The 115,343-nt window shown below is 49.9% G+C and carries 111 protein-coding genes, 1 tRNA gene, 1 other RNA gene and 1 pseudogene (2 of these 114 cut by a window edge); 31 read left to right on the top strand and 83 right to left on the bottom strand.

Annotated elements, in window-relative coordinates; genetic code table 11:
• From ACKTSG_RS00295 to ACKTSG_RS00305, 3 genes are all read left to right on the top strand, one after another.
• Window positions 1-201: the 3' portion of an NFACT RNA binding domain-containing protein gene (locus ACKTSG_RS00295; protein ID WP_407890814.1), read on the top strand. 1,497 nt of this gene lie to the left of the window's left edge; only the last 201 of its 1,698 coding nucleotides appear in the window; its start codon lies off the left edge, out of view; it ends in the stop codon at window positions 199-201.
• A gap of 120 nt (window positions 202-321) precedes the next feature.
• Window positions 322-1,134, top strand: coding sequence for a LysM peptidoglycan-binding domain-containing protein (locus ACKTSG_RS00300; RefSeq protein ID WP_407890816.1), 813 nt, complete (start codon window positions 322-324; stop codon window positions 1,132-1,134).
• Between the two features lie 340 nt (window positions 1,135-1,474).
• Window positions 1,475-2,350 (top strand): LysM peptidoglycan-binding domain-containing protein, encoded by an 876-nt coding sequence (locus tag ACKTSG_RS00305; RefSeq protein WP_407890818.1) that lies wholly within the window; start codon window positions 1,475-1,477, stop codon window positions 2,348-2,350.
• 100 nt (window positions 2,351-2,450) lie between these two features.
• Here ACKTSG_RS00305 and pyrE read toward each other — a convergent pair whose 3' ends face one another.
• From pyrE to ACKTSG_RS00365, 12 genes are all read right to left on the bottom strand, one after another.
• Window positions 2,451-3,083 carry an orotate phosphoribosyltransferase gene (gene pyrE, locus ACKTSG_RS00310; protein ID WP_407890820.1) on the bottom strand — a complete coding sequence of 211 codons (633 nt, stop codon included), beginning with the start codon at window positions 3,081-3,083 and terminating at the stop codon, window positions 2,451-2,453.
• Complete coding sequence (gene pyrF / locus ACKTSG_RS00315; protein WP_407890822.1) at window positions 3,076-3,795, bottom strand: orotidine-5'-phosphate decarboxylase; 720 nt, start codon at window positions 3,793-3,795, stop codon at window positions 3,076-3,078. The genes pyrE and pyrF overlap by 8 nt, the downstream gene beginning before the upstream one ends.
• 52 nt (window positions 3,796-3,847) lie before the next feature.
• Entirely contained in the window at window positions 3,848-7,027 is a 3,180-nt protein-coding gene (gene carB, locus ACKTSG_RS00320; protein ID WP_407890824.1) for a carbamoyl-phosphate synthase large subunit, read from the bottom strand.
• Window positions 7,020-8,114: a carbamoyl phosphate synthase small subunit gene (locus ACKTSG_RS00325; protein ID WP_407890826.1), complete on the bottom strand. Its 1,095-nt coding sequence runs from the start codon at window positions 8,112-8,114 to the stop codon at window positions 7,020-7,022. The genes carB and ACKTSG_RS00325 overlap by 8 nt, the downstream gene beginning before the upstream one ends.
• Before the next feature lie 25 nt (window positions 8,115-8,139).
• Window positions 8,140-9,414: a dihydroorotase gene (gene pyrC, locus ACKTSG_RS00330; protein WP_407890828.1), complete on the bottom strand. Its 1,275-nt coding sequence runs from the start codon at window positions 9,412-9,414 to the stop codon at window positions 8,140-8,142.
• A complete protein-coding gene (locus ACKTSG_RS00335) occupies window positions 9,398-10,336 on the bottom strand; it encodes an aspartate carbamoyltransferase catalytic subunit (RefSeq protein ID WP_407890830.1) in 939 nt (312 codons plus the stop codon). Before ACKTSG_RS00335 ends, pyrC begins: the two co-directional genes overlap by 17 nt.
• A gap of 1 nt (window position 10,337) precedes the next feature.
• The gene (locus ACKTSG_RS00340) at window positions 10,338-11,624 is read right to left on the bottom strand and encodes a solute carrier family 23 protein (protein ID WP_407890832.1); all 1,287 of its coding nucleotides are present in this window, start codon (window positions 11,622-11,624) and stop codon (window positions 10,338-10,340) included.
• A gap of 3 nt (window positions 11,625-11,627) precedes the next feature.
• The gene (gene pyrR, locus ACKTSG_RS00345) at window positions 11,628-12,170 is read right to left on the bottom strand and encodes a bifunctional pyr operon transcriptional regulator/uracil phosphoribosyltransferase PyrR (protein WP_407890834.1); all 543 of its coding nucleotides are present in this window, start codon (window positions 12,168-12,170) and stop codon (window positions 11,628-11,630) included.
• Window positions 12,171-12,321: 151 nt separating this feature from the next.
• Window positions 12,322-13,239, bottom strand: coding sequence for an RluA family pseudouridine synthase (locus ACKTSG_RS00350; RefSeq protein ID WP_407890836.1), 918 nt, complete (start codon window positions 13,237-13,239; stop codon window positions 12,322-12,324).
• Complete coding sequence (gene lspA / locus ACKTSG_RS00355) at window positions 13,236-13,694, bottom strand: signal peptidase II (RefSeq protein WP_407890838.1); 459 nt, start codon at window positions 13,692-13,694, stop codon at window positions 13,236-13,238. Before lspA ends, ACKTSG_RS00350 begins: the two co-directional genes overlap by 4 nt.
• A 26-nt stretch (window positions 13,695-13,720) precedes the next feature.
• Window positions 13,721-15,394 (bottom strand): formate--tetrahydrofolate ligase, encoded by a 1,674-nt coding sequence (locus tag ACKTSG_RS00360; RefSeq protein ID WP_407890840.1) that lies wholly within the window; start codon window positions 15,392-15,394, stop codon window positions 13,721-13,723.
• The gene (locus tag ACKTSG_RS00365) at window positions 15,387-15,806 is read right to left on the bottom strand and encodes an EbsA family protein (RefSeq protein WP_407890842.1); all 420 of its coding nucleotides are present in this window, start codon (window positions 15,804-15,806) and stop codon (window positions 15,387-15,389) included. The genes ACKTSG_RS00360 and ACKTSG_RS00365 overlap by 8 nt, the downstream gene beginning before the upstream one ends.
• A 106-nt stretch (window positions 15,807-15,912) precedes the next feature.
• Here ACKTSG_RS00365 and ACKTSG_RS00370 point away from each other — a divergent pair, with 106 nt between their 5' ends.
• The gene (locus ACKTSG_RS00370; protein WP_407890844.1) at window positions 15,913-16,299 is read left to right on the top strand and encodes a ribonuclease HI family protein; all 387 of its coding nucleotides are present in this window, start codon (window positions 15,913-15,915) and stop codon (window positions 16,297-16,299) included.
• Window positions 16,300-16,361: 62 nt separating this feature from the next.
• Here the strand turns inward: ACKTSG_RS00370 and ACKTSG_RS00375 are convergent, their stop codons facing one another.
• On the bottom strand, window positions 16,362-16,964 hold the full coding sequence (locus ACKTSG_RS00375; protein ID WP_407890846.1) for a nitroreductase family protein: 603 nt from the start codon (window positions 16,962-16,964) through the stop codon (window positions 16,362-16,364).
• A gap of 102 nt (window positions 16,965-17,066) precedes the next feature.
• Here ACKTSG_RS00375 and cls point away from each other — a divergent pair, with 102 nt between their 5' ends.
• Both cls and nrdH read left to right on the top strand, forming a co-directional pair.
• The gene (gene cls / locus ACKTSG_RS00380; protein WP_407890848.1) at window positions 17,067-18,512 is read left to right on the top strand and encodes a cardiolipin synthase; all 1,446 of its coding nucleotides are present in this window, start codon (window positions 17,067-17,069) and stop codon (window positions 18,510-18,512) included.
• Between the two features lie 142 nt (window positions 18,513-18,654).
• Window positions 18,655-18,888, top strand: coding sequence for a glutaredoxin-like protein NrdH (gene nrdH / locus ACKTSG_RS00385; protein ID WP_407890850.1), 234 nt, complete (start codon window positions 18,655-18,657; stop codon window positions 18,886-18,888).
• 178 nt (window positions 18,889-19,066) lie between these two features.
• Here the strand turns inward: nrdH and ACKTSG_RS00390 are convergent, their stop codons facing one another.
• The 3 genes from ACKTSG_RS00390 to ACKTSG_RS00400 all read right to left on the bottom strand — a co-directional run bounded on the left by ACKTSG_RS00390 (window position 19,067) and on the right by ACKTSG_RS00400 (window position 22,231).
• A complete protein-coding gene (locus ACKTSG_RS00390; protein WP_407890851.1) occupies window positions 19,067-20,959 on the bottom strand; it encodes a M13-type metalloendopeptidase in 1,893 nt (630 codons plus the stop codon).
• Between the two features lie 81 nt (window positions 20,960-21,040).
• A complete protein-coding gene (locus ACKTSG_RS00395) occupies window positions 21,041-21,268 on the bottom strand; it encodes a hypothetical protein (RefSeq protein WP_407890853.1) in 228 nt (75 codons plus the stop codon).
• 48 nt (window positions 21,269-21,316) lie between these two features.
• Window positions 21,317-22,231: an NAD(P)-dependent oxidoreductase gene (locus ACKTSG_RS00400; protein WP_407890855.1), complete on the bottom strand. Its 915-nt coding sequence runs from the start codon at window positions 22,229-22,231 to the stop codon at window positions 21,317-21,319.
• 173 nt (window positions 22,232-22,404) lie between these two features.
• On the opposite strand from ACKTSG_RS00400, the gene ACKTSG_RS00405 reads away from it, so the two are divergent.
• A complete protein-coding gene (locus ACKTSG_RS00405; RefSeq protein ID WP_407890857.1) occupies window positions 22,405-23,430 on the top strand; it encodes a serine hydrolase domain-containing protein in 1,026 nt (341 codons plus the stop codon).
• Between the two features lie 63 nt (window positions 23,431-23,493).
• Here the strand turns inward: ACKTSG_RS00405 and ACKTSG_RS00410 are convergent, their stop codons facing one another.
• Complete coding sequence (locus ACKTSG_RS00410; RefSeq protein WP_407890858.1) at window positions 23,494-24,156, bottom strand: DUF1648 domain-containing protein; 663 nt, start codon at window positions 24,154-24,156, stop codon at window positions 23,494-23,496.
• Complete coding sequence (locus ACKTSG_RS00415; protein ID WP_407890860.1) at window positions 24,143-24,427, bottom strand: autorepressor SdpR family transcription factor; 285 nt, start codon at window positions 24,425-24,427, stop codon at window positions 24,143-24,145. The genes ACKTSG_RS00410 and ACKTSG_RS00415 overlap by 14 nt, the downstream gene beginning before the upstream one ends.
• Window positions 24,428-24,730: 303 nt before the next feature.
• Between ACKTSG_RS00415 and ACKTSG_RS00420 the strand changes: the two genes are divergently transcribed.
• The 3 genes from ACKTSG_RS00420 (at window position 24,731) to ACKTSG_RS00430 (ending at window position 26,085) form a co-directional block, all read left to right on the top strand.
• Window positions 24,731-24,922, top strand: a complete 192-nt coding sequence (locus ACKTSG_RS00420; RefSeq protein WP_407890862.1) for a hypothetical protein — start codon at window positions 24,731-24,733, stop codon at window positions 24,920-24,922.
• Between the two features lie 4 nt (window positions 24,923-24,926).
• Window positions 24,927-25,508 (top strand): hypothetical protein, encoded by a 582-nt coding sequence (locus ACKTSG_RS00425; RefSeq protein ID WP_407890864.1) that lies wholly within the window; start codon window positions 24,927-24,929, stop codon window positions 25,506-25,508.
• Between the two features lie 271 nt (window positions 25,509-25,779).
• On the top strand, window positions 25,780-26,085 hold the full coding sequence (locus tag ACKTSG_RS00430; protein ID WP_407890865.1) for a hypothetical protein: 306 nt from the start codon (window positions 25,780-25,782) through the stop codon (window positions 26,083-26,085).
• Between the two features lie 390 nt (window positions 26,086-26,475).
• Here the strand turns inward: ACKTSG_RS00430 and ACKTSG_RS00435 are convergent, their stop codons facing one another.
• From ACKTSG_RS00435 to ACKTSG_RS00455, 5 genes are all read right to left on the bottom strand, one after another.
• Window positions 26,476-27,054: a sugar O-acetyltransferase gene (locus tag ACKTSG_RS00435; protein WP_407890867.1), complete on the bottom strand. Its 579-nt coding sequence runs from the start codon at window positions 27,052-27,054 to the stop codon at window positions 26,476-26,478.
• A gap of 289 nt (window positions 27,055-27,343) precedes the next feature.
• Entirely contained in the window at window positions 27,344-28,474 is a 1,131-nt protein-coding gene (locus tag ACKTSG_RS00440) for a THUMP domain-containing class I SAM-dependent RNA methyltransferase (protein WP_407890869.1), read from the bottom strand.
• Between the two features lie 121 nt (window positions 28,475-28,595).
• Window positions 28,596-28,954, bottom strand: an RNA gene (gene rnpB / locus ACKTSG_RS00445) — RNase P RNA component class B.
• Between the two features lie 12 nt (window positions 28,955-28,966).
• Window positions 28,967-29,365, bottom strand: a complete 399-nt coding sequence (gpsB, locus tag ACKTSG_RS00450) for a cell division regulator GpsB (protein ID WP_407890871.1) — start codon at window positions 29,363-29,365, stop codon at window positions 28,967-28,969.
• 90 nt (window positions 29,366-29,455) lie between these two features.
• A complete protein-coding gene (locus ACKTSG_RS00455) occupies window positions 29,456-30,007 on the bottom strand; it encodes an SLOG family protein (RefSeq protein WP_407890873.1) in 552 nt (183 codons plus the stop codon).
• Window positions 30,008-30,082: 75 nt separating this feature from the next.
• Here ACKTSG_RS00455 and recU point away from each other — a divergent pair, with 75 nt between their 5' ends.
• Together recU and ACKTSG_RS00465 are read left to right on the top strand one after the other, a co-directional pair.
• Window positions 30,083-30,700 (top strand): Holliday junction resolvase RecU, encoded by a 618-nt coding sequence (gene recU, locus ACKTSG_RS00460; protein ID WP_407890875.1) that lies wholly within the window; start codon window positions 30,083-30,085, stop codon window positions 30,698-30,700.
• The gene (locus ACKTSG_RS00465) at window positions 30,693-33,005 is read left to right on the top strand and encodes a PBP1A family penicillin-binding protein (protein WP_407890877.1); all 2,313 of its coding nucleotides are present in this window, start codon (window positions 30,693-30,695) and stop codon (window positions 33,003-33,005) included. Before recU ends, ACKTSG_RS00465 begins: the two co-directional genes overlap by 8 nt.
• Window positions 33,006-33,070: 65 nt before the next feature.
• On the opposite strand, the gene ACKTSG_RS00470 is transcribed toward ACKTSG_RS00465, so the two are convergent.
• The 9 genes from ACKTSG_RS00470 to ACKTSG_RS00510 form a co-directional block, all read right to left on the bottom strand.
• The gene (locus ACKTSG_RS00470) at window positions 33,071-33,535 is read right to left on the bottom strand and encodes a deoxycytidylate deaminase (protein ID WP_407890879.1); all 465 of its coding nucleotides are present in this window, start codon (window positions 33,533-33,535) and stop codon (window positions 33,071-33,073) included.
• Entirely contained in the window at window positions 33,528-34,178 is a 651-nt protein-coding gene (locus ACKTSG_RS00475) for an endonuclease III domain-containing protein (protein WP_407890880.1), read from the bottom strand. Before ACKTSG_RS00475 ends, ACKTSG_RS00470 begins: the two co-directional genes overlap by 8 nt.
• 12 nt (window positions 34,179-34,190) lie before the next feature.
• Window positions 34,191-34,802: a DnaD domain-containing protein gene (locus ACKTSG_RS00480; protein ID WP_407890882.1), complete on the bottom strand. Its 612-nt coding sequence runs from the start codon at window positions 34,800-34,802 to the stop codon at window positions 34,191-34,193.
• Between the two features lie 75 nt (window positions 34,803-34,877).
• Window positions 34,878-36,176, bottom strand: coding sequence for an asparagine--tRNA ligase (gene asnS / locus ACKTSG_RS00485; RefSeq protein WP_407890884.1), 1,299 nt, complete (start codon window positions 36,174-36,176; stop codon window positions 34,878-34,880).
• 25 nt (window positions 36,177-36,201) lie between these two features.
• Window positions 36,202-37,380 carry a pyridoxal phosphate-dependent aminotransferase gene (locus tag ACKTSG_RS00490; protein WP_407890886.1) on the bottom strand — a complete coding sequence of 393 codons (1,179 nt, stop codon included), beginning with the start codon at window positions 37,378-37,380 and terminating at the stop codon, window positions 36,202-36,204.
• Window positions 37,381-37,401: 21 nt separating this feature from the next.
• Window positions 37,402-37,893 (bottom strand): cell wall elongation regulator TseB-like domain-containing protein, encoded by a 492-nt coding sequence (locus ACKTSG_RS00495; protein ID WP_407890888.1) that lies wholly within the window; start codon window positions 37,891-37,893, stop codon window positions 37,402-37,404.
• Window positions 37,886-40,642, bottom strand: coding sequence for a helicase C-terminal domain-containing protein (locus ACKTSG_RS00500; RefSeq protein WP_407890890.1), 2,757 nt, complete (start codon window positions 40,640-40,642; stop codon window positions 37,886-37,888). The genes ACKTSG_RS00495 and ACKTSG_RS00500 overlap by 8 nt, the downstream gene beginning before the upstream one ends.
• Window positions 40,643-40,682: 40 nt before the next feature.
• Window positions 40,683-44,327 (bottom strand): helicase-exonuclease AddAB subunit AddA, encoded by a 3,645-nt coding sequence (addA, locus tag ACKTSG_RS00505; protein ID WP_407890892.1) that lies wholly within the window; start codon window positions 44,325-44,327, stop codon window positions 40,683-40,685.
• Window positions 44,320-47,796: a PD-(D/E)XK nuclease family protein gene (locus ACKTSG_RS00510; protein WP_407890894.1), complete on the bottom strand. Its 3,477-nt coding sequence runs from the start codon at window positions 47,794-47,796 to the stop codon at window positions 44,320-44,322. The genes addA and ACKTSG_RS00510 overlap by 8 nt, the downstream gene beginning before the upstream one ends.
• Window positions 47,797-47,894: 98 nt before the next feature.
• Here ACKTSG_RS00510 and mvk point away from each other — a divergent pair, with 98 nt between their 5' ends.
• From mvk to fni, 3 genes are read left to right on the top strand one after another with little or no spacing between them, the layout of a single operon-like run.
• A complete protein-coding gene (gene mvk, locus ACKTSG_RS00515) occupies window positions 47,895-48,836 on the top strand; it encodes a mevalonate kinase (RefSeq protein WP_407890896.1) in 942 nt (313 codons plus the stop codon).
• On the top strand, window positions 48,836-49,807 hold the full coding sequence (gene mvaD, locus ACKTSG_RS00520; protein ID WP_407890898.1) for a diphosphomevalonate decarboxylase: 972 nt from the start codon (window positions 48,836-48,838) through the stop codon (window positions 49,805-49,807). The genes mvk and mvaD overlap by 1 nt, the downstream gene beginning before the upstream one ends.
• A complete protein-coding gene (gene fni, locus ACKTSG_RS00525) occupies window positions 49,800-50,834 on the top strand; it encodes a type 2 isopentenyl-diphosphate Delta-isomerase (RefSeq protein ID WP_407890900.1) in 1,035 nt (344 codons plus the stop codon). Before mvaD ends, fni begins: the two co-directional genes overlap by 8 nt.
• 52 nt (window positions 50,835-50,886) lie before the next feature.
• Here the strand turns inward: fni and ACKTSG_RS00530 are convergent, their stop codons facing one another.
• The 5 genes from ACKTSG_RS00530 to thmT form a co-directional block, all read right to left on the bottom strand.
• Window positions 50,887-52,218 carry an RsmB/NOP family class I SAM-dependent RNA methyltransferase gene (locus tag ACKTSG_RS00530; protein ID WP_407890902.1) on the bottom strand — a complete coding sequence of 444 codons (1,332 nt, stop codon included), beginning with the start codon at window positions 52,216-52,218 and terminating at the stop codon, window positions 50,887-50,889.
• Window positions 52,215-53,180, bottom strand: coding sequence for an ABC transporter permease (locus ACKTSG_RS00535; RefSeq protein WP_407890904.1), 966 nt, complete (start codon window positions 53,178-53,180; stop codon window positions 52,215-52,217). The genes ACKTSG_RS00530 and ACKTSG_RS00535 overlap by 4 nt, the downstream gene beginning before the upstream one ends.
• Before the next feature lie 10 nt (window positions 53,181-53,190).
• Window positions 53,191-53,928: an SAM-dependent methyltransferase gene (locus ACKTSG_RS00540; RefSeq protein WP_407891149.1), complete on the bottom strand. Its 738-nt coding sequence runs from the start codon at window positions 53,926-53,928 to the stop codon at window positions 53,191-53,193.
• A gap of 67 nt (window positions 53,929-53,995) precedes the next feature.
• Entirely contained in the window at window positions 53,996-54,328 is a 333-nt protein-coding gene (locus ACKTSG_RS00545; protein WP_407890906.1) for a metal-sulfur cluster assembly factor, read from the bottom strand.
• 14 nt (window positions 54,329-54,342) lie between these two features.
• Window positions 54,343-54,531, bottom strand: coding sequence for a 2-hydroxymuconate tautomerase (gene thmT / locus ACKTSG_RS00550; protein ID WP_407890908.1), 189 nt, complete (start codon window positions 54,529-54,531; stop codon window positions 54,343-54,345).
• 141 nt (window positions 54,532-54,672) lie between these two features.
• Here thmT and ACKTSG_RS00555 point away from each other — a divergent pair, with 141 nt between their 5' ends.
• Window positions 54,673-56,079: a C69 family dipeptidase gene (locus ACKTSG_RS00555; protein ID WP_407890910.1), complete on the top strand. Its 1,407-nt coding sequence runs from the start codon at window positions 54,673-54,675 to the stop codon at window positions 56,077-56,079.
• A gap of 42 nt (window positions 56,080-56,121) precedes the next feature.
• Here the strand turns inward: ACKTSG_RS00555 and ACKTSG_RS00560 are convergent, their stop codons facing one another.
• From ACKTSG_RS00560 to ACKTSG_RS00600, 9 genes are all read right to left on the bottom strand, one after another.
• A complete protein-coding gene (locus ACKTSG_RS00560) occupies window positions 56,122-56,916 on the bottom strand; it encodes a Nif3-like dinuclear metal center hexameric protein (protein ID WP_407890912.1) in 795 nt (264 codons plus the stop codon).
• Window positions 56,909-57,604 carry a tRNA (adenine(22)-N(1))-methyltransferase gene (locus ACKTSG_RS00565; protein ID WP_407890914.1) on the bottom strand — a complete coding sequence of 232 codons (696 nt, stop codon included), beginning with the start codon at window positions 57,602-57,604 and terminating at the stop codon, window positions 56,909-56,911. The genes ACKTSG_RS00560 and ACKTSG_RS00565 overlap by 8 nt, the downstream gene beginning before the upstream one ends.
• 136 nt (window positions 57,605-57,740) lie before the next feature.
• The gene (gene rpoD / locus ACKTSG_RS00570) at window positions 57,741-58,853 is read right to left on the bottom strand and encodes an RNA polymerase sigma factor RpoD (protein ID WP_407890916.1); all 1,113 of its coding nucleotides are present in this window, start codon (window positions 58,851-58,853) and stop codon (window positions 57,741-57,743) included.
• Window positions 58,854-58,881: 28 nt separating this feature from the next.
• The gene (gene dnaG, locus ACKTSG_RS00575; protein ID WP_407891151.1) at window positions 58,882-60,705 is read right to left on the bottom strand and encodes a DNA primase; all 1,824 of its coding nucleotides are present in this window, start codon (window positions 60,703-60,705) and stop codon (window positions 58,882-58,884) included.
• A 186-nt stretch (window positions 60,706-60,891) separates the two neighbouring features.
• Window positions 60,892-62,961, bottom strand: a complete 2,070-nt coding sequence (gene glyS, locus ACKTSG_RS00580; protein WP_407891153.1) for a glycine--tRNA ligase subunit beta — start codon at window positions 62,959-62,961, stop codon at window positions 60,892-60,894.
• Complete coding sequence (gene glyQ, locus ACKTSG_RS00585; protein WP_407890918.1) at window positions 62,958-63,857, bottom strand: glycine--tRNA ligase subunit alpha; 900 nt, start codon at window positions 63,855-63,857, stop codon at window positions 62,958-62,960. Before glyQ ends, glyS begins: the two co-directional genes overlap by 4 nt.
• Window positions 63,858-64,130: 273 nt before the next feature.
• Complete coding sequence (locus ACKTSG_RS00590) at window positions 64,131-64,694, bottom strand: LOG family protein (RefSeq protein ID WP_407890920.1); 564 nt, start codon at window positions 64,692-64,694, stop codon at window positions 64,131-64,133.
• Window positions 64,691-65,500, bottom strand: a complete 810-nt coding sequence (locus ACKTSG_RS00595) for an HAD-IIB family hydrolase (RefSeq protein ID WP_407890922.1) — start codon at window positions 65,498-65,500, stop codon at window positions 64,691-64,693. The genes ACKTSG_RS00590 and ACKTSG_RS00595 overlap by 4 nt, the downstream gene beginning before the upstream one ends.
• Before the next feature lie 81 nt (window positions 65,501-65,581).
• Window positions 65,582-68,950 carry an MMPL family transporter gene (locus ACKTSG_RS00600; RefSeq protein WP_407890924.1) on the bottom strand — a complete coding sequence of 1,123 codons (3,369 nt, stop codon included), beginning with the start codon at window positions 68,948-68,950 and terminating at the stop codon, window positions 65,582-65,584.
• 232 nt (window positions 68,951-69,182) lie between these two features.
• Here ACKTSG_RS00600 and ACKTSG_RS00605 point away from each other — a divergent pair, with 232 nt between their 5' ends.
• A complete protein-coding gene (locus ACKTSG_RS00605; RefSeq protein ID WP_407890926.1) occupies window positions 69,183-69,773 on the top strand; it encodes a TetR/AcrR family transcriptional regulator in 591 nt (196 codons plus the stop codon).
• On the opposite strand, the gene ACKTSG_RS00610 is transcribed toward ACKTSG_RS00605, so the two are convergent.
• The 10 genes from ACKTSG_RS00610 to rpsU all read right to left on the bottom strand — a co-directional run bounded on the left by ACKTSG_RS00610 (window position 69,722) and on the right by rpsU (window position 76,524).
• Window positions 69,722-70,261 (bottom strand): TetR/AcrR family transcriptional regulator, encoded by a 540-nt coding sequence (locus ACKTSG_RS00610; RefSeq protein WP_407890928.1) that lies wholly within the window; start codon window positions 70,259-70,261, stop codon window positions 69,722-69,724. The two genes, ACKTSG_RS00605 and ACKTSG_RS00610, sit on opposite strands and share 52 nt — an antisense overlap.
• 163 nt (window positions 70,262-70,424) lie before the next feature.
• On the bottom strand, window positions 70,425-71,228 hold the full coding sequence (gene recO, locus ACKTSG_RS00615) for a DNA repair protein RecO (protein WP_407890930.1): 804 nt from the start codon (window positions 71,226-71,228) through the stop codon (window positions 70,425-70,427).
• Complete coding sequence (gene era, locus ACKTSG_RS00620) at window positions 71,225-72,127, bottom strand: GTPase Era (RefSeq protein WP_407890932.1); 903 nt, start codon at window positions 72,125-72,127, stop codon at window positions 71,225-71,227. The genes recO and era overlap by 4 nt, the downstream gene beginning before the upstream one ends.
• A complete protein-coding gene (locus ACKTSG_RS00625) occupies window positions 72,124-72,513 on the bottom strand; it encodes a cytidine deaminase (protein ID WP_407890934.1) in 390 nt (129 codons plus the stop codon). The genes era and ACKTSG_RS00625 overlap by 4 nt, the downstream gene beginning before the upstream one ends.
• Before the next feature lie 4 nt (window positions 72,514-72,517).
• Window positions 72,518-72,913, bottom strand: coding sequence for a diacylglycerol kinase family protein (locus ACKTSG_RS00630; protein WP_407890936.1), 396 nt, complete (start codon window positions 72,911-72,913; stop codon window positions 72,518-72,520).
• Window positions 72,891-73,349 (bottom strand): rRNA maturation RNase YbeY, encoded by a 459-nt coding sequence (ybeY, locus tag ACKTSG_RS00635; protein ID WP_407890938.1) that lies wholly within the window; start codon window positions 73,347-73,349, stop codon window positions 72,891-72,893. Before ybeY ends, ACKTSG_RS00630 begins: the two co-directional genes overlap by 23 nt.
• Before the next feature lie 6 nt (window positions 73,350-73,355).
• Window positions 73,356-74,336 carry a PhoH family protein gene (locus ACKTSG_RS00640; RefSeq protein WP_407890940.1) on the bottom strand — a complete coding sequence of 327 codons (981 nt, stop codon included), beginning with the start codon at window positions 74,334-74,336 and terminating at the stop codon, window positions 73,356-73,358.
• 79 nt (window positions 74,337-74,415) lie between these two features.
• Window positions 74,416-75,816, bottom strand: a complete 1,401-nt coding sequence (locus ACKTSG_RS00645) for a glycoside hydrolase family 3 N-terminal domain-containing protein (RefSeq protein WP_407890942.1) — start codon at window positions 75,814-75,816, stop codon at window positions 74,416-74,418.
• A gap of 61 nt (window positions 75,817-75,877) precedes the next feature.
• Window positions 75,878-76,321, bottom strand: a complete 444-nt coding sequence (locus ACKTSG_RS00650; protein WP_407890944.1) for a GatB/YqeY domain-containing protein — start codon at window positions 76,319-76,321, stop codon at window positions 75,878-75,880.
• Window positions 76,322-76,341: 20 nt separating this feature from the next.
• A complete protein-coding gene (gene rpsU / locus ACKTSG_RS00655; RefSeq protein ID WP_054714142.1) occupies window positions 76,342-76,524 on the bottom strand; it encodes a 30S ribosomal protein S21 in 183 nt (60 codons plus the stop codon).
• Window positions 76,525-76,802: 278 nt separating this feature from the next.
• Between rpsU and ACKTSG_RS00660 the strand changes: the two genes are divergently transcribed.
• Window positions 76,803-77,624, top strand: coding sequence for a pyruvate, water dikinase regulatory protein (locus ACKTSG_RS00660; protein WP_407890946.1), 822 nt, complete (start codon window positions 76,803-76,805; stop codon window positions 77,622-77,624).
• A 51-nt stretch (window positions 77,625-77,675) separates the two neighbouring features.
• On the opposite strand, the gene ACKTSG_RS00665 is transcribed toward ACKTSG_RS00660, so the two are convergent.
• From ACKTSG_RS00665 to hisS, 6 genes are all read right to left on the bottom strand, one after another.
• On the bottom strand, window positions 77,676-78,581 hold the full coding sequence (locus ACKTSG_RS00665) for a deoxyribonuclease IV (protein WP_407890948.1): 906 nt from the start codon (window positions 78,579-78,581) through the stop codon (window positions 77,676-77,678).
• Entirely contained in the window at window positions 78,581-79,996 is a 1,416-nt protein-coding gene (locus ACKTSG_RS00670; protein ID WP_407890950.1) for a hypothetical protein, read from the bottom strand. Before ACKTSG_RS00670 ends, ACKTSG_RS00665 begins: the two co-directional genes overlap by 1 nt.
• A 98-nt stretch (window positions 79,997-80,094) precedes the next feature.
• On the bottom strand, window positions 80,095-81,009 hold the full coding sequence (locus ACKTSG_RS00675) for a YitT family protein (protein WP_407890952.1): 915 nt from the start codon (window positions 81,007-81,009) through the stop codon (window positions 80,095-80,097).
• Between the two features lie 44 nt (window positions 81,010-81,053).
• Entirely contained in the window at window positions 81,054-81,479 is a 426-nt protein-coding gene (gene msrB, locus ACKTSG_RS00680) for a peptide-methionine (R)-S-oxide reductase MsrB (RefSeq protein WP_407890954.1), read from the bottom strand.
• A gap of 132 nt (window positions 81,480-81,611) precedes the next feature.
• Window positions 81,612-83,411, bottom strand: coding sequence for an aspartate--tRNA ligase (gene aspS / locus ACKTSG_RS00685; RefSeq protein ID WP_407890956.1), 1,800 nt, complete (start codon window positions 83,409-83,411; stop codon window positions 81,612-81,614).
• 2 nt (window positions 83,412-83,413) lie between these two features.
• Window positions 83,414-84,694 (bottom strand): histidine--tRNA ligase, encoded by a 1,281-nt coding sequence (gene hisS, locus ACKTSG_RS00690; protein WP_407890958.1) that lies wholly within the window; start codon window positions 84,692-84,694, stop codon window positions 83,414-83,416.
• Between the two features lie 383 nt (window positions 84,695-85,077).
• Here hisS and ACKTSG_RS00695 point away from each other — a divergent pair, with 383 nt between their 5' ends.
• Complete coding sequence (locus ACKTSG_RS00695; RefSeq protein ID WP_407890960.1) at window positions 85,078-86,394, top strand: N-acetylmuramoyl-L-alanine amidase family protein; 1,317 nt, start codon at window positions 85,078-85,080, stop codon at window positions 86,392-86,394.
• A gap of 682 nt (window positions 86,395-87,076) precedes the next feature.
• Here ACKTSG_RS00695 and ACKTSG_RS00700 read toward each other — a convergent pair.
• From ACKTSG_RS00700 to ACKTSG_RS00735, 8 genes are all read right to left on the bottom strand, one after another.
• Window positions 87,077-87,703, bottom strand: coding sequence for an HAD hydrolase-like protein (locus tag ACKTSG_RS00700; protein WP_407890962.1), 627 nt, complete (start codon window positions 87,701-87,703; stop codon window positions 87,077-87,079).
• Between the two features lie 4 nt (window positions 87,704-87,707).
• Entirely contained in the window at window positions 87,708-88,154 is a 447-nt protein-coding gene (gene dtd, locus ACKTSG_RS00705) for a D-aminoacyl-tRNA deacylase (RefSeq protein WP_407890964.1), read from the bottom strand.
• Window positions 88,155-88,157: 3 nt separating this feature from the next.
• On the bottom strand, window positions 88,158-90,392 hold the full coding sequence (locus ACKTSG_RS00710; RefSeq protein ID WP_407890966.1) for a RelA/SpoT family protein: 2,235 nt from the start codon (window positions 90,390-90,392) through the stop codon (window positions 88,158-88,160).
• A 148-nt stretch (window positions 90,393-90,540) separates the two neighbouring features.
• Window positions 90,541-90,864, bottom strand: coding sequence for a hypothetical protein (locus ACKTSG_RS00715; protein WP_407890968.1), 324 nt, complete (start codon window positions 90,862-90,864; stop codon window positions 90,541-90,543).
• Window positions 90,865-90,870: 6 nt separating this feature from the next.
• Window positions 90,871-91,602, bottom strand: coding sequence for an RsmE family RNA methyltransferase (locus ACKTSG_RS00720; RefSeq protein WP_407890970.1), 732 nt, complete (start codon window positions 91,600-91,602; stop codon window positions 90,871-90,873).
• Window positions 91,599-92,543, bottom strand: a complete 945-nt coding sequence (gene prmA, locus ACKTSG_RS00725) for a 50S ribosomal protein L11 methyltransferase (RefSeq protein ID WP_407890971.1) — start codon at window positions 92,541-92,543, stop codon at window positions 91,599-91,601. Before prmA ends, ACKTSG_RS00720 begins: the two co-directional genes overlap by 4 nt.
• 9 nt (window positions 92,544-92,552) lie before the next feature.
• Window positions 92,553-93,050 (bottom strand): DUF3013 family protein, encoded by a 498-nt coding sequence (locus ACKTSG_RS00730; protein WP_407890973.1) that lies wholly within the window; start codon window positions 93,048-93,050, stop codon window positions 92,553-92,555.
• Window positions 93,047-93,652, bottom strand: a complete 606-nt coding sequence (locus ACKTSG_RS00735) for a DNA-3-methyladenine glycosylase (RefSeq protein WP_407890975.1) — start codon at window positions 93,650-93,652, stop codon at window positions 93,047-93,049. The genes ACKTSG_RS00730 and ACKTSG_RS00735 overlap by 4 nt, the downstream gene beginning before the upstream one ends.
• 102 nt (window positions 93,653-93,754) lie before the next feature.
• Between ACKTSG_RS00735 and ACKTSG_RS00740 the strand changes: the two genes are divergently transcribed.
• Window positions 93,755-93,997: a hypothetical protein gene (locus ACKTSG_RS00740; protein WP_407890977.1), complete on the top strand. Its 243-nt coding sequence runs from the start codon at window positions 93,755-93,757 to the stop codon at window positions 93,995-93,997.
• A 42-nt stretch (window positions 93,998-94,039) separates the two neighbouring features.
• On the opposite strand, the gene ACKTSG_RS00745 is transcribed toward ACKTSG_RS00740, so the two are convergent.
• The 3 genes from ACKTSG_RS00745 to ACKTSG_RS00755 all read right to left on the bottom strand — a co-directional run bounded on the left by ACKTSG_RS00745 (window position 94,040) and on the right by ACKTSG_RS00755 (window position 97,717).
• Window positions 94,040-95,686 (bottom strand): BCCT family transporter, encoded by a 1,647-nt coding sequence (locus ACKTSG_RS00745; RefSeq protein WP_407890979.1) that lies wholly within the window; start codon window positions 95,684-95,686, stop codon window positions 94,040-94,042.
• Between the two features lie 149 nt (window positions 95,687-95,835).
• Entirely contained in the window at window positions 95,836-96,414 is a 579-nt protein-coding gene (locus ACKTSG_RS00750) for a sugar O-acetyltransferase (protein ID WP_407890981.1), read from the bottom strand.
• Between the two features lie 112 nt (window positions 96,415-96,526).
• Window positions 96,527-97,717 carry a hypothetical protein gene (locus ACKTSG_RS00755; protein ID WP_407890983.1) on the bottom strand — a complete coding sequence of 397 codons (1,191 nt, stop codon included), beginning with the start codon at window positions 97,715-97,717 and terminating at the stop codon, window positions 96,527-96,529.
• 473 nt (window positions 97,718-98,190) lie between these two features.
• Here ACKTSG_RS00755 and ACKTSG_RS00760 point away from each other — a divergent pair, with 473 nt between their 5' ends.
• Complete coding sequence (locus tag ACKTSG_RS00760; protein ID WP_407890985.1) at window positions 98,191-99,972, top strand: helix-turn-helix domain-containing protein; 1,782 nt, start codon at window positions 98,191-98,193, stop codon at window positions 99,970-99,972.
• Here the strand turns inward: ACKTSG_RS00760 and ACKTSG_RS00765 are convergent.
• Window positions 99,884-100,246: a phosphotransferase-like protein gene (locus tag ACKTSG_RS00765; protein ID WP_407891155.1), complete on the bottom strand. Its 363-nt coding sequence runs from the start codon at window positions 100,244-100,246 to the stop codon at window positions 99,884-99,886. The genes ACKTSG_RS00760 and ACKTSG_RS00765 overlap by 89 nt on opposite strands.
• Window positions 100,246-100,563, bottom strand: a complete 318-nt coding sequence (locus ACKTSG_RS00770; RefSeq protein ID WP_407890987.1) for a phosphotransferase-like protein — start codon at window positions 100,561-100,563, stop codon at window positions 100,246-100,248. Before ACKTSG_RS00770 ends, ACKTSG_RS00765 begins: the two co-directional genes overlap by 1 nt.
• Before the next feature lie 506 nt (window positions 100,564-101,069).
• Between ACKTSG_RS00770 and ACKTSG_RS00775 the strand changes: the two genes are divergently transcribed.
• On the top strand, window positions 101,070-101,954 hold the full coding sequence (locus tag ACKTSG_RS00775; protein WP_407890989.1) for an LPXTG cell wall anchor domain-containing protein: 885 nt from the start codon (window positions 101,070-101,072) through the stop codon (window positions 101,952-101,954).
• 144 nt (window positions 101,955-102,098) lie between these two features.
• Here ACKTSG_RS00775 and ACKTSG_RS00780 read toward each other — a convergent pair.
• The 3 genes and pseudogenes from ACKTSG_RS00780 to ACKTSG_RS00790 all read right to left on the bottom strand — a co-directional run.
• A pseudogene (locus tag ACKTSG_RS00780) lies at window positions 102,099-103,010 on the bottom strand (IS3 family transposase); the annotation flags it as partial.
• Window positions 102,974-103,525 carry a helix-turn-helix domain-containing protein gene (locus tag ACKTSG_RS00785; protein ID WP_407890991.1) on the bottom strand — a complete coding sequence of 184 codons (552 nt, stop codon included), beginning with the start codon at window positions 103,523-103,525 and terminating at the stop codon, window positions 102,974-102,976. The gene ACKTSG_RS00785 and the pseudogene ACKTSG_RS00780, both read right to left, overlap by 37 nt.
• A 616-nt stretch (window positions 103,526-104,141) precedes the next feature.
• Window positions 104,142-104,229, bottom strand: a tRNA-Ser gene (locus tag ACKTSG_RS00790).
• A 192-nt stretch (window positions 104,230-104,421) separates the two neighbouring features.
• Here ACKTSG_RS00790 and ACKTSG_RS00795 point away from each other — a divergent pair.
• The 3 genes from ACKTSG_RS00795 to ACKTSG_RS00805 all read left to right on the top strand — a co-directional run bounded on the left by ACKTSG_RS00795 (window position 104,422) and on the right by ACKTSG_RS00805 (window position 105,554).
• Complete coding sequence (locus ACKTSG_RS00795; protein WP_407890993.1) at window positions 104,422-104,802, top strand: hypothetical protein; 381 nt, start codon at window positions 104,422-104,424, stop codon at window positions 104,800-104,802.
• Window positions 104,799-104,969 (top strand): hypothetical protein, encoded by a 171-nt coding sequence (locus ACKTSG_RS00800; RefSeq protein WP_407890995.1) that lies wholly within the window; start codon window positions 104,799-104,801, stop codon window positions 104,967-104,969. The genes ACKTSG_RS00795 and ACKTSG_RS00800 overlap by 4 nt, the downstream gene beginning before the upstream one ends.
• A gap of 174 nt (window positions 104,970-105,143) precedes the next feature.
• On the top strand, window positions 105,144-105,554 hold the full coding sequence (locus ACKTSG_RS00805; RefSeq protein WP_407890997.1) for a hypothetical protein: 411 nt from the start codon (window positions 105,144-105,146) through the stop codon (window positions 105,552-105,554).
• A 54-nt stretch (window positions 105,555-105,608) separates the two neighbouring features.
• Here ACKTSG_RS00805 and ACKTSG_RS00810 read toward each other — a convergent pair whose 3' ends face one another.
• From ACKTSG_RS00810 to recJ, 4 genes are all read right to left on the bottom strand, one after another.
• Window positions 105,609-105,923 carry a DUF960 domain-containing protein gene (locus ACKTSG_RS00810; RefSeq protein WP_407890999.1) on the bottom strand — a complete coding sequence of 105 codons (315 nt, stop codon included), beginning with the start codon at window positions 105,921-105,923 and terminating at the stop codon, window positions 105,609-105,611.
• A 19-nt stretch (window positions 105,924-105,942) separates the two neighbouring features.
• Window positions 105,943-106,452 carry an aminoacyl-tRNA deacylase gene (locus ACKTSG_RS00815; RefSeq protein ID WP_407891001.1) on the bottom strand — a complete coding sequence of 170 codons (510 nt, stop codon included), beginning with the start codon at window positions 106,450-106,452 and terminating at the stop codon, window positions 105,943-105,945.
• Window positions 106,453-106,550: 98 nt separating this feature from the next.
• Complete coding sequence (locus ACKTSG_RS00820; RefSeq protein WP_407891003.1) at window positions 106,551-107,078, bottom strand: adenine phosphoribosyltransferase; 528 nt, start codon at window positions 107,076-107,078, stop codon at window positions 106,551-106,553.
• A 12-nt stretch (window positions 107,079-107,090) separates the two neighbouring features.
• Entirely contained in the window at window positions 107,091-109,364 is a 2,274-nt protein-coding gene (gene recJ, locus ACKTSG_RS00825; RefSeq protein ID WP_407891005.1) for a single-stranded-DNA-specific exonuclease RecJ, read from the bottom strand.
• A 144-nt stretch (window positions 109,365-109,508) separates the two neighbouring features.
• Here recJ and ACKTSG_RS00830 point away from each other — a divergent pair, with 144 nt between their 5' ends.
• The 6 genes from ACKTSG_RS00830 (at window position 109,509) to ACKTSG_RS00855 (ending at window position 115,266) form a co-directional block, all read left to right on the top strand.
• A complete protein-coding gene (locus tag ACKTSG_RS00830) occupies window positions 109,509-109,835 on the top strand; it encodes a hypothetical protein (protein WP_407891007.1) in 327 nt (108 codons plus the stop codon).
• 52 nt (window positions 109,836-109,887) lie between these two features.
• Window positions 109,888-110,355, top strand: coding sequence for an ASCH domain-containing protein (locus ACKTSG_RS00835; protein WP_407891009.1), 468 nt, complete (start codon window positions 109,888-109,890; stop codon window positions 110,353-110,355).
• 49 nt (window positions 110,356-110,404) lie between these two features.
• Window positions 110,405-110,608: a hypothetical protein gene (locus ACKTSG_RS00840; RefSeq protein ID WP_407891011.1), complete on the top strand. Its 204-nt coding sequence runs from the start codon at window positions 110,405-110,407 to the stop codon at window positions 110,606-110,608.
• 310 nt (window positions 110,609-110,918) lie between these two features.
• A complete protein-coding gene (treR, locus tag ACKTSG_RS00845; protein ID WP_407891013.1) occupies window positions 110,919-111,629 on the top strand; it encodes a trehalose operon repressor in 711 nt (236 codons plus the stop codon).
• A 9-nt stretch (window positions 111,630-111,638) separates the two neighbouring features.
• Entirely contained in the window at window positions 111,639-113,297 is a 1,659-nt protein-coding gene (locus ACKTSG_RS00850) for an alpha,alpha-phosphotrehalase (protein WP_407891015.1), read from the top strand.
• The gene (locus ACKTSG_RS00855) at window positions 113,287-115,266 is read left to right on the top strand and encodes a PTS sugar transporter subunit IIABC (protein ID WP_407891017.1); all 1,980 of its coding nucleotides are present in this window, start codon (window positions 113,287-113,289) and stop codon (window positions 115,264-115,266) included. The genes ACKTSG_RS00850 and ACKTSG_RS00855 overlap by 11 nt, the downstream gene beginning before the upstream one ends.
• 69 nt (window positions 115,267-115,335) lie before the next feature.
• Here the strand turns inward: ACKTSG_RS00855 and ACKTSG_RS00860 are convergent, their stop codons facing one another.
• A protein-coding gene (locus ACKTSG_RS00860) for a hypothetical protein (protein ID WP_407891019.1) crosses the window boundary here: on the bottom strand, window positions 115,336-115,343 show its end. 322 nt of this gene lie beyond the right edge of the window; 8 of the gene's 330 nt are visible here — the last part of the coding sequence; its start codon lies beyond the right edge, outside the window; the stop codon is at window positions 115,336-115,338.

Here is a 115,343-nt window from a genome sequence, read left to right on the forward strand (position 1 = left end):
CTTGAAGCCGCCAACTTAGCGGCATATTTCTCCCGCTCTCGGGCCAGTGCCAATGTGCAAGTGGATTGGATCGAAGTCAAAAAGATCCGCAAACCCAATGGCGCGCGTCCAGGATTTGTGGTTTATGAAGGCCAACGCACTGTTGTCGTCACGCCTGATGAAGCATTAGTGGCGAAATTGCGCCAAAAGCCCACCTTGTAACCCCGACGTAACATTATAACCAAAATTAAATATTTTGTTACAGTTTTAACCCTACTCTTGTCAAATGAAATCGCTATACTTTGGGTAGGAAATTAATTAGAACTGGACATTACTTGAGGAGTGAGTATCATCAAAAAATCACAATTAGCATGGCTCTTCACCCCTGCGCTGGCGCTGCTTCCTGGCACGATCTTGGCACAAGGACACGAAGTCAAAGCCGATACCAATACCGACACTGACACCGACTACACCGTCAAAAGCGGTGACACCTTGTCTCAAATCGCATTGGACAAAAACACCACCGTCAGCGACTTGGCAACCACCAACAAAATTGCTGACAAGAACCTGATTTTAGTGGGCCAAAAGCTCAAGCTCAAAGCCGCAGCCCCAGTAGCCGACAATACTTATACCGTTAAAGCTGGCGACACGCTATCTCAAATCGCCGCTGCTAATAACACCACGACGGCTGCATTAGTCGCGGCCAACAACTTATCCAATGCCGACTTGATCTTAGTTGGGCAAACTTTGAAGTTGACTGCCGCTGCTGCCCCAGCTACCAGCCAAACCACGACCACGACACATACCACGGCCCCACAACCTGCTGCCAGTGCCGCCACCACGACGACCACTCACACAGCGCCAGCCACGACTGCTGGTGCGACCACAAATTATGGCACGTTCAAGTTGTCATTTTATGATCCTGCGGTGTTAGGTTCAAACATGGGCTACAGCGGTGTGGCGGCTAACTTATCCGTCTTTCCAAAAGGCACCCATTTGAAGATCACTTTGTCTAATGGCACCGTTTGGTATCGGACCGTCAATGATACGGGATCGTTTGCTTATTCCAATCCGCACCAATTAGACGTGGCGATGCCTTCCAGCCAGATTCCGAGTGCTGGGATCTTGTATGCCACCGTTGAAGTGCTTCATTGATCATACTTATCGCCTCCCAATTTTGGGGGGCTTTTTTGATGGGTCAAATGATTCATGGTTGAAAGCTGAGTGAGTGGTGAGGATCAGGCGATCTGTTATTAAATCGTCGCGACTGATCGCCACCGGCTGAGCAGGTCGTCATTATATAACAGCGTCAATATTTAGAACACGCGATTTGCAACAGATGTCACACTTTGCAATAACATTTGAATGCAACAAAGCGATGACATTGTTGCAAAACACGCACTTTTTGTCACCTCCTTGGCGTGGCCTTGTTATCTAAGGCCAGTATACTAGTCTCAGTTGTTAAACAATCCAGACATTCAAATAGGAGTGACTTATGATCAAAAAAGCACATCTCGTATGGTTATTCTCGACGACCTTGGCCTTTACCGCTGGTGCGATCAGCATGTCGAGCAATCCAGTAGACGCGGCAACCACTCAGTCTGCATACACCGTTAAATCCGGTGATACCCTTTCTGCTATTGCCAACGCCAATGACACCACAGTGGCGCAATTAGTTTCCGCAAACAGTATCAAAAATCAACATTTGATTTTCGTGGGTCAGCAATTGAAGTTAGCTGCCCAAGCCAGCACTTACACCGTTAAAGCCGGCGACACCTTAGGGGCGATTGCTTCAGATACGGGTGTCAGTGTGGCCAACTTAGTCACTTATAACCAAATTACTGACGCCAACTTCATTCATGTTGGGCAAGTTTTGAAGTTAACTGGGACCACGACTGCCACCCCGGCCTCAACTACTCGTGCGCAAGCTACCAGCACCCCAGCAACGACGACGGCGACGACAAGCAAAGCGCCAGTTCAAGCCCAAGCTGCGTCAACTACCCCAGCTGTGACGCACACGCAAGCCGCTACCACAACGCCAGCACCAAGCGCCTCTGCGGCAACGACGACGCCAAGTACGGCAGCGCCGACTAGCACGGCAACCAGCTATGGTACCTTTAAGTTATCTTTCTATGACCCTGCCGTTTTAGGTTCCAACATGGGTTACAGCGGTGTGGCTGCTAACTTATCGGTGTTTCCTAAAGGCACCAAGCTCAAGATCACCTTATCCAACGGCACAGTTTGGTACCGGACGGTCAATGACACCGGCTCGTTTGCTTATGCCAACCCACATCAATTAGACGTGGCCATGCCTTCTAGCCAGATCCCTAGTGCTGGGGTCTTATCGGCTCAAGTTTCAGTGGTCAAATAAATTAAACACGTCACCAAATTCCTCGCTTTTGCGGGGAATTTTTTTGTACACTGCACCAAAAAACCGCTGCGACGTTTGGACGCAGCGGTTGAAAGTGGCGCTAGGCTTGCCAGTGTTCTGGATCTTGACGCCAAGCATGGAGCAAGGCGAGTTCTTGATCATCGATTTGCCCTAAGCTTTTGGCTTGTTCGATCAAGGCTGTGTAGTTGGTCAAAGTGGTGAATGGGACCTTTGCTTTGGCAAAATTAGTCGTGGCTTGCGGCAATTGATAACTGAAGATCGCCGCGACCCCGACCACATTGACGCCTTCGCGTTTGGCAGCGGCGGCGGCTTTTAACACGGATCCGCCAGTGCTTAACAAATCGTCGATCAACACCAACTTGGCGCCTTCGACTAAGCGCCCTTCGATTTGGCGGCCTTGGCCGTGATCTTTAGGCTTGCTGCGAATGTAGGCCATTGGCAAATGCAGGCGATTGGCCACTAAAGCCGCATGCGGGATGCCGGCAGTGGCCACGCCACCGATGGCTTCCACGTCAGGAAATTGGGCTTTGATCACTTGCGCCAATCCGCTGGCGATGCGATCGCGCACTTCGGGATAAGAAATGGTGATGCGGTTATCTGTATAGATCGGGGACTTGATCCCGCTAGCCCAAGTAAAAGGCTGCTTGGGACGTAACGTGACTGCGCCGATGGTCAACAGATCTTGGGCAATTTGGTTTTCAATTTCAGTCATGATCGATGCTCCATTCTGTTTGAATTTGATGATATGCCGCGATAGGATCGGCTGCTTGCGTGATCGGGCGGCCGACAACGATGTCGGAGCTGCCAAGTTCTTTGGCTTGCGCTGGGGTGACGACGCGCTTTTGATCGCCGATCGCAGCACCTGTTGGACGAATGCCAGGGGTGATGATCAAGAAATCTGGCCGCACCACTTGGCGAATATCTTGGGCTTCTTGGGCACTGGCGACCACCCCGTCAGCGCCTGCTTGTTGCGATAACGCCGCGAGATGTTTGACTGAATCACGCACTGGGCCTGGTATTTGTAACTGGTCATGAAGCATGGCGGCGTCAGTTGACGTGAGTTGGGTGATGGCCAACAGTCTTGGCGGCAAGCAGCCCGCATCTTTGGCGCCTGCCAGCAGCCCTTTTTTAGCAGCGGCTAACATCTCTGCCCCACCGGCGGCATGGGCCGTGGTCAAGGCCACGCCTAAGCGGCCGAGTTGATACGCGGCTTTTTCGACGGTGTGTGGAATGTCATGTAATTTCAGATCCAAGAAAATGTTCAACGGTCGCAATGCTTGTAAGTCGTGGATGATCTGCGGTCCTTCGGCGTAATACAGCTCCATGCCGACTTTGACAAATAACGGCTCGCTGGTATCAAATTTCGCCACGAAATCTAAAGCGGTGTGTTTGTTGGGAAAATCCAACGCGATGATTGGTTGCATGATGTTCCTTTCTCACAAAAACGACCAGAACAAGGTCTGGTTGTTTTGAGTTTTATAGCGGTGTGGTGGTAAAGGCCCGCGATTCCAGTACCGACGCGATGGCGTTGGCAGTATCTAAGCTGGTCATCAACGGTACCCCATGCATGATCGCGGTTTGGCGGATCAAGTAACCATCACTAGTCGTCGCACGATCGGCACTGGTGGTATTGACCACTAACTGCAGTTTTTGATCAGCGATGGCATCAAGGATCGCATTTTCGCCGTTTTCACCAAGTTTGGCGATGGCGGTGACCACGATCCCGGCGTCTTCCATGGCTTTGGCGGTACCGGCAGTGGCGACGATTTGATAGCCGACTTCGCGGAAGCGCTTGGCTAAAGCCACGGCTTCGGCTTTATCGCTGTCTGCAACAGTAAACAATGCGGTACCAAAGGCTGGCAAATGCGTGTGGCTGGCTTCAAAGGCTTTGTATAACGCCTTTTCAAGCGTGGCGTCAGAGCCCATGACTTCACCAGTGGACTTCATTTCCGGTCCGAGCATGGAATCAACGGCATTGAGTTTGGAGAAGCTAAAGACTGGGGCTTTAACATGCACGCCTGGGCGAACTGGTAAAATACCGGTGGTAAAGCCTAAGGATGCCAGATCTTTGCCTAAAATCGCTTGGGTGGCGACTTGCGCCATGGCGACGCCAGTCACTTTGCTTAAAAATGGTACCGTGCGGCTTGCCCGTGGGTTGACTTCGATCACATACACTTGACCTTCGTGCACGATGAATTGAATGTTCATGATGCCGATACAATGCAAGGCATGCGCCAACTTCACGGTGTAACTTTCGATTTGGGCTTTCACTTTGTCCGAGAAATCTTGTGGCGGGTAAACTGCCATGGAATCGCCTGAGTGGACCCCAGCGCGTTCAATGTGTTCCATGATCCCTGGGATCACCACGATTTTGCCGTCAGTGATGGCATCAACTTCACATTCGGTGCCAATCAAATATTGGTCGACTAACACTGGGTGGTCATTGGAAACGGACACTGCGCGGTCAATGTAGTTGGCCAGTTCTGCTTCAGAATGCACGATTTCCATGGCCCGGCCGCCTAAAACATAACTTGGGCGCACTAATACGGGATAACCGATGCGGTTACCGATCTTTAAGGCGCCAGCTTTATCAGTGGCAGTGCCGCCGACTGGTTGCGGAATGTTTAAGGATTTAATGATCTCATCAAAGCGGTCGCGGTCTTCGGCAGCATCCAAGTCATCTAAGCTGGTGCCTAAGATCTTGACGCCGTGCGCTGCCAGTGGTGCCGCTAAGTTGATGGCGGTTTGGCCGCCGAATTGCACGATCACGCCTTTGGGTTGTTCCAAGTCGATGACATTCAACACATCTTCAATGGTCAAGGGTTCAAAGTACAACTTGTCTGAAATCGAAAAGTCCGTGGACACTGTTTCTGGGTTGGAGTTCATGATAATGGCTTCATAGCCAGCTTTTTGGATCGCTTTGACTGAGTGGACCGTGGCGTAGTCAAATTCGACGCCTTGGCCGATGCGAATCGGGCCAGACCCTAACACCAGAATACTTTCACGATCAGAGCGCACGGATTCTGTTTCAGTTTCATAAGTGCTGTAAAAGTATGGTGTGGTGGATTCAAATTCGCCAGCACAAGTGTCGACCATTTTATACACTGGCACTAACCCAGTGGCTTTGCGGTGATCGCGGATCTTGTCGGCAGATTCATGCCAGAATTTGGCAATGGTTTCGTCTGCGAAACCATTTTCCTTGGCGATCTTCAACACGTCATCATCGTCGACATGGGCTTTAAGCTGGTCTTCGATTTCAATAATGTGCAAGATCTTGTCTAAGAAAAATTCGTTGATGCCAGACAATTCTGAGATCTCCGCGATGGTGTAGCCGCGGCGGAAGGCTTCGGCAATGGCAAATAAGCGCATATCATTTGGCGTGATGATCTTGTCAGACAATTCTTGATCGCTAAAGTCCGCATCTTCTTGCCGCCACAAATGCATGGCGCCGACTTCCAACCCGCGAACGGCTTTAAGCAAGGCTTCTTCGGCAGTACGGCCGATCGCCATGACTTCCCCAGTGGCTTTCATTTGGGTGCCTAAGGTGCGATCACCATTTTCAAATTTATCAAATGGGAAGCGTGGGATCTTGGCCACCACATAATCAAGCATTGGTTCAAATTCAGCGTAAGTGGCGTCAGTGATCGGGTTTTTGATCTCATCAAGGGTTAAGCCCACCGCGATCTTGGCGGCCATTTTGGCGATCGGGTAACCGGTGGCTTTAGAAGCTAAGGCAGAACTGCGGCTGACACGCGGGTTGACCTCGATGATGTAGTACTTAAAGCTAGTCGGATCCAAGGCCAATTGCACATTGCAGCCGCCTTCGATCTTCAGCGCGCGGATGATGCGCAGTGATGCATCCCGCAGCATTTGCACTTCTTTATCGGTCAGGGTTTGCACTGGGGCAAATACCACTGAATCGCCGGTGTGCACGCCAACTGGATCGAAGTTTTCCATGTTGCACACGACCATCGCGTTATCGGCAGCGTCGCGCATCACTTCAAATTCGATTTCTTTGTAGCCGGCAATGGAGCGTTCGATCAAACATTGCGTCACTGGCGACAAGTTCAAGCCGTTTTCCACGATCGTGGCCAATTGCTCAGGGGTTTTGGCGATCCCGCCACCAGTGCCGCCCATGGTGAACGCTGGGCGCACGATCACTGGAAAGCCGATTTCGTCTGCGAAGGCTTTGGCTTCTTCATAGTTATGGGCAATGGTGGATTCTGGGATCGGCTCATGCAACTTTTGCATCAAGTTCTTGAACAATTCGCGGTCTTCAGCTTGGTCGATGGCTGACAACTTCGTGCCCAGCAATTCGATATGAAGCTCATCTAAAATGCCAGAGTTGGCTAATTCCATTGCCAAGTTCAAGCCGATCTGCCCGCCGATCGTCGGCAAGATCGCATCAGGCAACTCTTTGCGCAAGATCTGGCTGACGAATTCTTTGGTCAGCGGTTCGATATACACTTGATCGGCGATTTCTTTATCAGTCATGATCGTCGCTGGGTTGGAGTTGACTAAAACGACTTCATAGCCTTCTTCTTTCAGCGCCAAGCAAGCTTGGGTGCCGGAATAATCAAATTCTGCGGCTTGGCCGATGATGATCGGGCCAGATCCGATGACTAAGATCTTATGAATATCTTCGCGTTTAGGCATGAGTCAGTTCCTTTCCTTCACGGTTGTTAAAAGCGTCCATCATTTCCATGAACTCATCAAATAAATGGTCAGCGTCATGCGGACCCGGCGCCGCATCTGGGTGAAATTGTACCGAAAACGCCGGATACAAGCGATGCCGTAAGCCTTCGACAGTGTGGTCATTGATCTCCACATGGGTGACGAGCAGTTGATCGGGGTCGATGGAATCAGGATCCACCGCGTAGCCATGGTTTTGGCTGGTAAAATCGATGCGGCCAGTGGCGATCTCGCGCACTGGGTGATTGAACCCGCGGTGGCCGAACTTCATTTTGAACGTGTCGGCGCCATTGGCGAGTGCAAACAATTGATGACCTAAGCAGATCCCAAATAACGGGATCTTGCCTTGGATGCCGCGGATCATGTCCAACGCTTGCGGCACATCTTTCGGGTCGCCAGGGCCGTTGGTCAACATCACCCCATCAGGATTGAGATCCAAAATTTCTGCAGCGGTGATCGTCGGTGGCAAAATGGTCAAGTTGCAGTTGCGCTTGGCTAATTCACGCAAGATCGAATGCTTCAAGCCAAAATCGACGACGGCCACATTGCGCCCAGTGCCAGGCGCCGGATAAGCTTGCGTGGTCGCCACTTGTTGCACTTGGTTTTTCGGCAAAACCAAAGCGCGCAGTTGGTCAAAAGCATGCGCGTCTGCGGCATCGACAATGCTGGCTTTCATGGTACCCACTGAGCGCAAACGTTTGGTCAACGCCCGCGTGTCGATTCCCGAGATGCCAGGAATGTGCTTGCGTTTCAAGAATTCATCCAAGCTCATTTGCGCGCGCCAATTGCCAGTCACCCGCGCAAGATTTTTAACCACCACCCCTTTGGCTGTGGGGTTGATGCTTTCATAATCATCGCGGTTGATGCCGGCGTTGCCGATCAATGGATAAGTGAAGGTGATGATCTGGCCGTTATAACTTTGGTCGGTGATGGTTTCTTGATAACCGCTCATCCCGGTGTTGAACACGATTTCGCCAGTGGTCACAGATTCGGCCCCAAAGCCTTCACCTGCAAATACACTGCCGTCTTCAAGGATCAAATAACGTTTCAAAATAGGGGCTCCTCTCTTGGTTCGTTCAGCTTTGGGCTTTGTAAGCGATCCGCCCGCCAGCTACGGTGTACAGCGTGCGACCATAAACTTGTTGCCCGATAAAAGGACTGTTGTGGCCTTTGGAAAACCAGTCTTTAGGATCGATGCGATATTGCGCATCCAGATCCATCACCGTGAAGTCTGCTGGTTCGCCAACCAGCAAGTGGCCGGCATTCAAGCCAAATTTTTCCGCAGGGTTGGTGCTCATCCACTGGATCAATTGATTTAAGGTGAAAATATTGGTCATCACAAAGCGCGTATACAACAAGCCAAAAGCCGTTTCGCTGCCAACAATGCCAAATGCGGCTGAGCGCATTGAGCCGGTTTTTTCAGCGGCAGTATGCGGCGCATGATCCGTGGCGATCATATCCAGTGTGCCGTCTAAAAGCCCTTTGATCAACGCTTGGCGATCGGCTTCACTGCGCAGTGGCGGATTCATTTTGTACATCGCGTCGTCTGAAGGGATATCTTGATCAGCCAATAACAAGTGATGCGGGCTGACTTCGGCGGTGACATTGACACCACGCGCGCGAGCGTCGCGGATCAAGTCGACAGATAACGCCGTGGAGACATGACAAGCGTGGTAATGCACGCCGCTAGCTTGCGCTAACACCAAGTCGCGCGCCAGTTGCGCCGTTTCGGTTAAGTTGCTCATGCCAGGCAAGCCCAGTTCGTCAGCTTTAGGCCCGGCGTTCATCACCCCGTCACCTTTAAAGCCTTCGTCTTCAATGTGCGCGACGATCGGGGCGTTGGCTTGTTTGGCTCCAAGCATAGCGCGATACATCGTTGCGGCATCTTGTACGCCGACACCATCATTGGAAAATCCAAGTGCGCCTGCAGCTTTTAAACCGCAATAATCGGTTGGCTTTTGGGAATGCAGGCCCGCAGTGATGGCGGCAAATTGGAGCACATGGATCTTGGCATCTTGGTGGTTTTTTTGGATCAACGCTTCGAGATCTTTGACGTTATCTGGTACTGGGTTCAAATTCGGCATGGCCACCACGGTGGTGAACCCGCCATGAGCTGCGGCTTGCGCGCCGGTTTTAATGGTTTCTTTGGCTTCAAACCCAGGTTCGCGAAAATGCACATGGACATCCACTAACCCTGGCATCAACGTGGCGCCTTTGACATCGATCACTGTGGTTTTAGCTGGCGCCGCCAAGCTGTGCCCTAATGCGGCGATCACCCCATCAGTGGTCAACACGTCGCCGTCAAATGGCTCTGGCCCGACAACATGAGCGTTTTTAATGAGTAAATGCATGAACACGGCTCCCTTCATTGGCTTGTGGCTGCATCACTTGTTCCAACATCGCCATGCGCATGAACACGCCATTGTGCATTTGTTGGAAGATCCGCGATTGCGGGCATAACACCAAGTCATCGGCTAATTCAATGCCGCGGTTGACCGGCGCGGGATGCATGATGATCGCCGATTTTTTCAATTTAGGATAAAGTTGATCAGATAACCCGAAGCGCTCGTGATACGTCGCTTCTGAAAATTCCGCTTTTTCGGCTTCGCTGAGGCGTTCGAATTGCACCCGCAGCAGCATTAACACATCGACTTTTGGCACAATGTCGGCCATGGGCTCATAGGCGCCATATTTTTCAAATTCTTTGGTGTACCAAGCTTTGGGACCAGAGAATGTCAGTTCTGCGCCAAGTTCATGAAGCATTTGCATATCGGATTTGGCCACGCGAGAATGGCTCAAGTCGCCAACGATGCCGATTTTCAACCCGGCAAAATGCCCGAATTCTTCATGGATGGTCATCAGATCTAGCATCATTTGGCTAGGATGTTGGCCAGCGCCGTCGCCAGCGTTGACAATGTGCAAAGGCAAATGCTCGGCCAATAAGGATTGATAGTAGGCTTTGACTGGGTGGCGGATCACCGCCACTTGCACCCCGATCGCCGCTAGCGTCCGTAACGTGTCTGCCAGCGTTTCGCCTTTGGTGACTGAACTTTGGCGCGGATCAAATGGCAGTACCGTCATGCCGAGTTTGCGTTCGGCCATTTCAAAGCTGGTGTGGGTGCGCGTACTTGGTTCAAAAAACAGATTCGCCGCATACATCGGTAATGGCAAGTTGGGTGTTGCCCCGGCCTTGAACGCCTCAGCTCGTTTGATCAATTGATCGGCGAGTTGCGCGGTGACTTGGTTTGCTGAAACGAAATCTGTGATAGACATGTTATGCCTCCTCGTTGGCAGCGTGTGCTGGCAAAATGAAGTTGAGTAAAATGCCGATAACCGTGGCTAACGCCAAACCGGAAAATTGGAAGGTGCCGATCTTCAATACGGCGTTGCCGATCCCGATCACTAAAATCGTGGAGCCGATCATCAAGTTACGCTTTTGGTTGAAGTCCACATGGTTGTCGATCAACACTTTCAACCCGTTTGAAGCGATCACCCCAAATAATAGGAAGGAAATGCCGCCGATGACCGGGCTAGGAATAGTGCGGATCAAGGCGGAAAGCTTGCCGATAAAGGCGAATAACACCGCAAATCCTGCCGCACCGCCAATGACCCAAACTGAATGCACTTTGGTCATGGCCATGACGCCAATGTTTTCACCGTAAGACGTGACTGGCGGGCCGCCGACAAATCCGGCGATGATCGATGCGGTCCCGTCTCCAGCTAAGGTATGATTCAAACCAGGATCTTTAAAGAAGTCACGGTGCGTCATTTCATTTAATACCATGATGTGGCCCATATGCTCAGTCATGGTGACAAAAGCGATCGGCGCCATGGATAAGATCGCGTCTAAATATAATTTCGGGGTATAAGTGATGCCAGGGATCTGGAATTTCGGCAGCGACAGCCAAGCGGCTTGTTGCACCGGCGCGAAATCCACGATGCCCACGATCACCGCCAGAATGTAGCCAGTGATCAAGCCCAGTAAAATCGGTAATAAGGAAATGAATTTCTTCAAATACATGTTGTAAGCGATCGTCGCGGCTAAGGTCACCATTGCCACAGCAAAATATTTAAGATCATAAACGCTGGTGCCATTTGCCAATGTCCGCATGGTCGCGTCAGTGGCGGCAGTGCCAGCCAAAGATAAGCCGATGACCATGACGATCGGCCCCACCACGATCGGCGGTAAGGCTTTGTCGATCCACGCGGAACCGGCGAAGTTCACGATCGTTGCAACGATCAAGTACACACACCCAACGGCGATGGTGCCTTGGGCAATGGCTGGATACCCAGCGCCTTTCATCAATGCTTGCATCACCGTGATGAAAGAAAAGCTGGACCCCATGTAAGCCGGGATCTTCCCGCGGGTGATCAAGATGTAAAGTAAGGTCCCCACCCCGCTTGAAAACAGCGCAATGGAAGGATCCAACCCCACTAAAATCGGCACCAACACCGTCGAGCCAAACATGGCGAATAAATGCTGGATGGAAAGCCCCAGCCAATGGCCAAATGCCGGGCGATCGTGAATATCTAAAATCGCGTCATCATTATGATAAGCCATGCATTACGCCTCCAGCTTGGCGATGGAAATGCCATCTTCACCGTCAAGCTCTGCGACTTCAACATTGATCTCTTCAGATAAAGCCGTAGGAATATTCTTACCAACGAAATCTGGGCGGATCGGCAATTCCCGATGGCCGCGGTCGACTAAGACGGCCAAGCTGATCTTGTTGGGACGGCCTTGATCCATCAAGGCATCAAGCGCAGCGCGGATCGTACGGCCAGTGAAGATCACATCATCGACTAAGATCACATGCTTGTTGGTGATGGAAACTGGCAGGTCAGACCCTTCCACATCAGGGGTCAAGGAGTGATCGAGTTTATGGACATCATCGCGATACATGCGAATGTCCAATTCGCCGACTGGCACGTCGATATTTTCCAATTGGTGCAAGCGCTTGGCGATGCGATCTGCCAAGTAAATGCCGCGTGTTTTGATGCCGACGATCACCAATTCATTGAGATCTTTGTTTTGCTCGATGATCTCGTAGGTGATCCGTGTTAATGCCCGTTGCATGGTGACCCCGTCAACTACTTGCTTTGCCATAATGTCTCTCTCCTTTTGGTATAAAAAAAGTCGCCTTCTATCCAATTTGGTTAGAAGGCGACCGTAGTCGTAGTTTTCCCTGCCGCAACAGGTCGATACCTTCTAAGCCTCTCTGGACTTAGTTAAAGGTGCTTGTTAAGTTGTGAATAGCTTATCGAATGTGGCGGGTTTTGTCAATGCCTGCACGCAGATCCGCTAAAGTTTTTTCAAAAATTGTTGGCGGATCAACGTGAAACTCCAAATACTTGCCAGTGGTCGGATGGGTAAAGCCTAACGTTTGGGCATGCAGGAACTGGCCGTGGTTAGGCAGCGTGCGTTTGGGCCCATATAATGGGTCGCCTGCCACCGGATGATGGATGTAAGCCATATGCACACGGATCTGGTGGGTGCGACCGGTTTCAAGCTGGCATTGGACTAAGGTATAATCGCCGAAGCGCTCCAGCACTTTGAAATGCGTCACGGCTCGGCGGCCATTGGCCACCACGGCATGTTTTTTGCGGTTTTTAGGATCTCGACCTAATGGCGCGTCGATGGTGCCAGAATCTTCTTTGATGTTGCCATGCACGATGGCCAAATATAACCGGGTGTTGGTTTTGGCTTTCAGTTGCGCTGACAGGGAGGCTTGCGCCACTGCGGTTTTGGCCACCATTAACAAGCCGCTAGTATCTTTATCGATACGATGCACGATCCCAGGGCGCAACACGTCATTGATCCCAGATAACTGCGTGTGTCCTAAAATCGCATTGACCAAAGTGCCATCTGGGTGCCCAGGCGCTGGATGGACCACCATGCCTTGGGGTTTGTTGACAACGATCACTTGGTCATCTTCATAGACGATATCCAAAGGGATCGCTTGCGCCACTGCGGCTAGCGGCTGTGGCGTCGGTCGCGTGATGGTGATGACGTCGCCGGCTTTGACTTGGTATTTAGGCAAAACGGGCTGGCCGTTGACTAACACCAAGTTGTCGCTGAGCCATTTTTGCGCTTGCGAGCGGGTGATGTCGTCAAAGTTGTCGGCGATCACTTTATCGATGCGGCCGCTTTGGGCTTGAATGGTCAATTCGTTCATCGCGCACCTGATTTTTTGCCGTCAAAAAACAGCAAATGGATCAACACTAAAATGACGCCAATGGTCAAGCAGGCATCAGCGAAGTTGAAAATTGCAAAGTTTATGAAGTCCACTTGAAACATATCCGTGACGAACCCTTGGCGCACGCGGTCGATAAAATTACCTAACGCCCCGGCTAAAATAAACACCAACCCTAAGCGATACGTGCGAAAACCGCGGGAGTCTTTCCACAACCAGATCACCACACCGATGGCGACGATGGTAATGATGTAAAAAAACCACTGCTTACCTTCCAGCATCGAAAACGCCGCGCCGGTATTTTTAATATGCGTCAAGCTCAACACGCCAGGAATAAAACTGACGGTTTCGCCAATGGCCAAATGCGCCACGACCCAAGCTTTGATCAATTGATCTGCGGCGATCAAGCCCACCGCCAACAACAAGTAAATCACCAAAAAACGATTCCTCCAAAAATTAAAGTTTAAAACAATCCTGAGATCACGCCATCATCGGACACATCCATGTTCATCGCCGCTGGGCGTTTAGGCAAACCAGGCATCGTCAACACCGATCCAGTCAACACCACTAAAAACCCAGCCCCAAGTTTTGGCTGGATATCGCGCACATGCATGGTAAAGCCAGTCGGTGCCCCTAAAGCTTTAGGGTCATCAGACAATGAATATTGGGTTTTGGCCATGCAAATCGGTAAGTCATCCCAACCGTTTTGGGCAATGGTTTTTAACGCCAATTCGGCTTTGTGGTCATACACCACGTCGGCGCCACCGTAGATCTTTTGGACAATGGTGGCGATCTTAGTTTTAACTGGTTCATGCACGTCGTATAACGGCTTGAATTCCCCAGGTTGTGCCAAGGCTTTGACTAATGCATCGGCCAATGGCAAAGCGCCTTTGCCGCCTTGACCCCATACATCACTGGCAAATGCTTCAACGCCTAATTCGGCGCAACCGGCGATCAAGGCATCTAATTCTGCTTTGGTGTCAGAAACGAATTGGTTGATCGCCACTAACACTGGACGCCCGAAGCGCTGCATGTTGGCAATATGTTTTTTCAAGTTCTTAAATCCTGCATGCAAGGCGTCAAGGTTTTCTGTGGTTAAGTCTTTTAAGCTTTGGCCGCCATTGTATTTCAACGCGCGAACTGTCGCGACGATCACCACGGCGTCTGGGGCTTGGCCTAAGACTGGGGTTTTGATATCCATGAACTTCTCGCCGCCAAGATCAGCCCCAAAGCCAGCTTCAGTTAAGGCAATGTCGCCTAATGCTAGCGCTGTTTTGGTGGCTAACACCGAGTTGCACCCATGGGCGATGTTGGCAAAGGGACCGCCATGGATCAACGTTGGCGTATGCGCTAAGGTTTGCACCAAATTTGGCTTTAAGGCGTCTTTTAACAACATGGCAATGGCGCCAGTGACTTCAAGATCCGCCACGGTGACAGGCTTTTTGTCGTAAGTAAAGCCGATGACGATTTTGGCGATGCGGGCTTTAAGCTCATGCATATTTTTGGCTAAGCACAACACTGCCATTAATTCAGACGCCACCGTGATATCAAAAGCATTCTCCCGCGGCACGCCACTGGTGGCCCCGCCAATGCCGATCACCGTATGGCGCAAAGCGCGGTCATTGATATCTAACACGCGGTTCCAAGTGATGCGGCGCGGATCGAGATTTAAGGCGTTACCTTGTTGGATATGGTTGTCGATCAAAGCCGCCAGGGTATCAACTGCCGTCGTCAACGCGTGCATGTCGCCAGTAAAATGTAAATTGATGTCTTCCATGGGCACCACTTGTGAGTAGCCGCCACCAGTAGCGCCGCCTTTCATCCCCATGACTGGGCCTAATGAAGGTTCACGCAACGCGATCACCGCGTGTTGGTCCCGCAGGTTCAACGCGTCGCCTAACCCGATGGTGACGGTGGATTTGCCTTCACCAGCAGGTGTTGGGTTGATCGACGTGACCAACACCAACTTACCAGGTTTTTGATCGGCTAAGCGTTTTAAAGCCGGATAGCTGATTTTGGCTTTGGCTTGGCCATATAATTCCAAATCGTCAGCGCTTAAGCCAACTTGCTTGGCAACTTCAACGATCGGTAACATTTCGGTGCGTTCATTTGCTTGGGCAATTTCAATATCAGACATTTGCTTCCCCTTTTTGTGTGACTTGGATGCCGACTTTTGCTAAAGCGGTCAACAGCGGCTTGAGCTTGCCGATGCGAACCAATTTGATTTTACCATACGAACGGGTGTTGAGGATAAAACTAAATTTGTTCGCTTCTACGTTAATAATTGTATTAATCGGCAGCGAGATATTATTTCCAGCAAAGATTCGCCGAATGATTACCTGCTGCGAACTGATCGTCAGCTGCAAGCGCCACACTTGCACGATGGCCACTGCCAGCACTGCCACCAGCCACACCATCGGCGGCCAATACCAATAATCATACCCGCCGATTTCCATTTGAAAAATCACGCCGAGGCCGACGCCAGCTAAGATCGATCCCCAAAAAATGACGCAATCGACGCCGGTGGGTTGATAGCGATAGTTGTGCACGCGGATCCCTCCCATGAATTGTTAGTGTTAATGATACCACGACCATGAAGGCTTTTGGTGGTGTGCTACAATACAAGGGATAAAATTTCGTCAAAACGAGGTCAAGATGATCAAACTATTTACTGATGCCGCCACGCTTGGCAACCCCGGTCCTGCTGGTGCTGGGATCTTGATCGTTGCTAATGGCCAACAAGATCAAACCCATTTGACCTTGGCGCCAATGTCCAATCACGAAGCCGAATTTGTTGCCGCCATTGCCGGCTTCAAACGCCTGCAAGCATTAGGCCTGCAAGGATTGGTGAGTTTTGCCAGTGATTCCAAATTGGTGATCCAATCGCTTGATAAGGGCTACGCCAAACATTACCAAAGCCAAGTTGATGAACTGTTGGCTTTGATCGCCACATTTGATCAAGTGATCTGGCAATGGGTCCCAGAACGCGATAATCGCGGCGCCCATATGTTAGCCCAACAAGGCTTGCATGCCGCCCACTAAAAAACGCGCCGCTTCGGTTGATTCGAAGCGGCGCGTGTGCATCTGACGTGAGTTTGTTACAATTAACCTAAGACTTTGAATTGGTCTGATTTGGCCATGGTGTCTTTGTCGCCAGCAGGTGCTTTGATCTCACCAAAAGGCATTTGGGCGCGCAAGGTCCAGTTTTCTGGAATATCAAAGGCTTTGGCCACTTCGTCATCGATCAGTGGGTTGTAATGTTGCAACGAAGCACCGATGTTGTTGTTGGCTAAGGCGACCCAAGTGTTGAGTTGTGCGGAGCCTTGGCCTTGTTCAGCCCAAGTGGCAAAGTTGTCAGCATAAAGCGTGAAGTCTTTTTCCAGTTGATGCACGACTTTGGTATCGGTGAAGTACAAGATCGTGCCGTAAGCGGCTTTGAAGCTGGCAATTTTTTGCTTGGTTTTTTCATAAGCGGCTTCAGTTGGCACTTCAGACTTCAAACGCTTGACCACGATATCCCATAATTGATCATGCTTGTCGCCAAATAAGAATACGGCCCGCGTGGTTTGGGAGTTGAAAGCCGTTGGGGTGGCTTGAATGGTATCTTCTACCAAGTTCACGATGTCTTCATTTGACGCGTTGATGTTTTTGCCTAAAGCGTAAATCGAGCGCCGTTGTTGCAATAAATTCAATAAGTCTGTATTCATAATTGGGTTCCACCTTTGATTAAGTATGGTAACATTGTACCAACTTGCTTTTAGTAAGTAAAGTGAATAAGTGAAAATTAATTTTTTTGTTCGGAGGTACTCATGTCGTTATTTACTGAGCTGTTCATCCTTTTCATCATCTTGAACACCATCGGCGCCATCTTCACCGTGCTACGCTCTGTGCGGGACATCGCAACGACGTGGGCTTGGCTGTTGGTGCTGATCTTTTTGCCAGGGATCGGCTTTGTGATTTATTTATTTGTCGGCCGCCGCTTATCCGCCAAGAAAATGCGCTTGATCCAAGCCGAATACGCCAAAGCTTCTGCTGCTTTTGTCCATTTGCAAAAAGCCGCCAACGCCAAAGGCCGCTTGGTGCCTTCCACCACCAAAGCCGGCCAAGAGCTGATCAATTTATTTTTGAACTTGGCGCGCGCCCCACTGTTACATAACGATGCGGTAAAACTGTTTTATGATGGCCAAGCCAAGTTTGCTGCCTTGTTTGCCGATATCGAAGCGGCCAAAAGCGAGATCTTAGTGGAATACTACACGATCTACCCTGATGCGCTTGGCATGCAGCTGCGCGATCTGTTGATCAAAAAAGCCCAACAAGGCCTGAGCGTGCGCGTGGTGTATGATGCATGGGGGTCGATGGGCGCCAGTGCCAAATGGTGGCGGCCGTTGATCCAAGCTGGCGGCTGGGCAGAATCATATTTTTCTTCTAAGCACTTGATCGCCGATTTTCGCATGAATTATCGCCTGCATCGCAAAATCGTGGTCATCGATGAGCAGATCGGCTATATCGGCGGTTTCAACGTTGGCGATCAATATGTGTCTCGCTCGCCGAAGTTTGGCTTTTGGCGCGACACGCATTTGCGCATGGTTGGCAATACGGTGATGGCGTTAAAAATTCAATTTATCATGGATTACAACGCCACTGTCAACGCCGGCCGCCAGCTTCCTTACCCGAGTCGCCCCTTGACGGCCGCGCCTTTGCCGACTAAAGGCGCCATGCAGATCGTCGCTTCTGGGCCGGAGTCAGCGGGCCAACAGATCAAATTCGGCTATGTCAAAATGATCTCTGGGGCCACCAAGTCAGTTTGGCTACAGACGCCATATTTGATCCCTGATGACACGGTTTATGATGCGCTGATGAACACCGCCCTGGCAGGTATCGATGTGCGGGTGATGATCCCAGATATGCCAGATCACCCGTTTATTTTCCGCGCGACGCAATATTATGCCAATGCGTTGACCCGCGCTGGGGTCAAAGTATACCATTATCAAAATGGCTTCTTGCATGCCAAAACCATGGTAGTCGATGGCCATCTTGCCAGTGTCGGGTCAGCTAACTTGGACATTCGCTCCTTCAAATTGAATTTTGAAGCCAACGCCTTTATTTACGACGAAGCCATCGCCGCGCAGCTGCAACAAGCCTTTCTTGACGATCAAAAGCACGCCCGCTTGCTCACGCTAGAGGAGATCCAATCACAAAGTACTTGGCTGAAATTCAAGCAACAATTCTCGCGTTTGTTGTCGCCAATCTTGTAAAAGGCGCTTAGTGGTGGTATCCTAACGCGACCCCAGATATTGGGGGTCGTCGCTTCTCCTACTATATCTAGTGATATTTCTTGACAGTGACCACAACTGCCAGTATACTAGCTTTATCAGATAACCAAGAGAGGCGATTTTCATGAATAACGACGTCACATTATTTACTAAAAATGGTTGCCCACAGTGCCGCATGACCAAGAACTACTTGCGCACCCATGGGATCGATTTTGTGGAACACAACATCAACGATGAACCTGAATACATCGATTACTTAAAAAACAAAGGCTTCCAAGCCGTGCCTGTCCTTGAAGCAGCAGGGCTTGAAGCTTTCTCAGGCTTTCGGCCAGAGGCACTCAAGCAATTAGCCAGCTAACTAGCCCATACGCGATGCCCGCACTTTGCGGACATCGCGTATTTTTGTGCCCAAAAAGTGGACCAGACGAAGTCACTTCGGCGCGAGACCTTTTGCCCGACCTAGTCATACAAAAGGCTCTGCACCGCGATCCAAGTTCGAATCGTGGTGCAGAGCCGCTTGCTGTTTCAGCCTTTGATTACCAAATGGTGATGCGCTTGTCTGGGGCTAAGTACATCCCATCGCCTGGCTGAACGTTAAAGGTGGTGTACCAGTCAGCCAAATTCTGGACTTGCACATTGGCGCGCAGTTTGGCTGGCGCATGCACATCGATACTCAACAACAATTGCATGTACTGCTTGCGCGCTTTCATACGCCAAACTTCTGCCCAATTGACGAAAAAGGCATGCAAGTCAGTGTCATCTAAGCCTTTGGCCGTTTCTAAAGCGGCGGCTAAACCACCGGCATCAGCCATATTTTCGGATACCACCAGTTTGCCGTTGACGGGACCCGCTTCAGTTTTCAAACCATCGAATTGATCGATCATCGCTTGGGTTAAGACTTTGAAGTGATCGTAGTCCGCCGGTTGCCACCAATCCGTCAAATTCCCAAATTCATCAAATTGCGCCCCATTGTTATCAAAGCCATGCGAGATCTCATGGGCGATCACTGCCCCGATACCGCCAAGGTTTTGGCTGTCAGATTGCGACAACGCGTAAAATGGCGCTTGCAAAATCGCCGCTGGGAAGGTGATGTCATTGCGTGACGGATCGTAGCAAGCGTTGACCAAATGCCCTGGCATGGCCCATTCTGAGCGATCCACTGGTTTGGTCAATTGTTGCAAGTGATAAGCATGACGGGTTTTGGCGATTTCCGTTGCCGCCGTCAGCAAGTCCGCTTTTTCGTCAACATGCAACAAATCGTATACCGCATTGGCTTTATCTGGGTACCCCATTTTAAGCACCATGGTATCGAGTTTGACGATCGCTTTGTCTTTGGTGGATTGGGATAACCAATCAGACTTGGCCAAGCGGCGCTTATACGTGGCGATCATTTTTTCAACTAATTTGGTGACGTCAGCTTTTGCGGCTTCGCCAAAATAAGTCTTCCCATAATAAATGCCGATCGGTTCAGAAAAGACGCTGTTGGCTAAGCGATAAGCGTGCTTGATTTGCGTTGGCGCTGCGGCTAAACCAGATAAAGCGCGGGAAAAACTGCCGCCTAAGATCCGCAAGTCATCAGACAAATAGCCGGTGTTGCTGAGCAATTCAATGACATAAGCCCAGTGGGCATATTGGATGAAGGTGTCAGCATTAAACAAGTCCTTAAATTCATCCAAGAACCGCGGATCAGCCACGATCACGGTGTCAGGATGTGCTGGCAGCAAGGTGTCGGCGTATTTGGTAAAGTCAAAATCTCCGAATTTTTCCGCGACTTTGGCAAATGGGTATGGGTTGTAAGACTTGGGATAGTCAGCCCATTCTTCAGAAGATTTCACATGCTTGGCGATTTCCGCATCAAAGGCCACCGTGTCAGCCAAATATTGGGTTTGGTCTGCTGGCAACAAATCCGTTTGCGCTAGGACCTGCTTGGCCATATCTTGCCACAAGCCTAATAGTTGCGGGCCTTGAGGGTTGTCTTTGGCATAATAAGTGGTGTCTGGCAAAATCGTGCTAGGACCAGCGATCGTGAACACATTTTGGGCCGTGTTTTTCATGTCTGGTTCCACGCTAGCGGAAAATGGTAGTGGGAACAGATCCAAATCCAGTTGCGCCGCTTTGGCATTAAAGCCGGCTAAGCTGTCAACTTGATTGAAACTCACCAAGCGGTTGAGCACCGGCTGGATCCCAGCGGCATCGCGGGCATTAAAGTCAGCGGCTTTTTGGTAAAGCTTCACGGCTTCGGCAAAATATTGGTCTGGGGCGGGTTTGTCGCCTTTGGCCACCGCATCAAAATCCGCCATCAACTTTTTTTCGACGTCATCTGCCAAATCGGCAAAGCCTCCAGTTGTTGGCTTATCATCTGGGATCGTGGCAGTTTTGGCCCATTCACCATTAACGGCTTCGTATAGATCATCTTGTGGTTTCGTCATTGACAATACCCCTTTCACACTTGTGGTTGATTTCGATTATACCGCGCAAAAAGACGGCTTACCAGAGGTAAGCCGTCGAAGCTAAGCCCATTTGATGCGCACGATCGCATATTCTGCGACATGCTTGGGCCCTTTTTTGGTGGTGACTGTCACCACTGAACGGTCAGCGTAAGGTTTCACTTGTCCAGGTGTGATCGCGTCGATCACGCCAAGTAGCATCGTTTTGTCCATGGTTTTCACAATGACCGGGCGTTTGGTCAACAAAGCATCTTCAAGCAGACTGATGATTTCAGTTGTGCGTTGTGACATAGACATCCTCCTGTTCGTTGGAAACGGTTACGCCCTCAGCGTACCCTATTAATACCCCACACTCAAGTTGACTTGATGACTTTTCAACGTGCCATTTTGCGCAAATTGCGCCATATTCGGCAAGAAAATATCTGCGACTTGTTGGCGCAAATGCGTCACTTGCCCAGCGATGTGCGGCGTCACCCACACATTCGGCAACTGCCAAAGCGGCGAGGTTTGCGGCAGCGGCTCAACGCTAGCCACATCCAGCACGGCGCCTTTGAGCTGGCTGTCAAGCGCTTGGATCAACGCTGGCTCATCGACACTGGCGCCGCGGCCAACATTGATGAACAACGGCTGCTTGGCCAGCTGTGCGAAAAAGGCCTGATCAAAATATTGCTGCGTCGCCGGCGTCAAAGGCATCACATTCACGATGATGTCAGCATTTTGGGCGATGGCTTTATCCGTGGTGACTTGATCAAAATCCGCTTTTGGCAAGCCGTGCCGATCCACCCCAATGACCTTGACGCCGAATTGATGCAAGTGCTTAGCGATCATGGTGCCGATATGCCCAGTGCCATAGATCACTGCTTGTGCTTCTTGCAGCGACCACATCTGTTGTGGCCGCACCCAGCTAGTGGCCACCGGAAACATGCCATGGGCAAACGCTAAAATACCAGCGAGCACATATTCGGCGATCACTTCTGCGTGGATGCCTGCGACATTGGCCAAAAGAATATTTTGCCGCTGAAATTCTGCCAATGGCAAATAATCGACGCCTGCAGACATCGCTTGGACAAATTTCACCCGGTTAGGTTGGGCGATAATGTCTAAGCCGATTTGATTCCAGCCTAAGATCACATCGATGGTTGGCGCCATTTCAGGGCGATAAGCTGCTTTGGAAATGAAATGCCAGCTGGGGTGCGCTTGCGCGGCTTGCGCAACGGTTTCATCTGATAATGCAAACAACATTAAAATATTCATGGTGACCTCCCGTTCATTGGCACGACTGTTTAAGGCCATTGTACAACTTTGCGCAAACCATGGTCACCTCTTGTCCACTTGGCGGAGGGGCAATTGGCGTCGCGACGAGTTGCACAATTTAGATGAGAATGGTATAAAGAAACCATTAGAATTTGGAAAGCGAAGCGATCAGTATGGCTTTTGAATCACAATTTGAACAGTTAGATGCGTTAAATGACCAGGCTCATTATAACGGGACCTATGCGGTGGTCACCCCAACTGAAATATTACATGAACGGGCCATGGGCCAAGCAGATTTTGAAACCGGCTTAGCCTTTACGCCAACGACGACCACTGGCATCGGTTCGGTTTCCAAACAGTTCACCATGGCGGCAGTGCTGTTACTGGTTGAAGCTGGTCAAGTTGACTTGGACCAACCTTTAAGCGACTTCGTACCGGAATTTGATCATGCGCATGACGTGACGCTGCGTGATTTGTTGACGATGCAATCCGGGATCACCGATTACACCGAGATCATTGTCGGCTCGCTGATGGCACAAGGCCAAGCAGCAGGCAAATCCCCTTCGCAAAACGGATTTGACGCCATGGTTGAAGCCAGCCGCGACTTGCCGAAGCAGAAATTGCTGGATATTTTGAACGGTCATCCGCTGAAATTTACGCCAGGCACTGAATTTGCCTACTGTAACGCCAATTATGCCTTGTTGACGCTAGTCGTCGAGGCGGTCACCAAGATGTCATTTGGCGATTATTTGCAACAAGCGATCTTCACGCCACTGCACATGACCACTGCCACCAGCGGCACCCAACACAGCCAAGCTAACGGCTATGCCAATGTCGATGGCGTCCAAACCCCACTGGGTCGCGGCGACCATCAAGCCGGTGATGGCAATGTGGTGTTGAGCTTGCGCGATTTTGAGCGCTGGGCGCAAGCAATCCTCAACCAAAGCTTGCTGAGCCCTGCCAGCTGGCAACTCGCGGAAACCATCCATCACCATATTTATGGCATGGGCTTTATGCAACAAGGCTCAGGCATCGGCCATGGGGGCCATATCGACGGCTATTGGTCAGGCATTTTTCTCAGCCCCGACCAACAAAAAGCCACCGTCTTTCTTTACAATCGCTCCGATTCTGCCATCGCACCAGATCAGCCTTGGACCGATCAGCTCAACGCTTGGCATGAAGCCTTTTGGCAAGCTTGATCAGCACTAAAAGACCCGCATCAACATGAAAGCTGATGCGGGTCTTGTTGGCGCATTTGACGCTTACTTGTTTGCTGGTCGGCTCGTCCAAACATAACTCAACGGCATCGTCACAATGATCGCTGCGACCACGATCCCTAAAGCAACAGCCGAAGCCACTGGCGGCAATAACAACGTGGCTAAGATCAAGATGCCACCGGCGACCATCACATACCCCAGTACGCGAGCAGATTTTAACACGCCTGCTTGGTTGTTGATCGTCCAAGGCACGTGGTACCCGAAGCCGACCCAGCCGGTTTTTGATGAATCTAGCGGCGCAGTGGGCAAATAGTTGCCGATCACAATAAATGCTGCACTGATCACGACCATCGCCCACAGCCGGATGTTGACGGGCTGGTGCAAGGCATAGCGGATCGTGACGGTATATAAAACCAACGTCATTGCGGGAAAAAACCACACTAACACCCGCTCAAGTCGCGGCGCGCCTTTGCCTTGGACGTCAGCCAGATAAGTCACGCCCATGGTGAACCAATGCGCCGCTAGCATGATCAACGGGATACCAAAAACGGCCATCGCTTTTGGCATCCATCCATTTGGCTGATTATCGATCCCCCAATGCGTCACCATCATCGCTGGCAAGGCGTCGTATTGGCTGACGCCAAAACCCATCGTCGCCAAAATGATCGCGCTGGTGATCGCCATCAAGACCCATTTATTTTTTGTCATTGAGATCTCCTCCCACACCTAAGCTGTAGATCCAGCTGAGCACTTCTTCAAACACACTGGCATTCAAGTCATAATAAATGAAATTGCCGTCATGACGTTCGGTGATCAACTGCGCTTGCTTCAACAATTTTAAATGATATGACACCGTCGCGGCAGTGAGATCAAACTGCGCGGCGATTTCCCCAGCCGGCAGTGACTGCGACTTGAGCATGTTCAAGATCTCGCGGCGCACTGGATCTGAGATTGCTTTGAGCGTTTCATTCATGGCCATGGCGCAACCTCCATTCTATTTAGAAATAGTTCTACTAAGAGATATTTCTAAATAGAGTATACAAGCGGAAATGACCTGTGGCAATAAGCATTTAGAAAAAATTCTAAACAGCAACCAGAATTAGAGAAAACTTGCCGCTAACGACTAGTCAATCGCGCCTGCTTGCGGTATGCTTATGTTCCAACTTCATGACGCCGTGATGTGCCAACGAATCGCGCGGCGACAAGCTTTACAGTGGGTAACAAACGTCGCCCGCAGGCTGGTTCAACGCCTGCCTGCCGTCATCATGAAGGAGGAAATTTCATGTCACAACAGTCACCGCATTTACCAGCTGAGTTCGCTAGGGCGTCGACGCTTAAGCCGATCGACTCAGACATCAGTACCGATTCAGCGCCGGAGTTTGACGTGATGGCCGTATTTTTGCAGCAAAGCCAAACTGTCGCCGAACGCAAAAGTCGCCTGCAAGCACCTGACGTTAAATCGTCTGGGAGGTAGCGTGATGGTCGTACAAGCACATTTCGAGTTACTAGACGATGAAACCGACGAAACCGTGGCTTATGGTCCGCTGGCTTTGATCCGACAAGTCGAGACCCAAATGCTTTGGAAACTGTACACCCCTAAAGCTGGCCAGCAAACGCGCTCTGATCCTTGCAAGTACGCCTTGCCTGATGAACCGCCATTTTTAGGCGTGTATGAAGTCAGTCGTTTGTCATTGCGAACCGTTTTTCGTTGGTGGACGCGCCCACGTTATTGGGAGATCATCCAACAGCGCTTGGGTTGCACCTTGTTTTTGGTGGTCAATGACCAACTCAAAGCCTTGCCACCATACACCCGCGAAGAAACCACGCCGCCTTTTGAGTTGCTCGAAAATCTCGAAGAAGACGAAGCCTTGATGTCGCCAGTCCCAGGGGATGTTGAACAATTCAACGCCGAGCTGCCGCTTTATCTCGACGATCCGGCTGCTTACGACCGCTCTGGCATCCGGCCTTGGCTATTGATCACCTGCTTTGCTGATCGAGAATACTTCATCGAAGACTACTTCCCACAGCCTGGCGAGCCGACTTTGCCATACGACTGGTAAAATGCTGATCAACAGGCCAACCGAGGCGCAATTTTGCGCATTGGTTGGCCTGTTTTTTCGTATTGTTCAGAAAAAGTTGATTGTACTCCCCCAAGTGAATGGTATAACAAGCTTAACCACAAACTAAGCTGCCTTGAGAGGCGATGTGTTGATGAAACGACGCTATTTTGCGCTTTGCCTAGTGATTGAATTGGTTATTTTGTTCCTGTTTCGATCACATCTTAGCGACGTGTTGCCGATGCAATTAAACATGTTTACTGAGTCGGTAGTGATGTCAATGACGTATGCTAACAGCATCTTACTGCCAGCAGCCTTGTTTTTGATCGCCATTCACGTGGTGGCGATCGGCTTGGTGTCATTAGTGCCGGTCATGCAGGCGAAAGCCTCACCTGTCGCGCACTTAGGCGCAAGTTTGTTGCCAGTGCTCAGCTGGTATCTGGAAATTTTTTCAATTGTGTTGATGTTTTATTTCTTGGAACTGCCTGCTAAAGGCCTCTTGTTAAGCATGGTGAGTTTCTCGTTTTTGGCAGTCGTGTTGGTGTCAGTGATCGCTTGGATCAAATCGCTGCGCGGTTAGTTGTCGTCGCAAACGCCTGTTGGCAAAATTCATACTTGAGTCAACAAAAAGCAGTTCTGCCATCATCGGCGGAACTGCTTTGGTATGACCGCTCTGGTATCAGGCCTTGGTGATTGATCACCTGCTTTCAAGATCAAGAACACTTTGTTGAAGATCACTTTCCGTAGCTGGGTGTGCCGACTTTGAATCGGTAAATACAAATTAAGCGACCCATCATGCCACGAATTGGCGATTTGGCTGGCATTTCTTCGGAACATCAAAAGATCCGTGTCAACGAAAGCCCAGGATGTTTGCTCGTTGGCACAGACCTTTTTGGTGGATCGATTCAGTTTGATTCCGTCGTTAGTAGCGAGCTCAAACATCGGAATTTAAAGGACCGCGGCTACAGCTTCATGCGCGATCTTCTGGTGCCACTGTCCGGATCACGCGACAAGGATTGCCGACAGCCAAACAATTGGCTGGCACGTCTTTGGTGACGATACTGCCAGCACCGATCACAGAATTTTTGCCAATGGTCACCCCAGGCAAAACCGCGACGTTGGTACACAACCAAACATTGTCTTCAATCGTGATCGGATGCGCATATTCCAGTCCAGCCAGGCGCTGGGGCACGTTTTGCGGGTGGGTCTCCGTAATCAAGCTTACATTGGGGCCGATGAAGACATTGTTACCGATCGTGATTTTTCCACTGTCCATTAGCTTGCCATTGATATTCATAAAGAAGTTATCGCCGACTTTTGTGTTAAACCCATATGTGCAAAACAGCGGCTGCTCAATGACGGCATTTTCGCCGACTTGACCCAGTAAGTCGTGCAACGCCGCAGTGCGTTCTTGGCGTTTCAGCGGATAAATGTGATTATAAGCATAGACTTTTTTGATCGTCTCATCGCGATCAGCAACTAGCTCCGGCACGTATGGATCATATAACAGCCCAGCATAACACTGTTCTCGCTGTGATAAATTCGCCATTTCGATTCCTCCCAGTTGACCCGATTTTACGTGGTTGATTATACCATACCTGATTGCTGAAAAAGTTGATGGCCTAGCCGGCGGTTTAGGATGTGATCATACCAGATTCGCTGTTTCACTTTTGCGGGTATCACCACCAAAAGTAAAGACCCACGCCAGCGCTCAATCTGAGGCTAGTGTGGGTCTTTAGCTTGCGTTTATAACAGACAGCTGGAAGTGATGCGTAGATCGAATCTATTTGTCAGAATTCTGGTTTCCAAAACATTCCGGCAGATCAACGCGTGCACTTTTATTTATGTGAACGTTGTGCCCAGTATTGGTAATAATCAGTCCGCAACGCCCCGTTATATAACTTGCGACGCTTCGTGGCTTTGCTGCCGTAAACTTTCTCAAAGCCTAAGTCAGCGGTCAGGATGTACTTACTCCAGCCAGTCAGTGGCGCATAAGTTTGACCCATTTCGCGATACAATTTGCGAGCAGAATCGAGCTCCCCTAAACGCTTCCCATAAGGCGGGTTGGCCACGATCACGCCGCGAGGTTTGTCAGTTTTGAAGTCTTTGGCGGCCAGTTGTTTGAAGGTGATGTCGTTTAACAAGCCGGCTTGCTTGGCGTTTTCGCGGGCGATCTCGATCATGTCTTGGTTGATATCATAGCCTTCGATATCCAGTTGAATATCCCAGTTGGCCTGATCCATCGCATCGTCTTTGACCGCTTGCAAGATCTTAGGATCCATGAAGCGGAAATCTTCAAAGGCAAAATGCCGCAACATCCCAGGGGCGATATTGTAGCCGATCAACGCGGCTTCGATCGGCAAAGTGCCAGAACCAGTGGTGGGATCGACAAACGGCATATCTGGATGCCAGTTGGTCAACATCACCAAGGCAGCGGCAAAGTTTTCTTTTAAAGGCGCGTCGCCTTTAGCCACTCGGTAGCCGCGTTTGAATAAACTAGCGCCGGTGGTGTCGATGGTCAACGTGGCGACGTCTTTTAAAATCGACACTTCCAACGGATAAGTCGCGCCGGTTTCTGGCAAACGGCCACGGCGATGGTAGACTTCAGATAATTTGTTGACGATCGCTTTTTTAGCGATGGCTTGCACGTCAGGTTCGGAGTGTAAGATCGACCGCACTGAGCGGCCAGCGACTGGAAATGCGGCGTCCATGGGTAAGTAATGATCCCAAGGCAGCGCTTTGACCCCTTCAAACAATTCATCAAAGGTGGTGGCTTTGAATTGGCCTAAGACGATCTTGATCCGATCGGCAGTGCGCAGCCAAACATTGGCTTTGGCGATGGCAGTTTCGTCACCTTCAAAATACACTTTCCCGTTTTCATTGCGGGTCTTGTAGCCGAGATCTTGTAATTCGCGGGCGACCAAAGCTTCCAAGCCGGCAGCCATATGAGCGACTAATTGATATTGCATAAATAAACTCCTTTGTGAGCATACGCCTCAAAAAGGCGCACGGTTGAATCGACAGTTTCAGTATACAGAATTTTTCATAAAAAAACGACCCAGGTTGCCCCAGGTCGTGCCTCTTGTAAACCTCTATAAGCCATGTTTTGTTCCAGCCGCTACCAGGCAGTAGCGACCTTCAGTAATCATCTATCTCAGCTTTCGCTGTCCGGCCGTTGGTTCATTTCCTCTAACCGGACGCCCCTACCAAAGTTTGGGTTACTCGCTCGCGGGGTTTACCCGTTCCAATTCTGCAGTTTCCCGCAGACATCGTCTCTGTGGCACTTTTCAGACTCGCCTGCATGACCGAAGTTTTAGCAGTTAAGTCGCCGTTACCGATAAATCGGTACCCAGGCTTATTGGGCCTGGCACGAACACTACAAGCATCTCAGCTTGTGCGGGCATGGACTTTCCTCACCAGACATAAGCCTGGCGCGATTACTCAAGGTTTACAAGTTGCGATCAATATTGATCAATACCGCCGCCATTGTTATGGCTTTGCGTACTGTTGCCACCATCTGAAAGCTTTGAGCCAAAGACGTGACGTTCCAAGTTGCTGAGACGCTTCAAAATGTCATAGTTGGTGACATTACCGCTTGGTTGTTGCGGCGTTGCCGAAGCGACATTTTTTGAAACATTGAGTTGTTTGGTCAACTCATCAACACGGCTGAACAACCGGTTGTTTTCTTCATTTAAGCGATCGATCTCGGCAGTAAAGCTTTCATAGTCACGAATGATCCCATCCAGAAATTCATCAACTTCATCAGGATCGTACCCGCGGACTTTGTTCTTGAAACTTTTGTCCAAGATATCCTTAGGTCCGTATTTGACAGAGAAAGTTGCATCACTTTTGTTATCCATAATCGAACACCTCATCATCACAGCACAGGATGTAACTATCATACCACAGCCTAACGCGCTTTGCACGGGCAATGTGAAAAAATTCTGTGATCACGCGTTGTCACTTAATTCTCTGGCCGCTTCTTCGAGATCATCCATACTTAACGCTTTAAGCGGGTAATTTCGGCGTTTGCTTTCCGCTAAAGCCACGTTGTATAAATATTCGGCTTTACCTGGATAATCGGTATCATATAGAAATAATGCGCCGTCAGTGTGCTGGGCCATGAAGCGATTATAGCCGGATAATTGTGCGGGTTGCTGATAAGGCTGATCACTGGTGGCGCGGGCAAAAGACACTTTGGCTTGCAAACTTTTGAGCTTGGCTAAGTTGCTTTCATTCCAATGACTGCCGAAATCTTGAAACGGCGTCATCAAGGCCGTTTTCAAATTGGGGTAGTCTGGTTGTAAACTCAATGCCACTTCCAAGCTCCATTGTTCCACACCAAGTTCCCCGCCAGTGATCACCCACTCCAAACCGTCTTCTAAAGCGGTGATCAATTCGTTTTTTAAGAGATATTTAATCACCGTGAGTTTCGGGTCTTGATCGCCATGAACGCTTAATTCCCAAGACCGATAGCCGCTGATCCAAAGCCTGTTGCCCATATTTTTGCTCCTTTAGCTGATGGCATTAGGGATTTGACAAAAAGCTGGTATAATATCAGCTAGGAGTGTGATCACATGCCAATTCATTATCCTAATGGTAAGCCATACCAAAGCGGCGCGCAAACTCAAGCCGCAGCGGTGAATTATGGCGGGCGCGGGATGACGTTGGAACAAGAACTCAATGCCACCAATGATTATTATCGCCAAGTGCGCTTGGCTGTCGTTTATAAAAAACCCACCCCGATCCAAATCGTCAAAGTCGACTATCCTTCGCGCGCGCAAGCCGTGATCAAAGAAGCCTACTTCAAAACCCCGTCAACAACTGACTACAACGGCGTTTACCGTGGGTTATATTTGGATTTTGAAGCCAAGGAAACCAAAAACAAAGCCAGCTTTCCTTTAAAGAATTTTCACCCGCACCAGATCCGGCATTTTTCTGAGTGTTTAGGCCAAGCCGGCGTGTGTTTTGTGGTGATGCGTTTTGTCAGCTTGCATCGCTTGTTCGTCTACCCTGCTAGCAACTTGATCACGTATTGGCAAGCCGCAGACACTGGCGGGCGCAAATCGATCCCGTTGGCAGACATTGAAGCCAATGGGTTTGAACTGCACCCGAAATTACAACCACCGATCCCGTATCTTGCTGGCGTCGATTGGTTAATTCAAACAAAAAAGGTAGGAATCATCGATGAGTAAACCAGTTCCATCACGGATGGCCAATCGCCGCAAAAAGTCCCCAGCCAAAAAGCCTAAAGGCCACTTATGGGTCCGGATCTTAAAATGGCTGGCCATCGCCTTTGTCGGCGTGTTAGTGGCAGGCTTGGCGTTGTTTGCTTATTACGCCAAAGATGCCCCTAAAGTCAACCAAACCGTGTTGACCAGCGCCGGCAGTTCGATCATTTATGATAACAAAGGCAAAGAATTGACCACTTTAGGCGTGGAAAATCGCCTGTACGTTAATTCCAGCCAGATCCCTCAAACCTTAAAAGATGCTGTCGTCTCAATTGAAGATCGTCGCTTTTATAAAGAAAAGTTCGGTGTGGATCCGATCCGGATCGTCGGAGCCTTCGTCAACAACGTCACCAATCGCTCTAACGGTTTGGAAGGCGGTTCGACGTTGACGCAAGAATTGATCAAGCTGTCAGTATTTTCCACCAAAGCCAGCGATCAAACCTTGCGGCGTAAAGCCCAAGAAGCCTGGCTGGCAATGCAAGTGGCCCAAAAGTATTCCAAAGCACAGATCTTGGAATATTACATCAATAAAGTGTGGATGGACAACAACCAATATGGTATGGCCACTGCAGCCAAGTACTATTATTCCAAAGATCTGAACCATTTGGATCTCGCCCAAACCGCCTTGCTTGCGGGGATGCCGCAATCGCCTGCCACTTATGACCCCTACACCCATCCTGACGCCGCCAAAACCCGCCGCGATGATGTGATCGATGCGATGTTGCGTGATAAGAAGATCTCCAGCAGCGATGCCGCCAAAGCCAAAGCCACGCCGATCACTGACGGATTAGTGCCGCAAAAGAGCACCACTGCCACTTCAACCAATGATAAAGTGATCGATTCTTATTTGACCTCTGTGATCTCTGAAGTCAAAAAGAAAATGAACACCAACCCTTACACCGCCAACTTACGCATTTACACCAATATCGATTTGGATGCGCAAAAGAAGTTGTACGACATCGTCAATACTGATGATTACATCAACTTCCCTAGCGACAAAATGCAAACTGCCGTCACCATGACGGATCCAAATTCTGGTAAAGTCATCGCCCAAATCGGCGGCCGCAAAACCGGCGATGTTCAACTTGGCTTCAACCGCGCCACGCGCAACACCCGCTCCAACGGGTCGACAATGAAGCCGTTGATGGATTATGGCCCAGCGATCGAATACTTGAATTACTCGACTTATCAATTGGTCGATGACTCTGCATACACTTATCCTGGCACTGACATTCAACTATACGACTGGGATAAGAAGTATCAAGGCACGATCTCCATGCGCAAAGCCTTAGTTGGGTCGCGTAACGTCCCAGCAGTGCGGACTTTGGCCACTGTTGGCATGTCTCGCGCCACCACGTTCTTAAAAGGCTTAGGCATCAACTTGTCCAGCGCGGAAAAACAAGCCTTGTCTAGCGGGATCGGTGCTTCCGTCAATACCGCGCAAGAAGCTGGCGCTTATGGGGCTTTTGCCAATGGCGGGACTTACTACAAGCCTTATTATGTGCGCAAAGTCGTCGCCGCTGACGGCACCACGACCAGCTTTGATGCCACTGGCGCTCGCGCCATGAAATCTAGCACCGCTTATATGATCACCGATATGCTTAAAGGCGTGTTGACGTCAAGCGACGGTACTGGCTCAGCCGCTAAGGTCTCTGGACTTTATGAAGCCGGCAAAACTGGTACCACTGATTACACTGACGATGAACTCAAAGCCAACCCGGCCTTGAATGCCACTGGGATCTCTAAAGATTCTTGGTTCACTGGCTACACCAAAAAGCGAGTGATCTCTGTGTGGACCGGTTATGACAAACCGACTTATGCTGGGATGGATTACACCGAACAAGAAATCGCCCAAAAGATCTACAAGTACTTGATGAGCTATGAAGTCGAACATGCCAACTTGACCAACTCAGATTGGACCAAGCCAAGTAATGTGTCGGTTTACCACATTCTCAATGGCTCCAATCCTGGCACTGCTGTCACTGGCAATACCAGCAACACCACGCGCGAATTGTACCTGTCTGGGCATGGGCCAAGCAGTCAAACCGCGGTTTCTAGCTCGTCTAAGTCCAGCTCCACGACCAGTTCGACGAGTTCGATTTCATCATCTTCTAGCAGCGTCATTTCCAGCAGCAGCTCGATTTCAAGCATTGTCGAAAGCTCCAGTGCCGCCACTGCCTCCACGCCTTCTGACAACGCCTCAAGCGCTTCGTCACAACCTGCCGCTAACTCCAGCTCGGCTGCCCCCAATACCAATTCAGCGTCATAATGATGCCCATCAAAAAGGCGACCCGAAGTTTGACTTCGGATCGCCTTTTTTGATCAATTCATGGGTCATGCTTTGACTGCCAAATGCACGGTATCGACATGATGATCGGCGAGCAATTGTTCCGCATAAGGATCGTTGCGGTAATCATTGGCGTAATAAATTTTTGAAACCCCAGATTGGATCAAGGCTTTGGTGCAATTCAAACATGGGAAAAACGTCACATAAACAGTGGCACCTTTAGTCGATACGCCGTTTAACGCACATTGTAAAATCGCGTTCATTTCTGCGTGCAACGTGCGAATACAATGCCCGTCGCGCATCAAGTGCCCGGCTTCATCGCAATGCGGGTCCCCTGAGATACTGCCGTTATAGCCAGTGGCAATAATGCGGTGATCTTTGACCAACACAGCGCCAACCGTGGCCCGCTCACAAGTGGAGCGTTCGGCGACATTTAACGCCAACTTCATAAAATAATGATCCCAAGATTCACGTTGGGCGTGACGTTTAGACGGTTGAATGGTATCAGGCATGATGAGCCTCCTTTTTGATCGGATGATAATAAGGTTTGAATTTCAACCACGCATCAGGAAATTGTGGATCCCGCGCCGTTAGCCATTCACGGCCGGTACGGATCAAGCCACGATGCAACTGGATCCAAGTATCTACTGGCATCAGCGCTTCGAGGCGTTTTTGGATGGCATCTGGCGTGGCGGTGGGACTGACGATGCCAAAGCCTTTGGTGATGCGCGACACATGCGTATCCACGGCAATGCCTGGAATATTGAACGCATCTGTGCGCACCACTGTCGCCGTTTTGCGGCCGATGCCAGCCAAAGCCGTGAGTTCTGGATAAGTTTGTGGCACCACCCCATCAAAGCGCGCCATCAACTGGCGGCTCATGGTGGCCAAATATTCGGCTTTGTTGCGATAAAGCCCCAAGCAATCGATGAATGGCTCGATTTGTGCTGGCGTCGCTTGCGCCATGGTTTTGGCATCTGGATACTGCGCAAAAAGTTTCGGCGTGATCGCATTGACGGCGCGGTCAGTGGTTTGCGCCGATAACATCACCGCCACCAAGATCTCAAACGGATCATGGGCCACTAAAGTCGGTTGAGCGTTAGGATATTGGGCCAACACCGCCTGCAAAAATTCAACAGCTAATTGATCATTCACGCGATCGCCTCCTTACAATTGTTCGCGGCGTGCTTGATACGCTTGCACTTGTTGCACCGTGGTCAAGTGCTGTTTTTCCCATGCCAGCAAGATCCGATCCATATAACGCAGTGAATACTTTTGGTTGACCACCGCTTCTCGAAGCGCTAATTGGATCACGCCAGGATCGTAATGATCGATATTCAGCCAATCACTGATGGTTTGTTGTTCGATCGGTGACAGTGGCCGACCAAATTCGATTTCGATTTGGTTGAAGACCAACGCATTGCCAGTCGCAGTTTTTTCAGTGGTGATCTCAGGGGTGGCCAACAAACGCCGCAATAACGGCGTGACGTCATATTGATCCACACTGTGCCCGGCGTTGTCAGCCACGCTATTCAAGGCGATGGCTTGTTTATTGATCAAGCTGCTGATGGCGGCATACACCCCACTTGGCGTCATTTTCGTGGCTTGGGCCAACACTTGTGGTTCTGGCGCTTCGACATGGGTTTGCCCCCAGCGCGTTAAAAACAAGTACACCACAAACTCGCTTTGCGTCAGATCCGTTTGGGCAAAGTGGGAAAACAACACATCTGAAAAACTGGTGGTGCGAGATTGCAAAAAGCTATTTAAAGCGTCTGCCATTTTTGACCTCCTTGAAACTGGCGCCGCAGCCGGCAAAAAAAGACCAAGACACTAAAGGTCTTGGCCCGTTTTTGATCACGGCTTGATGCGGTTGATCATCCGTGGGAATGGGATCGCTTCGCGTAAGTGATCCAAATGGCAGATCCAAGTGATTGCCCGTTCAAACCCTAAGCCAAAGCCGGAATGCGGCACACTACCGTATTTACGCAAGTCCAAATACCATTCGTATTCATCCAGTGATAATCCTTTGGCTTCGATCTGGGCTTTGAGCTTATCATAATCGACTTCACGCTCAGAACCGCCGATGATCTCACCATAACCTTCTGGCGCCAACAAATCGGCACAAACATAAGTATCGTCGCGGCCTGCTTCTGGCAACATGTAAAATGGCTTGATGGCCTTCGGGTAGTTCAAGACAAACACTGGTTGGTCGAATTGATCAGACAGATAGGTTTCTTCAGGTGAGCCGAAGTCATCGCCCCACTTGACATCAAAGTCCGCTTTTTGCAACATATCGATGGCTTCATCGTAACGAATGCGTGGGTATGGGGTTTTGGTGTATTTCTTTAAGGTGTCGATATCCCGATCGATCAAGGTCAATTCATATTCGCAATTGTCGATAACAGATTGCACCAAAAAGGCAATGTAGTTTTCTTGGATCTTCAAGCTTTCATCTTGATGCATGAAGGCCATTTCTGGTTCGATCATCCAAAATTCAGTTAAATGACGGCGGGTCTTGGATTTTTCAGCCCGGAATACTGGGCCAAAGGTAAAGACCTTGCCATAAGCCATGGCACCGGCTTCAGCGTAAAGTTGGCCAGATTGGGACAAGTAAGCTGGTTTGTCGAAATATTCCGTTTCGAATAATTCAGTCGTCCCTTCAGGCGCAGAACCAGTCAAAATCGGCGGGTCCATCTTGATGAAGCCTTCTTTGTTGAAGAATTCATAAGTGGCGCGGATCATTTCGTTGCGGATCTGTTGAATGGCAAACTGGCGCTTGGAGCGCAACCATAAATGCCGGTGATCCAACAAGAATTCAATGCCGTGTTCTTTTGGCGTGATCGGATAATCTTCAGATGTGCCCACCACTTGGATGTCAGCCACTTGGATCTCATAGCCGAAGTGGCTACGCGCATCTTCGTGAATGGTACCGGTGATGATCATCGACGTTTCTTGGTGTAATTCTTTGGCAGTAGCGAAAGTTTCTTCAGAAACCGCGTTTTTCAACACGACCCCTTGGAAAAAAGCAGAGCCGTCGCGTAATTGTAAAAAGGCGATCTTGCCGCTGGAGCGTTTGTCCGTCAGCCAAGCGTTGATCTGAACTTCTTCGTCAACGTGTTGCGCCGCGTCTTTAATGCGAATCGTGGTAGTCATGCAATTAATTCTCCTCTAAGTATTATCAGTTGTTGCCGACGAAAGCCGCAATGCGATCCATCGCCGTCATTAAGCTTTCCATGTCTGTTGAATAGCTCAAGCGCGCATGTTCTGGCATGCCAAACGCTCGCCCAGGCACCAAAGCCACCCCGGTTTCTTCAAGTAGCGCCGCCACAAAGTCATCGACTGACACATAATGACACAGTTGCGCGGCCCGCTTCACATTTGGAAACAGGTAAAATGCCCCTTGAGGCTTTTGCGCCAATTCAAAGCCCGGGATCTGCACTAATCGATCGTACACCGCATTCAAGCGCTTTTCAAATGCTTGACGCATGGTTTCTACTGGGGCTTGGTCACCGGAAAACGCCGCTAAAGCCGCATATTGGGCAACGGCAGTGGCATTGCCAGTGGCATGGCCGAGCAATTTGGCAACGGCTGAGGTGATTTTTTCCGGACCCGCCAACACGCCGATGCGCCAACCAGTCATCGCATAAGACTTGGAAACGCCAGTGATCAACACGGTGTTTTCAGTGATCGCCGGATCGATTTGGATCATCGACGTATATGCCGTACCGTTATAGATCAAGTCGCGGTAAATATCATCGGCGATCACTAAAATATCATGCTTCAAAGCCCAGTTACCGATCAAGGTCAGTTCTTGCCGTGAGTAGATCGCCCCAGTGGGATTTTGCGGGGAGTTGATGATCACCGCGCGGGTCTTGGCTGTGCGGTGGGCCTCAAGTTCGTCGACAGTGACTTTGAAATTGGCTTTGGCGACCACTGAACGTGGCACGCCGCCAGCAAGCTTGATCTGTTCGACGTAAGACACCCATCCTGGGATCGGCACCAGCACTTCTTCGCCAGGATCAAGCAACACCTGCATCAAGCCGTATAAAGCAAACTTGGCGCCAGTGGTCACTGCGATCTGTTTGGGATCATAGCGCACTTGGGTTTGGGCGAAAATGTGATCTGAGATCGCTTGGCGTAATTCAGGGATCCCGGCTGCTTGCGTGTAAAAGCTGGTTTTATTGGCTTTGATCGCGTCAATGGCAGCTTGTTCAATGTGCTTTGGGGTCTCAAAATCCGGTTGGCCGATCGATAAGTCGATCACGTCTTCCCCGCGCGCTTTCATTTGCTTGGTTAAACTCGACACCGCTAACGTTGCCGAAGGTGCCACGGTATTGATTCGCTTTGATAAATGCATAGACTCACTCCCCGAGCTGTTTTATAAATTAGCAACGGCAAATAATTCATCACCGGTTTTAAAATCATAAGTTACATAGCCTAGTTTACCAGACTTTGAGCGGTAACCAACATCCCAAACGTATTTTTGTTTTCGAATGCTCAACCCGACACTCAAGATCTTCTTAGGTGCATAACTTTGGATCGCTTGGGCTTGCGCTTGTTGCATCGAGGTCCCGCTTGATTGGCGCAACACATTCATGTGGCCGGTTTTTTGCCGGATCAGCACATAGACTTTTTGTTTGGTTTTCGTGGTGCCAGCAACTGTGACATAAGAATCACGCTGCTTGTCCCAATAAAAGGCACTGACCGTTTGCACAGCAGCTTTTTTTTCCGCGATGCTGATGGCTTGTTTGCGCACGGCTCGCATCGGCGCCAGCCCTTTTTGATAAATGCCTAACACCATGGCGATCAACACCAAGCCGACAACGACCCAGAGTTGTTTTTGCCATTGGCGACGATTTGCTCTACGCATGGGAGCCCTCCTTTAATAATAGTGGTTCATGATTCAACCACGCGTTGCTGTATTGTGCCATTTCGGCAACGGATAACTGCATCGGCTTCACATTTGGCAAAGCGTGTTGCATTTGCCGACCATATTTGGTGGTGACTAACCGTGGATCCAAACAAATGAATACCCCGCGGTCATGTTCAGTGCGGATCAAACGCCCAAAACTTTGCCGCAAACGCAAAGTGGCTTTAGGCAGCGCATCTTCAGTGAACGGATCTAATCCGCGATCAGTGAGTTCTTGATTGCGTGCTTGCACCAAAGGCTGGTTCGGCGCGTCAAAAGGTAGCCGCGTTAAGATCACCATTTCCAGTTGCTTATCTGGATAATCGACGCCCTCAAAAAAACTAGCCGCGCCCAGTAATAAGGCATGCTTGGAAATGGCAAACCGCTTGGCGATTTTTTCGGCAGAACCAGATACCCCTTGCGCCAAGATCTCCCAATCTGCGGCCCATTTCACGCTGGCAATGCGCGCATACACGGCTTTGATGGTGTCCAAACGGTTGAACAACACGATCGTTTGATGTTGCGTTTGGCATAACTGATGCAACGCATCCACCAAATAACTTAAATACGCAGGGTCATCTGGATGCGGCGCAGTGGGATCGACAAACACTTGCGCTTGAGTGGCGTAATGAAACGGACTGCGCAAGCGCAAAGTCGGCGTGGCCCTTGGCAACCCCACTTCGCGCAACAAATAATCAAAACTGCGCGCTACCAGCAATGTGGCACCAACTAACACTGGCGCAGTGAACCCATCAAGCAAAGTTTTAGTCGCAACCGCAGCGGAAACTTGTTGCCAAGTGAGCTTTAAACTCAGCGGGTCTTTGCCATTCGACAGCTCTAAGCGACACAATTGTTGATCCAAGTGTTTGAAGTCTTGTAACGCTACAAGTTGCTCGGCATCTTGGTCAAAGGCTTTGCGCAGCGCCCCTAATGCTTGAAACAACCCTGCTGCAGACACCCCAAAATGTGCTTGATGGCTGAGATACACTTGTTGTAACTGGCTACATACCCCAGACACGGCGTCAAGTTGGGCAGCTAATTTCGGCACCCAAGCATGTAGCCGGTTGGCCACTTGCTCAGTTTCTTGGGCACTAAGCGATTGCGCCAAAAAACCGGCTTGAGGCTCATGGAGCATTTTGGCACAGCGCACTTGCACTGCTTCAATGGTGGCGATGCCGGCAGCCACTGCGGTTGACAAGCTTTGCAATTGGTAAGTTTGGAGTTTGGAGTCGGCAAAGACTTGCATTAAATTGTGGTGCTCTGGGCGATTGACCAATCGCGCCAAATGCTGCAAATGGATCCGCAATTTCGCCAGGTCCAATTGATGCGCATGAGCCAGCGCAACATTATCAGCCAAATGCTGGGCTTCATCCACCACCAAAAACGGCGCCTCAGTCTGCAACTCTGGGTGGTGGGCCAAATAAGCATGATTGGTGATCACGATACTGGCGGCTTTGATCTGGGCTTGCAGGCGCTGATAAAAGTCATACTTGGCAAAAGTGCCCAAGACTTTGGCCCCCACATGGCTCACTTGCCCAAACAACGGCGCGCGATAAGTAGTCAAGTGCAACTCATCAAGATCGCCAGTCGTGGTCATACTCAACCACACCAACAACTTCATTTGTAGCACTGCCGTTAAGCGGTCGCTGGCAGGCACTTGCAAGCTGTGTTCAAATTGCGTCAGATCCAAATAATGCCGCGGACTTTTCACGATCACAGCATTGATCGGCTGATCCAACAAAGCGGCAAGCTTTTGGGTTTGGGCAAACACTTGGGCTTGTAATACCGTAGTGGTCGTGGCGATCACCAACTTGTGGGCGGTATTGGCGACATAAGCATAAGGCAAAAGATACCCCATCGTTTTACCTAAACCAGTCCCAGCTTCGATCACCAGCGGTTGTTTGGTTTGGGTGGCATTTTGATAGATCGCATCCATCATTTTGCCTTGGGCCGCACGCCACTTGTAAGTCGGCTTTAACAACGCTTGTTTGGCAGCGCGAGTTTGCGGATATGCTCGAGGTTGGATCGGATCCAGTGGTGTGGGCAAAGTTTGTAACAACAACTGGCCCACTTGGCGCATTGTAGGCGGTAATGGGCGATCAAAACGCTCTAATTGCGCCAAGAAATCGCCGGTTTGGCGGATCAGCGCTGGGGCTTTGGCGACGAGTTGATGTTGGAGCACGCTTGGCAGGCTTTGGAAACGTTTCACCAACGCGAGTAATAGATTGGCTGTGCTGATGGCATCAGAATCGGCGTGATGGGGATTTTTGTGTTGGATCCCTAACGCATGGGTAAGATCTTGCAAGCGGTAGCTGCCTTGCGTGGGCAACAAGATCTGCGCCAATTCGACGGTATCGATCGCCGGGTTGGTCAACGCTGGCAAGCCAACGCGTTCAAATTCTGCACTTAAAAATGGGTAATCGAAATTCACATTGTGGCACACGATCACACAGTGTTTCAAGCGGTTGGCGAAGTTTTCGGCAACGTCAGCAAAATAAGGTGCCGCAACTAAGGCATCCGGATCGATATGAGTCAATTGTTGGATCGCTTGAGGCACGTCACGATCAGGATTGACCAATTGCGAGACGGTTGCGATCACCTGTTGTTTTTTGACGAATGCACATCCGATCTGGATAATGCGATCGCCATTTTTGACTGCGGTACCAGTGGTTTCAAGATCTAATACCGCATAGATCTGATCGAAAGCCAATGACTTCACTCACTTCATTTGTTATTCAAAGTACATTTTACTATTGTCTCGGCGCTTTGGCTACGCTGATGACGTCACCAGTCGCCAAGGCCACCAAATATCTGGCGATCACCGGTTGCGGCTGCATCGCACTTAAGGCTTCATCATACAGTTGCAGTTGCAAACTGTAACGCGGCAACAAGTCTGCCGCCGCTTTGACATGATCGGTTTTGTAATCAAACAACACGACGCCTTTGGAGGTGGTGACATACCCGTCGATCATCCCATGGACTAACACGTCATTATCCGCATCCCCAGCCATTTTGGCAAATACCGCTTGTGCCGGCAATAGTAGCGAAAATGCCACTTCACGATGCAACCCAGCGGCGTTTGCTTGGATCAACTGGCCTAAATCGGTTTGGGTGAAGCGCCACAAACTGGCTTGGTCGATTTTTGCGGCAACTTTGCCATCGAGTTGTTGGTCGGCTACTAACGCGTCAATGGTTTGGCCGATGGTTTCAAGCGACGGCTGGCGCCAGTCTAGTTTTTGTAAGACTTGATGCGTTGCCGTCCCGATCGCCGTGGCACTAGGCGCTTGGGGATGACTTAAAAATTGTGGCTGGGCAAAATCCGCCACAAACCGATTACCACCAAGCAAGCGCTTGGAGCTGACTAATTCTTGAATGTCTTCGTCTTCTTGTTGGGCGCGTTTGATCTCGGTGACAGATTGAAAGCCGGTGGTTTTAGTGGCCGCTTCAAAGCGGTATTGCCAATCAAACCACGCGTTAAGATCAAGTTGCGGCTTGGGGTCGACAAATGCATTAGGCGTTGGCGTCGTCACTGACGTTTGATCCAGATCTGACACGACTTTGACTTCAGCCCCAAAAGTTTCGATGCGGTGATCGTTTAACCGTGCGATCGCCATGCCGATCCAATCCAAATAGCGTCTGGCACTGGCGCGCATCGCTTGTGGCAAGACTTGATGCGTCGCAGTCGTGGCGGCTTCCCATTTGCTGGTCAACTCATCTGGGCTGTCAACATTTGCCACTAAGAACAAATATTGCTCAGCGCGGGTCAACGCCACATATAACAAGCGCATTTCTTCAGCCAACATTTGGCGTTTCTTTTGGGCTTTGGCCAATTCAAATTGCGGCAGCGGATAAATCGCCCCATTGGCTTGATTCAGCCACTGCACGCCAGTTAAGTTCGGCGTGAGGATCTGGCGGCTTTGCAAATCGCGCAGGTCAAATTTAGTGTCCATTCCCATCACAAACACCACTGGAAATTCCAAGCCTTTGGAGCCGTGAATGGTCATCAACGACACGGCATCAACGTTAGGATCGACAGTCACAGCACTGGCTAAGTCTTTATTTTGCTTTTGCATCAATTCAATGAAGTGAATGAATGCAAACAAGCCCCGAAAACCGCCAGCTTCATAACTAGCCGCCCGATCGGCTAAAGCGCGCAAGTTGGCTTGGCGTTGCACCCCACCAGCTAATCCGCCAACAAAATCCAAATAGCCGAATTCATCATAGATCCGCCAGATCAATTGGACCAATTCATGCCCGCGGGCAAAATCCCGCAACGCGTCGATCTGTTCGGCAAAATGTTTGGCGATCACTTGCGTCCGCTCGCCAAAATCTGTCGTGGTCGGGCTATTGATAAACGCTTCAAATGCGTCATCAAAACTTGCTTGCGGCTTGGCCAAGCGGATCAAAGCCAACTGATCGGCACTCATCCCCACTAATGGTGAGCGCAACACCGCCACTAACGCGATCTCTTGTTTGGGATTATCGATCACACGCAATAGCGACAACATGGTCATCAGTTCAGTGGTTTTGAAATAATTTTGCGCGTCAGCCACCACGATCGGCACTTTGGCTTTGGCAAACGCACTTTGGATCGCCACATTGTTGGTACGCCCGCGTACCAGCAGCGTGATATCTTGATAGCGAATGCGGCGTTTTTGCCAGACTTTGGCGCCGGTAGCATCTGTGGTTTGACCGGCGTATAACACTGCGTTAGGGTCATTGACCAATCCTTGGATCTTGGCGATCACTAAGTTCGCTTGGCGGGTGGCTTTATCCAAGTTCTCTGCGTCTGGATCATCGTCATCAGTGTTTGTTGGCGTATCTGGATCGGCGACATTCAATAACAATTGCGTTTCTGGCGCAAAATCTCCAGGGGCGTTAAACGTCGCCCGTTTAAGCTGGGCGTCTTGGTCATAGGCCATATCCCCAACTGCCGGATCCATGATCTGAGAAAAAATCAAATTGGTGAAATCCAACACATTGCGGCTAGAGCGGAAGTTTTCGGCCAACACCAACCGCTCGCCTGGGGTGTCGCTTTGGCCAAAGCGTTGATACTTGGCCAAAAACAAGCGCGGATCCGCCAAACGAAAGCCGTAGATACTTTGTTTGATGTCCCCGACCATGAAACGATTGCCTGGATCTTGACGACTGACGGCATCCAGTAAGCTTTCTTGTAGCAAGTTGATATCTTGGTATTCATCCACAAACACCTGATCAAAGCTGGCTTTGAAGTTTTCGGCGATCGGCACGCCAGTTTGGGGATCTAAGGCATGCAAAATGTCTAACGCGTGATGGGCGATATCATTGAAATCTTGCACATGCCGTGACGCTTTTTCACTGGCAAATGCTAACGTGAACTCAAGGCATACGCCACTTAACGTTTGCATCAACGGATAAGTGGCAGTAAGGGCTGACTGCAAGTCTTGAGGGGCGATTTGCACCAGCGCCATGGCATTATCTTGAAAGGCTTTTTTGACGGCGTTTGCGGCTTCAACGGTTTGTTTTTTGATCGCTTTGGCTGCTTCGTCTTTGGTGCGGCGGCCTTTGCGCCAATCTGGCCACGGCAAGCTGGTCAATAAGCCTTGCGCGCTGGCGTAATCCAGCGTGTCTTGGCTGGCAGCGGCTTGAAGCGCTGCGATCACCACGTTAAGCTGGGCATTGGCATCCGCCAAGGCGTTGTCAACCGGATCTAAAGCAGCCAGTAAGTTGGTTAAGCTGTCGCCAGCTTGGTTCAATTGCGCCACTAAGTTCGGCCATACTTGTTGGCTGAACCAAGCGTCAAAGTGCTTTGGGTCATAAGCATCGGCGATTTGCGTTAACCACTGCTTCGGCGTGGGCGTGGTGTTGGCATAATCGACTAAAGCAAAAACCGTGTCGGCTAAGCCTGAATCATCCATACCAGTGCTGAAATTATCAGCCAAGGCTTCAAAAGCTTGAGCATGGTCGCCAGCCAACTCCGTTTCCACCAAATCGTTCCACACGGATTCTGCCAACAACTGCCGCTCCACCGGGTCGCTTAATACCCGAAACCCTGGCTCCAGATCGATGGCATAATAATATTGTTGCACCACTTGTTGACAAAATGCATCCAAGGTCATGATCGGCGCACTATTGGCCAAGGCTTGTTGGGTGCCTAAATGCCGACGGATCTGTGGATCAGTGGCGGCAGCAAAAGCTTGTTTGAGCTTTTTTTTAATTTTGAGTTTCATGTCGCTGGTGGCGGCATTGGTAAACGTCACGATCAACATTCGCGACAATTCGCCGCCAGCAGTCAACTGATGCAAGATCCGCTCGACTAACACCGTGGTTTTGCCAGAACCTGCAGAAGCGGAGACCAAGACATCATGGCCGCCATGTAAAATGGCTTTGGTTTGGTTTTCAGTGTACTTAGGCATGGTCTTGCGCTTCCTTTCGCAGGTTTTGCATAATGGTTTCAATATCCAACGTCGCCACATGATGATAGCGGTCGTGTTCTGTCGCCGGATCAAACAACATAATGGCTTGATAATCGCTTTGAGTGATCACCGTGGCTTCTGATTTGAACTGCAGCGGTGCCAACGCAATATTGCCAGCTAAGATCTGTTGCGCCGCTTGAATGATGGCGCGGCGATTATGCCGCAAATACAGCGCCAACGCCGCTTGGGAGATCGCTTGGGTGCGCGCTGAGAATTCGCCATTTTTCTTGGTCCCGATTTGGACGATGTTGCTGGTGAACCCCGCATTGGCTAACCCGGCATCAAATTGTTCCGCCAACGTCAACGCTTGGTCTTGGTCATCAGGCAACACCAATAAGCCTTGCAGTTTGTAGGCTTTTTCATGCGCTTCGTGGATCGCGTCAGGATCGGGTTGATACGGCACTGGCTTTTTGTGCATGTGCATATACAACGCCCCTGCCGGCTTGTTGGCAATGCCTTTTTGATCCAGATCATTTTCAACGGCATCAATATACGTCAGCATTTGCATCGCCACGCCATAATAAGCTTCCAGCGGCGTGAAAACATGTTTGCTGGATTTGTAATCGATCACCAAAAAGTATTCGTCGCCGTTTAGATTGACTGTATCTAACCGATCGATCTTCCCGCGCACTGACACTTGGCGGTGATCGCCGATCGGCAGTACGATTGGCGCCAGTTGCTGCGCGCGATCGCCGCCACCAAATGGTAACTCGGTTTTTTGCGTGGCAAAGCGCCCGGCCATTTGTTGCTGGCGAATGGCACTGAGCACAGCCACGAGAATGCTTTGGATCCGGCGTTTGGCATAATCCCCTTGCAAACTGGTGGTCAAGATCTCAAGGCCTGGTTGCGCCACTAAGTCATCGACCACTTCGCCAACCAAATCGCGCAATTGTTGGGCATCCAAATCGCCTAAGCGCAACTGTTGTTCGGCTAAACGCTTAAAGACCAGATCTAACGTCGCATGATCCAATGACCCCGTGTCTGCTGGGGTCATCGCAAATTCCGGCCGCACCCGCAAGCGCAAGCCATAGCGCAAGAAATATTCATAAGGATTGCGATAATAGGTTTCTAATTGCGACACGGAAACAAATAAGTGCTCGCCATAAAGCTTTTTAGCCAGATCCGGGTCTAACGCGCCGACATCATTGGTATAAGTCAAACTGCCAGCTAAGCGCGCCGCCAGCGTCGCCCAAGGGGTTTGACGCACTTGCGGATAAACTTGTTGCCAAGCCGCAGGTAAATTCGGGCGCTTTTGTTCGCGGGCTTTTTGTGCCACCGCAACATAATCGCTTAACAAGCTGCGCGGCGTCCCGCCTTGTGGGGCGACTTCTGGTGTCGGTTGCCCCCAAGTGACTTCAGTTAGATTCATCGCCGCAAGCATTTGGCTATAATAAGGGGAAGCGTGATTTTCGCTGTCGCCAAAACCTGGATAACTCATGGTCAATGCGGTATCGCCTGCCAGCATCCCCATATAGTTGATAAACGGATCGCCTAACGCCACTTGTGGCCCATTGATCGCCAGCCAAGCAGTTTCTGGCAAGCGCGGCTGCAACGCCACGCGGTCTTCTGCAGACAACAAGCCAGCATCTGCGACTTGATCTGGCATCACTGCGGCAGTGGCGCCAATGACAAAAACATGTTTGAACTTATTCAAACGCGTCAAAGCCGTTTCCGACACCACCACTTGATCTAACGTTGACGGGATCTGCGTATACGTGGCACTTTCAAAGCCCGCATTTAAGATCTCAACGAATTGGTCCAGATCCCAAGGCGTTTGCCCTAAGATCGCCACATAATCATCTAACAATTTGACCAAAGTCGCCCAAGCTTGTTCACCAGCTTGACTAGCTTGCAAATTGCCAGCGTCGATATCCGCTTGGCGCCAAGCGCTTAATTGCGCCACCACGCCCATGTCGATCAACCACTGGTACAAAATAGTCGCCGCTTGTTGCCCAGTTTCAGCTTCTTTGAGTTGCTTGAATAAAACCGGCACATGCGCTTGGATCAAGCGCCGCACCACATTGATCTGCACGGCTTTTTCCGGATCCAAATCGATGCCGTCATCACTGGCGCGACGGCGCAAATATTGCCAATCTTGATCTTTGGTCCAATAACTGCCTGAGATCCCAGTACGCAACAAGTGATTGTCGCACACATCGACTGCGGCACGAAAATCTTTAGGCGTCATGTCTTTGGGGATCAATAACTCCGTGCGCAATAGTCGGATCACATCGGCATATTGATAATGATGGCGTTGAATGGCAAACAAGCTTTCCAACAAGGCGACTAACGGGTGGTGTTGCATCGGGTGTTCATGATCGACGAACACTGGCAGTTGATATTCGGCAAAAATCGGGTCGATCACATCCGCATAAGGATCCAAATGCCGCGCGATCACCAAAAAATCCCGATACCGCGCGCCATGATGCACCGCGATATTGATGGTTTCAGCCACATGGCGCAGTTCAGTATAAGGCGAATCGGCTTTGGCCAGCGTGACATCAGGGACTGGTTGGCTGAATTTGATCGGGTCTAATTTGGTATTGGCAATAAAAAACTGCTCGACCGCTTGCATACCAACAGACAGCGGCCGATCTGCTGCCGTGATCGCTGGCAATACTGGCACGTCTAAACGCTTAGCCGCAGAAATCAGCCGTTGATACAAGCGCTTGGCTGGTAAGAAGAGATCTGGGGTTTGCGCCGGTTCAAGATCATCTAGGGTCAACGCCACCGTCACTTGGGCAGCTTGTTGCATCAGCGTTTCGACGAGATTCAATTCACTGGCTGCCAGATCATTGAAGTGATCCAAATAAAAATACGTGTGGCTAAGATCGCGGGTCTGCAACTCTTGACTCAACGCCGCTAACAAACTGGCATTGGTGGCAAAAGGGCCGATCGCTTTTTCATAAGCGTCTAACATGATCACCAGATCTTGGAGTTTGGCGCGATGGCGATCATTGCCAGGTAGATCGTCGCATGCTTGTTGTAAGATCTGCGCATCGATGCGGCCGTTAAGCAACTCGGTCAATTGGCTGGCGAGTTTGGTGGTAAAGCCGATGGCATTGGCCAAGCCGCCAAACAAGCGCAACTGGTCGCGATTTTCATGGAGCAAACGCGCCACTAACATGGCGTTTGACGCAGTGTCTAGTCGCGGCTGAGCAAAAATCGGCGATTCGCGCAAAAAATACCACGCCATGCGCGTAAACGAAAAGGTCTGCACGCGATTTTGCGCGGCAATGGTGCCGGTTTTTAAGCTTTTAAGTAAGCTGACTTCGGCTTCAAACTTCACATGGTTCGGCACCAAATAAAACACTTGGGCTTTTGGGTCAGCCAGATTTGCCTTGATCTGTCGGCTCATTGCTTGGGCATGATCTTTGCTGGCTGGTCCGATCACAAATTGTAACGCCATATGCGACCTCCTAGAATTGTTAGCTCTAGTGTAGCACAAGCTAGTTTCTGGCTTGGCTTTAAGGTATGATTATTGTGTTAATTTAAGGAGCAAGACACATGAAAAACGCAACTGGCGAAAGTTTCGCCAAAATTATTTTACTGGGTGAACATGCGGTGGTGTACGGCCAACCCGCCATCGCTTTGCCAGTCAAAAGCATTCGCTTAACGGCGAGCTTGACTGCCGGGACCGATCAAAGCATTCACTCAAGTTTTTATGCTGGTAGCTTACAAGCTGCAGCCAACACAGATTTTGCCGGGATCGCTGATTTGATCGCGGCGTTATTAAAACACTTCAATGCCGTTGACGCTGGGTTTACCTTAACGATCAAGTCGGCGTTGCCACCAGAACGCGGCATGGGCAGTTCCGCCGCTTGTGCCACTGCCGTTGTGCGGGCATTTTATGCGGCATTTGAACAGCCGTTAAGTCGCGCGCAGCTGCTGGCTTGGACGGCGACTTCTGAACACGCGATCCATGGCAACCCCAGTGGCTTAGATGCGGCAACCACTTCAGCGGATCGGCCGCAATGGTTCGTCAAAGGCCAAGCGCCAGTGCCGATCCAGTTTCCGAAAAACGGCACCTTGGTGATCGCCGATACTGGCATTGCCGGGCAAACCAAGATCGCTGTTGGCGCCGTGGCTAAACATTTAGCTGACGACCCAGACAAAACTACTGCTAGCATTGAAGCCATCGGCCAAGCCACAGTGTTTGCCGCCAAAGCGTTGGCTGAGGATGATCTGTTGGCGCTAGGTGCGCAAATGGATCACGCGCAATTGGCGTTACAAGCACTCGGCGTATCTAATGCGGCGTTGGATCAATTGATCCAAACCGCCAAAGCTCACGGGGCATTAGGCGCTAAATTGACCGGCTCGGGTCAAGGCGGCTGTATGATCGCCTTGGCCAACAATGCTCGCGATGCGCAAACGATCCGCCAAGCGTTGACCCAAGCTGGCGCAACAGCCACTTGGCAATATGATTTTAGCGAAGAAAGGACCCACTGATGACTGCAATCATAGCTCGCGCGCATACGAATATTGCGCTGATCAAATACTGGGGCAAAAAAAATGCCGCCTTGATCTTACCTTACACTGACAGTGTGTCTTTGACGTTGAATGATTTTTATACGGATACCACTGTTGAATTTGATCCAAACTTAACTGCAGATACGTTCTGCTTAAATGATCAAGCTCAACCCACCACTAAGATCACCCCATTTTTAGATTTGGTGCGCGCATTGGCCAAACGCCATGACTTTGCGCGCGTTGCCAGTGTCAACCACGTGCCTACAGCGGCTGGGCTAGCCAGTTCCGCTTCTGCATATGCGGCATTGGCGCTTGCTGCCAGTCGCGCTGCCGGGTTAGACCTAGATGATCAAGCCTTGTCGCGCTTGGCGCGGCGTGGGTCAGGTTCGGCATCGCGCAGTATTTTTGGCGGCGTGGCCTGGTGGCATCGCGGGCATGACGATGCGTCAAGTTTTGCGGAAGCTTTGCCGATGCCTGATCTTGATTTGGCCATGTTGGTGGTGTTAGTAGACGCTGGTCAAAAAGCGATCAGCTCGCGCAACTTAATGGCCAATACGGTGGCGACTTCACCGTTTTACTCCGCTTGGGTGGCGCATAACCAACAAGCCGCTGGGCAAATGGTGTCAGCTTTGGCACACAATGATTTTGCCACGATCGGCCATTTGACGGAACAATCCAGCATGCAAATGCATGCCACGATTTTAGCCAGTGACCCTGCGTTTACTTATTGGACACCAGAAACATTGAAAGCTTGGGCGCTGGTCAAACAGTTGCGCGCTGGTGGCATTCCGGCTTTTGCCACGATGGATGCGGGACCAAATGTCAAGATCTTGACTTTGGCCAAACATGTCCCAGCGATCCAACAAGCTTTGCAAGCAGACTTTGCCAACCGCGTGTTGACGACGACGCCAGGTCCCAAAGCCCATGTGATCGGAGGCCAAAATGACTGAATCTGTGCAATCGCATCGCAAAGATGAACATTTATTTTTAGCCGAGAAATTTTTCCAGCCGCAAGCAAATGCCGACTTTGATCAAGTGCGCTTGATCCATCAGCCTTTGGTGAGCACCAAAGTAGCTGACGTGGATGTGACCCCAGCGGTGTTTGATTGGCAATGGCCATTTTACATCAATGCCATGACTGGCGGCTCCAAGCAAACTGGGGAATACAATGCACGCTTAGGCCGCTTGGCCCACGCCTTGCAGTTGCCGATCGCCACAGGCTCGCAATCGGTCGCTTTGCGCGAGCCTGATCTGGCCAAGACTTTTGCCACTTTGCGCCACAATGATCCTGATGGGTTCATCATGGCCAATCTTGGCGCTAAGGCCACTTGGCAACAAGCCCAACAAGCCGTGGCGATGCTTGATGCCAACGCCTTGCAGCTGCATGTCAATGTGGTCCAAGAAGCGGTGATGCCTGAAGGTGATCGCGATTATGATTGGTTAGCCAATGTTTCAGACGTGATCGCCCACTCAGCAGTACCAGTGATCGTCAAAGAAGTCGGCAACGGAATGACCCATGAAGCCATCGCGCAACTGGAAGCTGCTGGCGCCAAATATTTGGATCTTGGTGGTCGCGGCGGCACGAATTTCGCTCAAATCGAAAACGCCCGCACCCAAGATCCTAGCTTGTTGCAAGATTTGGCCAGCTTTGGCCAAAGTACGGTTGAATCCTTGCTAGAAGCCCAAAATACCCCACTGACGGTGTTTGCCACTGGCGGCGTGCGCAGTCCCTTTGATGTGATCAAAGCCTTACGCCTAGGGGCCAGTGCCGTTGGCGTTGCCGGTTTGGTGCTTCATTGGTTGATCAAACTCGGAGATGCCAAAACTCAAGCCAAACTTGAAGCTTGGCAACAAGAACTCCCAGTGCTTTTGGCCATGCTTGGCGCGCACAACTTCAGGGAGCTCAACCAAGTGCCAGTGGTATATGATCTGGCGCTGGTCAATTACGCCAAACAGCGCCACTTAACCTTAACGTGATCAAAAAACGCACCGGCTTTTGAGTGAAGACTCAAAGCCGGTGCGTTTTTGATTAGACCCGCAACCCTTTAGGATACACGTTTTTGATCGTGCCATTAACTAATTTACCTAACGCATACCCCATGCCATTTAACGTTAACAGCACATAATGCTTGCCAGGCAAGTCGCGCTTGAGCAACTCGCCATGGCGATATTGGGCATATTCTGCTGGCGTGGTCGCCACGCTGAGTTGAAAATCTGCTGGCGTCAGCGCTGTGGCTAAGCTGTGACTCGGTTCAAAGCGATTTTTTTTGAAGGTCCCAACATGCACCCCGGCGCGCACGACATGAACTTTGCGCCAATCTAAAGTCCCTGCAGGCACTAAGAATAACTGGTCTTTGATCGCCAGCAATTGTCCAGACAAGCTGTGCGTCAGATCATTGTCAACAAACGCCTCAAAGTCTTTGCGTTGCCCAGCACTTAAGCGGCTGACATCCGCTAGTTTGCCATGCACCGGCGTATCGCCGGCTTTGACGAACTTCGCCACAAAATGCCCTTCGCCGTTAAGCACTTGTGGCCAAAGCCGCGCCGTCATCGCGACGGCTGCATCATGATCGGCCCATTCAGGCCGACCTGAAGCGATCCCAGCAGTTTTGTTGATCGGCACTAATGTCAAGGGGAGCTCGGCATTGGCCCAGCTGGCGATTTGTTCGTCTTCTTCCGGACTAAAGGTGCAGGTTGAATACACCAATGTACCGCCTGGGCGCAACATGGCCGCAGCTGAGCGTAAGATCAATTTCTGCCGTCGAGCACATTCTTCAGGATAATCCGGGTGCCAATATTGCATCGCTTCTGGGTCTTTGCGAAACATCCCTTCACCAGAACACGGCGCATCCACCAAGATCCGGTCAAACGCTTCTGGCCATGCGGCAGCCAAACTGTCAGGATCGTTATTGGTGATCAAGGCATTGGTAATGCCAAATCGCTCCACGTTGCTGGCTAAAATTTTCGCCCGGCCGCGATTGATCTCATTGGTGACCACTAAGCCTTGATTTTGCATGAAACTGGCGATATGGGTGGTTTTACCACCAGGAGCGGCACATAAGTCTAAAACCCGTTCGCCTGGTTTTGGCGCCAGCACCGTGGCCACAAATTGGGCGCTGGGTTCTTGTGAATACACATAACCGGAGACATGGGCAATGCTGTTACCTTGGACTTTGCCATAATGGCCCCACTGACTCCATGGGACTTTTGGATCGGTGTTGTCTTCAGCCACTGCGGGTTTCAGCGGGTTGATGCGATAACCACTTTGGGCAGGTTCATCGAAGGTGGCCAAAAAACTTGGCGCTTCTTCACCTAATAATTGTTGATACTTGGCTTCAAAGCCAGCTGGAAATTGGGTCATTGTTCATTCCTTTCGCGATCAAAGCGCGCGCGCAAGCCTAGGTAATCCCCAGCTGCAAACACGGCAAGCAATAAAGCCGCATAGATCAGTAAGTAAACATGGTCGGTTAAATAAAAGGCCCACCAAGAAACTGCCACTCCGATCGCGCCAGCGACAACATTATGCGCCACCGCGCGGCCCCACCAGCCGCGTAAATAGCTGGTGACCATGATCGGCGTTAAGCCTAACGCTTGATTCATTGGCACTAAGCGACTGGCCAAAATGCTCAACGCCAACGCCGCCAGCGCCAGCAAGAACAACAGGACCAGCGTTTGGCCTTTTTCTTGCCACCAACTGCGCGAATGAGTGCCAGTGTAGACATATTGGCTGGTAGACGTCGCCCATAGCAAGGTTTTTAAGGTATGGGTATCTTGGTCGATATTGTTACCATCGGCGATCACTGTGAGCTGTTTGATTGCCGGCGCCTCAGTGGCAGCACTGGCGTTTAAGAAGATCGCGGTATTCAAGCGGCTCCCAGAGCGCGTTCCCACCATCCCTAATACTGGGATATAGCGCCCATTTTGCGTGAGATAGCGCTGATTGCTGCCAGCATAAAGTTGATCGGCTAATTGGGAGCCAACCACTGCCACTGGCAAACTAGACGTCAAGTCAGCATCTGAAAACCAAGCACCAGACGCTTGCGGCAGGTTGGCGGCATCGCCTTTGCCGTAATAATAGATCGTCGGCGTGGCGGCTTTGGTTTGAAACTGCACTTGCAGATCATCAAGTTTTGAAGCGGCCAGTTTTTGCACGGCTTGCGCTGGCGTCATTTGGCTGTTGGTGTGGATCACTAACGCAGATTCGGTGATACCAAAATGATTCAACCGGTCGGCATAAGCGGATTGGTCATGCACCGACCAAGTCAGCCCAGCGAGCACCACCAAGCCGATCCATAAGAGATCAAGGATAAATAGTCTTTTCAAAACGGCTCCTTCACTGGATCAAATAGATTCGTTCATTGATCGCATCAAATTGCGGCAGTTGCCGATTCAGTTTCAACAAGCGGCGATCGGCTTTGATCTTGGCCAATGACCAAAATAGCTGACTATCAGTGGCGCCATGGCGTTCACCGATGACAAACCACAGCAATTGTGGAAACTGGCGGCGCATTAAATGCAAAGTATGCGCGTCATTCAGATCATGATCTGGGCTCCAAGCCATCACAACGGCATCGACTTGATCGCCATATGCCCATAACGCCGCATTGGCAGTCAAGGCTTGCGTCGGCACCAAAGGCGTGCGACCAGTCATGTTTTCTTGCGTCCAGGTCAACGCATCTGTGGTGATCACTGAGTTGCCTTGGGCTTTTAAGCCTGCAGAAATATAGCCATTGCCGCTGGCGACTTCCAAATACCGCATTGGGCCAAATAACTGTTGCCACGTTTGAAATAAGGCCTGGTTGACACTGGCCCACATGCCATAGTGATAGGCAAAATACTGGCGAAAGTTGCGTAGCATTTTATCCATCACTTGAATGGTTTTCGCGTCACCGCCGGCCAATACCAGATCCAAATATAAACTTTCATCGATCCCTAAACGCGGTAGCGGCGCAATGGGTAATTGGCGCTTGGCCAAAGCATTGCGCCAGTCAGCCATGGCTTGTACTTGCGCGGCTAAATGCGAATTGTTGAGTTGTTGGTTAAGTTGTAAGAGTTTGGCCCAATAAGGCATATGCATTCCTTTACACCTGAAAAAAGAGCATGCGCGCATGCCCCTTTTTCCTAGATCGTTTGACTGACTAATGGATCCCTAACGCCATTTTGGCATAGCGGCTCATGCGCTCTGGCCCCCATGCGGGATACCACACTAAATGGATCTCAACGTCTTTGATGCCATCGATGCCCATTAGCGCGCGATGAATGTCGTCATCCAAAATATCAGTCAATGGGCAGCCCATGGTCGTTAAGGTCATTTCGACAACGCATTTACCGTTTTCATCCAAATCGACCCCGTAGATCAACCCCAAGTTGATCAAATCGATGCCCAGTTCCGGATCGATGACCGTTTCCAAAGCTTCCAGGATCTCGCTTTTCATTTTTTCAAAATAAGCGGTATCTGTGGTTTCAGCCATGCGCTTACCTCCGATTACTTTTCGTCTGCTTTTAACACGCCGCCAACGGCATAGTGTTCAGTGGCCATTTCATTTAACACGATGTGGATATGTTCTTTCGGCGCGCCAGTGTTTTTGGCGATGGCTTCAGTCACGTCGGCACACATTTGGCGCAATTGTTCGCGCGAGCGGCCAGCGATCAAATCAATATGAACTAATGGCATGAGAAAATCCCCTTTATTCTTGTATGCTGTTATTTTAACATAGATCACGCATTAACGAAAAGAAAGCAATTTGCTTGGCGGCTTCGCATTTTCGCCAAGGTCAAGGTATACTATTGGAGAAAATAATAAGGAAGTGGCACAATGACAACTCGTAGTTCCTGTACCAGTATTTTGATCGGCAAAAATGCAACGTTTGACCACTCGGTGCTCATCGGCCGCAATGAAGATTCAAAAGCTGCATGGCCCAAGCATTTAGTCAAACACCAACCCGTTGCTACCGGCCAAACGTTCACCTCAAAAGCCAATCAGTTCACCATGCCTTTGCCTCAAAAGGCTTTGGCTTACACCGCCACGCCTGAATGGACTGACGAATTTGGCGTCTTTGAAGAAGCCGGCATCAACAGCGCCGGCGTCGCCATGAGTGCCACGGAATCCGCTTATGCCAATATGCGCGTGTTGGCATATGACCCATTTGTTGAAACCGGGATCACTGAAGAAGCGATGGTCACAGTGGTGTTGCCTTTTGTCAAAACCGCCCGCGAAGGCGTCAAGCGCTTAGGCGAGATCGTGGCCAAATATGGCACCGGTGAAGCCAACGGCATTTTATTTGCCGATCACCACGAAGCGTGGTACATGGAAGTTGCCACTGGCCACCGGTTTGTCGCCCAACGCATTCCTGATGACAGTTACGCCGTGGTCGCCAACCAACTGGCGATCCAAGCGGTGGATTTTGCCAGTGATGATTTCATGTACAGCCCTGATCTGCAGGAATTTGCCCAACAACACAATTTGTGGACACCAGGCACGCCGTTCAACTTCCGCCAGATCTTCGGCACTGATTCCAGTTTTGATCGCACCTACAACACTGCACGGGTGTGGGACGGCCAACGCCGCTTGACCCCAAGCGTCAGCCAAGACCCAGAATCAAGCGACTTGCCGTTTATCCAAAAAGCTGATCGCTTGTTGCATGTCGATGACGCGTTTGCGGTATTAGGATCGCATTATCAAGAAACTGACTTTGACCCCGCCGACCCCCACGCGAAATACCCGCATCGCTATCGCCCGATTTCGTTAGCCAAAACCCAAGAAGCCCATGTGTTACAGTTGCGGCAAAACTTGCCGCAACCGATTGCTGATATTCATTGGCAAGCCATGGGCGTGGCGGCGCAAAGCCAATTCGTGCCGTTTTTTGCCGGCACCACCCAAACGCCAGAAAGTTTCCGTCAAGGCGCTTTACCCGCCGATTTGAATGCCGCTTATTGGCAATTTAAACTCGCCAGTGTGTTAGTGGATGCGCATTTCAACCACTTTGCTCGCGATTTAGACGATGTGCAAACCAGCACCCATCAAAAGTTGCTCGCCAGCATCGCCCAAGCTGATGCGGCCAGTGTTGGATTAGACGCCAAAGCGTTAGCTGCGTTGGCGACGACTGCCACCGCTGCCAACGCAGCGATCGCTTTAAACGCATGGCATGACTTCACCATGCATTTGCTGCAAGCAAGCACTGACCTGTCGCCATTGAACTTCACGCATGATACGAATTTGTGATTAAAAACCGGCGCCGCAAAATTTTGCGACGCCGGTTTTTAATTACATGAAGGTATAAGGATCAGTGTTTAGCGTAGAGGCAATGGCGTGGATCCCCCACCCATTGGCTTGTGACCACTGGTTGAGGAGCTCGGCGACATGGGTTTTCATGATGCTTTCGATATGATGGCCCGGATCGATCACTGGCATATCGGCTGCCAGCATGTCATGTCCGGTGTGATAGTAAACATCCCCAGTAATATACACATCTGCACCTGCTGCTTGGGCATCCAAATAAAACTTGCCGCCGTCGCCACCTAAAATCGCCACTGCTTGCACCGGTCGCGTGAGATCATTGGCGATCACCCGCAGCGCTGGCACGCCAAAAGCCTGCTTGACTTGGGCCACAAAGGCTTTCAAGCTGATCGGCTGAGGCAGCTGGCCGATGCGGCCCATGTGCTCTTCATCGCCTGATTCAATAAAAGGCAACACCTGCTTGAGCGTCAACGCCTGAGCCAACCAGTCGTTCATCCCACCGATGGCAGAATCCAAATTGGTATGCGCGGCATACACCAATAGATCATGGCGAATGCAGTTGGCGTACATGGCGATTTGCGGATCGGCGTAATTTAAATTCTTCGCTGGGCGAAAAATCGCCGGATGATGGGCAAAGATCATGTCACAATTCAAGGCGATGGCTTCTTCCACCACTTCTGGACGCACATCCAACGTGACTAACACGCGCTTGACAGGTTTGGTGGCATCCCCAATTTGAATGCCGATCGGATCTCCTGGCACCGCCAAAGATCTTGGGGCGAACTGTTCAAACCGCGCGATCACCTCTAACCCTTTAGTCATGTTGGGCCGCCTTCAACAACGCCAAGCGCGCTTTGACAGCTGCGATTTTTTCAGCGTTATCAGACGTCGCTTTTTGCAAGCTGGCCAAAATAAACTCTTGATTGGCAATATTTCGCGCCAGTTGCTTTTCAAACACGTCACCGCGTTTGCGCGCAAGCACTGGGCCAAATACCAGATCAGCTTCGGTGTATGGCACTTCAGGGCTGGTTTGGCCAGCGACGATGATCGGATACACATGGCCTTCATCTTCTAATAACGCTTCATCCAAGATACCGAATTCATGTTGCGCTAACCATTGCCGCACTGTGTAATCGTCACGGTTCGGCTCTAAAATAAAACTTTCTGTGCCATCAAGTTGCGGCAAGCCGGCTTCGAGTAACTCCACCATCAATTCACCACCCATGCCAGCAATAATGATGGTATCAATATCATCTTCAGGCTGGATGCCGCTTAACCCATCAGCTTGGCGCACCACGATCTGGTTTTGCACCCCAGCTTGTTCAATGTTCGCTTTGGCGATCTTGCATGGGCCAGCACCGATGTCAGAAGCCACTGCAAAATCGATCACCTTGTCTTGGGCTAAGGCGATAGGAATATAAGCGTGGTCCGTGCCGATATCGGCTAAACGGGCGCCTGGTTCGACAAAGCTGGCAATTTGGGCCAAACGTTTGGATAAATGAATTGTCATGTTGATCCCCTTTGAGAAATTTTTCTGTATCTAGTATACCAAACCTTATCGCCACATTGGGGTCGAATTTCGCCTACTGGCACTTGAACAAGCCCAAAAAAAAGCCAGGCATTAGGCGCCTGGCTTTGACATCGAACTATTCAAGGAAATCTTTTAACTGCTTGGAGCGACTTGGGTGGCGCAACTTGCGCAACGCCTTGGCTTCGATTTGGCGGATCCGTTCACGGGTGACACCAAACACTTTGCCGACTTCTTCCAAAGTCCGCGTGCGGCCGTCATCCAGCCCAAAACGCAAGCGCAACACGTTTTCTTCACGGTCTGTCAACGTATCCAACACGGATTCGAGTTGTTCTTTGAGCAATTCGTAGCTGGCGTGATCTTCTGGTGAAGTGGCATCAGCGTCTTCGATAAAGTCACCTAAATGCGAATCATCTTCTTCGCCGATCGGGGTTTCCAACGAAACCGGCTCTTGGGCGATCTTCAAGATCTCACGCACTTTATCCGTTGGCATATCCATTTCCGCGCCAATTTCTTCAGGCGTCGGTTCGCGACCTAAGTCTTGCAACAATTGCCGTTGGATGCGGATCAACTTGTTGATGGTTTCGACCATGTGCACTGGAATACGGATCGTGCGCGCTTGGTCAGCGATCGCACGCGTAATGGCCTGACGGATCCACCAAGTGGCGTAAGTTGAGAACTTGAACCCTTTGCGGTAATCGAACTTCTCAACGGCTTTCATCAAGCCCATATTACCTTCTTGGATCAGATCCAAAAATTGCATACCACGGCCCACATAACGCTTGGCAATAGATACCACCAAACGCAAGTTGGCTTCAGCCAAACGCTGCTTAGCTTCAGGGTCGCCAGCTTCGATTTTCAAAGCCAACGCGACTTCTTCATCGGCAGTCAACAAGTTGACGCGGCCGATCTCTTTGAGATACATCCGCACCGGATCATTGATCTTTACGCCACTTGGCGCCGAAAGATCTTTCATTTCCTTTTTGGTGACGGCTTTGGTGCTTTTGATCGATTGAACCGAAGGATCGCCGTTTTTATCGACAACGGAGATCCCGTTGTCTTCAAGGCGCTGCATCAAATCATCAACGGCTTCGCTACGCAATGCAAAAGGCTTGACCACCTTGGTCGCTAAATCAGCATCCGTGATCTGCTTGGCCTTTTTGTAGTCTTTGATGATCCGCTTTACAGCAGCATCATATTTTGGATCGGTTTTCGTGGTTTTTTCAGCCATTAAAGTTCCTCCTTGAAAATGCCATTGCTTATTCAGCAACACTTCCGGTCTTATAAGCACGCAATAACTGCAAATATTGCATCCCTAATTGGGTCGCCCCCGCTTTGTCGCCTAACACTTGCGCTTGACGCAAGGCTGATTTGATCTGTTGCAACTTGGCATAAGTGGCTTCTTTGCCAGCCAGTGCCACCAACTCGTCGATCAGATCACTATCTGCTTCAGGATAAGGTTGTTCACTTAAATTGGTTGCCAACGCCACCAAGTCTTGCGGCACATGGTCCAAATACCCAGCAAACTGCGGCGGATCAGTCGCTGCCGCATACCTCACCCAAGCATCAAACAAATTTTGATATTGGGCGTGTCCGAATTGAAAATCACTGCGATGCAGCCGCGACGCCACTGCCGGCTCGCGCCAAGCATAAGCCAACAATTGACGCTCGGCTTGTTCGAACTTGTCAAAATGCTGGACTGGCGCGGGTTGCATGAAAGTATCCAATTGGCGATGATCTTCAATTGGCGGTGGTGCCTCATCAGGTATCGGCGGCAGATCAACGCGCGGTTGGGCTTGCGGAAGCGAAACCTTTAAGTCGTTGACCGCCACGCCGGTGATCTGGCTGATCTGTTGCAAGTATACCGCTTGCTCGGCGCCAGCAGGGACTTGCGCAACGGTTTTTAGCGCACTTTGCAAATACTGGAGCTTATCAGCATCATTGGTCATGTCCAGTCCAACAGCATCATGATGCAAGGCAAAAGCCGTTGGCGTCAACACCGTTTGGACTTGTTGCTTAAACGCATCGGCGCCGCGCGCTTTGATATATTCGTCTGGATCCATGCCATCAGGTAACACCACCACATTGGTTTGCAGGCGGCTTTGGTGTTGCACCAAAGTCAACGCGCGGGCGGTGGCATTTTGCCCGGGTTCATCGCCATCATAGCAAATCGTCAACTGCCGCGTGTGTTTGGCAATGATGCCGACTTGTTCTTGGGTCAAGCTGGTGCCCATGGAGGCGATCCCCACTGGCACGCCGGCTTGATAGGCAGCAATGACATCCATGAACCCTTCAAACAAAATCGCTGAGCCAAATTGCTTGAATTCACCTTTAGCCGCATCTAAGTTGAATAACACATCGCGCTTGTTGAACAGCTTGGTTTCTGGACTGTTCAAGTATTTAGCTTGATGCGTTTGGCTATCCAACACCCGCCCCGAAAAGCCGATCACGTCACCGAACGCATTTTTAAGCGGAAACATCACGCGATCATTAAAGCGGTCAAACAACGTGGCGTGGTCATCTTCGACAAACAACCCGCTGGCACGCTGCGTGGCGTAATCCACTTGTTGGCCTTCTAAAAATGTCCGCATCAACGTGCGCTCTTTAGGCGCGTAACCGATATCGAAGTGATCGATCGTTTCACGACTCAACCCGCGATCCGTCAAGTATGCCAGCGCCTGTTCACCAGCTTGGGTATTCACTAAAATGTGATGACACATGTCAGTGACTTTCTTCAGCAGATCCATTTGCGCGGCCACTTCAGGATCGACTGGCGCGCGATCAGTGTGCACCGTCACGCCAAGATCGATATGAGCGAATTCAGCGACTTTCGCGACTGCTTCAGGGAAGCTCACTTTGTCATATTGTTGGACAAAGGAAAAGACGTTGCCGCCACGGCCACAAGAAAAGCATTTAAAGATCTGCTTGGACTCATTGACCGAAAAACTTGGCGTGTTTTCGTCATGGAAAGGGCAAATACCAAACAGGTTTTGACCAGCATTATGCAATTGCACATACTGGCCTACGTAATCGGCAATGTTGACGCTATTGCGCACTTCGTCGATTTTAGTTTCCGGAATTATCCCTGCCATGCCCTCACCTCCTCGTAGCGGTAAAAAGTCGCACTTCAAGGTGAAATGCGACTTTTGAGATCGTGTCAGTGCAAAATACTGCAACCTATAGTATAGTCGCTACCGGTCCGTATTGCAAGCACTAATAATAGGTAAGTAAGCAACTTTTTGTCACGCATCCGTTAGGCGACGATCTCGTTATTTAACGATGATCTGGGCCACGGCCCCAAATTGATGGATCAAGTTGGCCAAATTGGTCAATTCGCGCAAGCGGTTAGTCCGCACTGCTTCATCTTCAGCCATGATCATGGTTTCGGTGAAGTATTCAGTGATCACTGGTTCCAAACCGGCTAAAGCTTGATAGTTGGCCTCGCTGGGCTTGTCATCAAACTTGAAGGCCACTGCAATGGCCGCATCATGTAACGCTTTTTCGCTAGGGTTTTCAAATAACTTCGGATCAACGGCACCTTCAGTAGGCGTCTTGTCGGCGATCCGAGTGACCCGGCCTAAAGCTTCCATGACTGGTTTGAAGTTGGCGTCATCTTGATGAGTCGTTAAAACGTTAGCGGCATCGATCATCGCTTCAACATCGACCGTTGGTGCTGCAGCCACGGCATCAACAATATCATGACGCACCTTTTTGCCTGCTAAGAATTGATTGACCCGATCGCGCATAAAGTCAGCTAAGGCTTTGGCGTTGGCTTGATAATCCAACCCAGCAAGTTGGTCGTTGGCTGATAAAGCTTTGAACGCCGCAGTTTGTACGGCATTGACATCAAAGGAGAAGTGATGCGCCGCGATCATCCGCACGATCCCATAAGCTTGACGACGCAAAGCATATGGGTCGTTGGAGCCACTTGGAATCAAGTCAACAGCAAAGAAGCTCATCAACGATTCCAGTTTGTCAGCTAAGGCCAAAACGGTGCCGACCAAGCTTTGTGGCAAAGCGCCATCAGCGGAAATCGGCATATAATGTTCGCGAATCGCTTGGGCCACTGCTGGATCTTCACCGGCAAGTTTGGCATACACTTCACCCATGGTGCCTTGCAGTTCAGCAAATTCGCCGACCATCGCCGATACCAAGTCGAATTTATAAATTTCAGCTGCGCGCAACAAATGCGCTTTGTCCTCAGCACTTAAGCCAAAACGATCCGCTAACAAGCCCGCAATCGTTTTGGTACGCCGCATTTTGTCGGCCATACTCCCAATCTTATCATGGAAGCTGACGGTTTCCAGACGCTTGGTGAAGTCGGCGATGGTCTTCTTTTGGTCTTCAGCGTAGAAGAAGGCCGCATCTTCAAGGCGGGCCGTCAACACTTTGACGTTACCGGCGATGACATTTTCCATATAGTCGGCATTGCCGTTGCGCACCCCGATAAAGGCGTTGACCATTTTGCCTTGGGCATCCCGCGCATAAAAGTAGCGCTGGTTGTCTTTCATTGAGGTAATGAGCACGGCTTCTGGAATGGCGAGATATTTTTCATCAAAACGCCCAGCAAAAGCCGTGGGCCATTCGACTAAGTTGTTGACTTCTTCAAGCAGATCCGCATCCAGATCGATGGTCCAAGCATTATCTTTGGCGATCTGGGCAATTTGATTGCTGATCAATTGCTTGCGAACAGCCGGTTCAACGATCACAAATTGCGCTTTTAATGCATCAACGTAATCGGTGGCAGTGGTTAATTCAACCGCGTGACCCAAGAAACGATGGCCTTGCGTGGTGCGGCCGGCTTGAATATCAAGCAACTGCATCGGCACCACTTGGTCATCCAGCAAACTCGTCAGCCAGTGGATCGGGCGAATGTATTCAAAATCATTGTTGCCCCACTTCATCCGCGTAGGGAAAGTCAATGATTTGATCACGTCGATCAAGCCACTGAGGATCTCTGCGGCAGGCTTGCCGGCAACGGCTTTATGCAAATACACATAATCGACGCCTTTAAGTTCACGAAATTCGATATCGTCAACAGTCATCCCTTGACCGCGCGTAAAGCCGATCGCCGCTTTGGTCCAGTTGCCATCAGCGTCTTGCGCGATTTTTTTGGCTGGGCCTTTAACGTCTTCTTCAACATCGGCTTGTTTATCAGCTAAGTCTTGGATCAACAATGCCAAGCGCCGTGGGGTGGCATATTGTTTGATCTCACCGAATGCCAAGTTGTTGTCTTTGAGATACTTGGCGGTTTTTTTGGCGAATTGCTTGAGGCTTGGGGTGACCACATGCGCTGGCATGTCTTCCAAACCGATTTCTAATAGGTAGTTTGCCATTATTTTGCGGCCTCCTGTGCATGCTTCAACAATGGGAATCCCAGCTTTTTGCGCTCTTCAACAAACGCGCGCGCAACTTTGTGGGCCATTTTGCGAATGCGGTTCATGTACCCGGCGCGTTCAGTGACAGATACCACGCCACGTGCATCTAACAAGTTAAAGGTATGCGAGCACTTCAAAATGTAATCATACGCTGGGTGTACCAACCCAAGATCCATTAACCGCCAAGCTTCTTTTTCATAAGCGTCAAAAAATTGCAACAACATGTCTTGGTTGGATTCTTCAAAGGAATACTTAGAATGTTCGTATTCAGGCTCTTTGAAAATGTCGCCATATAACACGCCGTCGCCCCATTCCAGGTCAAACACATTGTTCACATCTTGGATGTAAGATGCCAAGCGTTCGACACCGTAAGTGATCTCAGAAGTCACTGGTGATACTTCTAAGCCACCGACCACTTGGAAATACGTGAACTGGGTGACTTCCATACCGTCAAGCCAAACTTCCCAACCCACACCGGCACAACCCATGGAGGGGTTTTCCCAGTTATCTTCGACAAAGCGAATATCATGTTCCAAAGGTTCGATCCCTAACGCCCGCAAGGAATCCAAGTAGTAGTTTTGAACTTCTTTAGGACTGGGCTTGATCACCACTTGGAATTGGTGATGTTGGTATAAGCGGTTTGGGTTTTCCCCATAACGGCCGTCAGCCGGCCGGCGGGAAGGTTCCACGTAAGCCGCAGCCCATGGTTCTGGCCCGATCGCGCGTAAGAAAGTATACGGGCTCATGGTGCCGGCGCCTTTTTCCGTGTCGTAAGATTGCATCAGCATGCAACCTTTGTCGCCCCAGAACTTTTGTAAGGTCTGGATCATTTGTTGGACAGACATTTTCTTGGTCATGTCAGATCTCCTTTATTTTTATCGGTGCCAATCAAAAAAGCGCCACTATGCCAAATAATTGACATAGGGACGCTTTACGCGCGGTTCCACCCTACTTCGAGGCCAATTGCACCTCGCCCTTGATTGTCGGTTCGAAACTGCCACTCACAGTTAGAGCATGAGGCTTGCACTCTCCCTCACTCGCTGTTACTCGCGCCTGTGATTCTTTTTCTCAACACCGAATATATGCTTTTAGTATACCAGCTTTCACAAGGTTTTCAATGGTCAGCTGGGTTAATATTTGCGCAACGTCGGTGGCGTATACGTGTCAAAAAACGCTTGAATGGCATCCAAGTCATCAGAAAATAACAGCTTGCTGCGGTGTTCTGCGGTCAAAAACTCATTAGCCACCATTTTATCAAACATTTCAGCCAAAGGATCCCAGTACCCATTGACATTATAAAAGGCACAAGGCGCATCATTATCGCCGACGCGGGCCCAAGAAAAGGCTTCACTGATCTCTTCAAGCGTACCAGGACCACCGGGCAACGCGATGCAAGCGCTAGCCATGCGCAGCATTTCGGCTTTGCGAGTGGCCATATTCGGCACCACCACTAAGTCTTCCAGTTCTTCTAATGCCGCGCCGCGCTTGTACAAGTTATCCGGCATGATACCGGTGACTTGCCCATCTTGCATCAACACGGTTTTGGCCAAGATACCCATTAAGCCGACGCCGCCGCCACCGTAAACTAAGCTGTGATGATTGGCAACTAGCCACTTGCCCAGCTCTCTCGCAGCGGTGATGTATTTCGGGTCATTGCCAGTATTGGCGCCACAGTAAACGGCGATGCGACTCATAGTTGACCTCCATTTGCTAAGATCTCATTGACTTTTTGTTGAACGGCATAATCGCTGTTGCTACCGATGCGTGCAGTAGCCACCTCATCGAGCTGCTTTTGTCCGGCTTGCATCACAAAGCTAGTGCCTGCCAAGGCCAACATTTCGGTATCGTTCAAATTATCACCGAAAGTCACCATTTGTGCTGGCGTGACGTCAAGCAGTTGGCCTAGCGCTTTCAACGCTTGGCCTTTATCCACGTCGGCATGCATCATATCCAAGAAATAATCCCCACCGATGGTTACATGGAACTTCCCTTTAAACGGCGTGGCGTAATCTGGCTCAAAAATGTCATACGTTTCGCCACCTGGGAAGTACACGGAATATTTAGCCACTTGGGCCGCCACTTGGGTGAGATCATCCACTACTGTCAACTTGGCAAAAAACTGATCCAAATAATCGCGATATTTTTCAGCCGAACGTGCGATATAGGCAGTGTCTAACGCACACAAAATCGGCTCACCAAGGTTTTTGCCATAAGTGTAGTGGATCAAGCGCGTGTAATCAGCTTTGGGAATAAATTTTGAGTACACCATTTCCCCATCACGCACCACGATCGCCCCATTTTCTGCCACTAAGCTGACGCAATCAGCGACTGGCGCAAACATCGGCTTTAAGGTATACAAGGGGCGCCCAGACGCCGCGACAAAATGCATCCCCGCATGGTGAACGGCGCGGATCGTGTCATAGAACTTTGGCGGCAGCTGGCCGGCTTCATCTAATAAAGTATGGTCAAGATCTGATGCAATCAGTTTGATTTGAGTCAAGGCGGACATCCTTTCCAGTACGCTTTTTAGTATACGCAAATTGACGCGAAAAAAAAAGCCGGCAAGCGCCGACTTTTTTCATTAATTTGAAGTTTCATGCTCTTTTTGCTCATGCCACTCATTCAACGAGATCAAGCCACTCATGGCGATCGGCAGCAAAATGACCAAAATGATCAAGCCGAAGATCACGCCTAGGGCCACTTGGATCAAGGTGGTGACCCCACTTGGGATCAAGGCGGCAAACGTGCCACCTAAAATCACCGCCGCAGATAACACCACCGCACCGATAGTCGTTGAGGCTTTGAGCATGCGTTGGCGCAAGTCAGGATCGGCTTTGTCGTCTTTAAAGCGGATCATCAAGAAGATACTGTAATCCACCCCTAAAGCCATCAACATGATGAACGTGAAAAATGGAGTATTCCAACTCAACAAGCTGTCACCTAACACATGCATGGAAAACAGCCGGGTGATGCCCATTGAAGCAAAGAAGGCCGTGACCAAAGTGCCTAAGATGGTCAGTGGTTGTAAAATCGATTGGGTGACCACGATCAAGGCAATGGCGATCCCAATCAACATGATCGATGCCGTGCGCTTGAAGTCACCATTGGCCAAGTTTCTCAAATCGTTGTCTTGAGAGGTTTGCCCACCGATGGCAACCGTGCTACCTTTCAACGCAGAATGCTTCATTTTGGCATCCAAGTCACGCTTTAACGTCTTAAATTGCGCGTTAGCCGTGGTGGAATTTGGATCACCTTTAAAGACGACGGTGAAGCTGGTGATGTGCATGCCATCAGCCATATAAGTGTCCAAACTTGGCTTAAAGGCTTGGGAATGAATCGAGGCTTTTGGCAAGTAGAACGCGTCGCCCATATAAGAATGTTGTAGCTCTAACAAATAGGAGCGCATGGTTTTTGAACCACTGGCGATCGTGGACAACCCTTTATCCGCTGCCGTTAACCCAGTGCCTAACTGTGACAATTGTTTGGTCATGCCACTGAGTTTGGTGTTGAGTTCTTGGACCCCAGTATTGACTTGACCTTCGCCTGAATTCAGCGCAGCGGAATTGTTGTTTAACGTCGTCGCCCCAGCAACCAACTGTTGCGCGCCGCTATTTAACGTGTCAGAACCGGTGGCTAAGGCATTTAAGCCACTGGCTAATTGGTTTGTCGCGCCAGACAAGGTGCCAGCACCATTAGCTGCCGTTTGCGCGCCGGCAGCCGCTTTGGTCGCACCTGCGGCGGTGGCTTGGGCACCAGCATTGGTCTTAGCGGCACCTGCTGCGAGTTTTGCGGCATTACTGGTTAAATCCGAAACCCCAGACGTCAATTCTGGCAACTGGGCTGATGAAGCACTGACTTTATCATTCAAGTCAGTGGTCCCTTTGGCAAGGGCCCCCATTGCATCTGTCAACTGGGTGACTTTACTTTCAATGGTTGGGGTCAACAAGGTGATCATGCCTTTGTTCTGGCTGTTGGTAATCAATGTCACTAACGTCTTAGCTTGATTTTGTAAGCCAGCAACTTGCGCATTCATCTCATTGGCGCCATCTGCCAATTGCTTCGTTCCATCAGTTAAAGCACCCATCTTGGTGGTCAAATCACTGGTGCCACTTTGCAATTGTTGCGTGCCTTGGCTCAACTCAGACGTGCCATTGGCGACTTGTGACGTCCCAGAAGCGACTTGAGTCGACGCGCTGGCCACTTGGCTAGTACCAGAAGCCACTTGTTGGGCACCGCTGGCCAAGGAACTGGCGCCAGTGGCAGTTTGACCGGCACCGTTAGCGGCAGTTTTGACTGCGCCTGAGGCAGTTTGCGTCCCACTGGCTAATTGAGAAGCACCAGATTGGACTTGGGCCACGCCGTTGGTATAGGTTTTGACTGCTTGTTGCAGCTGGCTGGAGCCATTGGCCAATTGCTGGACTTGGGCGATTTGCTTGGTGCTATCGGAACTGGATAATTGGGTGTTGGCGGACTTTAACCCGCTTTGGATCTGCTTTAACCCAGCTTGAGAGTCTTTCAATCCTTTGGTGATGGTATTGAGCTGATCGCCTAAATACATTTGCGATAACTTGCTACCACCAGGTTCGGTGACTGATGCGACGGTTTTGATGCCAGGTTCTTTTTGCAAGTATTGGGTCAGTTCATCAATGGCCGCTAACTTGGCTTGGGTGTCGAGTTTGTCATCAGATTTGATGTAGATCGTCGCTGGTGCAGACATCCCTTTAGAGAAGTGATTTTGGATCACCAAATAGCCGGCTTTAGATTGGTAACTGGATGGTACTTCATCGGCGTTGTTGAAGTTCAACTCCGAATCATACCCTAAGGCAAACGGTACCCCAACGGCTAACACCACTGCAATGGCGACCACTGGTTGGGCGATAGCCGCTCGTGATAAGCCATGCCACAACTTGGAAGACCCTTCGCCACCAGCCACTTTGCTGGGCCAAAACATTTTTTCGCCTAACACATTCATAAAGAACATGTTCAAAGTCAGTAACACTGGCAACAAGACGACGACCCCAATGGCCACCGCTGAAGCACTTTGATAAAACGGAAATTTCGCCAACCACAAACTGGAAAAGCCGATCAACACAGATAAACCAGAATACAATACCGTGCGTCCGCCGTGTTTGCGCGTTTCACGCGTGGCATCAAGCACTGGTACCCCGGCAGCCAGTTGGCCTTTGAAGTAGTCATACAGCAAAATATTGTAATCTGTCCCGATCCCAAACAACACGATCACCAAGAACACTTGGGTGAAGTTAGATAATGGGAAGTTGAAGTGTTCGACCAAATTCATCACGATGGACAAACTGGTGATAAACGCCACCCCGACGTTTAATAAGGAAATCAATGGCACGATTGGGGATCTGAACACCAAGATCAACACGATGAAAATAAAGATCACCGCGATCACTTCAGTTTTTTGGATCCCTTTTTCAGTGACCGTCGAAAAGTCGTCATTTAACGCGTCAACGCCAGTGATATAAGTATCAATGCCATTAAGTTTCAATTGATGACGCAACTGGCGCACTTGGCTTGAGACTTGACCGGTTTTCTTCACGGTGATCTGTGCCAATTGCGTCGTCTTGTCTTTGGCACGCAACTGCTTTTTGGTTTCAGCGTTGTCGCTTGGCCCCATGACTTTGGTGACGGTTAAGCCCGATTGATTTTTCAAGGCGCCTAATTTGGCATCGATCTGTTTGGACTGATGCGCTGATAAGGCATTGTCGCCGTTGGAAAACACCGCGGTATAAGTCCGAACTGATTTATTACCGTTGGCCTTTTTTTCAATGCGACTGGCCACTTGGCTCGGCGCGTTGTTCGGTAACGTCACCGCCCCACGCTGGCGCACCAATGCGGACACATTTGGCATGGCAATGATGGCAATGGCAACGATCACGATCCATGCGATCAATGCCGGGTAATGTTTTTGTGTAAACTGCTTCATTTTATCCCCTCATCTTCAATAGATTCCATGATTGCTATCATCATGCTGAGACGATCGATACGCCTTGATCTAGATCAAGAAGATTCATATCATCGTCAATATTTAGACACTTGTAAAACCACAAAATTCATGATAGATTCGAGTCAAGGATTAGACAAGATGCAATTCTTGGGTCATCGTCTAAGCTTAGACACATTTGTTGGGTTTGTCTAAATGTAAGGGGATTAATATCATGAAATACGATCCGCAAAAGAAGCTGAATCGCAATACGCAGCGCACACTCAAGGCGTTTTCAGAAGCGATGTTTGAGCTGTTGGGGGAAAAGAATTTCGAAAAGATCACGGTCAACGAAGTCTGCGTGCGTTGTGATTACCCGCGGGCGACGTTTTACAACTACTTCGATGACAAGTATGATCTGGTGTCTTATTGCTGGTATCAACTGGGCAAAGATGCGCATATGGACGCTGCGCTCGCCTTGCCCACTAGCCAATCGCTGCTGGCAGTATTTGATGAAGTGTACCGCCTATTTAGCACGCACCGCGACTTGTTGAACCATGTGGTGGCACACAATCCCGTTGACGGGTTGTTGATCAGCGACTTCATTCATCACTTCAATCGCGTCATGACGCAACTGTTTGCGCATGGGTTGTCCAACCACAAAACCAAAACACCGATCGAATTAATGGCGCAATACTATTCCAATACGGTGTTGTTGGTCTTAAAGTGGGTGTTTCTTTCCCAGCATGACGTGAGTTTGGATACGGCGCGCGGTTATTTAACTGAGTTGTTGACAAAGCCATTCTTGTCTGAAGCCAACAATTGAGCATTCAACAAGGCCACGACATCAGCTTGCGTCACAGTTTGACTTTGGGTGAGCCAAACGCGGATCAAGCCGATCGCCCCATTGACTAAAAAGCAACTGGTCGCAGGTGCATAGGGCAAGGCCGTTTGAAACCCTTGTGCGAGCTGCGCTTGAAGTTTAGGAGACAGCGGGTTTTGGGCCATGCGCGTAAATGCCGACTTATTGGCGATCAAATACTGCATCAAACCATTGAGCCAAGTGGTATAGGCTCCGTCTAATTTCACTGGTGCTGTTTGGGTGAATTTCGCCAGTAAGTCGTTGATATTTTCTGTGGTCAGTTCATCAGCTAGTTGTTGAACCGTTTGATAATGTAAATAAAACGTCCCGCGACCGACATCGGCCAAGGCAGTGAGCTCGGCGACTGAAATTTGGTCTTCGGGCTTTTGTTGTGCCAAGGCTAAAAACGCATCAGCCAGCGCTTGGCGGGTTTTGCGAACACGACGATCCATGGCAATACCTCCTGTGTCATTAATGAACAGCTGTCTATAATTTAACACAACGCTTTGTTTGCCGAAAGTCCATGGAATAACTGGCGGCTCAATAATATGTCCATTAATAAACAGCTGTTTATTAATGGACAGAAACAGACGCGTTGCGCGCATGAAAAAATCCTCAGTCGGTGGACTGAGGCTTTTGGTCGTCGACGATCGGCGGCAGTTTTTGATCCCAGCTGTGCATTTGATCTAAGAAGCGCTTGGCTTTCGGCACGACCCCGACCGTATCTTGATAGATCCGATCCAGCACCCGTCGAAGCTCTTTTTTGGTGGCCTCAGATACTTGAACACTGTGCAACTGCGTCAAATCGACCACTGAAAACCAGCGCAATAAATACATCGCTTTTGGCGCGACATGAAAGCGATAATTGTCCAAATGCCAATGATTTTGACACAACACGCCGCCATATTGCTCAGAATAATCCAAAGGCAAGTCGTTGCGCCCGTCGATCACACACCCGCGCCACTGTGGCTGCACCCCAAAGGCTTGTAGCAACTGAACTTCCGTGATATTGGTGACCACGGCAGGATCGATGCCTTCATCGATCAGCTTCAACGATAATTGCGCTTGTTGATACCAGCGCGGGATCGCTTCGCCATCAGGAAATGCTTCATCGATCAAGCTCAACAAGTAAGTGGCATAGGCATTGAGCTCAATGTCTTGGCTGATGGTTTGAAACTGGCTGGCAGTTTTGACTGTGGTCATGAAGCTTAAGCCGTTGTCATTGATCGACCCGACATAAGTCCCGACAGTGAATGGCAAAAAGCCCGCGGCCATGCGAAAACCTGGTTTGCGGGCGCGATGAAGCATAAACATTTTCTTGCCAAAACGGTCAGTCATCAACTTGACTAACATATCCGATTCGCGATAGTTGTGCCGAGCTAACACCAAGCCATTGAATTCAGCGACTTCTTTGCTCACTTGAGATCCTTCGTGTTATAACCTAAGGCGCGCAAGTATTGGTTATTGTCGCGCCAATTTTTTTGCACGCGCACCCATAACTTCAAATTCACTTTCTCCCCTAGCAGCAATTCGATTTCGCGGCGCGAACGGGTACCGATTTTTTTCAGCATCGAACCACCTTTGCCGATCACAATGGCTTTTTGGCCATCGCGTTCAACAATAATGTTCGCTTCAATGATCAACTTGCCGTGTTCAGTGCGGTCTTTCATCCGTTCAACCACGACCGCTGCAGAATGCGGGATCTCTTTTTCGGTGAGATGTAAGATCTGTTCGCGGATCAATTCGCCCACCACAAAATATTCTGGGTGGTCCGTCAATTGGTCATCAGGATAATATTGCGGCCCTTCTGGCAACTTGCTGGTCAAATCACTTAACAGCTCGTCGACATTGTTGCCTTCTGTTGCAGAAATCGGATAGACCCCAGCAAAATCATGTCCGTGGCGATAATGATCGATAAATGGCAACAAGTCGTCAGGCTGGATCAAGTCGATTTTGTTCACGACTAAATACACCGGCTTGGTGACATTTTTCAACTGGCTCATGATGTATTGGTCGCCAGCCCCTGGTCGTTCGTCGGCAGGTACCATAAATAACACGGCATCCACTTGGTTCAACGTGGATAATGCCGCAGTGTCCATGTAATTATCCAGTTCGTTTTTCGGTTTGTGCACCCCTGGGGTGTCAACAAACACGATCTGTGCGTCGTCAGTGGTATAGATCCCGTTGATCTTATTGCGCGTGGTTTGCGCTTTAGGCGACATGATGGCGATTTTTTCACCAAGCACCCGGTTCATAAATGTGGATTTGCCGACGTTAGGCCGGCCGATGATCGAAACAAAACCTGAATGATGAGTCAAATGAGTTCTCCTTTTAAAAATGCGCCAGGCAATAACGCCGCAACTGTTGTTGTCTGCGTGTTGCCTGCTAAATTCGTCAGATAAACCGGCGCGCTTTGCGGTAAAAATTCAGCGATCACTTGCCGACACGCACCACATGGTGAAATCGGGCCATCCGTTTGGCCGATCACAGCGATCGCCACCAATTCTTGATGCCCTGCCGACACCGCATTGAAAATTGCATTACGCTCAGCACACATGCTTAACCCATAACTGGCATTTTCAATGTTGCACCCGCCATAAATTTCGCCAGTGGCAGTTTGCACTGCGGCGCCAACGGCAAAGTTGGAATATGGGGAATATGACTGCTTGCGGGCGGCAGTGGCCGCTTGAATCAAATCATCCATGCAATTACCTCCAAAGATAAGGCCAAAAAATCAACCCACCGATCGCCACTGCGGCAATACTGACCACCAGCACAAAGCCGGCAGCAACGTTTAACAATCGCCCGATTTGCGGATCGGGATCAAAGTTTGGCCCGACTTGTAAGCGTACCAACGCTTCAACCACAGAATTGGCCAGTTCTGCACCGATCACTGACGCCACCGCCAAAATCAGCCACAGCCAATCTTGTCGCGACACATGCACCACCAAGCCGGCAATCACCACCAAGATCGCGGCAAACACGTCAAAGCGCAAGTTGCGCTCATGTTGAAACGCCGAGCCCAAGCCTAACAGTGCATGCCGCAGCGACTGGCTAAAATGGCGATTTTTATGCGCTGGTTTACCGCTTGAGGCCATAAGCATCTAAAATCTTTTCTTGCAAGGGGATCATGACTGCTTCATCTTCAGGCTTGATATGATCATACCCGTTTAAATGCAAGAAGCCATGGACCACCGTATAGCCGAGTTCGCGTTCAAATGAGTGGCCGTAATCTTTTGACTGCGCCAACACTTTATCCGGATCGATGAAGAGATCGCCGATATTTTCTGGCAAGCCTGGCACATCAGGCAGATCGTCTTCCCCATCTTCAATGGCAAAGCTGATCACGTCAGTTACCCGGTCCGTTTGGCGATACTCACGGTTGATGCGTTGGATCTCGTCATCTGATACGATTGTGATCGACATTTCCGTATCGTCAGGTTTTTTCAACGCGTCGCCGCAAAAAGCCACCAGTTCTTTGACCAAGGCTTGATGCTTGGCGTCCAAGCGGTTTTCATCGTCATAAAATTCTAGATCCATTGTGGGTTATTCTCCTTTAAGCGTTTGGGCGTCAGTTTGCGCATAAGCGTCGATGATCGCAGCGACGACTGGATGGCGCACCACATCAGCCGCAGAAAATTCGGTAAACGCGATGTGATCGACGTTTTTGAGTAAGTGTTGGGCTTGGATCAGCCCAGATTTGGCGTTATGCGGCAAATCGATTTGGGTGATGTCCCCTTGCACGATCATTTTGGAGCCAAAGCCTAAGCGCGTGAGAAACATTTTCATTTGCGCTTGGGTGGTGTTTTGCGCTTCATCCAAAATCGCAAACGCATTATCCAACGTCCGGCCACGCATATAAGCCAACGGCGCAATTTCGATGACACCACGATCCATCAACCGGTCGGTGTGCTCTTTGCCTAACACCGCATATAACGCATCATAAACTGGCCGCAAGTATGGATCGACTTTTTCTTTTAAGTCCCCAGGCAAAAAGCCTAACGACTCGCCAGCTTCAACTGCCGGACGGGTCAAAATGATCCGTTCCACTTCCCCAGCTTTTAACGCGGCCACGGCCATGACCACGGCCAGGTAAGTTTTCCCAGTCCCAGCTGGGCCAATACCAAAAGTGATGTCGTTGTGGCGAATTTTGTTGACGTATTGGCGTTGGCCAAAGTTCTTGACGCGAATCGGGGCGCCTTTGGCATCTTTGATCAACGTTTGCGAATACATATCTGCAAAATAATCCAACGTCCCGCGTTTGGCCATGTTCAAAGCACTGGCAATATCTGGGGTGGACAGCTTGATGCCTTGTTGCAGCAACTGTTGGACCTGAGTCAACAGTTGATACGCCAAGCTGGCATTGTGGCTGTCGCCGCTTAAGCGTAGTTCATTGCCGAACGGGGCGATGGTCACATCCAAAGCAGACTCGATCATTTTGAAATGTTCATCGTTGATCCCAGCCATGGTGATCGCTTCTTCCGGACTGGTCAACAAAAAGGTCTTGTTACTGGTGTTTTCCGCCAAAAAGTTTGGCCTCCTCAAAAGATACAATTTCCCTTTATTTTACCACAAGCTGGCGATCATCGGGATAACTGATCTATGATCAATGTGTGGTGCGCGCAGCGACAACTAGGTGCGGATCAAACGTCTGCTTCGCCACTTGAAAGCGTAACGACTGCACTTTGCCCACGCGTCGCAATGAGACTTTGAAATGCCCTGACTTTGGCAGCTTCACACTGGCCACCAGTTTGTGTTTGGCATATACCTTCAGCTTGGTGTGCGTTGGCGCACTAGGCATTTGAATGGATCCGCTGACTGTTGCCTGCTTCGTCCCTAAAGTGTAATGCTTCATGGTGAGCTTAGGTTTGATGTAATCAGCGGGCTTTAATAAGTGCAACTTGTTTTTCAGTTGGAATAAATGCAGATCGGCAGTTTGGATCTGGTTGTTGGTCAATTGGTGTTTTGCCAAAGCCGCTTTGATCGCCGGAATACCGGTCACATAATCATTGGCCAACACCGCATCATCGCCGGCTTGTAGCGCCAAAACGTCAATGGATGGAATCTGATGGGCGGCTTTAAACTCGCCGATAGCCCCCATGCCTAAGCCATCCGTAATGATGACACCTTGATAACCTAAGCGCTTGCGCAACACCCCAGTAATGACTTTATGCGACAAACTGGCTGGATACGTGGGATCGATCGCTTGCATCACGATATGGGTGACCATGATGCCGTCAACACCAGCGTTGATGCCGGCTTTAAACGGCAGTAGATCTTTTTTCGCCAGTTGGGCATAAGGGGTATCGACCTTAGCGAAGCCGGTATGCGTGTCACCTGCTGCCCCATAGCCGGGAAAATGCTTCAACGTGGCGCCAACACCTTGCGCTTGCATGACTGGTACGACTTGCTTAATGTAATCAGCAGTGGCTTGGTAACTTTGGCCAAAGGTCCGATCATAAATATAATTGCGAGAACTTGATGCGACATCCGCAATCGGGGCAAAATTCCAATTCACCCCGACATATTTTAGCGTTTGCGCCGCCAGTTTGGCTTGGTACAAGACACTGCTCATGCCCCCGGCCGTATAGGCGTCTTGCGGGGATGGAAAATTGGTATTTTGATAACTGGGACTGTCTGATAAGCGCGAAACCGTGCCCCCTTCTTGATCGGTCGCCACTAAAAGCGGTACCGAAGCAGCGCTTTGATAGCCTTGCACGGTTTGCTTTAACGCTTGCGCCGATTCGACTTGAAAATCGGTGCCAAACAACACCAAGCCGCCAAGATGATACTTGGCGACATCTGCGCGCACTTGCGCTGGCGTCGCTGGTGCGCGGCTGATAAATAATTGCCCGATCTGTTCGTCGACTGACAGGTGCTTGATTTTTTGTTTGAGATCCGCCGTGGTGATCGTGCTTCGTCCAACCGCTGCGACGGGATTCGAGGTACTAGCGGCCAATGCGATAAGCGCGCTGACCAGTAGCACCTCGATGTGCCAATGCTTCATGAATTTCCCCACTTTATCTAGTTGATGGCATCAAAAAAGCCGCCACTAGGACGGCTTTTTCTTAGCTCAGTTTTGCTTTGACGATGCGGTTGACTAAAGCGCCATCCGCTTGCCCCTTGACTTTAGGCATCAAGGTCTTCATCACCTTGCCGAAATCCGCCTTACCGGTTGCGCCGGTTTCTTGGATCACAGAATCGACCAATGACGCAACTGCCGCTTCATCAAGTTGGGCTGGGAGATAACTCTCAACGATTTTGATTTCAGCTTCCAGTGGTGCCACGAGGTCGTCTCGACCAGCCGCCTTGAACTCAGCAAGGGAATCCTTGCGTTGTTTCAATTCGGTAGCTAAGACACTCTTCTCGTCGTCTTCCGTTAAGTCGTGGCCCAATGCGATCTGCTTGTTTTGCACAGCAGCTTTCAACATCCGGACTACGCTCAAGGTTTCTTTGTCCTTGGCCTTCATCGCGGTTTTCATTTGAGCTTGGAGCTCGTTGATCAACGCCATTATTTCACCAAGTCCTTTGATTAAAACTTACGCTTCTTACGCTTACGAGCTGCTTCGGACTTAAGCTTACGCTTAACGCTTGGCTTCTCGTAGAATTCACGCTTACGGTATTCGGACAAGGTACCTGCCTTAGACACGGTGCGCTTGAAGCGCCGAAGAGCATCATCGAGAGATTCGTTTTTCTTAACGACTGTCTTTGCCATATGATATCCCTCCCTCCGACACTGTGTAACTACTGACAGATTACCCCACCAACAGTTCCTAGCTATGATACCAAACCATCAAAACCGCGTCAATAAGCCATTGCTGATTTTTCACAAAAGTTTCATGGATTTTGAGGCAAAATGTTTGTTTTTGCACCGAATTGGCGGGCTGAAGTCAAAATCCAGGTGAACCCAAGAAACCGCCCACAAAATGTGCTAAAATGAGCATATCACCAATAAAAGCGCTCACAGCGCAGGTAAAATTTGGAGGATCGTCAATGGCAGAAGAACTCAACTTCTACATTATTTCAGACTCAATCGGAGAAACTGGACTGAAACTCGCCCAAGCCGTCGCCGCCCAATATGAAGACGTCGCGCCACGTTATTTGCGGTTTCCGTTCATCCATAGCGAAGCCAAGCTAGAAGAGATCATCGACCAAGCCAAAGCCGACAACGCCGTGGTGATCGCCACGCTGGTCACGCCAGGCTTAGGCCAATATGCCAAAGCTTATGCCAAGCAAGTCGGCGTGACCTTTAATGAAGTGATGGCACCGCTGTTAAAAGAAGCCACTAGTCACACCCATCAACAACCTTCTGGCGTGGCGGGAACGGTGCATAATTTAAACGCCAAGTATTTCGACCGGATCTCGGCGATGGAATTTGCCGTGTTGTATGACGACGGCAAAGATCCCAAAGGCTTTTTGGAAGCGGATATCGTCTTGCTCGGGGTATCACGCACCAGCAAAACGCCGCTGTCATTATTCTTGGCTAACCGCAATCTCAAAGTCGCCAACTTGCCGTTAGTGCCTAACGCGCATATTCCAGATGAGATCTACAAAGTTGACCGCAAAAAGATTTTTGGTTTGACTACTGATGCATCAGTATTGATGGAATTTCGGCGTCAGCGCATGATCGCCTATGGCTTAAATCCTGATACCGCCTACTCTGCTCGCGATCAAGTCAATGAAGAACTGAGCTTTGCGGAAAACTTGTACAAAGAACTCGGCTGTGAAGTCATTAATACCGCCCATCGCTCCATTGAAGAAACAGCGACCTTGATTTTAGAAAAATTAGGGCTAGACGAATTCGACAATCAATAATCAAAATCATCGCCTCCCCATTGGCACCAATTTGGGGAGGCGATGATTTTGTTATTCAGCTGACTGCCACAATGCGGTTAATTCGTCTGGTTGATAATTGCCGGTTTTCAACCAGTTGATCTCAACGCCATAAGGCGCAAAGTCGCGCGCATCATCAGCGCCGACATAAGGCGTTTCTAAGATCTTGGGGATATCGACCAAACTCGGATGATGGGCGATGGCATTGAGGCAATCAAAGCCCAAAGTACCGGCGCCAAGATTCGTGTGCCGATCTTTATGCGCACCTTGCGGATTTTTGGAGTCGTTGAGGTGCAACACTTTCAACTTGTCCAAGCCGATCACTTGATCAAATTCTTTCAACACCCCATCAAAGTCGTCTCGTATGGCATAGCCGGCATCAGACATATGGCAAGTATCCATGCACACGCCAACTTTGTCTTTTAGATCCACGCGGTCAATGATCGCCGCCAGCTCTTCAAACCGCCGCCCGACTTCGGTGCCTTTGCCGGCCATCGTTTCCAAAGCGATCACGACGTTTTGCTCCGGTGTGAGGATCTGGTTCAACCCTTCAGCGATTTGCGCGATCGCCGCATCAGCGCCGGCACCCACATGAGCTCCTGGATGAAACGGCATGGCATAGGCGTGCAAGGCATCGGCTCTGGCCACTTCCGCTTGCATGAACTGCACCGCAAAAGCAAAATTTTGCGGTTTTTTGGTGTTGCCGAGATTGACGATATATGGCGCATGGATCACCAAGTGGCTTAACCCACCTGCTTGCATTTGCGCCAAGCCTTCAGGAATCTTCATCTCAGAAATCGGTTTGCGCCGCGTGTTTTGCGGGGCGCCAGTGTAAAACTGCAAGGTGTTGGCACCATAACTGATTGCTTCTGCAACTGCGCCAGGAAACATTTTCGGCGCTTTCATCGACACATTAGCGCCGATCAAAAATTCAGGCATTATCTTCCTCCAAATTCATCGTCAATATCGTTGGGATCGTATTGCGATTCTTCAACCGGATCAGCCAAGCGCAAAATCGACTTGGTTTTTTCCGGTGGAAACGGCGCGTTTTTTTCAGCGACATAATTCATGGCCACGATCGTACCATATTGCGTCGAATAAGTGGTTGGCACCACCACGCGGTCGCCGATGGCAAATTCTGGGGTGGCCAAATAACTATACGGATGCTCACCGTGATGAAATACCACTTGCGCATACAATAAGTCGCCAGGTTTTGGGGTATTGCGCGACAAGATCCGCTGATCGAGCATTTGCGGCGCAAACTTTTGGAGCCAATCGCTGATCGCCAAAGCCGCAAACGCCCAATCGTCGATCGGTTGATCCAAACTCAACGTGCCAAATGCTTGCACCGGTTGCGCATAGCGAAAGCGGGCCGTTAGCGCTAAAGGTAATGACGGATCTGCCACCTCGATCCCGTCAAAAGCCATCTTAGCCAGATCCTGCATCAACTCGCCGACAGTAGGATCAGCAATGGCAAAGCGGCTTTTGCTGCCAGCGTGAGTGCTGGTGAGACTCAGCGTTTGGCTGTGGCGGTCGATCACCAGCTTTTCACGCGTATCGGCATCTGGTTTGTATACCACGATCAATCGCTCCAAACGATCTGGGGCATCATCAAACAGCAACAATAGCGGAAACGGCAACACCTTGCGGATCTGATCTGATAGCGCCGCCAACGCGCCAAGATCTCCGGTGACTTGTTCGCGGCCACCATCACCATTGCGCGTCAGCGTCCAGATCCCAGGAAAGACAGTCAACGCATCGTGAAAGCTTTCCACCGGTGCCACCACCTCCGCCAAAAGGTGGATCAGCTGATCGGCTTGCGTTGCGGTGATCTGGGCGGCTTGTTGGTCGCGATAGTGACTGCCAAACACATTGGTCAACACCACATCCCCAGTGGCTTGAATGGTCAATTGTTGCGCCATCAAATCGCGATCAGCTTCATCCAGCAGCAAAGCGCGCTGTGAATCGATGGTGACTGAGCGAATCGTGCCCAGCGGTTGGGTCAATTTGCTGAGCTGTTCAAATGCGATCAAAAACCATTGGCGATTGACCGCATCTGCCAGTGACGCTTGATGCCAATAAGTGACTTGTTGCCACATGGTGTGGATCCCATTGCCTAACGCTTGCGGGTCGCCAACTGCGTGAATGAACGCGCGCGTTGCGTCAACGTCAGCAATGTCGGGTAAAACCACGTGACCTGGCGTCAGCGCCGCAAATTGATCCAAGTGAAAACCAGCTGCTTTCAAGTCAGCTTCAAGCGTTTGCACATACCCTTCATTTTGCGCCACTGCATTGATGTCAAACAAACGGTGCCATTTCTCAGCCAAACGGTGAAGCTCAGCACGTGTCGTCATCAGCGATCCCTCCTTGGATTTCGTTACCTCCATTGTCCGCGGTTTGACTGGAAACTGCAACCAAAAAAGCATCCCCAAAATCGGGGATGCGTGATGGCTCAATCGGTTTTCGGCTCGTAAAAGCGGCCCATGATCTTCACCGAATCGGTGATCGACACAAACGCGTAAGGGTCGCTGACTTTCATCGCACTTTCAAAGTCATACATTTCCGCACGTGAAATGATGGTAAACAAAATCGTTTTTTCTTCGTGGCGAAAGGCCCCTTCAGCGTCATGAACAATGGTGATCCCGCGACGCAAGGTGTTTTGGATCTCATTGATCACCGCTTTGGGGTGTTCGGTGACGATCATCACTTGCAAGCGTTGCTGGCGGGTGTATACCGAATCCAAGATCTTACCGTTGATGAAAATCGCCAAGGCCGAATACAACGCATGTGGCCAATCATTGACAAAACCGGCAAAAAATAAGATCACGATGTTTACGGCAATATTGACCGTACCGATCGTGGTGCCAGTTTTTTTGCGTAACACGATGCCAATGATGTCCAAGCCACCAGTCGACAAATTATTGCGCAATGCAAACCCTGTGCCTAAGCCATTGACCACGGCGCCAAAGATCCCACAAACGATCGGGTCAGTGGTCAACGGCTTGACGATGCCTAACCAGCGAATGGAGATCGAACTGAAAATAACCGCTAAAAACGTGAAAATGGTAAAGCGGTGGCCGATCTTACGCCAAGCTAAGACAAATAATGGGACATTCAGCAAGAAGAGTAAAGTCCCAGTATTCAATAAATCAGTGGTTCGCAACCCAGCAAACGGCGTGGCAAAATCAAACCACTTGCGCACGATCGTCGCCAATAATTGCGCCGCCCCAGTGATACCACTGGCAAAGACCCCTGCTGGTTCCCAAAACATATTTAAAGCGATGCCGACACAAATCGCGTAAAAAATGGCCGCGGTGAAGCGACTCCAATTTTGATGACGGCGAATGAGTCGATCAATTTCATGCATGACGAATTCCTTTCTGAAAATCACAATGCGAGTAGTATAACACGCTACTCGGTGAATAGTGTTAGAAATTCCTCATAACCGGCTTTTTTTAATTCCGCCACCGGAATGAAGCGCAACGCTGCTGAATTGATGCAATAGCGCATGCCGCCAGCTTCTGTGGGACCATCGGCAAACACATGGCCTAAATGCGAATCGGCTTTCGCTGAGCGCACTTCAACACGCGGCAGTGACAACTGGCGATCGATATGTTCATGTAAATGCGCGATCGGTTTGGTGAAACTCGGCCACCCACACCCAGCATCGTATTTATCCAGCGACGAAAACAACGGCTCACCTGATACCACATCCACATAGATCCCGGCTTCGTCGAAGTCATCATACTTCCCTGTGAATGGGTGTTCTGTGGCGCCATGTTGGGTCACATCATATTGCAGCGGTGTCAGGCGTTTTTTTAAGTCAGCTTTTGACATCAGCCTACCTCCCTTTTACCTTGATTGTACTAAAACGCGGCGCAAAACGGAAATGTGACGCCTGCCCAAGCCGCATTGTTTCGCGCCAACAAAAAACTGATCCAGCACTTGGCCAAATCAGTTTCTTGAAAGTTAAGCTTCTGGATCGTCATCATGTTCATGTTCAGGATCCACGCCTGCGCGGACCTCGATGCCTAAATCAACTAATTGCTTGTCAGCAACTGGATATGGCGCTTTGGTCATCGGTTCTGAGGCTTTGGAGTTCTTTGGAAAGGCAATGACGTCGCGAATGTTATCGCGCCCAGTCAACAACATGGCAAAACGGTCCAAGCCAATGGCTAAGCCGCCATGCGGTGGGAAGCCAAAGTCTAAGGCACTCAACAAGAACCCAAAGGCTTTTTCTGCGCGCTCTGGGGTAAAGCCCAAAGCATGGAGCATTTTTTCTTGGATCTCGCGCGTATGGATACGAATCGAGCCGCCGCCTAATTCATAACCGTTCAACACGATATCATAAGATTGGGCGTGAGCGGCATGCGGATCAGTGTCTAGCAGATGCACATCTTCAACGTTAGGCATGGTGAATGGATGGTGGGCTGGGACCCAACGTTCAATGCCTTCATCATATTCAAACAACGGCCAGTCAACCACCCAGCAAAAGGCGAATTGGCTTTCATCGATCAAGTTCAATTCATGCCCAAAATGCGTCCGCAAGTAGCCTAATGAAGCCGCCACGACAGCCGGTTGGTCAGCCACAAACATGATCAAATCGCCAGCTTTGGCACCTAACGCGGCAGTCAATTCTTTGCCGTCACCAAAGAATTTCGCGATCGGGCCACTGATACCCTCATCGGTCACTTTCAACCAAGCCAAGCCTTTGGCACCAAAGCGCTTGATGTAGTCTTGTTGTGCATCGATCTTCTTGCGTGAATAAGCTGCAGCAGCCCCTGGGGCCACGATGGCGCGCACTTGGCCACCATTGGCCACGGCACCAGCGAAGACTTTAAAATCAGAGTCTTTGACCAACTCAGACACATCTTGGATCTCCATGCCAAAGCGCAAGTCAGGCTTATCTGAGCCATATTTGTCCATGGCATCTTGCCAGTTGATGCGCTTAAATGGCACTTGGACATCGATGCCTTTGACGTCTTTCATGACTTTTTTGATCAAGCCTTCTGTCAAGTCTTGGATCTCTTCGGCAGACAAAAAGCTGGTTTCCATATCGATCTGAGTGAATTCTGGTTGGCGATCGCCGCGCAGATCTTCATCACGGAAACACCGCGCGATTTGGTAATACCGATCAAAGCCGGCACCCATCAACAACTGTTTGAACAATTGTGGGGATTGTGGCAATGCGTAAAAGCTCCCAGGATAAATGCGTGAAGGCACCAAATAATCGCGTGCCCCTTCTGGAGTAGAAGCCGTCAGCGTTGGGGTTTCGACATCAATGAAGCCTTGGGCATCAAAATAAGCATGGGTTGCCGTCATGATTTTGGAGCGGGTGATCAAAGCTTGTTGCATTTCTGGCCGACGCAAGTCCAAATAACGATACTTGAGCTTCGTTTCTTCAGACGCGTTGACGCCATCGACAATATCAAAAGGCACAGTTTTGGCTTTGTTCAACACCGTGACAGAAGAAACTGCCACTTCAACATGGCCAGTTTTCATTTTGTCATTGATCGCAGCGCCTTCGCGAGCCCGCACCAAACCAGTGGCTTCGATCACAAATTCGCTACGCAAGTCTTCTGCGACAGCTAAAGCATCTGCATTGATTTCTTGTGAAAATACCAGCTGGACGATCCCAGCGCGATCGCGTAAATCGATAAAAATCAAATTGCCCAGGTCGCGGCGCTTTTGCACCCAACCTTTTAACGTTACAGTTTCGCCGATATGTTGATCAGTAACATCTCCGGCATAATAAGTTCGCTTGGCCACGTTTAGTCCTCCAAAGTTTCTTTGTATAAACTTGCAAAATCTGTTGTCACAATGTTTTGGTCGACAGTTTGTTGCTCACCAGTGGCCATGTCTTTGACTTGCACGGTACCGTCAGCGAGTTCACTTTCGCCTAATGTCAACACTAAGCGCGCCCCAGCTTTGTTGGCGGATTTGAATTGCGCTTTGGCTTTGCGGCCTAAGTAATCCATATCTACCGCATAACCTTGATGGCGAATGGCAGTGGCCAGCTTCAAAGCTGTCGGTGTGGCACTTTCATCGATCGCCACAATGTATGCTGGCAAAATGCTTGGCTTTTGTTTGCCTTGCATTAACAACATCAAGCGTTCAACGCCCATCCCAAAGCCAACACCTGGCGTTTCTGGACCGCCAAGTTCTTCAACCAACCCATTGTAGCGGCCACCACCTAAAATCGTGGTATACCCGCCACCAAACACTGGATCGCCTGACATCACTTCAAAAATGGTGTGGTTATAATAATCCAACCCGCGCACCATATCGGGATCGACCACATAATCGATGCCGAGGTTTTCCAAGTTGGCTTTCACCGCGTCAAAATGCGCTTGGGCTTCAGGTGTTAAATAATCCAAGATCTTCGGCGCATTGGCCACCAGTTCTTGATCATGCTTATCTTTTGAATCTAAGACGCGCAGTGGATTTTTCTCCAAGCGGATCTTGGAATCAGCGGATAGTTCGTCTTTAAAAGGCGTCAAAAAATCGATCAACGCTTTGTGATAAGCGGCGCGGCTTTGCGGATCACCTAATGTGTTGATGGCAAAACGCAATTTCGTTGCGCCCATGCTTTCAAGCAGATCCTTGGCTAAAGCAATCACTTCGGCATCCAGCACTGGACTTTCGGAACCGAATGCTTCAACACCGATTTGATGAAATTCGCGTTGGCGACCAGATTGTGGCCGCTCATAGCGAAACATTGAACCCATGTAAAAGACCTTCACCGGCTTAGCGTGTTCTGGGCCATATAATTTGTTTTCAACATATGCGCGCACGACGCCGGCAGTACCTTCTGGACGCAAAGCCATGGTGCGGCCGCCTTTATCATCGAAGACATACATTTCTTTGGTGACGATATCAGACGTATCACCAGCTGAGCGCGAGAAGACGTCGACGTTTTCAAATAACGGCGTGCGGATCTCTTGGTAGCGATAGCGGGTCAAAATGTCACGAGCCGTCGCTTCAACTTGTTGCCACAGTTCACTTTGGCCAGGCAGAATGTCTGCGGTGCCTTTTGGTCGTTGGTAGCTCATCTAACTATCTCCTTTTTTCGTCCATCCGTAAAAAAAGACACCCCTCGATTGAACGAAGGGTGCAAGCACGGTACCACCTTGTGATTTAACTCACGCCATAACGGTGGCGACCGGAGTTTCTCTGCCTCCACTGCGTCTTGTCGATCATTGTCAGCTTACACCATCTCTGACTCGCTTGTGGCGATCTCTTCTACAGTTTCATTGGCTCGGATGTCTTAATTACCTATTGAGAATAGCCCAGATAACGCGTGATTGTCAAGGCTTTTCGCCGTTAGCGCCACCGATTGCAGAAAATCTAACAGATTCCTTCAATCGCCTGATTTGTAGTCGTGTTCATAAGCATAATTTGCTATAATTAATCTAGAAAATTAAGGACTGATTCCATGACATTCAAACAATTACACCGCTGGCCGCTGATGATCGTTTTGGCGATTTTGATCGGTATTTCCGCTGCGACCACTGTGGTTTTAGCAAATAATAATACGCTGACGGTCACTGCCAGCGTGGTCAATGTCCGCTTAGGCCCAGGGTTGTCTTATGGCACCATGGGGCAAGTACAAAAAGGCGGCAACCTCACCATTTTAAAAAAGCAAAATTCCTGGTACCAAGTCCGCTTAGCCGGCAATCGCATCGGCTGGGTGGCTTCGTGGTTAGTGCATCAAGATGATGCCACCACCAGTGCCGCTAAAATCGCGCGAACCACCACGAATGTCAACGTGCGCCAATACGCCTCAAGCACAGCCAAACAGCTTGGCACCTTGACCAGCGGCACCAACGTCAGTGTGTTGTATCAAAGCAACGGTTGGAGCCAGATCCAATATAACAACACCGCCGCTTGGGTCGATTCCAGTTTACTTCAATTAACTGGGGCGACCACTGCGATCAATCCGACCCAAACGGCCATTGCCACGGCTAAAGCCACGACGCCGACATTGAAAGCTACCACCACTTTGGCTGCCAATGTGCGCCAAACCGCTGGCTTAAACGCCGCTGTGGTCACTCGCATCGCCAAAGGTGCGACAGTCACGGTGTTGAATCAATCAGGGGATTGGTATCATGTGCGCACCGCAGATGGCAAAACCGGCTATATCGCCAGTTGGATCTTATCCATGCCAGGTGCGTCAACCAACAAAGCCGCCACGAAGTTGTCAGAAGCCACTATTGTGATCGATCCCGGTCACGGCGGCAATGACACTGGGGCGTTGTCAACTTCTGGCAAATACGAAAAGACTTACACCCTTGAATTGGCCAAAACAGTCGGTTCCCGATTGGAAGCGGCTGGCGCCAAGGTGGTTTACACCCGCTCCACCGACACCTTTGTCGATTTGGCACCACGACCGATCGTCGCCAAAAAAGTCCACGCTGATGCGTTTATCTCCTTCCACTTTGACTCCACGCCAAATGCCAATACCGCTAGCGGCTTCACCAGTTACTATTACAATGCCGCCAAAGATAAGGCCTTGGCCACGAACTTAAACAAAGCGCTTGGCAGCAACTTAAGCTTGACTAACCGCGGGGTTGCTTTTGGGAACTATGAAGTGTTACGCGATAACAATCAGCCTAGTGTCTTACTGGAAATGGGCTATATCAATGATGATCATGACTTCAAGTTCATTTCGTCGCCAAGCTATCAACAACTGATCGCTTCAGATATCGTCAACGGCATGAACGCGTACTTTGCAGCAGGTAATCATCAGTAACATCACCAAGACCTCGAAAGTTGAGGTCTTTTTTTGTTTCTGCAGAACATACAAATAGGCACTTTTCCAACGTTTGGCTGAAAAAGTGCCTACTGCGCCAATTTAGGTGCCTTAGTTTACGTCTGTGAAGTGTCACCGCTTAGTGCGGTCACACGTTGTCATGCCCGTGGGCACTCCTTCGGCCACAGTCTAAAGTGCACTGTGGGTAAAACATGGTGCAGGTGGATCCCGGGTTTTGCACAATCCGACGCATCGCGGTGATCGGTCATGGCCAAGTTGGGGAAGTCATTGGACGACACCGCGCGACAGTGGTCTCAATGCTTCACTTGGGTTGGTCGATCGATACATGCGATGGGTCGCTTCTGTGACTCACTTTTTGCCGGAGTTACAGCTGACCATTTTCTTCGGTACGCCAGCGCTCTTAGGTCCCACGGAAATCATATCACCACGCTACGGCCCCATGGTGACTTTGCTGCCACAAAGCTTGTGCGATGTACCTAACCGCCTTGCTTTGCTTAGTGCTTTCCTCAACAAAAGGTACCTGCTCTTACGTTTGCTTTTGTTGAGACATGTAGTGTAGCACCTTAGATTTAAAAATGCAAGCGCTTTTTTAAAAACAAAGAGACCTCCGCTAACAGAGATCTCCCGAAGAGCAAATGGATTCTTTAACCTGACTTAACGCTTAATGACCTAGCAATGGCACGATATCCATCAAGGTTTCGATTTGATGATCTGCCATCGGCGCGTCGTTGAGCTTGTCGATGTTGAAGTACACCCCTTGCACATTTGCCGCTTGACCGGCGATCACGTCTAAACGCCGATCCCCGATCATCGCCGTGCGTTTAGGGTTGAGCTGATAGCGATCGACTAAATACAACACGGCATCAGGCTTGGGCTTGCGGGCCAAATGCAAGTCACTGGTGACCCCACCTAAGAACAGTTTGTCTAACCCGTTGCGTGCCAGTAATGCCCATGCTTTGTTGTCGCGATGGGTCATTAATAAATTGTTGCCTCCAGCGTCAACTACCGCTTGTAACACTGATGCCGTTTGCGCATAAGGGGTGGCTTTCATCACTTCTAACGCTTCGCGGCGGTGATACTCAGCCAGCACTTCGTCTTCATCTAAATGCTGTTGGCGAGCAAAACGCTTAGCCGTTTCAGTCACCGAGCCATGTTTGATGATCTTATAAAGTTCATCTTGATCGATTTGTACAGCAATGCTACTTAACGTTTCGTGTAAGGCTTTAAGAATGCCTGGATAAGTGTCATACAAGGTCCCATCGAGGTCCCAGATTGCGTTGGTAATCAAAAAATTATTTCTCCTTCGTATCGATCAGAATCGTCACTGGGCCATCATTGACCAAGCTGACTTGCATATCGGCACCAAACACCCCGACTTGAACCGGGATACCGGTTTTTGCGAGCGCTTGGTTGAACGCGTCATAAAGTTGTTCGCCTAAGCTTGGCGGTGCCGCTTGGGTGAAGCTGGGCCGATTGCCATGGGTGGTGCTGGCATACAGCGTGAATTGCGAAATCGACAAAATGCTACCGCCGATTTGACTGATGTCCAGATTCATTTTGCCTTGAGCATCAGAAAAAACGCGCAATTTGGCGATTTTGTGGACCAAATACGCCACATCATCTGGCGTGTCATCAGGCCCAACACCGAGCAACACCATAAACCCGGCATTGATCTGCCCATGAACTTTGCCGTCAATGGTCACGCTGGCTTGCGACACGCGTTGGATCACTGCTTTCATAAACTACCCTTTCGTCCGCTTGACTTCATAAATGTCTGGAATATTCTTCACAGCGTCCATCATGCGGTCCAAATGGGCCAAGTTGCGAATCCCAACCGTGACATGAATGTCAGCCATTTTATCGTGATCAACACGGCCCACCACATTGTTCAAGTTTTTGGTTTGGGCATTTAAGGTCTGTAAAACATCATTTAACAACCCAGAACGGTTGTAGCCATAGATCTCCAGATCCGTGTCAAACAATTGCGATTGGTCGTTGAGGTTTTGCCAGCCAACATCGATCAAGCGGCCTGCCATTTCTGAGTCGGCAGCGACATTGGGGCAGTCGGTGCGATGGATCGTGACCCCACGGCCTTTGGTGACATACCCAACGATCGGGTCGCCAGGAACTGGGTTACAGCATTTGGCCAAATGCACCAACAAGTTGTCGACGCCTTCGATCACGATGCCTTCTTGGGTGCGAGACGTCGGCTTTTGGGCGGGCTTGTCGCGATTGACGGTGGTAACTTTTTGATGCGCGTCTAAAATGGCTTTTTCACGGGCATCTTGTTCCGCTTTTTCTTTTTCGCGACGAACTTTTTCTGTCAAGCGGTTGGCAATGATCTTCGGTGTATATTCGCCGTAGCCGATTGCTGACATCAATTCGGATTCTTGGGTGAAATTCAGCCGCTTCAATAGGTCTGCCATCGGCGCTTTGGGTGCAAGGAAGTCTTTAGGCGCAAAGCCTAAGTCAAGCAGTTGATGTTCCAACATGTCGCGGCCTTTGATGGCATTTTCTTCTTTGTCTTCTTGCTTGAAGTAACGCCGGATCTTGTTGCGCGCACGTGACGTAAAGACCAAGTTGACCCAGTCTCGTGATGGTTTGGAGCCGCTGGCGGTGAGGACTTCGACAATATCGCCGTTTTTAAGTTGGTAGTTCAACGGGACGATTTTGCCGTTGACTTTAGCCCCAACGGTTTTATTGCCGACATCGGTATGGACCATATAGGCAAAGTCCAATGGGCCAGCGCCTTTAGGCAATTCGTAGACATCCCCACGCGGCGTGAACACGTAGACGCGATCGGAAAAAATATCGCCTTTGACGGATTCCATGAAGTCGTTGGCATCGTCGGCTTCGTCTTGGATCTCCAAGATCTCACGGAACATGTCGAGTTTCTTGCCAGATTTGTCGTATTGAACTTCTTGAGTTTGGCCTTCTTTATACGCCCAATGCGCCGCGACCCCATATTCAGCCACGTGATGCATTTCTTCCGTGCGGATCTGCACTTCCAAAGGCTTGCCTTTAGGGCCGATCACGGTGGTGTGCAATGACTGATACATGTTAGCTTTAGGCATGGCGATATAGTCTTTGAACCGCCCTGGCATCGGCTTCCACTTGGTGTGGATTGCCCCAAGCACGGCATAACAGTCTTTAATGGTTTCGGTGATCACCCGCACCGCCAATAAGTCATACAATTCATCAAATTGTTTGTGCTTGTCGCGCATTTTTTTGTAAATCGAATAAATGTGCTTTGGGCGACCATAGATCTCATATTTCATGTTGAGATCAGCCAAGGCCACATTGATCTCTTTGATCGCGTCTTGAATATAAGCTTCACGCTCGCCGCGCTTGGACTTCATTAACTGGGCGATGCGGTAATATTGTTGCGGGTTCAAATACCGCAGCGACAAGTCTTCTAGTTCCCATTTGATGGTACTGATCCCTAAGCGATCGGCTAGTGGCGCATAAATTTCCAATGTTTCATTGGCAATGCGGCGTTGTTTGTCTGGGCGCAAGTGCATCAAGGTGCGCATATTGTGCAACCGATCGGCTAACTTCACCAAAATGACCCGCATATCCTTGGCCATGGCCAATAACATTTTACGGTGGTTTTCGGCTAATTCGTCTTTATGGGCAACGTAAGTGACTTTAGACAACTTGGTCAAGCCGTCTACGATCACCGCCGTTTCTTTGCCGAACACTTCTTGAATATCGCCTAAAGTAATATTGGTGTCTTCGACCACATCGTGCAAATAACCAGACGCGACGGTCACTGGGTCCATTTTTAAGTTGGCTAAAATGCCTGCCACTTGGATCGGATGGATAATATAAGGCTCGCCGGATTTGCGGCGTTGATCATGATGCACATAAGCGGCAAAATCATAGGCTTTTTTCACGAAAGCCAAGTGTTCGTCGTTCATGTACGCGCGGCACATGTCCATGACTTGCGCTTGCGTTAATTCAACTTCTTCTGCCATAATTTCCTCCTCAGACGTCACCGCCGGCGCAAAGCAGCAGCTGCGACGTGACTCGTTTTGACAAATTCACAATGATTCACAAAAGCCGAGCGCAGAAAGTCTGGCTCGGCAGTGCTTGGGGTTATTATACCAAGGTGTTATCAGCGCTTCAATCCTTGATCCAGCTGAGCATCGTCAGCAGCCAATAGATCGGCAAGAACCAATAATTGTATTTGGCAAAACGCAAAAATACCATGACTGCAAACAATAGCGGCAAGATCAAACTATACCACCATGGCAAATGGGCTTTGCGCATTAAATGTCCGATCCATAATGACCATAAACTATTGATGACGATAAATAACAAGCCAACGCGCAACGCCACGGAAGCGCCGGCAAATTTTAACACCCATGGCATGATCAACGTCAGGATCAAGTCCCCGACCACGATCAAGCCAGCATTGGATTTCGACCAAGTGAGCAGTTTTTGCATAAGCGATTAGATCTCCTGTAATTCTACTAGCGCACTGATCGCGCTGAGTAAGTATAGTGGTGCAGTTTCCGTGCGCATAATGCGCGGCCCCAACCCTGCTGGTACAAACCCGATTGTTGACAAATCCGCCACTTCTTTGGGGCTGAGCCCACCTTCTGGACCAAACACCGCGATCAAACGTTGCGGATGCTGGCGGATCGTTTGGACCAATTGCGCGGCTTCGCCATGTTTGGCAGCTTCTTCATAAGCGACCACCCCAGCCGTTTGGGCATCCAGCTGCAAAGCGTCAAGTTTGGTGAACTGGACTGCTGGCACCACATTGCGATGGCTTTGTTCCGCGGCACCTTGCGCCACAGCTTGCAAGCGGGAGAGTTTTTTTGCCACTTTTTCTGGCGCCCATTTCGCCGTTCCCCATTGCGTATTGGCAAAACTGATCCTGCTTGCCCCTAATTCAGTGGCTTTTTGGACGATCCATTCGGCTTTGTCGCCTTTGCCCACGCCACAAACCAAGTGTACCGAAATCGGCAGCTCGACGGCACGGGTGATCTCTTGGGTGACTTGCACAGTCAACGGTGCGACATCTGTGATCGTCGCCACAAACGCATGCCCGGCATGGGCCAGCTCCAGTTGATCTCCTGCAACTTGCCGCAACACTTTGACCGCATGCTTTTGGATCGCAGCTTCTAACGTCACTTGTGCGCCAATGGCCAAAGGTTGTTGGGTAAAGTAGCGATTCATTCACTCACCACCTGCGCTTTTAACGCGGTCCAATCCCCTGCATGCCAATCAGCGACCACGCTCAAGCCGACATCGGCTAACGCTTTTTTGATCAACGCTTCTTTGTCATAGTAGATCCCAGATAACAACACGGTACCACCAGCAGCTAAGTGCGCTGGAATTTGTGGGATCAAAGGCACCAACACTTCTGCTAAAATATTGGCACAGATCACGTCAGCTTGTTGATCGATGCCACTAAGCAAGTCATTGGCGATCACATCAATGTCCGATACTGGATTTAACGCCAAGTTGGCTTCAGCATTGTTCACTGCGACATCGTCAACGTCAGTCGCTAACACATGCTTGACGCCTAACAATTTCGCCGCGATCGCTAAGATCCCGCTGCCAGTGCCGACATCGATCATGGTTTCGCCACCGCGGATCACTTGCTCCAAAGCTTGCAGCATCAGCGCAGTTGTCGGATGCGACCCGGTGCCAAACGCCATATCCGGATCCAAGCGGATCACCATTTCGCCGGCTTGTTGCGGGGTATAATCCAGCCACTGTGGCACCACTGTCAAAAAACGCGTGATCCGCAACGGATGGTAGTACTTCTTCCACTCATTGGCCCAATTGGCTTCAGCGATGGCATCCACTGCAATCGTCCCAGCCCCAGCATCAAGCCCAAAGCTTGGCAATTGCGCCACTTCAGCCGCTAAAGTTTGTTTGAGTTCACCCAAATGCGTATGCGGCGCAAAATAGCCGGTGACTGCGGCGCCTTGGGCCAAATGCGGCACAGTGTCTGGATCCAGCCACTCCCCAGTTTTGGTGATGACTTCATGGTCAAAGTCAGCACTATCTTGAATTTGCACGCCAGCGGCTTTGGCTTCCATCATGAAATTCGCGACGGCTTCCACAGCTTGAGTGCTCGTATTGACGGTTAATGCGATCCAATCGTCCATGTTGACCTCCTAAAACTTCGGATAAGGTAAAAAGACTTTTTGGTTGGCAGCAGGCTGCTTGGCATAAGCGGCGTCAAATTTGGCTTGATCAAAGTGCAATTCAAACACTTCCGCATCACTGGTACCATCAACGAAATCAAACAGATCACTTTGGCCATCGTCAAGCAAGTCTTGCAAGTAAACAAACAGCGCATCCACTTGAGCTTGTTCAATGCCGGCTTTGCCGCTGAAGCCAAAGGTGGCTAAATAGTTTTGCGCATAGTCTTCACCTTTGACGCGACTTTTGTCATAAAACAAGATCGCATCGGCATAATCGACTTCATCGCCGGCTTGTTTTTCTTGGCCATCTTGGTCTTCAACTTCAAAACCGTCAGCCGCATCGACATACATCGTCATTTCTAATTCGATCACATGGGCTTGTTTGTCCCAGTTAAGATCCAAGTCGCCGTCAAAATCTAAAGCGTCCATTTTATCGCCGATATAATCCAGCATGTTTTGTGTTTTCATGATTGCCATCCTTCATTAGGTAAGTTCAGTTCGCGTTTTTTGATGCCTGAAACATTGGGATTGCCTGCCACGAAATACCGCAACAACGCACTGGTCCACTCGCCTTTGTTCGGCACCCCGATGCGCGGGCTCACGCCGATGTGTTGCGGCGTTTTGACTTGCGGGATCAAGGTGATCGCATCGGCATTGAGCAGCGTCCCATGCAGTGCTGTGGTGATATCAAGCGCTTGGCAAAGCTTGCCTGGGCCATTACATAAGTCGTTGGCTTTGCCGCGGCGTTTGATCATTTGATCGAGACCATCTGTTGGCTCAAGGGCGCGGATCAAAATGCACTCTGGAATGCCTTTGGCTTGCACATTAAAATTCATCAAACAATATTGGCGCATTTGGTAGACATAAATGGTCGTCGGTTGCGCCCATAGTGGCCAATTGCGCTTAGTTTGATGATTTTGATAGGCATGGGCGGCGGCGTCTTTGGCGCCTAAGTACGCTTCAGTTTCCACCACCAACCCACCAACGCCGTCGTGCATCAGTTTGGCGCCGAGTAATTGTTGCGCGAGGGTTTGGGTGTCGGCGCTAGTCGCCCAAGTTTGCCAATCCATGTTCATAAAACCACTATACTAGACTTTTGCACTGGATGAAAGTATGTTACGTTTACAAGCAGATAACACTAGTATTTTCATCAAATTGGGAGGATCTTGACCTTGGTAAACAAGCCCTTACGCCAATTGATCAGCTCGCAAGCTGATCAATTGATTTCAGAAACATACACCGAAACCCACATCACGCAACGTTTATTGGACTGGCAAGCCCACAACCCTGACGCTGACGCCACCTTGTTGGCTAGCTACCAACTGACAGAAAGCCGCAACTTCAGTGAAGAGCTGCTGGGTCGCGTCCTAGAACAACTACTGGCACAAGGTTATCTCAACGCGCCAAAAGCCTAAAAAAGAAGCCAGTCGGCATCAAGTCGACGGGCTTCTTTTAGATCATGAACGTTCGTGTGACACATTGAGATTGGCAGGGACTTTGATTTTGACCGGTTTGGTCGCTTTTTGCAAAGCCACACTGGGATCTTTGGAAAGCAATTGCCAAGTGGAAATGATCAACAATGCCGAAACGAAAATCAATGGGAACCCGGCGACGGAACAAATCGCTTGCACGGTTTTGAACCCGCCGACAAACACGATCCCAAATGAAAACAGCATGAAGATCACCATCCATACCAAGCGGTTAACTAAGCTTGGCTGTTCATTGGCGCGCAACTTCAAGGACGTAAACGTTGACACGATATACGCTGAGCTGGAAATCGTCGTAGCCAAGAAAATGAAACACGACAACGCGTAAATGACTAACATCACATATTTAAATGGCAAGGTCGACAAAACTTGGGCGATGGTCGCGGCTTGACCATAAGTGGCTAAAGTATGGATCAAGTTCACAGCGCCACTTTGTTGCAACCACAAGGCGTAACCACCTAAGATCGCGTAAAACGCCATGCAACCAAGGGCCCCAAAACCTAACATGCCAAAAATCACTTGACGAATCGTCCGGCCTTTAGAAATACGGGCGATGAACAAACCCATAAACGGCATGTATGTCAGCCACCAGCCCCAATAAAAGACGGTTTCTGATTTCACTGGATCAACACTGGAACCAAAACCGCTGGCAAACCCAGCGCTCATCGGGACAAATTTGGCGATCATCAACGCCAAGCTGTGACCTTCAGCGCGAATAATGGTCCCTGTTGGTCCTACGAGTAACACGATCACCAAAAAGCCGATCGCGGTCCAGATATGAGCGGCACTTAAGCGGTCGATACCGCCTTTGATGCCTTTGACCATCGTCAGACCAAAAATCAGGAATAATAACGCAAACATGGCTAACTTCAAATAGATCGTATCGGAAATGCCGGTGATGCTGGCAATGATCCGCGCCAGCACAGGAATTTCCATCCCCACACCAGAACCGATACCACCCATGATGCCAAATACGACCAAAAAGTTGATCACTTGACGGGCCAAGCGCTTGTGCCATTGGCCACCTTGAAGCATGGGCATGGCATCGCTTAACGACGATACCCGCACATGTTTGACATACATCATGTAGCCGATGATCACCGCGGCAGAGGCAAACATCATCCACGCCATTGGGCCCCAATCAAATTGGCCGAGCATGTGCGCATTTTGATAGTTTTGCGCCGACATTGCTTTGGCGCCGAATAATGGCTGTTGCACATAGCGCAGTGGATCGACCATACTCAACATCAAAATGCTGGCATCGATGGCAGTGGCAAAAACCATGCTGCCCCACTGAAAGTTTGAATACGTCGGCTTGCCATGGCCTAATTTGATCTTGCCAAAACGGCTGAAGGCGATGTATAAGAAGAAAACCAAATTAATGATGTAAATACTGAGATACAACCAGCTCAGTTTACTGGTGATCCCATCCATCATGTTGCCGAGAATATTTTTGATCCCTGAGCCGCCCATTAGCAGCATCAGTGACATGATCAAAAATAACCCAACTGTTGGCACAAAAATCCGAGAATCGATTCTTTGCTTTTTTAAAATAAAAATGCTCCTAGTTCCCGGCGACCGTGAACTAAAATGCCTTCCTGCCAAACGACGGGTCATAGACGCCGTCAGTAGGCTTATCCTGAAATTGATCAGAGGCAACCCTGAGCTGCAAAGTCATTTCAGCTACCGAAAAAAACACGCGTGCACGATCCGATACGGATATCTGCCAGCGTGCCAATCTACGGCTGATATACAAATAGTCTGTTTTACTTGGAAATCACTGCGCCTTCTGGATCCAAATGGCGAATGATGCGCGCTGGATTACCGGCGATCACCACATCTGAACCAAAGGACTTGGTCACTACCGATCCAGCACCGACCACCACGCGATCACCTAATGTGACCCCTGGCAAGATGCTGGCGTGGCCACCGATCCAAATACTGTCACCGATCGTGATGGGCTTGCCTAATTCCACATCCGCATCCCGCAACTTGGCAGATAACGGATGCACCGGCGTGTAGAAGCCCACATCAGGCCCGACATAACAATGGCTGCCGATGGTGATCGGGCACGTGTCCAATAGCGTCAAATGATAGTTGGCGTAGAAATGGTCCCCAATATGAATATTAAACCCATAATCGAATTGCAATCCGCTTTCGACAAAGAAGTGCTCGCCAGTTTCAGCAAATAAAGCTTTCACTTTGGCATTACGCGCATCATTGTCGTCAAGCTGGTTGATCTCACGTAAGGCTTTGCGGATCAGCGTGCGTCTGGCGATCAGTTCTGGATCAAATTGTTGATAGGCCTCTCCAGCCGTCATGATTTCTCTTTGGGTTTTCATCATGTTACCAGCATAGCACTAATTGGCCCGTTTGTGAAAAAAACGGGCCTTTTGTCAAAAAAAGCCCGTTTTCGGGCATTTATAAAATCAAAATTATTCACAAGATTTCTGAAAGTCAATACTGGGCTGATTCTGCTGATACCTGCGCTGCCAGCGCTTGGGGCACCACTACTTTCTCCGCCGGATTATTGATCAGCTGTGCCAGCTCACAGCCTGCTGCTTGCGCTTGGCTTTGGGTCAGCTTGACTGCCGCAATCTCTTTAAGCAGCAAGGCCTGATCGAGATATTTGCGCGCCGTGATCAAGGAGACATGCAGCAGCTGATGCAGCTGCTTGGCCAAGCTTTGATAAGCACCCACCGCCTGAGCGGGCGGCGTCTGGGCAACGCGCTGCTGCAGCCAAGCGATCGCGTTCTCCGGCACCCCGCCGCTTAAATCAGCAAAATTCTGCTGCGCCACCGCTTCGCCATAACACCACGCTATTGCAGAGCGGCCGATGCGCACGTTCAGTGCCAAGCGAAAGCTCGCCGCAAATGTCTCCCAATGCACCTCCTCAAAGTTCGTCACGACAAACACGCGATGTGATGGGCGCATGTTGCCTGCAACTTCTCGCACCATGGCCAAACGCTGCCCGGCTGCAGTCAATTCTTCTGGAGCAGCCAGCTTCAACATGCCGGCAATGCGCAACACCACCAAGGCGTTGCTAAGCTGTTCATCGCTTAATTCATTGGGCCTCTGCATGCAAGCGCGGATGGCAGCGCGCGTTTCATAGAAGCCGCTGCCCGGCGCCCAAGCCAATTGCCGGCCGGAAACCACATTGGCTACGGCCAGATACACCGCTTGCGCCACATCGACCAAGGCCCGCTTGGCCAAGCGGTTCGGGTCGGCTTTGCTATACGTTTGGAAAAGCACATGTTGGCTGGCTGGCACCTGGCGCGTACGGCTGTCGCTCACCTTCTGCAACCGTCGCCGATTCGCCAAGGCGCGCTTGATTGCTTCCACAAAATCTTCGCGCTGCACCACTTCTGGATAATACTTCGCCAAGAAGTCTGGCAGCGTCTCAGCAGCTGGGCCCATTGCCGCAAGCAGCGCCGGCAGCAGCGGCTGGGCTTGATGCGGGGCACTGACCACGGTTAACTCACCTGCTTTGCGGACGCGACACCCCAATAAGCGCCCAGGGTTGCCGGCTGCCAACACCTGCGTCAGCGTGTGTTTGTTGCGCATGCGCAAGTGCTGGGTCAGTTTCTTCATTTCGTCTGGGTTCTCCTGCCAATGTGACAGCAATTCTGCGTTATCGAATTTCGCCAATTTGCATCCCTCTTGATGAATAATTTAATGGCCAAAGTTTACCACGCTTCTTGCAAAAATTAAACGAATATTTTCCGACAGCCAGATTCGCGTGATGACGGGGGATTAAACACAATTTGGCTTAATTGATACGCTACATAACTTTTAATTTCGCCATTGTTAAAAGGGCAAGCCTAAGTTCGGTTGCGCCGCAACCCTGCGGCAAGCCGCAAGAGCCAAATACGAACCTTGTGGTCCAGCAAAGTTGCTGGGCCTTTTTCGTGCAGGGTCAAAACCAAGATCAAAACCGTGGGCGCTGCCCACTCAGCTGGCTGCGCCAGCTAAGAAACGCTTGCGTAATCGAATGGAGGTGATACCATGACTACAATGTGGCGTGACCCAGTTGGTCGTTGATTCTTCGGTGAAACCTTCGCGCAAATGCACGAGGTTTCCTTTCTGGGAAAAGCCACACCTACCATAGAGGAGTATCTTTCATGTCACAAAGCTTAGGAGATTATTTCCGCCAGTTTCGCGAACAACGTCAAATCAGTGTTCGGGCGGCTGCCCATGGTGGTTTAACCGGCGCGTCGATTTCACGCTTTGAGCGTGGACAATCGGATATTGCCACAAGTGCCGCGATCCGCCTGATGTTCAACATTGGCATGACGCCTGCGGACTTGTCAGAACAATTCACGCCCAAAGTCATCAGCGCACCTTTCAAGATTCTCGTCGACCATGGCCGCAAACAGGTTGGTGTCGCATTGAACCAATATTTGGCAACCCGCCAGTCAAATCGCATGACCGACTTATTGGCTAAGCTTGCTCGATTGTTCAGCGACAACGTGACAGCTCGTACTAATGTGTCGATCGATCTGGAACAGCGCGTCGCCGACTTTCTGGCCTATCCGTTGACCTGGGGCGCCTTGGAGCAAGTGGCACTGCTGGCGATTTTACCTTACTGCAGTCAGGAGTTGGCCGAGCTGCTTTGGCGCCGCATGTATGCCCAACATCATCAACAACTGCACTGGTCACCATATACCATCGGCTTCTCTGCTTTGATCATGGCCACAACCGCGGATGAACCATTGCGCTTACGCATCGGTAAAGATATCGCCAAATTGCTCAATGTCAAGGCCACCCAATCGCGCACCCGCTCGTCTGAGCCCTTATTGATTGCAGCCAGCCAATTGTGCCAAGGCGCCGACCTGCAAGCACTGATAAACGCCCTTAACACGCTCAATGCCCACAAACTAGCAGCATTTATCACCCAGTCCACTGGCCAAAAAGAACAAGGGCACGTGCCTTGGCACAACAACGCCTTGCATGACAGTTTCAATCCACAGCTGGCGTTAACGCCTTCGGATAACTTCTTTTCAGGCATCAGCTTGGGCAAGCTGCGCCGCCAACGCCAACTCACTTTAGCAGAAGCCACCGAGCAAGCATGGTCAACGTCTAGCCAGTCCCGCTTTGAATCATCACAAAGCACCTTGGCCTTCTCTTCGACCCTGCAATTGATCCAACAATTGGGGTTTTCTTTTGCACAACTGAGTGTTGGCAACGACAGTATTTCAGCCTTCCATCGCACTTATTATCAACTGCGACACATGGCCTATGATCGTGAAAACATCAAGTATTCAGGGGCCGACTACTTTGCAGTCATCAGTCAGTTCGAAGCCGATAATCACGACCTGCCGCCGATCTTGCTTAAGATGCAATTGTTTGCTTTGAAACAGGCGTTGATCAATTACGCCGTCGAGCTTCTTGACCCTCAAGAAGCAACACTTGCCATTTCTGAAACCGATCAGAATAGGATCTGTGAGTATTACGAAGGGCTGACTGCAACGAGCCAACTTGATATTCAGATACTCGTCGAACTAGTGGGCGCGCTCAACCTTGCAACATTCTGCCGGGTAATGCGGGCTGTTGTCCTTCTTACACGACCCGGGAGTCCGGCAGAAAATGATCTGTTTAATAGTGCTCGGCGCTTCATCGTCGGCGCGTTGTACTGGCAAGATGCGTCACTACTCGATGAACTCGAGGCTTATTTTGCTCGTGATGACGATTATGATTACAACAGTATGGTGACTCGAGAAGTGACTTACGTGCACCTCGCCGTGGCTGCATTCAACCATGACACGCCTGCATTACGGCAACAAGCGGCCAAAGTTATCGCTGCCATGCGCTTCTTCATTCCCTTTTCAGATGGGGCTTACATGCCAAATCGTTGGTTGGACTTTGCTTTTGACAAGAACTATGAGCAACTGGAGAAAGCTTGACCGTCATTCTTTCAGCCAGTGACAAGCAGCTTTCACAGCACCTCACGCCACCCATCGCCATAAGAATACGTTCGGCGTTAGCCTTTGGCGTCAGCTGATCAGTATCAACCATCAGATCATACTGATGGCCCAGATGTACCGCCTGCTCCCAGCGTTGCGTGATCATCGCGCAATCAATCTGCCCCCAAGTGGCCAAGCGGCGTTGTTGGATAACTGCCATTGGTGCCGTGACGCCAACCAACAACAGCGGCAAGTCGGCAAACGTTTGAAGCATCAACGGCCAAACACGCTGCGCGGCGGCATAATGATCGTGGATATCCAAATCGCAACCATATTCAACCCTAGGCACGCATAGCCGGCAATCCTGGCAAACAGCCCTTGATACATGCGCTGGATCAACGGTTCCAGCTCCGGATGCTCACCGCCTGGCCGCAACCCAATCCCTGGCAAGGCCGAAGCCGGCGTACACGCCATCATGTGGTCAACGCCCAGGTTTAACCACACTCCGGCAAAGGTAGTTTGGATCGTCTTGGCAAGCGTTGTTTTCCCAGAACGCGGCGCGCCGTTTAGAATGATAATCTTACCTGGCAATATCGTATTTCCTTTCATTAACTCGAACTCGGCTAACCATCGGGTGCAAATGTTGGTTGTGCTGCTGACAACCAGGTTAACACATTGAGCTGGTCCAGTTGCACCTTGATGGAAGCGAATGCAATCATTAAGCGTAATTTATCCTATTTTGGTGCCGTTGCAGCTCGAATTATACTTGCTGTGTCTTCAAGAAAGCGGTAAACTGAGCGTTAGATATCTAAACTTAATCGCGAAAAAATCGACCGGCCGGTCACAAGAAAAGTCTTTCCTCAGACATGCACTTGCATATCTGTAACACTTGGCAATTGCCGAGGAAGATTTGTTCTTAGTATCAGCCGGTATTTTTGTACCGAAAATTAACCATTGGGGAGTTACTTTAATTGGGGAATACTCTTAACAAAACATGCGTTTCTGTGTAAAGGTATTAAACTAACAAAGGAGAGGCAGGTACAGGACAGCATTCCTCCCCTGATTAAAATCAGGGTTTTCCTGCTAAAACAAGATCAATGAAGAAGAACATTAAGCGACTTACATTCACAGCCATTGCCGGTGCCGCACTGCTGGCACCTGCTGCACTCAGTTCAACTAACACCGTCAATGCCGATTCGAATCCAACTTGGGAAGAAGTTGGCGACGCTGGCATCAAAATAACTAACGAAGCTGGCAAAGAATATGACAGGACACATAGTGATGGCACATTCAACGGTGATGTTGACACCATCCCAGCTGGCCAATACGGCCAAACCAATAGTACACCTGCGCCATCAGAATCAAACTCCAGTAGTGCCACTTCAACCAGCAAGCCAGCTACAACGACAAACCAATCCAGCAGCAAGGCTTCTAACAGCGCGGCATCGTCAACAGCAACCTCAACGCCAGCAACCACGACTTCAAGCGCTGTCGGCAAAGCCGGCGATTATTCTCACAGCATTGAGGACTTGTCTAAGGGCTTAAATGACGGCCTTCAAGACACGCCATCCACGACTACTTCAGGGACGAACCATACGACTGCATCATCCGAATCGAGCACGAACCCTGCATCCGGCTCCAGTGCTGCGCCGACATCTTCAAGCGAAAGCAGCACAACAACAACCGAACAACAAGCGGCTAAGAACGCCACCAAAACACCAACCGATGCGACCACACAGACTACCCCAGCACCTAAGTCTGATGCCGCAAAGGCTGCTGCAACTACTGGGCAGACCGCTGGCACAACTCAGACGGGTACCGCAACTGCCCCAGCTGCATCTAAGCAAGCAGCTGCCACAACTGTAAAGAGCGATGCCTTACCACAAGCTGGGGACGCCACAAACAGTGCCATGGCCGCTGCTGGTGTAACCTTGATTGCTGCAATGGGCGCACTCTTTGGTATCAAGCGTCGTCGCGCGTAATGGATGCAATCTCAATACACATCGCTTAAGAATGACAAAGCCACCTAGGCTTAATTTGAAGTGCCATAGAAAAGTTAGACAAATTTGTACGTCAACATTGTTTCATTTCTTAATGAAGCCTACCTTCAACGGAAGGTAGGCTTTTTATGCGACTTCCATCTGCTCAGTTACCATCATCTCTCGGTACACCACAGGCGTTAGCCCATCCTTGTTCAAGGAAATCCGTTCATGATTGCACCAGTCGCTGTACTCAGCTACTATGTCGCGTAAGTTTGCGATATTGCCAATTGAGAGCCGGTTTAGGCATTCTCGTTTAAGCAAGTTGAAGAAGCTTTCGATGGGCACATTATCGTGGCAATTACCTTTACGCGACATGCTCTGCTGAATGTTCATCTGCTTGAGTTGCGCTACATAGCTTGGAATCTGATATTGCCAGCCTTGATCTGAATGGAGAATCGGGCGGGAGCCAGGCAAGAGGTGGCGTTTGAGCTCATTTAACGTCTCTTGGATCATTTCCTTGTTAGGAGAACTGCTTACTGAGAACGCAAGAACCTCACGGCTTGCCTCGTCAGTAATGGCTGAAATATAGCCCCATTGACCATTAGCGAGCCGGACTTGAGTCACGTCGGTATGCATCACTGTGAGCGGTAGTGTCGCGTTAAAGTGCTGCTTCAGTACGTTCTTCGCAACGGTTCCGACGGTTCCCTTGTAGGAACTGTACCTGGACGTATGCTTTGAATATAGCGTCACAGACAATCCCATACGCCTCATCACCCGCCAGACTGTCTCCTCAGCGTACTTAAAACCAGCTTTCAGCGTTTCTTTGTATATCCGGCGATAACCGTAAATCTCATGCTTTTCATGGAATAGCGGCCTGATGAAGGCTTTTAGCTTGGCATATTTGTCCGGCTTTTTGTCATGCTTGAGCCGGTCGTAATAGGTTGCTCTTGGTAGCTTCAAGGCAACTAACAGTGCGGTAAGCCCATATTGCGGCCGTAACGAAGTCACGACGCTCGTCTTCACTTTCGTGGTGAGTGAGTCTGCGAGTTCTCCGTCATGGTTGCTAGCACTTTTAAAATGTCGCGATTCATCTCTGCGTCGTGCAACTTCTGCTTGAGCTCCATAATCTCTTGCTGATACTGTTCTTCTTTGGTGGGCTCGATGGTCTTAAAGATCTTCACGCCGTTCTTCTTGTTCTTCTTTCGCTTACTCGTGGTATGCCTTCCCTTAGGCTTGGGCCGCAGACCGGCAACACCTTCCTTTTGGACGATTCTCACCCAGCTATTGACCTGACTCGGGGAGATACCAAAGTGTGCTGCTGCTCTGAGACGACTAGTCTCGTGTGTTTGCACGTATTCTACCACTGCTAGCTTGGCGTCTACTGAGTACTCAACTCTATTTTGTTTGACCTTGAGAGAGGTCAGTCCATGTTCCTGTGCTTGTCTAACCCATGTCCTAGGTGTCGAAGTAGAAGCAATACCGTATTTAGCGCAAAGATCATGGTAACCAATTCCGCCCCTGGAATATTCACTCACTATCTTTGATTTAAAAGTACTAGAATATTTTGTCATTCAAAAAGCCCCACAATCATTAGACTCTTTGTCTAACAATTGTAGGGCACTTCATAAGGATGCGCTCTACTATTACTGGACTAGTTTGCCTGACAAGTCCCAGAATTGGGTCGAAGAAGTTACTGGCAAGGAATATGCAATGTGTTGGCTGTATCCTAATGGGGCTGGCTTGTACTGTATAGAGTACTTTGGCCACATGTGGCGAATTCTAAGAAAGGAACTAATAAGAGATGGGGTCTTAACTCAGAAAGCCCGCTTACATGACTTACGTGGTGGCTTTATCACCTACCTACTCAACAAACAGCAGATATAGCAGATGCTTTAGCAGTCATGAATGGGGCATTAAAATAACACAGTTACTGGGGTTATAGAGCAAATGTGCGCAAAATATGCGCAGTTTTCGCTGGTATTGTGCCAAATTGTTGCGGTCAGTTTTTCTTATCATTACTGCCACAAGGTATACAGCGTTTATAACCTTGCGCAAAATATGCGCGGTTTAACCACAAAAATGTCGCTTTTCAGAGAGTTGGCAGAGTGGTAATGCAACGGATGAGCTACTTTTTTGCAAAGAAATAGCCCTGCAAATGCCTATTTATAGGCGTTTACAGAGCTGTGAAGGAGAGTACAGGATTTGAACCTGCGCGCCGGTATTAGCCGGTTCGACGGATTTCGAGTCCGTTGCATTACCACTCTGCCAACTCTCCATGTGGATGCGTGCTTGGTTCAAGCACAAAAACTAGTATAGCAAAAAATCGGCATCCTGCAAACACTTTTCATCACTTTACCGCAGATAAACCGGATGATATCAGGGTATTTCTTAACATTAGGCAAATTTCTTTATGTTCGCAAGCCGGATGAGTATACTAGAGCTATTAATGTGAAATGGACGTGTGACCATGAAACTATCTTTGATCAAACTCCCTGCCTTGTTTGGTGTTTTATATGCAGCGTTTACTGCTATCGTGTTGATCGTGGCGTCAGGTTATGCCGTGACCAAAGGCTTCTCAACTGCCGCAGTGGGGACAACTTTAATGAACTGGGAGCCGCATTGGTGGTACTTATCGATCTTAGGCGGTGCCTTACATTTGCTCAGCTTCATCAAATCACGCTCACGCAGGTTATTGATCGCTAACACCATTGGCATTTGCTTGTTTATCGGTTATGCGCTGATCCCTAACTACGCTTTGGTCTTGTTGGTGATCCATGTGATCGTGATTCAAGTGATGGCCAAAACACCGGTACACCCGACTTCAACTGCAAATGAGGTGGTATCATGAGTTGGTTTAAACACAAGACGCCTACTGAACCAGAACTACCGGTCAATCATTATGATTTTGCCAATATGGTGAAGTCCGCTCGCGAGAATGATCCCGGCAAGTTCAAAAAGTTGCAAGGTTTGTTCAAAAAAGAACCGCGGATCATTAAGAAAAAAGACCAAAAGTAAACGTTTTAAGCACGCAGACCATGCGTGCTTTTTATTTGGCTTTCTTGATGAAAAGGCTCTCTTCAAAATTTTTTGAGCATTTTTTGATTATATGATTTAAATTATGTTGATTATAGGTGGTCCCCATGGTAGAGTTAGGATAGTCCTTAATTGTTTTGATTGGAGGGAACTTATATGTTAAACGACACATACATCAAGACCATGAACCGTCAAATCGATCGCCTCTCGGTGTACGACCTCGTATTTGATCAATATACGCTCACCTGCCACAAACTCGAAATCGGCAACTGCTTGGCCTCTGACACGTTTGAGCAGTTGCATGACTATTTCAGCCGCAACATGTTGCGGTTCAATAAATTTGTCCAAGACTGCCACGCCATCACCCCACCAGATGAATTAGCCGGCTTTCACGCCAGCTTTTTAGCAGCGCTGGCCTTGCATCAGCAAGCCGCCATGACCATGCTGATCGCCATCGAACCGGTTGGGGTCAATTACCGTTTGTATAACCGCGGTGTTGCTGAGAAAAAGCGCGCCACAAAAGAAATTCAAGTGGCGATCGCTAGGATCTTTGCTGTTGCCATGTAACCCAAATAGGGTCAACCAATTAATGGCTGACCCTATTTGCTTGCGGTAATTGGGTTAATCGTCATGGCCTTCTTCAGGCAACAAAATAGTTTGATTATGCCCATCGTCATAAGCCATGACCGTATCTGGAAACGCACTTTGATACGTGAATGGTAGATCGACTGCCATGGTGGTGTCGCTACCTTTTTCGGAAAATGCGACCGTCAACTTGCCGCCGTTGTTCAACAGATCAAACCGCAACAAATTCCCCAGCGGCACGACGCCTTGAAGATTTTGGTCGATGATCAACCAAATACTATCGATGATCGGACCTGGTAAATGGGCAATGACCCCATACGTGGCAAAGCGACTGCGATCAGATGTAAACATGCCGATTCCCCCCGACGTTTTATTCTTGTGGCTCTAGTGCTGTGATGTCTGCAAATTGTGCCTTGACGCTTTTGGCTAAAGCTTTGGGATCGAGTCCCACTGAACGGCCGATCTTGCCGGCTGAGACAATGATCTCGGATTCCCCTTGGGCTTCGATGCCAATGAAGATCGGGTAGTTATGGCGCGCATGGATTCCAACTGGGGTGTTGGCACCATGCACAAAGCCGGTAGTTTTTTCTAGATCTTTCAAAGGCACCATGCCGACTTTCTTATTGCCGGACACTTTGCTGAGTTTCTTGTAATCGATATGGCGATCAAGCGGCACCACCCCGACCAACGGACCAGTTTTGTTGCCGATCAACGCTAAAGTCTTGTAGATCTTGTGCTCATCGATCGCCAAATGATCGACTTGCAACTGTTTGACATCCCCGACTTCTGCAGTCGGGAACGTATAGCTTTGATACGCGATATTTTGTTTGTCGAGCATTTTCTCGACTAAGGTTTTGTCCTCTTTTTTATGCTTTGCCATGACAGACTCCTTCAATAAGTTCATTATACCACACTCAAAAAGTAAGCGGGTAATGTTCACTTAGACCAAAAAAGCAGACCAACTGGCCTGCTTTTAGGTTATGCGCCTTCGTAACTCATCAAAGTGAATACATCATAGTCAGCGATTTTATCGCGCCCGTGTAAGTCGCTTAATTCCACCAAAAAGGCAGTCCCCACCACGATGCCACCAAGCTTTTCAACCAAGTCGATAGTCGCCGCGATGGTGCCACCAGTGGCCAGCAAGTCGTCACAAACCAGCACGCGTTGGCCAGGACGGATCGCATCTTTGTGTAAGTATAATGTGGCTTGACCGTACTCTAAGTCGTAACTGGCGCTGACCGTTTCACGCGGCAGTTTGCCTTTTTTACGCGCTGGTGCAAAGCCGACACCGAGCTTATAAGCCACTGGACAGCCGACGATAAACCCGCGGGCTTCTGGGCCGACGATCATTTCAACGCCTTTATCTTTGGCATATTCCACGATTTCATCAGTGGCTGCCGCATAGGCTTTGCCATCTGCCATTAATGGGGAAATGTCTCGGAATGTGATACCAGGTTCTGGAAAGTCCGGAACACTGGCGATGTAGTCTTTAAAATTAATTGCCATGGAGATTTAGCCTCACCTTTTGATAGTCATGACGCGCTGTAGGATCACATTGGCCGGATCTTGTTGCAGATGCTGAGCCAACGCTAAAAAGGCAACGCGCTGTTGGTATACCGTCGCAGTTTCCAACGGCTTTTTTTCTGGATGGTCGCTGACTGAAATCAGCGCACCCTCTATTCTAACAAATCCCAACTCGAAAAACACCTGTACGGCAAAAATTGCTTGTTGTGTTGTCACATGAACCATTTGCGCCAAGGCTGGTAAATGATGTTTGTCAAAATTTGGATGTTGGCGCAAAAACACCAAGACACGTCCAAACTCAGCGCGCGTTGGGATCGCCACTAAATTAGCTGGATCTTGGGCAAATACCACTCGCAGCGGTAACTCGACTTGTTGCATCACCGCTTGTAGCTCTGCGCTGGTGTGCGGCAGATCAACTAATACCACGTCTTTGGTCGACTGATTTAAATCTTGTGCCAACACTGTCGGCCCGCCGAATTGAAAGCGGCTGGTCATTTGGCGCTGCACGTGGCGATCAAAAAACACATAGGTAAAAGCCCCACGAAATTGTTCCGCACTTGGTTGTGGCAAGCGCAGATCGATGAGATCAGGCGCTTTAAGCTGCCAATCTTGAAGGCGCAACTGCAAACTGGTGCGATTTTGCCAAGTGTTTTGATCTAACGTTACCGCTAGTTTCACTTGCGCCGCATCACTTAACGCTTGGGCCTGATCGCCAAGCCCAAAGGCGATGACATCGATGCCATCGGCGGTAAATTTCAAATGATCTTTGGTTTTGCCGATTTGGCGGATCCCACTTAAGGCTTGCGGGCGAATACTAAATACCGGTTCGGGATTGCCTTGCCCAAAAGGCGCCAAATCGCGCATCGCTTGATAATTGTCCAACGTCAACTCACTAGGCTCAAGGCGCGCGACCACCTGAAGTTTCGGGGCACCAGCGTCTTTTAAGCTGATCGCCGCAGCTTTTTCCATTGCTTCATGGATCACGTTCAAATTTTCAGTCGGAAGCGTCAAGCCCACTGCCATGGCATGTCCGCCAAAATGCGTCATCGAATCGCCCACCGGCTGTAAGCTTTTGAACAAGTGATAGCCTTCAACTGAACGCCCTGAACCTTTGGCACTGGTACCATCAGCTGAGATATTCAACACCAACGTTGGCTTGCCGGTATTTTGCACCACGTGGCTAGCGACAATGCCTAACACCCCTTCATGCCAGCCAGCTTTGGCCAATACCAAGGTTTTGGCTGCTTGGTTTTCAGGTAATTCTGCCAACTGCATCGCTTCTTGAGAGATTTTTTTGACTAAGCCTTGGCGTTCAGTGTTGCGGGCATCAACATTTTTGGCCAAACGCGTCGCTTCGTCATCGTCAAATGTCGTCAACAGCGTCACACCAGGCGTCGCATCCCCTAGTCGACCGATGGCATTCAAGCGCGGCCCGATGCCAAAGCCCACGGTTTGTTCATCGACGGTTTTAGGATCGATCCCGGCGGCTTCTAACAAAGCGCCTAATCCCACGCGGGCGCCTGAGCGGATCTGGGCTAAACCCAGTTGGACCAAGGTGCGGTTTTCATCCGTTAAGCTGACCAGATCACAAATGGCGCCAAGCGCCGCTAAGTCCACCGCATCCATTGGCGGCCCGTCAAGCAAAGCGGTGGCCACTTTAAACGCTACCCCAGCCCCTGATAGATCGCCAAACGGATAATCGCTGCCAGGATAGCGCGGATGCACCACCGCCACGGCATCAGGCAATTCATCTGGCAGTTCATGGTGATCGGTGACCACCACATCCATCCCTGCTTGCATCGCTTGATCGATCACCGCTTTGCCACCGACGCCGTTATCGACGGTGATCAGCAGTTGCGTGCCATTGGCGTGTAAATATTTGTACACATCCGCATTTGGCCCATAGCCGTCAGCGAAGCGGTCCGGAATAAAGACTTCCGGTTCCGCGCCAATGCTTTCAAGTGCTTCTTTCATGATCGCCGAAGAGGTTAAGCCATCGACATCATAATCGCCGTAGATCGTGATTTTTTCTTGGTTGGTGACGGCTTGTTGAATGCGTGCCACAGCTTTATCCATGTCATGCAACAACATCGGGTCATGCAAACTGGTGACACTCGGATGGTTGAATTTTGCCCACTGGTCTGGATCGGTGATCTTGCGTTGCCACAACAAGCGCGCCAAAAAGGGACTCACTGAAAGCTTGTTTGCTAAGTCTTGAATCGTTTGGGTGTCTGGTTGTTTCATTAAAGTCCAGTCAAAATGTGCCACGCCTTGTCCTCCGTTCAAAAAACTACCAGACTAGTATACCAAAAATTTCACCGCAAAAAACGATGCCGGTGGTATAATTAAAATGTAAACTAAATCAACAGCCCAACTCCAACCAGCGACTGCAACAAAAGGAGTTGTTATATCATGTCTGCAACTGCAGAAATGGTCAAAAAAGCTGATGACGCTGTGAACGCCACCGGTTATGTCACAGAAAAAGAGATCCCTGAACTTCACGATATGGCTTTTGCCCGCGAATTGGCTGACGCTTTAACCAAGTCTCGTGAAAAAGCTTCTGAAGATGGCTACATTTACACTGAGCCTTTTGACTTTGTAGGTGGTAAGATCTCAAACATCGTCTGGAACATGGACAAAATCAAGACCCGCACCGATGCTGAAGCGACTTTAGCCGCTGATCTGAACTGGCAAGTGGTCAAGCCCTCCTTGTCCGAAGCCGACCAAAAAGAATTCTAATGACGTTTCCGTCGACGACAGCCGGCGGATTTTTTAATTTAAGGAGCTGTTTATGCCAACCATTGATGAATTTTTCGCCACCGCCAAAGCGGAACTGGCCTTAGACCCTGCGCTCACTTATCGCCAAGCGCAAAGTTTCGGCGATTCACCTACGTTAGCCGACACCATCGCTGATTTGATCTTGTCTGGGCAAAAAACAGCCACGGCCAGCGGCTTTGAATTATATGTCCATGACCATCAACCAATGCCGCAAGTTGGCGACGTCAATGTGGTGTTGAATGGCCAAGACGAACCCGTCGCCGTGACCTATTTGGAAGATACCTTCATTCAACCTTTTGCCAGCGTTGACGCCCAACAAGCGCGCTTAGAAGGCGAAGGTGATTTGAGTTTGGCCTATTGGCAAGCAGAACACGCTCGTTTTTTCAAAGCGGCTTATGCCGACGCTGGGTTGACCTTTGATCCAAGCTCGTCAATGGTCGTGATCGAATGCTTTCGGGTGCTGTACCCTTTTACTAACTAAACTTGCGTAAGCGAACGATTGTTTGTATAATGATATTGAGGTGATATTGATGAAACTACCGATTACGATCGCCAACTGGACCATTACCAAACAACACGCCAGACGCGGCATGGTACGCTTGCAATCACGCAACAGTATTGGCGAACTTGAAGCTGACAAGCTGTTAGATGATCTTCCACGGGTGATCGGCCGGCCGTTGACGATCGATGAACAAGTCGCGTTGACCTTGGCAGTGCCAGGTTTAGCCGCATAAATTTTAAAATCAAAACCACTCGCTTGCAGCCTTGCAAGTGAGTTTTTTTGTGGGCTGAACTTGTTGGCAACGGTTCCAACAAGTAAAAAAAGCCCAATTTTTTTCGGCGTTCATTATTCGTCGTATCGACCATCGCAAGTGGCCAAAATTGGTCTAGTTGCAGTCTCTTTATCGGTTGTGGTCAGGCCGCTGTTTTGATAATCTGTACGTACAAGCTAGACAACCTGTATGTTTTGATTTTTCAAGAATTTGACGCACTTGTACGTACAGGATATGATAAAAATGTGAAAGCGATTACAGAGGTGCTCACATGACAAAATTAGATTTGGTCTACCAAGATCTCAAACAAAAAATCGATACTGGCGTTTACGCAACCAACACGCTATTGCCTAGCGAAAACGCCTTAGCCAGTCTTTATGGCGCGTCCCGCGACACGATTCGCAAAGCTTTGGCCAAGCTGCGCGATCAAGGGTTCATTCAATCGCAAAAAGGTCGCGGTTCAGTGGTGATTAACCGGCAACAGTACGTCTTTCCTGTATCTGGGGTGATCAGTTACAAAGAACTCAGTCACCGGTTGAATTTCAAAACCACCACGACCATGATCGAAAACAGCCAAGTGCCGTTGCCGATCACCGATTTCAAAGCGGTCGATCCCCATGCCAAGCCGATCATGACGACTCGGCTGGTGCGCTTGCGAGAAGTTAATGGTGAGCCGATGATCATTGATATCGACTACATCGATTGTGATATCGTGCCGACCATTTCGAAAGCCGTTGCTGAAGATTCGCTTTACGCGTACTTCGAAGGGCAACTGCACCTCAGCATTGCTTACGCCAAAAAAGAGATCACCGTTGAGCCGGCAAATCAACAAGACCAAGAATTATTGCATTTAGACGCGAACGCATCGGTGGTCGTGGTCAAAAGTGTCACCAGTTTGGAAGACACCACGGCATTTCAATATACTGAGTCCCGTCACCGTGCGGATCGCTTTCGCTTTCAAGAATTTGCACGGCGGGCATAGGAGGCGCTCATGAAAAAAGAGCAAGTGATCTATCAGCTTTACCCCAAATCATTTTACGATTCAAACGGCGATGGCATTGGCGACTTACGCGGTATTATTCAAAAACTCGATTATTTAGTCAGTTTACACGTTGATATGATCTGGTTTAACCCATTTTTCGTTTCACCGCAAAATGATAACGGTTACGACGTGGCAGATTACCGCGCCATCGACCCACGCTTTGGCACCATGGCCGATTTTGAAGAACTGGTGGCGAAATTAGCCACCCACCACATTGGCGTCATGTTAGATATGGTGTTCAATCATACGTCGACCGCTCATGTTTGGTTTCAGCATGCACTCGCCGGCGATCCCAAATATCAAGCCTTTTATTATCTGCGCGATCCGAAACCTGATGGCAGCTTGCCCACAAACTGGCAATCAAAATTTGGTGGTCCAGCATGGTCGCAGTTTGGCGACACCGGGAAATACTATCTACATTTGTATGACCGCACCCAAGCCGATCTTGATTGGCATAATCCTGCCGTGCGCCAAGAAGTGGCGGCAATCGTGAATTTCTGGCGGCAAAAAGGCGTGCACGGTTTTCGCTTTGACGTGTTGAATGTGATCGGCAAAGCTGAGCACTTGATCGATGCACAACCAGGCACACCAAGCAAATATTTGTACACGGATACCCCGATCGTACAAACTTATATTAAGCAACTGGCTGCCACTTCTTTTGGACAAGACCCACTGGCTGTCACCGTTGGCGAAATGAGTGCCACGACTTTACCGCAAGCCATTGCTTATACCAAGCCTGAAAACCACGAACTGACCATGGTGTTTCAGTTCCATCATTTAAAAGTCGATTATGTTGACGGACAAAAATGGACCGCCATGCGCTACGACTTCAACGCTTTGCGCAAATTGTTGCACACTTGGGGTTCAGGCATGGCCCAAGGTGGTGGTTGGCAAGCTTTATTTTGGAACAACCATGATCAACCGCGGGCGATCGATCGCTTCGCCGATCCCCAAAAAGCGCGTTTTGCCAGTGCGACGTTGCTTGCCGCAAGCATTCACTTGAACCGTGGGACGCCATTCATTTATATGGGAGAAGAATTAGGCATGTCTGACCCCGATTATCGATCGATGAGCGATTATGTTGACGTTGAAGCGCATAATGCCTATCACGCCTTGATCAAACAAGGCTTGTCCGAACACGACGCTTTCACCATCATTCATGCCAAAGCCCGCGATAATTCGCGCACTCCGATGCAGTGGAACGCTGGCCCCACTGCCGGGTTTACCACCGGTACCCCGTGGCTGCGGCCTACCAATCAAGCGCAAGTCAATGTCCAAGCACCAGTCAGTCAAGCCATTTTTGCCTTTTATCAAAAGCTCATTGCCTTGCGCAAAACCTACGCGGTGATCGCGCAAGGTGACTATGAACCATTTGGTGCAGATATCGATTGGTTATACGCATACCTGCGCAAATATCAGGCGCAACAACTGCTGGTATTGAATAATTTCGCCGATCATACTATCCAGATCCCGATTCCAGCAGACTTTCAACACGCACCAGTATTGATCACCAATTTACCATCATTTGAACCTCATGCAATGATCACTTTGCCTGCTTATGGCACTGTTGCGTTGTTGCACGATAAGGAGGAGCATTATGAAAAATGAAATCTTAGTGGCCCCAGCGACTGGCTTATTGATGCCGATCACTGACGTTAGCGATCCAGTTTTCGCCCAAAAAACAATGGGTGACGGCTTTGGAATCGAGCCCACAACGAATCAAATCGTCGCGCCAGCTACTGGCCGTATCGTTTTGATCGCCGACACCAAACACGCCATTGGCATTCGCACTGAAAGTGGCTTGGAGATCTTGATCCACATGGGCATCGACACGGTTGAACTCAAAGGCGCCCCTTTTGAAATCGACACGCATGTTGATGACCAAGTAACTGCCGGTGATGTCATCGGGTCAATGGACCTTGACGCGATCCGCGCGGCTGGCAAGAAAACCACGATCATTGTGGCGATCACCAACACTGCGGCGATTTTAAACCGCATCGACGTGCATCAAGGTGAAATTCAAGCTGGCAGCCTTGCCGCTGACCTTGATTTAAAAGCCGCTGTGGCGCAATCTGCTACCAGCAATATCGACGAAAAAAATCAATACGCGCGCACCGCTCGTGATGTGATTGCCGCAGTTGGCGGTGCCAGTAACGTCAAAAGCTTGATCCACTGCATCACGCGTCTACGCTTTTATCTCAAAGATGACAATATTCCTGATGACACTGCTGTCGCTGAGATCCCCGGCGTCATCGATGTGGCGCGAGCCGGTGGGCAATATCAAGTCGTGATCGGCCAAACGGTAACAGATGTTTATGATGAAGCCATCAAGCAACTTGGCCCAGGTTTTGCCAACTCAGAAGCCACAGCACAGATCACAGCAGAAACGGCTGCCCAAGCGCAAGATCAAAGTTTGTGGGGCAAAACCAAACGTGGGGCTTCGAGTTTGATTGGGGTGATCACCGGCTCCATGATCCCGATCATTGGGCTGTTAGCTGCCAGTGGGATGCTTAAAGGGATCATGACCATTTTGACCACTTGGGGCGGGGTTTCCACCACTAGCCAAACTTACATGTTGATCAACGCCATGGGCGATGCGACCTTTTACTTCTTACCAGTCCTCGTTGGCTTCACCGCCGCCCAAAAACTTGGCAGCGACCCCGTTATTGTGGCAATCATTGGCGCATTTTTGATCTATCCGTCACTGGTGCAAGTCGTCGCTGGCGGCAAGTCTTTTGGTGAAGTGCTGGGGATGACCATCAACTCGAACTTCTTTGGGATCCCGATCCATATCCCCCAATACACCTACTCCATTTTCCCGATGATCTTTGCGGCTTGGATGGCGTCAAAAGTCGAACCTTGGATCAAAAAATGGATGCCTGTCATGTTGCGAATGATCTTCTCGCCGTTAGTGGAAATTTTCTTAGTGGGCATGACCGTCTTGATCGTGGTTGGCCCAGTGATCACGTTGATTTCCACTGGGATCTCCACCGCATTGCAAGCATTGTTGAATTTGAACCTAGCGTTATCCGGCATGATCATTGGTGGCTTGTATCAAGTCTTAGTGATCTTCGGCTTACACTGGGCGGTCATTCCGATCATTTCAGCACAACTGTCCGTTCCTGGCGGCCACTCAGTTTTAAATGGGATCGTCTCAGTCACCATGATCGCCCAAGGGGCTGGCGCCTTAGCTGTTTGGATCAAGACGCGCAATAACAAAGCCTTGTCTGGTTTGTCTTTGTCCGCGGCAATTTCAGCTTTTGTCGGCATCACGGAACCGGCAATGTATGGGGTCAACTTGAAGTATGGCCGCGTGTTCATCTTCTCCAGTATCGGCGCGGCGATCGGCGGCTTGCTCAACGGCTTATTAGGGGTTGATATGTACGGATTCACTGGCAGTTGGATCGGTTTTCCTTCGTTTGCTAGCAATGCCAATCCGTCGAACTTGTTGAATTTCTTCATTGTTTCCACCGTCACTACGATTGCAGCGTTCACCTTGGTTTACCTGTTTGGCTATCAAGAATCAGATAGCTTAAAAGCCAAAGTTGCACCAAAGAAAAAGCACCTTGGTGAATAACTGAATCACCCACGAGGCTCAAGGCCAAAACCTTGAGTCTTTTTTGTGCAAAATGAAACCACCAGGAATTCATCCCT

This window comes from Lacticaseibacillus salsurae (assembly GCF_045862175.1).
GTDB classification, from domain to species: Bacteria; Bacillota; Bacilli; order Lactobacillales; family Lactobacillaceae; genus Lacticaseibacillus; species Lacticaseibacillus salsurae.

Excerpts from the sequence above, each read along its gene's own strand:
- ACKTSG_RS00830 (WP_407891007.1), top strand. The coding sequence starts at position 109,509 with ATGTCTGCAACTGCAGAAATGGTCAAAAAAGCTGATGACGCTGTGAAC.
- nrdH (WP_407890850.1), top strand. The coding sequence starts at position 18,655 with ATGAATAACGACGTCACATTATTTACTAAAAATGGTTGCCCACAGTGC.
- ACKTSG_RS00820 (WP_407891003.1), bottom strand. The coding sequence starts at position 107,078 with ATGGCAATTAATTTTAAAGACTACATCGCCAGTGTTCCGGACTTTCCA.
- ACKTSG_RS00730 (WP_407890973.1), bottom strand. The coding sequence starts at position 93,050 with ATGAAAACACAAAACATGCTGGATTATATCGGCGATAAAATGGACGCT.
- ACKTSG_RS00410 (WP_407890858.1), bottom strand. The coding sequence starts at position 24,156 with ATGACAAAAAATAAATGGGTCTTGATGGCGATCACCAGCGCGATCATT.
- ACKTSG_RS00720 (WP_407890970.1), bottom strand. The coding sequence starts at position 91,602 with ATGAATCGCTACTTTACCCAACAACCTTTGGCCATTGGCGCACAAGTG.
- ACKTSG_RS00670 (WP_407890950.1), bottom strand. The coding sequence starts at position 79,996 with ATGACGACACGTGCTGAGCTTCACCGTTTGGCTGAGAAATGGCACCGT.
- ACKTSG_RS00420 (WP_407890862.1), top strand. The coding sequence starts at position 24,731 with ATGTCACAACAGTCACCGCATTTACCAGCTGAGTTCGCTAGGGCGTCG.
- fni (WP_407890900.1), top strand. The coding sequence starts at position 49,800 with ATGACTGAATCTGTGCAATCGCATCGCAAAGATGAACATTTATTTTTA.
- ACKTSG_RS00630 (WP_407890936.1), bottom strand. The coding sequence starts at position 72,913 with ATGCTTATGGCCTCAAGCGGTAAACCAGCGCATAAAAATCGCCATTTT.
- thmT (WP_407890908.1), bottom strand. The coding sequence starts at position 54,531 with ATGCCATTAGTTCATATTGATTTGATCGCTGGCCGCTCGCGCGAACAA.
- ACKTSG_RS00590 (WP_407890920.1), bottom strand. The coding sequence starts at position 64,694 with ATGAGTCGCATCGCCGTTTACTGTGGCGCCAATACTGGCAATGACCCG.
- ACKTSG_RS00400 (WP_407890855.1), bottom strand. The coding sequence starts at position 22,231 with ATGAATATTTTAATGTTGTTTGCATTATCAGATGAAACCGTTGCGCAA.
- cls (WP_407890848.1), top strand. The coding sequence starts at position 17,067 with ATGTCGTTATTTACTGAGCTGTTCATCCTTTTCATCATCTTGAACACC.
- dtd (WP_407890964.1), bottom strand. The coding sequence starts at position 88,154 with ATGAAAGCAGTGATCCAACGCGTGTCGCAAGCCAGCGTGACCATTGAC.
- ybeY (WP_407890938.1), bottom strand. The coding sequence starts at position 73,349 with ATGGATCTAGAATTTTATGACGATGAAAACCGCTTGGACGCCAAGCAT.
- ACKTSG_RS00660 (WP_407890946.1), top strand. The coding sequence starts at position 76,803 with ATGGCAGAAGAACTCAACTTCTACATTATTTCAGACTCAATCGGAGAA.
- ACKTSG_RS00435 (WP_407890867.1), bottom strand. The coding sequence starts at position 27,054 with ATGGCGAATTTATCACAGCGAGAACAGTGTTATGCTGGGCTGTTATAT.
- gpsB (WP_407890871.1), bottom strand. The coding sequence starts at position 29,365 with ATGGATAACAAAAGTGATGCAACTTTCTCTGTCAAATACGGACCTAAG.
- hisS (WP_407890958.1), bottom strand. The coding sequence starts at position 84,694 with ATGAGCTACCAACGACCAAAAGGCACCGCAGACATTCTGCCTGGCCAA.
- ACKTSG_RS00625 (WP_407890934.1), bottom strand. The coding sequence starts at position 72,513 with ATGGATGATTTGATTCAAGCGGCCACTGCCGCCCGCAAGCAGTCATAT.
- ACKTSG_RS00855 (WP_407891017.1), top strand. The coding sequence starts at position 113,287 with ATGAAAAATGAAATCTTAGTGGCCCCAGCGACTGGCTTATTGATGCCG.
- ACKTSG_RS00805 (WP_407890997.1), top strand. The coding sequence starts at position 105,144 with ATGTTAAACGACACATACATCAAGACCATGAACCGTCAAATCGATCGC.
- treR (WP_407891013.1), top strand. The coding sequence starts at position 110,919 with ATGACAAAATTAGATTTGGTCTACCAAGATCTCAAACAAAAAATCGAT.
- ACKTSG_RS00490 (WP_407890886.1), bottom strand. The coding sequence starts at position 37,380 with ATGCATTTATCAAAGCGAATCAATACCGTGGCACCTTCGGCAACGTTA.
- ACKTSG_RS00715 (WP_407890968.1), bottom strand. The coding sequence starts at position 90,864 with ATGCAAAAACTGCTCACTTGGTCGAAATCCAATGCTGGCTTGATCGTG.
- prmA (WP_407890971.1), bottom strand. The coding sequence starts at position 92,543 with ATGGACGATTGGATCGCATTAACCGTCAATACGAGCACTCAAGCTGTG.
- ACKTSG_RS00795 (WP_407890993.1), top strand. The coding sequence starts at position 104,422 with ATGAAACTATCTTTGATCAAACTCCCTGCCTTGTTTGGTGTTTTATAT.
- ACKTSG_RS00405 (WP_407890857.1), top strand. The coding sequence starts at position 22,405 with ATGGCTTTTGAATCACAATTTGAACAGTTAGATGCGTTAAATGACCAG.
- ACKTSG_RS00750 (WP_407890981.1), bottom strand. The coding sequence starts at position 96,414 with ATGATGAAAACCCAAAGAGAAATCATGACGGCTGGAGAGGCCTATCAA.
- ACKTSG_RS00800 (WP_407890995.1), top strand. The coding sequence starts at position 104,799 with ATGAGTTGGTTTAAACACAAGACGCCTACTGAACCAGAACTACCGGTC.
- ACKTSG_RS00775 (WP_407890989.1), top strand. The coding sequence starts at position 101,070 with ATGAAGAAGAACATTAAGCGACTTACATTCACAGCCATTGCCGGTGCC.
- ACKTSG_RS00465 (WP_407890877.1), top strand. The coding sequence starts at position 30,693 with ATGAGTAAACCAGTTCCATCACGGATGGCCAATCGCCGCAAAAAGTCC.
- ACKTSG_RS00760 (WP_407890985.1), top strand. The coding sequence starts at position 98,191 with ATGTCACAAAGCTTAGGAGATTATTTCCGCCAGTTTCGCGAACAACGT.
- ACKTSG_RS00455 (WP_407890873.1), bottom strand. The coding sequence starts at position 30,007 with ATGGGCAACAGGCTTTGGATCAGCGGCTATCGGTCTTGGGAATTAAGC.
- ACKTSG_RS00350 (WP_407890836.1), bottom strand. The coding sequence starts at position 13,239 with ATGAACGAATTGACCATTCAAGCCCAAAGCGGCCGCATCGATAAAGTG.
- mvaD (WP_407890898.1), top strand. The coding sequence starts at position 48,836 with ATGACTGCAATCATAGCTCGCGCGCATACGAATATTGCGCTGATCAAA.
- ACKTSG_RS00470 (WP_407890879.1), bottom strand. The coding sequence starts at position 33,535 with ATGCCTGATACCATTCAACCGTCTAAACGTCACGCCCAACGTGAATCT.
- ACKTSG_RS00605 (WP_407890926.1), top strand. The coding sequence starts at position 69,183 with ATGAAATACGATCCGCAAAAGAAGCTGAATCGCAATACGCAGCGCACA.
- pyrE (WP_407890820.1), bottom strand. The coding sequence starts at position 3,083 with ATGACTGAAATTGAAAACCAAATTGCCCAAGATCTGTTGACCATCGGC.
- pyrF (WP_407890822.1), bottom strand. The coding sequence starts at position 3,795 with ATGCAACCAATCATCGCGTTGGATTTTCCCAACAAACACACCGCTTTA.
- ACKTSG_RS00340 (WP_407890832.1), bottom strand. The coding sequence starts at position 11,624 with ATGGCTTATCATAATGATGACGCGATTTTAGATATTCACGATCGCCCG.
- ACKTSG_RS00665 (WP_407890948.1), bottom strand. The coding sequence starts at position 78,581 with ATGCCTGAATTTTTGATCGGCGCTAATGTGTCGATGAAAGCGCCGAAA.
- ACKTSG_RS00360 (WP_407890840.1), bottom strand. The coding sequence starts at position 15,394 with ATGTCTGATATTGAAATTGCCCAAGCAAATGAACGCACCGAAATGTTA.
- ACKTSG_RS00390 (WP_407890851.1), bottom strand. The coding sequence starts at position 20,959 with ATGACGAAACCACAAGATGATCTATACGAAGCCGTTAATGGTGAATGG.
- rpoD (WP_407890916.1), bottom strand. The coding sequence starts at position 58,853 with ATGGCTGAAAAAACCACGAAAACCGATCCAAAATATGATGCTGCTGTA.
- ACKTSG_RS00425 (WP_407890864.1), top strand. The coding sequence starts at position 24,927 with ATGGTCGTACAAGCACATTTCGAGTTACTAGACGATGAAACCGACGAA.
- ACKTSG_RS00600 (WP_407890924.1), bottom strand. The coding sequence starts at position 68,950 with ATGAAGCAGTTTACACAAAAACATTACCCGGCATTGATCGCATGGATC.
- ACKTSG_RS00560 (WP_407890912.1), bottom strand. The coding sequence starts at position 56,916 with ATGACTAAAGGGTTAGAGGTGATCGCGCGGTTTGAACAGTTCGCCCCA.
- msrB (WP_407890954.1), bottom strand. The coding sequence starts at position 81,479 with ATGTCAAAAGCTGACTTAAAAAAACGCCTGACACCGCTGCAATATGAT.
- ACKTSG_RS00650 (WP_407890944.1), bottom strand. The coding sequence starts at position 76,321 with ATGGCGTTGATCAACGAGCTCCAAGCTCAAATGAAAACCGCGATGAAG.
- mvk (WP_407890896.1), top strand. The coding sequence starts at position 47,895 with ATGAAAAACGCAACTGGCGAAAGTTTCGCCAAAATTATTTTACTGGGT.
- ACKTSG_RS00395 (WP_407890853.1), bottom strand. The coding sequence starts at position 21,268 with ATGTCACAACGCACAACTGAAATCATCAGTCTGCTTGAAGATGCTTTG.
- ACKTSG_RS00610 (WP_407890928.1), bottom strand. The coding sequence starts at position 70,261 with ATGGATCGTCGTGTTCGCAAAACCCGCCAAGCGCTGGCTGATGCGTTT.
- ACKTSG_RS00440 (WP_407890869.1), bottom strand. The coding sequence starts at position 28,474 with ATGCAATATCAATTAGTCGCTCATATGGCTGCCGGCTTGGAAGCTTTG.
- ACKTSG_RS00735 (WP_407890975.1), bottom strand. The coding sequence starts at position 93,652 with ATGGATTGGCAAACTTGGGCGACTAGCGCCGACACCCAAACCCTCGCG.
- ACKTSG_RS00675 (WP_407890952.1), bottom strand. The coding sequence starts at position 81,009 with ATGCATGAAATTGATCGACTCATTCGCCGTCATCAAAATTGGAGTCGC.
- ACKTSG_RS00765 (WP_407891155.1), bottom strand. The coding sequence starts at position 100,246 with ATGCTTCAAACGTTTGCCGACTTGCCGCTGTTGTTGGTTGGCGTCACG.
- addA (WP_407890892.1), bottom strand. The coding sequence starts at position 44,327 with ATGCCTAAGTACACTGAAAACCAAACCAAAGCCATTTTACATGGCGGC.
- ACKTSG_RS00495 (WP_407890888.1), bottom strand. The coding sequence starts at position 37,893 with ATGCGTAGAGCAAATCGTCGCCAATGGCAAAAACAACTCTGGGTCGTT.
- ACKTSG_RS00545 (WP_407890906.1), bottom strand. The coding sequence starts at position 54,328 with ATGGCTGAAACCACAGATACCGCTTATTTTGAAAAAATGAAAAGCGAG.
- pyrR (WP_407890834.1), bottom strand. The coding sequence starts at position 12,170 with ATGGCAAAGCAAGTAGTTGACGGGGTCACCATGCAACGGGCATTAACA.
- ACKTSG_RS00555 (WP_407890910.1), top strand. The coding sequence starts at position 54,673 with ATGACAACTCGTAGTTCCTGTACCAGTATTTTGATCGGCAAAAATGCA.
- ACKTSG_RS00565 (WP_407890914.1), bottom strand. The coding sequence starts at position 57,604 with ATGACAATTCATTTATCCAAACGTTTGGCCCAAATTGCCAGCTTTGTC.
- ACKTSG_RS00695 (WP_407890960.1), top strand. The coding sequence starts at position 85,078 with ATGACATTCAAACAATTACACCGCTGGCCGCTGATGATCGTTTTGGCG.
- ACKTSG_RS00815 (WP_407891001.1), bottom strand. The coding sequence starts at position 106,452 with ATGGCAAAGCATAAAAAAGAGGACAAAACCTTAGTCGAGAAAATGCTC.
- ACKTSG_RS00835 (WP_407891009.1), top strand. The coding sequence starts at position 109,888 with ATGCCAACCATTGATGAATTTTTCGCCACCGCCAAAGCGGAACTGGCC.
- recU (WP_407890875.1), top strand. The coding sequence starts at position 30,083 with ATGCCAATTCATTATCCTAATGGTAAGCCATACCAAAGCGGCGCGCAA.
- ACKTSG_RS00510 (WP_407890894.1), bottom strand. The coding sequence starts at position 47,796 with ATGGCGTTACAATTTGTGATCGGACCAGCCAGCAAAGATCATGCCCAA.
- asnS (WP_407890884.1), bottom strand. The coding sequence starts at position 36,176 with ATGACTACCACGATTCGCATTAAAGACGCGGCGCAACACGTTGACGAA.
- ACKTSG_RS00480 (WP_407890882.1), bottom strand. The coding sequence starts at position 34,802 with ATGGCAGACGCTTTAAATAGCTTTTTGCAATCTCGCACCACCAGTTTT.
- ACKTSG_RS00305 (WP_407890818.1), top strand. The coding sequence starts at position 1,475 with ATGATCAAAAAAGCACATCTCGTATGGTTATTCTCGACGACCTTGGCC.
- ACKTSG_RS00530 (WP_407890902.1), bottom strand. The coding sequence starts at position 52,218 with ATGACCCAATTTCCAGCTGGCTTTGAAGCCAAGTATCAACAATTATTA.
- ACKTSG_RS00415 (WP_407890860.1), bottom strand. The coding sequence starts at position 24,427 with ATGGCCATGAATGAAACGCTCAAAGCAATCTCAGATCCAGTGCGCCGC.
- rpsU (WP_054714142.1), bottom strand. The coding sequence starts at position 76,524 with ATGGCAAAGACAGTCGTTAAGAAAAACGAATCTCTCGATGATGCTCTT.
- carB (WP_407890824.1), bottom strand. The coding sequence starts at position 7,027 with ATGCCTAAACGCGAAGATATTCATAAGATCTTAGTCATCGGATCTGGC.
- ACKTSG_RS00785 (WP_407890991.1), bottom strand. The coding sequence starts at position 103,525 with ATGACAAAATATTCTAGTACTTTTAAATCAAAGATAGTGAGTGAATAT.
- ACKTSG_RS00810 (WP_407890999.1), bottom strand. The coding sequence starts at position 105,923 with ATGTTTACATCTGATCGCAGTCGCTTTGCCACGTATGGGGTCATTGCC.
- ACKTSG_RS00710 (WP_407890966.1), bottom strand. The coding sequence starts at position 90,392 with ATGGCAGAAGAAGTTGAATTAACGCAAGCGCAAGTCATGGACATGTGC.
- ACKTSG_RS00850 (WP_407891015.1), top strand. The coding sequence starts at position 111,639 with ATGAAAAAAGAGCAAGTGATCTATCAGCTTTACCCCAAATCATTTTAC.
- ACKTSG_RS00335 (WP_407890830.1), bottom strand. The coding sequence starts at position 10,336 with ATGTCTATCACAGATTTCGTTTCAGCAAACCAAGTCACCGCGCAACTC.
- glyQ (WP_407890918.1), bottom strand. The coding sequence starts at position 63,857 with ATGACCAAGAAAATGTCTGTCCAACAAATGATCCAGACCTTACAAAAG.
- ACKTSG_RS00430 (WP_407890865.1), top strand. The coding sequence starts at position 25,780 with ATGTCAATGACGTATGCTAACAGCATCTTACTGCCAGCAGCCTTGTTT.
- ACKTSG_RS00375 (WP_407890846.1), bottom strand. The coding sequence starts at position 16,964 with ATGAATACAGACTTATTGAATTTATTGCAACAACGGCGCTCGATTTAC.
- ACKTSG_RS00840 (WP_407891011.1), top strand. The coding sequence starts at position 110,405 with ATGAAACTACCGATTACGATCGCCAACTGGACCATTACCAAACAACAC.
- ACKTSG_RS00370 (WP_407890844.1), top strand. The coding sequence starts at position 15,913 with ATGATCAAACTATTTACTGATGCCGCCACGCTTGGCAACCCCGGTCCT.
- ACKTSG_RS00540 (WP_407891149.1), bottom strand. The coding sequence starts at position 53,928 with ATGCCTTATTGGGCCAAACTCTTACAACTTAACCAACAACTCAACAAT.
- ACKTSG_RS00745 (WP_407890979.1), bottom strand. The coding sequence starts at position 95,686 with ATGACCCGTCGTTTGGCAGGAAGGCATTTTAGTTCACGGTCGCCGGGA.
- pyrC (WP_407890828.1), bottom strand. The coding sequence starts at position 9,414 with ATGCATTTACTCATTAAAAACGCTCATGTTGTCGGGCCAGAGCCATTT.
- ACKTSG_RS00645 (WP_407890942.1), bottom strand. The coding sequence starts at position 75,816 with ATGAAGCATTGGCACATCGAGGTGCTACTGGTCAGCGCGCTTATCGCA.